Origin of the sequence: Halobacillus litoralis (assembly GCF_009856355.1) — a bacterium.
GTDB lineage: Bacteria > Bacillota > Bacilli > Bacillales > Halobacillaceae > Halobacillus > Halobacillus litoralis_B.
In genome coordinates this window covers 1-83,157 of record NZ_WMEW01000014.1, presented here as the reverse complement: position 1 = coordinate 83,157, position 83,157 = coordinate 1, and the positions used below count along the sequence as shown (strand labels likewise).

General features: G+C 48.6%; 80 protein-coding genes, 10 tRNA genes, 3 rRNA genes, 1 pseudogene, 1 riboswitch and 1 other annotated feature. Of the genes and pseudogenes, 33 read left to right on the top strand and 61 right to left on the bottom strand.

The annotated features are described in order from the left end of the window. From GLV97_RS17110 to GLV97_RS17100, 4 genes are all read right to left on the bottom strand, one after another. Nucleotides 1-89: ribosomal RNA gene (locus GLV97_RS17110) — 16S ribosomal RNA — on the bottom strand; the annotation flags it as partial. A 721-nt stretch (nt 90-810) separates the two neighbouring features. Further along, nucleotides 811-1,611 (bottom strand): SDR family NAD(P)-dependent oxidoreductase, encoded by an 801-nt coding sequence (locus GLV97_RS17105; protein ID WP_160890176.1) that lies wholly within the window; start codon nt 1,609-1,611, stop codon nt 811-813. A 190-nt stretch (nt 1,612-1,801) separates the two neighbouring features. Continuing rightward, the gene (locus GLV97_RS19855) at nt 1,802-1,954 is read right to left on the bottom strand and encodes a hypothetical protein (RefSeq protein ID WP_202409808.1); all 153 of its coding nucleotides are present in this window, start codon (nt 1,952-1,954) and stop codon (nt 1,802-1,804) included. Nucleotides 1,955-2,206: 252 nt separating this feature from the next. Further along, the gene (locus GLV97_RS17100; protein WP_160839807.1) at nt 2,207-2,986 is read right to left on the bottom strand and encodes a LysM peptidoglycan-binding and 3D domain-containing protein; all 780 of its coding nucleotides are present in this window, start codon (nt 2,984-2,986) and stop codon (nt 2,207-2,209) included. Between the two features lie 261 nt (nt 2,987-3,247). On the opposite strand from GLV97_RS17100, the gene GLV97_RS17095 reads away from it, so the two are divergent. After that, nucleotides 3,248-4,300, top strand: coding sequence for a class I SAM-dependent methyltransferase (locus GLV97_RS17095; RefSeq protein WP_160842414.1), 1,053 nt, complete (start codon nt 3,248-3,250; stop codon nt 4,298-4,300). Between the two features lie 43 nt (nt 4,301-4,343). Here GLV97_RS17095 and GLV97_RS17090 read toward each other — a convergent pair whose 3' ends face one another. After that, complete coding sequence (locus GLV97_RS17090) at nt 4,344-5,108, bottom strand: MerR family transcriptional regulator (RefSeq protein ID WP_160839735.1); 765 nt, start codon at nt 5,106-5,108, stop codon at nt 4,344-4,346. Between the two features lie 188 nt (nt 5,109-5,296). On the opposite strand from GLV97_RS17090, the gene GLV97_RS17085 reads away from it, so the two are divergent. After that, on the top strand, nt 5,297-5,767 hold the full coding sequence (locus GLV97_RS17085) for a DinB family protein (RefSeq protein WP_160839736.1): 471 nt from the start codon (nt 5,297-5,299) through the stop codon (nt 5,765-5,767). 406 nt (nt 5,768-6,173) lie between these two features. Here the strand turns inward: GLV97_RS17085 and GLV97_RS17080 are convergent, their stop codons facing one another. Further along, nucleotides 6,174-7,079, bottom strand: a complete 906-nt coding sequence (locus tag GLV97_RS17080) for a formate/nitrite transporter family protein (protein WP_160839737.1) — start codon at nt 7,077-7,079, stop codon at nt 6,174-6,176. 120 nt (nt 7,080-7,199) lie between these two features. On the opposite strand from GLV97_RS17080, the gene GLV97_RS19850 reads away from it, so the two are divergent. Beyond that, nucleotides 7,200-7,373 (top strand): hypothetical protein, encoded by a 174-nt coding sequence (locus GLV97_RS19850; protein ID WP_202410670.1) that lies wholly within the window; start codon nt 7,200-7,202, stop codon nt 7,371-7,373. Between the two features lie 104 nt (nt 7,374-7,477). Then, nucleotides 7,478-7,726 carry a transposase gene (locus GLV97_RS20050; protein WP_423784977.1) on the top strand — a complete coding sequence of 83 codons (249 nt, stop codon included), beginning with the start codon at nt 7,478-7,480 and terminating at the stop codon, nt 7,724-7,726. 174 nt (nt 7,727-7,900) lie between these two features. On the opposite strand, the gene GLV97_RS17075 is transcribed toward GLV97_RS20050, so the two are convergent. The 3 genes from GLV97_RS17075 to GLV97_RS17065 are packed head-to-tail and all read right to left on the bottom strand — an operon-like array spanning nt 7,901 to nt 10,223. Beyond that, nucleotides 7,901-8,344 carry a DUF4064 domain-containing protein gene (locus tag GLV97_RS17075; RefSeq protein WP_160842412.1) on the bottom strand — a complete coding sequence of 148 codons (444 nt, stop codon included), beginning with the start codon at nt 8,342-8,344 and terminating at the stop codon, nt 7,901-7,903. Nucleotides 8,345-8,362: 18 nt separating this feature from the next. Then, on the bottom strand, nt 8,363-9,313 hold the full coding sequence (locus GLV97_RS17070; protein ID WP_160839739.1) for an ABC transporter permease: 951 nt from the start codon (nt 9,311-9,313) through the stop codon (nt 8,363-8,365). Next, complete coding sequence (locus GLV97_RS17065) at nt 9,306-10,223, bottom strand: ABC transporter ATP-binding protein (RefSeq protein ID WP_160839740.1); 918 nt, start codon at nt 10,221-10,223, stop codon at nt 9,306-9,308. Before GLV97_RS17065 ends, GLV97_RS17070 begins: the two co-directional genes overlap by 8 nt. A 173-nt stretch (nt 10,224-10,396) precedes the next feature. Here GLV97_RS17065 and GLV97_RS17060 point away from each other — a divergent pair, with 173 nt between their 5' ends. Beyond that, the gene (locus GLV97_RS17060; RefSeq protein WP_160839741.1) at nt 10,397-11,533 is read left to right on the top strand and encodes a conserved virulence factor C family protein; all 1,137 of its coding nucleotides are present in this window, start codon (nt 10,397-10,399) and stop codon (nt 11,531-11,533) included. Nucleotides 11,534-11,548: 15 nt separating this feature from the next. Further along, nucleotides 11,549-11,977 carry a BrxA/BrxB family bacilliredoxin gene (locus GLV97_RS17055; RefSeq protein ID WP_160839742.1) on the top strand — a complete coding sequence of 143 codons (429 nt, stop codon included), beginning with the start codon at nt 11,549-11,551 and terminating at the stop codon, nt 11,975-11,977. Nucleotides 11,978-12,139: 162 nt separating this feature from the next. Here GLV97_RS17055 and GLV97_RS17050 read toward each other — a convergent pair whose 3' ends face one another. Continuing rightward, entirely contained in the window at nt 12,140-13,318 is a 1,179-nt protein-coding gene (locus GLV97_RS17050; RefSeq protein ID WP_160839809.1) for an MFS transporter, read from the bottom strand. A 255-nt stretch (nt 13,319-13,573) separates the two neighbouring features. On the opposite strand from GLV97_RS17050, the gene GLV97_RS17045 reads away from it, so the two are divergent. Continuing rightward, a complete protein-coding gene (locus GLV97_RS17045) occupies nt 13,574-13,786 on the top strand; it encodes a hypothetical protein (RefSeq protein ID WP_160839743.1) in 213 nt (70 codons plus the stop codon). A gap of 38 nt (nt 13,787-13,824) precedes the next feature. Here GLV97_RS17045 and mscL read toward each other — a convergent pair whose 3' ends face one another. Both mscL and GLV97_RS17035 read right to left on the bottom strand, forming a co-directional pair. Continuing rightward, nucleotides 13,825-14,316 (bottom strand): large conductance mechanosensitive channel protein MscL, encoded by a 492-nt coding sequence (mscL, locus tag GLV97_RS17040; RefSeq protein WP_160839744.1) that lies wholly within the window; start codon nt 14,314-14,316, stop codon nt 13,825-13,827. A gap of 63 nt (nt 14,317-14,379) precedes the next feature. Then, nucleotides 14,380-15,504 (bottom strand): IscS subfamily cysteine desulfurase, encoded by a 1,125-nt coding sequence (locus GLV97_RS17035; protein ID WP_160890175.1) that lies wholly within the window; start codon nt 15,502-15,504, stop codon nt 14,380-14,382. Between the two features lie 100 nt (nt 15,505-15,604). Here GLV97_RS17035 and nadB point away from each other — a divergent pair, with 100 nt between their 5' ends. The 5 genes from nadB (at nt 15,605) to GLV97_RS17010 (ending at nt 20,004) form a co-directional block, all read left to right on the top strand. Further along, complete coding sequence (gene nadB / locus GLV97_RS17030; protein WP_237418647.1) at nt 15,605-17,137, top strand: L-aspartate oxidase; 1,533 nt, start codon at nt 15,605-15,607, stop codon at nt 17,135-17,137. Further along, nucleotides 17,134-17,985, top strand: a complete 852-nt coding sequence (nadC, locus tag GLV97_RS17025) for a carboxylating nicotinate-nucleotide diphosphorylase (RefSeq protein ID WP_160890173.1) — start codon at nt 17,134-17,136, stop codon at nt 17,983-17,985. The genes nadB and nadC overlap by 4 nt, the downstream gene beginning before the upstream one ends. Further along, nucleotides 17,982-19,088 (top strand): quinolinate synthase NadA, encoded by a 1,107-nt coding sequence (gene nadA, locus GLV97_RS17020; RefSeq protein WP_160890172.1) that lies wholly within the window; start codon nt 17,982-17,984, stop codon nt 19,086-19,088. The genes nadC and nadA overlap by 4 nt, the downstream gene beginning before the upstream one ends. A gap of 76 nt (nt 19,089-19,164) precedes the next feature. Next, on the top strand, nt 19,165-19,761 hold the full coding sequence (locus GLV97_RS17015) for a TetR family transcriptional regulator (RefSeq protein WP_160890171.1): 597 nt from the start codon (nt 19,165-19,167) through the stop codon (nt 19,759-19,761). A gap of 57 nt (nt 19,762-19,818) precedes the next feature. Beyond that, on the top strand, nt 19,819-20,004 hold the full coding sequence (locus GLV97_RS17010) for an H-type small acid-soluble spore protein (protein ID WP_160890170.1): 186 nt from the start codon (nt 19,819-19,821) through the stop codon (nt 20,002-20,004). 192 nt (nt 20,005-20,196) lie between these two features. On the opposite strand, the gene GLV97_RS17005 is transcribed toward GLV97_RS17010, so the two are convergent. From GLV97_RS17005 to ileS, 4 genes are all read right to left on the bottom strand, one after another. Continuing rightward, complete coding sequence (locus GLV97_RS17005; RefSeq protein ID WP_160839751.1) at nt 20,197-20,811, bottom strand: PH domain-containing protein; 615 nt, start codon at nt 20,809-20,811, stop codon at nt 20,197-20,199. 116 nt (nt 20,812-20,927) lie between these two features. Continuing rightward, nucleotides 20,928-21,638, bottom strand: a complete 711-nt coding sequence (locus tag GLV97_RS17000) for a nitroreductase family protein (protein WP_160842403.1) — start codon at nt 21,636-21,638, stop codon at nt 20,928-20,930. A gap of 574 nt (nt 21,639-22,212) precedes the next feature. Further along, nucleotides 22,213-22,626: an RrF2 family transcriptional regulator gene (locus tag GLV97_RS16995; protein WP_160839753.1), complete on the bottom strand. Its 414-nt coding sequence runs from the start codon at nt 22,624-22,626 to the stop codon at nt 22,213-22,215. A gap of 103 nt (nt 22,627-22,729) precedes the next feature. Continuing rightward, nucleotides 22,730-25,819 (bottom strand): isoleucine--tRNA ligase, encoded by a 3,090-nt coding sequence (gene ileS / locus GLV97_RS16990; RefSeq protein WP_160890169.1) that lies wholly within the window; start codon nt 25,817-25,819, stop codon nt 22,730-22,732. Between the two features lie 98 nt (nt 25,820-25,917). Further along, nucleotides 25,918-26,146, bottom strand: a binding site (T-box leader). Between the two features lie 247 nt (nt 26,147-26,393). Here ileS and GLV97_RS16985 point away from each other — a divergent pair. The 7 genes from GLV97_RS16985 to metC all read left to right on the top strand — a co-directional run bounded on the left by GLV97_RS16985 (nt 26,394) and on the right by metC (nt 33,855). Continuing rightward, nucleotides 26,394-27,170 (top strand): class I SAM-dependent methyltransferase, encoded by a 777-nt coding sequence (locus GLV97_RS16985; protein WP_160890168.1) that lies wholly within the window; start codon nt 26,394-26,396, stop codon nt 27,168-27,170. Between the two features lie 70 nt (nt 27,171-27,240). After that, nucleotides 27,241-28,566 carry a cytochrome ubiquinol oxidase subunit I gene (locus GLV97_RS16980; RefSeq protein WP_160839756.1) on the top strand — a complete coding sequence of 442 codons (1,326 nt, stop codon included), beginning with the start codon at nt 27,241-27,243 and terminating at the stop codon, nt 28,564-28,566. Nucleotides 28,567-28,590: 24 nt separating this feature from the next. Beyond that, a complete protein-coding gene (locus GLV97_RS16975) occupies nt 28,591-29,616 on the top strand; it encodes a cytochrome d ubiquinol oxidase subunit II (protein WP_160842400.1) in 1,026 nt (341 codons plus the stop codon). A 219-nt stretch (nt 29,617-29,835) separates the two neighbouring features. Next, nucleotides 29,836-30,804: a glutaminase A gene (glsA, locus tag GLV97_RS16970; protein WP_160842399.1), complete on the top strand. Its 969-nt coding sequence runs from the start codon at nt 29,836-29,838 to the stop codon at nt 30,802-30,804. Next, nucleotides 30,794-31,240 (top strand): DUF4385 domain-containing protein, encoded by a 447-nt coding sequence (locus GLV97_RS16965; RefSeq protein WP_160839759.1) that lies wholly within the window; start codon nt 30,794-30,796, stop codon nt 31,238-31,240. Before glsA ends, GLV97_RS16965 begins: the two co-directional genes overlap by 11 nt. 107 nt (nt 31,241-31,347) lie before the next feature. Continuing rightward, nucleotides 31,348-31,458, top strand: a riboswitch (SAM riboswitch). 103 nt (nt 31,459-31,561) lie between these two features. Continuing rightward, entirely contained in the window at nt 31,562-32,677 is a 1,116-nt protein-coding gene (locus tag GLV97_RS16960) for a methionine biosynthesis PLP-dependent protein (RefSeq protein WP_160842398.1), read from the top strand. Beyond that, a complete protein-coding gene (gene metC / locus GLV97_RS16955; protein ID WP_160839761.1) occupies nt 32,674-33,855 on the top strand; it encodes a cystathionine beta-lyase in 1,182 nt (393 codons plus the stop codon). The genes GLV97_RS16960 and metC overlap by 4 nt, the downstream gene beginning before the upstream one ends. 224 nt (nt 33,856-34,079) lie before the next feature. On the opposite strand, the gene GLV97_RS16950 is transcribed toward metC, so the two are convergent. Beyond that, the gene (locus GLV97_RS16950) at nt 34,080-35,099 is read right to left on the bottom strand and encodes an NAD(P)/FAD-dependent oxidoreductase (protein WP_224872949.1); all 1,020 of its coding nucleotides are present in this window, start codon (nt 35,097-35,099) and stop codon (nt 34,080-34,082) included. 136 nt (nt 35,100-35,235) lie between these two features. On the opposite strand from GLV97_RS16950, the gene GLV97_RS16945 reads away from it, so the two are divergent. The 5 genes from GLV97_RS16945 to GLV97_RS16925 all read left to right on the top strand — a co-directional run bounded on the left by GLV97_RS16945 (nt 35,236) and on the right by GLV97_RS16925 (nt 41,880). Beyond that, entirely contained in the window at nt 35,236-35,556 is a 321-nt protein-coding gene (locus GLV97_RS16945; protein ID WP_423784976.1) for a PadR family transcriptional regulator, read from the top strand. After that, on the top strand, nt 35,547-36,734 hold the full coding sequence (gene chrA, locus GLV97_RS16940; RefSeq protein ID WP_423784978.1) for a chromate efflux transporter: 1,188 nt from the start codon (nt 35,547-35,549) through the stop codon (nt 36,732-36,734). The genes GLV97_RS16945 and chrA overlap by 10 nt, the downstream gene beginning before the upstream one ends. Nucleotides 36,735-36,861: 127 nt before the next feature. Next, a complete protein-coding gene (locus tag GLV97_RS16935; protein WP_160890165.1) occupies nt 36,862-39,675 on the top strand; it encodes a sensor domain-containing phosphodiesterase in 2,814 nt (937 codons plus the stop codon). 4 nt (nt 39,676-39,679) lie between these two features. Next, nucleotides 39,680-41,311 (top strand): thiamine pyrophosphate-binding protein, encoded by a 1,632-nt coding sequence (locus GLV97_RS16930; protein ID WP_160890164.1) that lies wholly within the window; start codon nt 39,680-39,682, stop codon nt 41,309-41,311. A gap of 98 nt (nt 41,312-41,409) precedes the next feature. Then, complete coding sequence (locus GLV97_RS16925) at nt 41,410-41,880, top strand: PCYCGC motif-containing (lipo)protein (RefSeq protein ID WP_272917357.1); 471 nt, start codon at nt 41,410-41,412, stop codon at nt 41,878-41,880. 232 nt (nt 41,881-42,112) lie between these two features. Here the strand turns inward: GLV97_RS16925 and GLV97_RS16920 are convergent. The 6 genes and pseudogenes from GLV97_RS16920 to GLV97_RS16895 all read right to left on the bottom strand — a co-directional run. Beyond that, nucleotides 42,113-42,319 (bottom strand): annotated as a pseudogene (locus GLV97_RS16920) (transposase); the annotation flags it as partial. A gap of 424 nt (nt 42,320-42,743) precedes the next feature. After that, on the bottom strand, nt 42,744-43,262 hold the full coding sequence (locus GLV97_RS16915) for an RNA polymerase sigma factor (protein ID WP_160839769.1): 519 nt from the start codon (nt 43,260-43,262) through the stop codon (nt 42,744-42,746). 13 nt (nt 43,263-43,275) lie between these two features. Next, the gene (locus GLV97_RS16910; RefSeq protein ID WP_160890161.1) at nt 43,276-45,288 is read right to left on the bottom strand and encodes a DUF6449 domain-containing protein; all 2,013 of its coding nucleotides are present in this window, start codon (nt 45,286-45,288) and stop codon (nt 43,276-43,278) included. Continuing rightward, entirely contained in the window at nt 45,263-46,162 is a 900-nt protein-coding gene (locus tag GLV97_RS16905) for an ABC transporter ATP-binding protein (protein ID WP_160839771.1), read from the bottom strand. The genes GLV97_RS16910 and GLV97_RS16905 overlap by 26 nt, the downstream gene beginning before the upstream one ends. After that, a complete protein-coding gene (locus tag GLV97_RS16900; RefSeq protein ID WP_160842392.1) occupies nt 46,155-46,532 on the bottom strand; it encodes a GntR family transcriptional regulator in 378 nt (125 codons plus the stop codon). The genes GLV97_RS16905 and GLV97_RS16900 overlap by 8 nt, the downstream gene beginning before the upstream one ends. A 174-nt stretch (nt 46,533-46,706) precedes the next feature. Continuing rightward, on the bottom strand, nt 46,707-47,297 hold the full coding sequence (locus GLV97_RS16895; RefSeq protein WP_160890160.1) for a flavin reductase family protein: 591 nt from the start codon (nt 47,295-47,297) through the stop codon (nt 46,707-46,709). Nucleotides 47,298-47,431: 134 nt separating this feature from the next. Here GLV97_RS16895 and GLV97_RS16890 point away from each other — a divergent pair, with 134 nt between their 5' ends. Further along, the gene (locus GLV97_RS16890; protein ID WP_160842390.1) at nt 47,432-48,847 is read left to right on the top strand and encodes an alanine/glycine:cation symporter family protein; all 1,416 of its coding nucleotides are present in this window, start codon (nt 47,432-47,434) and stop codon (nt 48,845-48,847) included. 224 nt (nt 48,848-49,071) lie between these two features. Next, nucleotides 49,072-49,653: a CDP-alcohol phosphatidyltransferase family protein gene (locus GLV97_RS16885; protein WP_160839775.1), complete on the top strand. Its 582-nt coding sequence runs from the start codon at nt 49,072-49,074 to the stop codon at nt 49,651-49,653. Nucleotides 49,654-49,837: 184 nt separating this feature from the next. On the opposite strand, the gene uvsE is transcribed toward GLV97_RS16885, so the two are convergent. The 6 genes from uvsE to GLV97_RS16855 all read right to left on the bottom strand — a co-directional run bounded on the left by uvsE (nt 49,838) and on the right by GLV97_RS16855 (nt 54,460). After that, nucleotides 49,838-50,794 (bottom strand): UV DNA damage repair endonuclease UvsE, encoded by a 957-nt coding sequence (gene uvsE, locus GLV97_RS16880; RefSeq protein WP_160890159.1) that lies wholly within the window; start codon nt 50,792-50,794, stop codon nt 49,838-49,840. Between the two features lie 133 nt (nt 50,795-50,927). Then, entirely contained in the window at nt 50,928-51,752 is an 825-nt protein-coding gene (locus GLV97_RS16875; RefSeq protein WP_160839777.1) for an aldo/keto reductase, read from the bottom strand. 75 nt (nt 51,753-51,827) lie between these two features. Further along, the gene (locus GLV97_RS16870) at nt 51,828-52,664 is read right to left on the bottom strand and encodes an SAM hydrolase/SAM-dependent halogenase family protein (protein WP_160842388.1); all 837 of its coding nucleotides are present in this window, start codon (nt 52,662-52,664) and stop codon (nt 51,828-51,830) included. A gap of 80 nt (nt 52,665-52,744) precedes the next feature. After that, complete coding sequence (locus GLV97_RS16865; protein WP_160839779.1) at nt 52,745-53,233, bottom strand: DUF1189 family protein; 489 nt, start codon at nt 53,231-53,233, stop codon at nt 52,745-52,747. A gap of 14 nt (nt 53,234-53,247) precedes the next feature. Next, complete coding sequence (locus tag GLV97_RS16860; RefSeq protein WP_027953290.1) at nt 53,248-53,496, bottom strand: DUF1450 domain-containing protein; 249 nt, start codon at nt 53,494-53,496, stop codon at nt 53,248-53,250. A 25-nt stretch (nt 53,497-53,521) separates the two neighbouring features. Further along, nucleotides 53,522-54,460, bottom strand: a complete 939-nt coding sequence (locus tag GLV97_RS16855; protein WP_160890158.1) for a bifunctional riboflavin kinase/FAD synthetase — start codon at nt 54,458-54,460, stop codon at nt 53,522-53,524. Nucleotides 54,461-54,599: 139 nt separating this feature from the next. Here GLV97_RS16855 and GLV97_RS16850 point away from each other — a divergent pair, with 139 nt between their 5' ends. Beyond that, nucleotides 54,600-55,139 (top strand): HD domain-containing protein, encoded by a 540-nt coding sequence (locus GLV97_RS16850; RefSeq protein ID WP_160890157.1) that lies wholly within the window; start codon nt 54,600-54,602, stop codon nt 55,137-55,139. A gap of 549 nt (nt 55,140-55,688) precedes the next feature. On the opposite strand, the gene GLV97_RS16845 is transcribed toward GLV97_RS16850, so the two are convergent. Together GLV97_RS16845 and GLV97_RS16840 are read right to left on the bottom strand one after the other, a co-directional pair. Then, nucleotides 55,689-57,182, bottom strand: a complete 1,494-nt coding sequence (locus GLV97_RS16845; RefSeq protein WP_160842417.1) for a UDP-N-acetylmuramoyl-L-alanyl-D-glutamate--2,6-diaminopimelate ligase — start codon at nt 57,180-57,182, stop codon at nt 55,689-55,691. 231 nt (nt 57,183-57,413) lie between these two features. Then, nucleotides 57,414-57,746, bottom strand: a complete 333-nt coding sequence (locus GLV97_RS16840; protein WP_272917356.1) for an ArsR/SmtB family transcription factor — start codon at nt 57,744-57,746, stop codon at nt 57,414-57,416. 144 nt (nt 57,747-57,890) lie between these two features. On the opposite strand from GLV97_RS16840, the gene GLV97_RS16835 reads away from it, so the two are divergent. Next, a complete protein-coding gene (locus tag GLV97_RS16835; RefSeq protein WP_160839785.1) occupies nt 57,891-58,553 on the top strand; it encodes a type 1 glutamine amidotransferase domain-containing protein in 663 nt (220 codons plus the stop codon). A 34-nt stretch (nt 58,554-58,587) separates the two neighbouring features. Here the strand turns inward: GLV97_RS16835 and GLV97_RS16830 are convergent, their stop codons facing one another. Beyond that, nucleotides 58,588-58,815 carry a hypothetical protein gene (locus tag GLV97_RS16830; RefSeq protein WP_160839786.1) on the bottom strand — a complete coding sequence of 76 codons (228 nt, stop codon included), beginning with the start codon at nt 58,813-58,815 and terminating at the stop codon, nt 58,588-58,590. A gap of 147 nt (nt 58,816-58,962) precedes the next feature. Between GLV97_RS16830 and GLV97_RS16825 the strand changes: the two genes are divergently transcribed. After that, nucleotides 58,963-59,385: a VOC family protein gene (locus tag GLV97_RS16825; RefSeq protein ID WP_160890156.1), complete on the top strand. Its 423-nt coding sequence runs from the start codon at nt 58,963-58,965 to the stop codon at nt 59,383-59,385. Nucleotides 59,386-59,422: 37 nt separating this feature from the next. Here GLV97_RS16825 and GLV97_RS16820 read toward each other — a convergent pair whose 3' ends face one another. From GLV97_RS16820 to GLV97_RS16800, 5 genes are all read right to left on the bottom strand, one after another. Next, nucleotides 59,423-60,547 carry an NAD(P)/FAD-dependent oxidoreductase gene (locus GLV97_RS16820; protein ID WP_160890155.1) on the bottom strand — a complete coding sequence of 375 codons (1,125 nt, stop codon included), beginning with the start codon at nt 60,545-60,547 and terminating at the stop codon, nt 59,423-59,425. 416 nt (nt 60,548-60,963) lie between these two features. Beyond that, nucleotides 60,964-61,185 carry a hypothetical protein gene (locus GLV97_RS16815; RefSeq protein WP_160839789.1) on the bottom strand — a complete coding sequence of 74 codons (222 nt, stop codon included), beginning with the start codon at nt 61,183-61,185 and terminating at the stop codon, nt 60,964-60,966. 87 nt (nt 61,186-61,272) lie between these two features. Next, complete coding sequence (locus GLV97_RS16810) at nt 61,273-61,656, bottom strand: carbonic anhydrase (protein ID WP_160839790.1); 384 nt, start codon at nt 61,654-61,656, stop codon at nt 61,273-61,275. Nucleotides 61,657-61,737: 81 nt separating this feature from the next. Further along, nucleotides 61,738-63,450, bottom strand: coding sequence for a DNA-binding protein (locus GLV97_RS16805; RefSeq protein ID WP_160890154.1), 1,713 nt, complete (start codon nt 63,448-63,450; stop codon nt 61,738-61,740). A gap of 143 nt (nt 63,451-63,593) precedes the next feature. Beyond that, complete coding sequence (locus GLV97_RS16800) at nt 63,594-64,541, bottom strand: MBL fold metallo-hydrolase (protein ID WP_160890153.1); 948 nt, start codon at nt 64,539-64,541, stop codon at nt 63,594-63,596. Nucleotides 64,542-64,674: 133 nt separating this feature from the next. Between GLV97_RS16800 and GLV97_RS16795 the strand changes: the two genes are divergently transcribed. Further along, nucleotides 64,675-65,022: a hypothetical protein gene (locus GLV97_RS16795; RefSeq protein ID WP_160890152.1), complete on the top strand. Its 348-nt coding sequence runs from the start codon at nt 64,675-64,677 to the stop codon at nt 65,020-65,022. Between the two features lie 74 nt (nt 65,023-65,096). Here the strand turns inward: GLV97_RS16795 and cydC are convergent, their stop codons facing one another. The 5 genes from cydC to trxB form a co-directional block, all read right to left on the bottom strand. After that, nucleotides 65,097-66,803 carry a thiol reductant ABC exporter subunit CydC gene (gene cydC, locus GLV97_RS16790; RefSeq protein ID WP_160890151.1) on the bottom strand — a complete coding sequence of 569 codons (1,707 nt, stop codon included), beginning with the start codon at nt 66,801-66,803 and terminating at the stop codon, nt 65,097-65,099. After that, on the bottom strand, nt 66,800-68,524 hold the full coding sequence (gene cydD, locus GLV97_RS16785; protein WP_160890150.1) for a thiol reductant ABC exporter subunit CydD: 1,725 nt from the start codon (nt 68,522-68,524) through the stop codon (nt 66,800-66,802). Before cydD ends, cydC begins: the two co-directional genes overlap by 4 nt. A gap of 162 nt (nt 68,525-68,686) precedes the next feature. After that, nucleotides 68,687-69,208: a topology modulation protein gene (locus GLV97_RS16780; RefSeq protein ID WP_160890149.1), complete on the bottom strand. Its 522-nt coding sequence runs from the start codon at nt 69,206-69,208 to the stop codon at nt 68,687-68,689. After that, nucleotides 69,205-69,651, bottom strand: coding sequence for an NUDIX hydrolase (locus tag GLV97_RS16775; protein WP_160842375.1), 447 nt, complete (start codon nt 69,649-69,651; stop codon nt 69,205-69,207). The genes GLV97_RS16780 and GLV97_RS16775 overlap by 4 nt, the downstream gene beginning before the upstream one ends. Before the next feature lie 753 nt (nt 69,652-70,404). Next, the gene (trxB, locus tag GLV97_RS16770) at nt 70,405-71,358 is read right to left on the bottom strand and encodes a thioredoxin-disulfide reductase (RefSeq protein WP_160839798.1); all 954 of its coding nucleotides are present in this window, start codon (nt 71,356-71,358) and stop codon (nt 70,405-70,407) included. 270 nt (nt 71,359-71,628) lie between these two features. Between trxB and GLV97_RS16765 the strand changes: the two genes are divergently transcribed. Then, entirely contained in the window at nt 71,629-71,916 is a 288-nt protein-coding gene (locus tag GLV97_RS16765) for a phospholipase (RefSeq protein ID WP_160839799.1), read from the top strand. Nucleotides 71,917-72,081: 165 nt separating this feature from the next. Beyond that, nucleotides 72,082-73,230 (top strand): FtsW/RodA/SpoVE family cell cycle protein, encoded by a 1,149-nt coding sequence (locus tag GLV97_RS16760; RefSeq protein WP_160839800.1) that lies wholly within the window; start codon nt 72,082-72,084, stop codon nt 73,228-73,230. A 41-nt stretch (nt 73,231-73,271) separates the two neighbouring features. Here GLV97_RS16760 and glmS read toward each other — a convergent pair whose 3' ends face one another. The 6 genes from glmS to sigW all read right to left on the bottom strand — a co-directional run bounded on the left by glmS (nt 73,272) and on the right by sigW (nt 80,124). Then, entirely contained in the window at nt 73,272-75,074 is a 1,803-nt protein-coding gene (gene glmS / locus GLV97_RS16755; protein WP_160839801.1) for a glutamine--fructose-6-phosphate transaminase (isomerizing), read from the bottom strand. Nucleotides 75,075-75,559: 485 nt separating this feature from the next. Beyond that, nucleotides 75,560-76,906 (bottom strand): phosphoglucosamine mutase, encoded by a 1,347-nt coding sequence (gene glmM, locus GLV97_RS16750; protein WP_160842416.1) that lies wholly within the window; start codon nt 76,904-76,906, stop codon nt 75,560-75,562. A gap of 57 nt (nt 76,907-76,963) precedes the next feature. Further along, the gene (locus GLV97_RS16745) at nt 76,964-77,935 is read right to left on the bottom strand and encodes a CdaR family protein (protein WP_160890148.1); all 972 of its coding nucleotides are present in this window, start codon (nt 77,933-77,935) and stop codon (nt 76,964-76,966) included. Next, the gene (gene cdaA / locus GLV97_RS16740) at nt 77,928-78,740 is read right to left on the bottom strand and encodes a diadenylate cyclase CdaA (protein ID WP_160839811.1); all 813 of its coding nucleotides are present in this window, start codon (nt 78,738-78,740) and stop codon (nt 77,928-77,930) included. The genes GLV97_RS16745 and cdaA overlap by 8 nt, the downstream gene beginning before the upstream one ends. A gap of 142 nt (nt 78,741-78,882) precedes the next feature. After that, a complete protein-coding gene (locus tag GLV97_RS16735) occupies nt 78,883-79,545 on the bottom strand; it encodes an anti-sigma factor family protein (RefSeq protein ID WP_160839803.1) in 663 nt (220 codons plus the stop codon). Between the two features lie 15 nt (nt 79,546-79,560). Further along, the gene (gene sigW / locus GLV97_RS16730) at nt 79,561-80,124 is read right to left on the bottom strand and encodes an RNA polymerase sigma factor SigW (protein ID WP_160839804.1); all 564 of its coding nucleotides are present in this window, start codon (nt 80,122-80,124) and stop codon (nt 79,561-79,563) included. 171 nt (nt 80,125-80,295) lie between these two features. Between sigW and GLV97_RS16725 the strand changes: the two genes are divergently transcribed. Next, nucleotides 80,296-80,490 (top strand): aspartyl-phosphate phosphatase Spo0E family protein, encoded by a 195-nt coding sequence (locus tag GLV97_RS16725; RefSeq protein WP_160839805.1) that lies wholly within the window; start codon nt 80,296-80,298, stop codon nt 80,488-80,490. 9 nt (nt 80,491-80,499) lie between these two features. On the opposite strand, the gene rocF is transcribed toward GLV97_RS16725, so the two are convergent. The 13 genes from rocF to GLV97_RS16660 all read right to left on the bottom strand — a co-directional run. Further along, entirely contained in the window at nt 80,500-81,402 is a 903-nt protein-coding gene (rocF, locus tag GLV97_RS16720) for an arginase (RefSeq protein ID WP_160839806.1), read from the bottom strand. Nucleotides 81,403-81,639: 237 nt separating this feature from the next. Further along, nucleotides 81,640-81,715 (bottom strand) — tRNA-Ala (locus GLV97_RS16715). A 3-nt stretch (nt 81,716-81,718) separates the two neighbouring features. Continuing rightward, nucleotides 81,719-81,793: transfer RNA gene (locus GLV97_RS16710), tRNA-Gly, on the bottom strand. A gap of 10 nt (nt 81,794-81,803) precedes the next feature. Further along, nucleotides 81,804-81,876, bottom strand: a tRNA-Lys gene (locus tag GLV97_RS16705). A 49-nt stretch (nt 81,877-81,925) separates the two neighbouring features. Beyond that, nucleotides 81,926-82,000 (bottom strand) — tRNA-Gln (locus GLV97_RS16700). Nucleotides 82,001-82,112: 112 nt separating this feature from the next. Continuing rightward, nucleotides 82,113-82,198 (bottom strand) — tRNA-Tyr (locus tag GLV97_RS16695). 10 nt (nt 82,199-82,208) lie between these two features. After that, nucleotides 82,209-82,284, bottom strand: a tRNA-Thr gene (locus GLV97_RS16690). A gap of 7 nt (nt 82,285-82,291) precedes the next feature. Continuing rightward, nucleotides 82,292-82,367: transfer RNA gene (locus GLV97_RS16685), tRNA-Val, on the bottom strand. Between the two features lie 4 nt (nt 82,368-82,371). Then, nucleotides 82,372-82,446, bottom strand: a tRNA-Glu gene (locus GLV97_RS16680). Between the two features lie 19 nt (nt 82,447-82,465). Then, nucleotides 82,466-82,537, bottom strand: a tRNA-Thr gene (locus tag GLV97_RS16675). A 3-nt stretch (nt 82,538-82,540) separates the two neighbouring features. After that, nucleotides 82,541-82,615 (bottom strand) — tRNA-Asn (locus GLV97_RS16670). Nucleotides 82,616-82,653: 38 nt separating this feature from the next. Next, nucleotides 82,654-82,767, bottom strand: a 5S ribosomal RNA gene (rrf, locus tag GLV97_RS16665). Nucleotides 82,768-82,968: 201 nt separating this feature from the next. After that, nucleotides 82,969-83,157, bottom strand: a 23S ribosomal RNA gene (locus GLV97_RS16660); the annotation flags it as partial.

Sequence of the window (83,157 nt, the reverse complement as noted above, 5' to 3'; positions counted from 1 at the left end):
AAGGGATCCGCTCGCTTCCCGCGCTCGACTTGCATGTATTAGGCACGCCGCCAGCGTTCGTCCTGAGCCAGGATCAAACTCTCCATAAAAGTAGTTTGACTTGCTCATCTGCACACCGAATGTGCTTGTTTCAAATTCCTTCATTAAAGAAGAAATGTTTTGACGTACTGGTTGGTTCGTTCAGTTTTCAAAGATCAAATGTTGTCTGCCGTTTGAAAACAGCGACTTAATCATCTTATCATGTGTTGATTTTCATGTCAACAACTTTTTTGATGAAGTTGAGAAAGCGTTGTTGCTGTCGTTTTTGGCGACAAATACTAGTTTATCACGCCGGGTTGTTAATGTCAACAACTTTTTTGTGATTTGTTTCGGCGTCTTTCAACACCGCATCGCTCTTTTAAAGCGACAATTAACAATTTATCACGCATGGTTATTGAAGTCAATAACTTTTTCGTGTTTTTTCACGGCGTCTTTCGCTCCGCTGAGCCGCTCTCAATGCGGCGTTTAATAATATACCACGCTCCATTCCTGTAACACAAGAGGGATTTTCATATTTTCAAAGATTCACCGACACCAAACCGGCCCACTATTCCGACGCCCACAAAAAAACGTGCTGGGATCAGCACGTTTCAATATCTTCCTTTTCGTTTTCTCATAAACTTCTTAATCAGCGGATAAACGATCGGACCATACTTAGCAACTTTACGAATCAGTCGACCCATTGCAGTCACTCCTTTTCTATTTTGTAGGCTGTTACTCTTCTATTCCCATTTTACGCCTCTGAAAAACAAAGGTATGGAGAACCGGGCATTACCTCATCACCGTTCCACCAGATATCTTCAGCGACTCTCCGACAATATTCTCTGAAGCAGGGGTTAGCAGATAGACGATCGACCTTGCGACTTCCGCGGCGCTGCTTAACCTCCCGGAAGGTATCCCCTGCTCTGCACGCGCCCGCTGCTCTTCGTAGCTTCTTCCTTCTCTTTCCCCTTTCGAGCGGATAGATTCCTGCCCCATTGAAGTATCTACATAACCCGGACAGACCGCATTTACACGTATTCCATGTTCAACAGCTTCAAAAGCGAAGGACTGGGTGAAAGCGATAACTGCAAATTTGGAGGCGCTGTAAGCTGTATTGCTGTGCGTCCCCCTTAAACCTGAAAGGGAAGATACGTTCACAATAGACCCTTTTCCATTCGGCTTCATTACCTGATAGGCTTCCTGAGTGAAAAGGACTGTGGAAAAATAATTCAATTCCATAACTTCGCGCATCTTTTCCTCACTGAGGTCTTCCAGCGGACCTCCTCCAATAACCCCGGCAGAGTTCACCACCCCTGTAACCGGACCGATTGCCTGACCGGCATCATGCACAACCCTTTTCCGGTCTTCTGCCTGATTCAGGTCGGCTCCACTTACATAAATCTGGGCCGATCCATTGATGCTTGAACATTCCTCTCTCAACGAAGCCAGTTTATCTTCATCTCTTCCAGTAATCGTCACGTGCCCTCCTGCCCGGACAATTTCTTTCGCTGTTTCATAACCGATTCCGCCTGTAGCGCCCGTTACAATAATATGTTCACCCTTCAGGGCTTCTTTAGAAAATATGTTCATCCTTGTCCGCCTCCTTGTGACTAAACCATTACCGCAGCGCAGCAGACCTAAACCTTTCCATAAAAAAATCAGCGCCTATTGACTGATTCCGTCAAATAAGCGCTGATCCATGGGACTCTATTCTTCAAGTAGTCAGCCATGTTGATTCGTTTCATATTTCTTCTCATAGCTACCTTCACCACGTCTGAAGTTATTTACGTTTGTTCTGCTTACGGAAAGAGAAAAGTACCTTTCCACTCCGTGTGCGTTTTACCCCTTTACCTTTTTCCTGTGCCTGACCTTCAGGGCTGTTTTTGTAGTCCTGATCGAACAACTCACGGGCTTTTGAATAGAGCAGAGTCATCGTGGTGTCCTCCTTTTCTTTTTAGGATATGAAATGATTCCTCTTGATATTATTAGTAAAACGACGTTAATGCAAGCAAAATTTATGTTTTATAGCATTTTTTCTATGACATCCAATTATATCGGGAATCATCCTTACTCAACGGTTTCCGCTGTGTTTGATTTTTAAACGTATTTTCGTTAATTGGGGCATGTTTTTTCTAAAATTTGTATAAAAAAACCGACCCTGAACCAGGGCCGGTTTTTCTCTATATTATTCATAAACTTTTACTTCTACAGATTTACGTCCGAAATCAAGGGCATCAGAACGGTCTTCCATATAGACGTCGATACGGTTACCTTGGATCGCACCACCAATATCGCCGGCTACAGCCTTGCCGTAACCTTCTACATATACTTCTGTACCTAGTGGAATCACATCAGGGTCGACAGCGATCACTTTCTGATCCGGATTGGCTCTAAGGTCAATCCCTGTTGCTGTCGTACCGGAGCAGCCTTCACAAAAGGCTGTATAAGCTGTCGCTTCCATTGTCATCGTTTTAACGGCTTCGTCACCGCCGGCAGGGTCGGCTGATGTCTGTTCAGCTTCCGCCTCTTGATCCGTCGTATTATTGTCAGGCGCACTTTGTTCTGTAGATGTTTCTACAGCTGACCCCTGAAGAGAAAGCTCTTCGCCAGGATAGATTAGATGGGAATCAATATTATTCCAGGCTTGAAGCTGTTCTACACTTACCCCGTTTTGCTGACCAATACTGAATAGTGTGTCGCCGGAAACCACTTTGTGGACATCACTGGATGAGGAAGCCTGTCCATTATTATTTCCGCCGTTCACGGTCAGTGTCTGGTTAGGGAAGATTAAGTTAGAGTTTAATTCGTTGTTGTCTTTTATATCTTGCACGGACACATTATGGTCTTGGGCTATGCCCCAAAGTGTGTCTCCTTTATTAACTGTAACTTCTTCTGCACTTACCGCTGTTGCTGTTACCGCCGAAACCGATGCGACCGCCGCCAAAGAAACAATAGTTTTTTTCATCATGATTCAATTTCCTCCTTGGTAAACAGTCTCGCTCAGCTCTCGGCTAAGCGCTGCTTTAAAATCACAAGACCTACTTTAACACGTACAGCCAGGATTCCAATAACAGAAGAGCAACAAATACGTTTCATAGATTACAAGGACTTTACCTGTTTGTAATATATAGAAGGAAGCAGGATTCCCATATAATGAAGCGAAATATTGTAAACGGTTACAAAAATCGGTATAGTAAACCCAACGATGAAAAAGGTGGGATTATTGATGAAGGAAGCGGCGCTCGAAAACCGGTCATCCAAGCCGTACCATGAGGAGGATATCGGAAAAACAACAGTCCATCCCCAGTATCGAGTTGATCTCAGGAAGTATTCGGAGAAGGAATACAACAAGTTCGTCCGCGTCAATACAGTATCCGACTGGTCCATGCTGTCCTGGCAGGACATCGGAAAACCTTTTGAAGTTAAAAAATACGCCAAAGAACGTGAAGCATGGGAGAAAACCCATGAAAAAGCGATGGACCCTCATACATCTTGGACCTATTTCAACAGGGCCTTCCATGAGTGGTTCATGAAAGATGTGCCCCTGGAAAAAGACCGGACAAAACAGGAATTCCTGAGCAGCCTCCGGTCCTTCCAGCCCTCTGAGGTCAGTCACGCGCTCGGTAATCTTGTACAGCTGCATTTATGGAATTACGTTCACCGGATCCAGGACGGAATCTGGGATCCACGGGGAAAAAGAGCCCTTTTTCAAGGACTGCTTGTCCATCGTCCCCGGATTCTCTTTCTAGGAGCCGCAGAGGGATATGAAGCCATGCAGCTGGGCGCCATGTATCCCGGTGCTGAGATCGTTATGGTTGATTACGATGAATACTGTAAAACGACACGGTTTGCTGAGTTTCCGGAAAGCTACCCCTTTCTCGGCCACAACCCTAAAACAGGTCAGGATAAAATCATCTATAAGGATGACTTGAACATTGAATATGTGGTCGATGATATCCGGAACCTTCCTTATGGAAAAGAGTTTGACATTGTACTTTCGGTTGGTCTGCTGGAACATTTCCCCGATGAATATAAACAGGAAGCGGTGGACTGGCACAGGCGTTTTTTGAAAGACAACGGCTATGCTGTTCTTACGACCCCGAGGAACCAGCTCCGCTCCCGCTTGTATTATCATGTGATGGCTGACGTGATGAATCACACTTACAGAGAATTGATGACCGTTGAGCAGATGGGCTTATATATGTATGAGAACGGCTTCGACATCCTCAGACATGGTTATATTAAAGTTCATAACGGCTTGATCTGCCGGCCGAGATAAAAAAATAAGATGGAAGCTGCCCGGATAGGCGGCCTCCATCATCTCAAGAGGAGAAACGGTCACAATAAATGTCGATGGCTTCTTTGAGGAAGACGGCATACCCTTCTCCCCATTGATCCAGGTTTTTCTTAAATCTCGGGTCATGCACGTACATACTTCCGAGCCCTTGAAAGATTTCAAGGGTGCAGGGATAAAAATAGGTCGTGATATGTCTGCGCTTTTCATCCACCAGCCGCTGCACTTCCGGATCATCCGGACCATCTTTCATTCCTGCTGACAGGCTGCGGTCAATCTCCATGCTTTCCTCCTGGATTTTTTTCCAGTCCTCATCCTTATACTGATCTGTCCTTCGTTTAGATTCTTTATAGGCGTCCATATGGCCCCAGCGTCCTTCCACCTCTTTTGCATACTGCTGTTGATGCTTTTCAATTTCCTTTTTGTTAAAGGGCCTGAACCTGTCTTCATTCGTCATCACTTTACCTCCTTGCAGGGAATTCAGAGATTGATCGACAGACATGATCAGCTTTTCCAGCCGTTCCTTTTTCTTCAATAGTACAGCTTTATGCTGACGAAGGGCCTCCGCTTCATTGAAGTCCGGGTTTTCGAGGATCTGCTGAATCCTGGTCAGCGGCAGGTCCATCTCTTTGAAAAAAAGAATCTGCTGCATCCTCTTCACCTCATCTTCTCCATAAAACCGATAACCTTTTTCGTTCGTCCATTTCGGTGTGAGCAGCCCGATATCGTCGTAGTGATGCAGCGTGCGGATACTGGTCCCTGTCAGATCCGCCATTTCCTTCACTTTGTACATCGATCATCACCTCCTCTTTAACCATAAGCGCTCACGCAGCGTGAGAGTCAATCGTTTTTATGAAATATAGGTACTGAAAAACTCCTCACATTTCGTCGTTCTATGTAGTTTTTCACCTCAACAAGGAATTCAGACAGAATCCGCAGAAGTAAAACATGAAATACCATTACAAATGAGGTTGTGTTCTTATGAATATGTATTGTCAAAGTGCGTTTCATCAGTTGGAAGTAGTCATCGCCTCCCTTTCTGAAATTATTGGCCAGCTTACAGAAGAAGACATGCAGTTAAGACCGACCCGGGGGAAATACTCCATCGGCGAACTGCTCGCTCATATCGCAACCATTCCAGCTGCCGACGGATACATAACAGAAGGGGCCTCTAAGGAAAAGATGGAGAGATTCTACGAAACGGTCAACATGAAATCGAAAGACGAGATCCTTGATCACCTCTTTCATAATTTCGCTCAGTTGAAAGCCCAGTTTGAATATTATACAGAAGAAGAACTGCAGGAAGAGACGACTTCCTGGTGGGACGTGCGCTACACACGGTATGAATGGCTCGTCCAGATCGTCGCCCATATGTACCATCACCGCGGCCAGCTTCAGGCCATGCTGGTGCATTCCTATAACAAAGACCTTGAAGTGCTGTTATTTGAGTAGATAGAAGCTTGTGATCAAAGGCTTGATCACAAGCCGCCTGCCCGGGACCCGGATTTAATTCACTATTCTTCGCTTCCATTTTTCACGGTTCTTCAACCCTTTGTTTGAAATTCTCACTGTTTTAAATGAAAAAAGAGTGATTTTCTTTTATAAATCAAAGAAAATCACTCTTTTTAGATGAGACGCCGTTGATTCCACGATCAGTGTTCGATGGTGACGCCTGCGGGAACAGCGCGAGCTGAAGATCCGCTTGCTCAAATGATCTTCTTGACCAAGTGAGCTGAGGCCGTGCCCGCGGCAGGCATCCATCGACAAGCGATTCGAGAGAATCAAAAACGACCTTTAACCACTTCTCTTGATAGGAAGGAGTTTTTCAGCGGCCTCGGTTGCAGCGGGGGGGTTTTTCTTACTTATTCTTTGAACCATTGTTTCTTCCAAGTGTTGTCTGAATATCTTCCTTGTAGGCATAGGAAAACAGCAGCGACACGAGAATTCCTCCTCCAATCAAGTTCCCGATACTGGCGGGAAGCAGGTTGAGTAAGATATATTCATACCATGTATATTGATCTGAAAGAAGAAAGCCCATGCTGAAATAACCCATATTTGCTGCACTGTGTTGGAAGTTACCAGCGACAAACAGGATAACCGGCAGCATCGTACCCAGAATTTTCCCTGTAATATCACGGGCAGCCGTGGTCAGGAACGCTGCCATACCGATCAGCCAGTTGGCCAGTACACCGGAAATCAGAATCTGGAACCAACCTTTCCATCCATGATCAAGAAATTTCATCTTATGATCCAGATACATGGACAACTCCGTATTAAACGTACTGGATAAGGATCCGGACATATAGATAAGGACAGCAACCATAAAGGCACCGAGAATATTACCGATATAAGAAGATAACCAGAATTTATAAATGTTCCTGCTCATCAAACCCTGTTTGTTAAATAAGTATGAAGGCAGAAGAACGTTAATTTCTGTGAACAACACTGCTCCGGAGATGAAAACCATCGAGTACCCTGCGGCAAATCCCAGACCGGATAACAAGTGGTAGATGCCTTTCGTTTCCACTCCAACAGCAAGAAGAATGGAGAATACCGCGCCAAACGTCATAAAAGACCCGGCTGTTAAAGCAAGCAGAAACTGGGCCCGGAACGGCTTATTTAAGTGATCCCTTCCCTTTTCCCCGAATTCGTCGACAATCTGGGATGGAATATAGAACTGCCGGCCGGGCCGGTCTATTTTCTTTCCATTTTTTATTTCTTCATGCTCTTCCTGTTCTTCCACGTGATCCTCTTCCCTGCTCATGACTCATCCCTCCAATGATTAGTGCATTCCCCTTTCTGAAAAATCATAATCCCTGCATAACAAATTCTCCCTGTGAAAAAGTAAGCAGAGTATGATCTTTATGGAAGGATGGGTTCAGCTATGACGCAGGATAAATTGTGCCTTGCCTGTAACGGTGATGGGCTTTTGATAGATGATGAGGAATGGCGTTACACGTGCCGGATTTGCGGAGGCAGCGGGTTTCAACCCCAGCATGGACGAGTATATGACCGGCAGACCATCGAAGTCGACGGACAAAACCGCTGTATGGACTGAAAAAAGCACAGCCGCGGCTGTGCTTTGGCTGTAGAAAAAGCCTGAGTTAACCAGTTCGAGTTGTCCATTTGTCGCGTAAAGGGTCACATTCCGCTTGTTGGTGGATGAATGCCGCGGGCACGGCCTCACCACCGAACGCTCCTCGTGCCGACATTCGCATATATAGGAGAGATTCTGCCCTATGCAGGTTCGCAGATTACAAAGAACGGCATGGGCTGCGCTGTTGCCGCCTGCGTGGAAAAGAAAAAGGGAAAGCGCAGGCGCTGATGACAGCTGCCTGCCGGAATATGAAAAGGACTGTCCTCCCTCCTGCAAGGGTGAGCGGGGTGAAAGAGGGTCTTTTTCGATTTTAAAGAATCCCCAAGGAGCAGCCCCTTCCACTTCTGCGGAAGAACGAGTGGCCCGAGATCCCCGAGCATGGGTTTTGTGAGGAAGCTCGGGCGCGGAAAGGGAAGGGGCTTACGCTCCCGGCGGTAAAAAATAAAAAAGCTTGTAAAGAAACAGGGGTTTCTTTACAAGCTTTTTTATTAATAATCAATCGTGCCGCCATCTTCAACCGTGGATTTTTTCTTACGTACAAGAGCAACAATACCTGCAATCAGGAAGGGTGCAGCTCCGAACAGTCCAAGACCGAATGTAGCAAATGTAAACACAATCGCTGTAATGATCAGAATGATACCGGCGGCTTTCGGCTTCTTATCCCCTTTAAGGAAGAAAATGGCCAGTATTCCAAGACCGATGGCAATCAATGCAGCAACAATAATAACAATACTCACTGTTCCTACCATATCAATGATTTGGTTAACATTCAGGCCCTGCATATTCATGTCCTGAGAATTCACGGCTCTTTCTATTTCAGCTTGAAAGGCTTGATTTTCTTTAGCATTCAACATAATCCCTGAAAAAATCACCGGCAGTCCGAACAGGACAATACCGATAACCGTAAGGACAATTTCTGCTGTTCGTTTCATATCCAATTCCTCCTTCAATTATGATCCAGCGACATCGCGCTTCGTGAAAAATATCCAGGATAATAGCAGGAATACTATATAATATACCGCTAAAACCGTTATAGAAAACCCGAGAGTCAGGTCGGAGATGATCGGTGATCCTTCCACAAACTGGTTCAAGTTCGTATTAGCGAAAAGAATAAATTTCGCCCATTCTTTTTCAATGAGGAAGAAAATGACGGAACTCCCAGCCATCATTAAGAAAATGCTCAAACCAATAGCAAGAGAGGTATTCCGGAATATAGCAGCAATCATGAACGCAAAAGTCGTCATGATGGTTAATTCAATAAGACTCAAGCCATATTTCAAAAGCGAAAAGGAAAGCAGGCCGGCGTCCTGAAATTCACCGTTCTGTTGATACACATGGGGTTGTGAAAAACCGTCCATTCCAAACAAAGCCGCGCCCGTAATCAAAGAGAATACATACAAAAACACCATCATAGCCAAAGTGTATGTAAGCACCGTCACATATTTGGACAATAAAATTTTCAGACGGGACAGCGGCCGGATCAACAACAATTTGATCGTACCCCAACGGAATTCATTCGCTACAATACCGGCACCAACAATAATGGCAAACAACCCGACAAGTCCGGATAGGCCGAGATTATCTCCAACGAAATCCCACCCGTTATAAGCTGTCGGTGCAATGTCATTTTCAATCCGATACTGGTTTTCCTGAACATTCTGGTACCCTGGATACTTCAGATCCTCCTGGGAGCCCTCCATAAGCTGGGCATTCTGTTCCTGCAGCTCCTGCTTCCAATTGTCCCCGTTGGGCACTTCGCCGTTTGTAAAGGCTGCATCCACTTTAAAGAGTATACCAGCCCCTAGTACCAAAACAGCCAGAATGGCCATCATAATCCAGGTGGACTTTTGGTGGAACAGCTTCATCCATTCATTTCTGACTAATTGAAAAAAATTACTCAACAGCTCCCTCTCCAATCAAATCTAAGAATTTATCTTCGAGCGTAGAAGTGTGGATATTCACACCATAGATCCGGATGCCTTTTTGAACGAGTTCGGAAACGACATCAGGAATCGCCTCTTTCGCCATTTGGACGGTCAACGTCTCTTCTCCTGCTTCCACGTCCTTTCCAGTGAGCTCTTTCAAGACTGTGGCACTTTGATCTACCGGCGAGGCCGTGAATACCACTTCGACATCCTCCCGCTGCTGTGTTTCATGAACCATTTGAATGGAAATCAGCTCGCCATTTTTTATGACACCCATCCGGTCACACATCATTTCCATCTCGGATAGGATGTGACTGGAAACGATGACAGCCACTCCTTCTTCTTCTGCAAGTTTTCTTATGTAGGCGCGTATTTCCCTGATCCCCGAAGGATCCAGTCCATTGGTCGGTTCGTCAAGAATCAAAACAGAAGGGTTGTGGAGAAGAGCCTGGGCAATACCGAGCCGCTGCCTCATTCCGAGGGAATACTTTCCCGCTTTTTCTTTGATTCGTTTTTCGAGTCCGACAAGCCGGACCACCTCATGAATCCTCTCTTCTGTAATTCCAGGCATCATCCTTGCATAGTGGACGAGGTTCTTCCATCCACTCAGAAACGGATACATTTCCGGATTTTCAACGATGGCCCCGACATGGCGGATTGCCTGCTTGAAATCTCTGCTGATGCTGTGCCCTTTAATGACCACATCGCCTTCCGTCATCTGAATCAATCCAACCATCATCCGGATGGTCGTCGTCTTTCCGGCCCCGTTCGGCCCGAGGAACCCGAAAACCTCTCCAGCATGAATTTCAAAATCCAATCCTTTAATGATCTCTTTTTTGCCGATCGTCTTTTTTACATTTTTCAGCTGCATGACTGCTTCTGACATTTCTGCCCCTCCTTTTTCTCTACTATTCATACGTTCTTTTTTTCCAAATGGTTTCATTTTTTACCCTTCCTTCTTTTGTCAGAACAAATGAAGAAACAGGAGAGGGATTTTTGGAAGCCGCTGCTTATCTTTGGTAAAATGGGACAATAAGCAACGTTTAGGGGGAATGTTGAATGAAAATTGTTTCGATTGAACCGACACCCAGTCCGAACTCCATGAAGATTAACTTAAGTGAGACACTCCCGGACGGCGAAACGCATAACTACAAAAAAGACGATGACCTTGATCAGTCACCGGCTTTCATCAAGCAGCTTTTTGCTGTAGAAGGCGTCAAGGGGGCCTATCATGTCACGGACTTTATAGCCCTCGAAAGAAATGCACGTGTGTCCTGGGAAGCCATCCTTCCACAAGTTCGTGAAGTCTTTGGCGAAGCAGAAGCTGCAGACGGGACCGAAGAACCGGCTCAGCCGGACGAGCATTTCGGTGAAGTACGCGTTTTCATCCAAATGTTCAAAGGACTTCCGATGCAGGTGAAGCTCGAAGAAGGAGATGAGGAAAAACGCGTGGGACTTCCTGAACGCTTTATGGAAGCGGCTATGAAAGCCTCTCCCGCCTCTCCGAACATGATAATGGAGCGCAAGTGGGTGGAGCAGAGCCCCCGTTATGGCGATATCCAGGAAATCGGCGTCCAGGTACAAGAAGAAATTTCCGCAAGCTATGATCAAAACCGACTGGAAACGCTCGTTAAACAAGCGTTTGATGAGGAGATCCCTGTCGAAGATCAAGAGGCCAAACAAGGCGGGATCACTTTGGAGACGCTGGATCATGAGGATTGGAAGGTCCGTTATGCGGCGCTCGACCGCATGAATCCAACCGCCGGCGATTACCGGATTCTCGATAAAGCCCTCGATGATGAGAAGGCATCGATCCGCAGGCTCGCAACTGCCTATCTTGGTATGATTGAGGAGCTGGAAACCCTGCCATATCTATATAAGGCGCTCAATGATAAGACCGTTACTGTCCGGCGTACAGCGGGCGACTGCTTATCCGATCTCGGCTTCAAGGAAGCTATGCCTAAAATGATGGAATCCTTACGCGATGCCAACAAGCTTGTCCGCTGGCGTGCAGCGATGTTCCTCTATGAACTCGGAGATGAATCCGCCCTCCCTGCCTTAAGAAAAGCAGCAGATGACCCGGAATTCGAAGTTCGCCTGCAGGTGAATATGGCCATTGAAAGAATCGAAGGCGGAGAAGAAGCTAAGGGTTCTGTGTGGCATCAAATGACACAGGCCACCCAGCAAAAACAATAATAGGAGGTCCACCCCATGAACCCGTATGAGCAGTATATGAAAGAAATATCCCAGCCGATGCGTGATGAACTGACAAACGCCGGCTTTACTGAATTAACGACCCCGGAGGACGTGGATACGTTTATCAGCGAAACGAAGGGAACATCCCTCGTTGTCGTCAATTCCGTATGCGGCTGTGCCGCAGGACTTGCGCGCCCGTCTGCAAAAGAGTCCTTAAATAATGAAAAGGCGCCGGAACATCTCGTGACGGTTTTTGCCGGACAGGACCGCGAGGCGACGGCACGCATGCGTGATTACTTTGAAGGATATGAACCGTCCTCCCCGTCTATGGCTTTATTGAAAGACGGACAGGTCGTCCACTTCATTCCTAGAGAAGACATCGAAGACTATGAAGTGGAAGAAATCACAGCGAACTTGACAAACGCCTACAACGAACATTGCTGAAACGCAGAAAACGCTCACACAAAGAGCGCCGAAGCCTGTAGAGAAACCTTGTGTTTCCCTACAGGTTTTTTATACTTCCAGGAACCCTGACTGCGGTATACGGATGGCCGGCTCCCGGATATCTCCTTCAAAATAAGACATACGCAGGCGCCGGGCATTTTTTTATGCCGTTTTTTGTTTATCCGGCTGAACCAGCTTCCATACAATCACAAACAATACCACACCTGACACACCGGCTGCGATACAGCTGATATTTATATATTCTTTCATCAACAGAGACATCAACGGCGGCCCTGCAGCTACTCCTATAAATCTTGAGGAACTGTAAAACGAGGTGATCGTTCCTCTCTCCTCTTTTTCAATACCTTCTGTAATCAGAGCATCCAGCGTTGGCAGCATCGCTCCAATAGCTGTTCCAAGGACACTCGTCACAATAAGCAGCCATAACAGCTGTTCATGCACGTATCCAGTAAAGACAACACCCCCGGCGGCAGCCACAAGGGAAAAAAGCAGCACCTTTTTCATCACGCGCGTGTCCCCTTTAATTTTCCGGCCGGTCACAAAGGCGGCCATACACAAGGTGAATAAAGGCACAGCAAGCACAAACCCTTTCTTTACACCTTTAATATCGTGCACCTTCTCCAGCATATCGGACATGAAAAAGAGAACGGCAAATAAAACGAGCATGGCGTAAGCGCCAATTAAAAAAACCGGATAAAGCCACGCCCCTTCCCGCTTGAAGATTTCTTTTGTCTTCTGAAGAAACAGCTTCAGCGGCTGCGGGTCCTCTTTCCCGCCTTCAGGAACCTGAATAAAGAAAAAAACCAGCCCGATCGATATCAAACTGAAAAAGGAGATTGAGAAAAACGGCAGAAACCATAAAACGGCTGCAAAAGCCGCTCCCAGGATGGGGCTCAGTACCTTCCCAAACGTATTGGACGTTTCAATGATTCCAAGACAGGAGCTTGCTTTCGCATCATCATCCTTGTACAAGTCCCCCACAAGAGGGAGGATAATAGGGGTCGCTCCTGCCGCCCCCATTCCTTGAAGGACACGGCCGATGGTGATCCATAGAAACGGGTCATCCAGCCTCCAGGAGGCGAAACCGGCAATCAATCCCCCGATGAAAGCCAGAACGAGACTGGGCAGGATGATCATTTTCCTGCCGAAGCGGTCCGATAAATAACCAGCAATAGGGATGAGAATAATGGCGGCAATCGAATAGCTGGTAATGATCGTACTGGACTGGAAAGACGTAATGCCCACTTTCTTTTCAAAAATCGGAAGCACAGGAATTAACATCGAATTGCCAAGCGTCATGACAAGAGGAATGGAAGCCATACTGACGAGACACCAGCTGCTGACTTTGTTTCGCAAAAGGGCACCTCCTACATCTTCATAGTCGTAGGGTGTCCCAAATCAACAAATCCCTTCCTCTCACACTCAGGAAATAAATCCCTCCATAAGCCCCCGGCCTCCGCACCAAATGTGTTTAAATAGCTAGACTTTACCATAATATAACAATTTGTTCAATTTATCTTAACAATCAAGGGGTATCTTGTGGACGTACCTCACTTTTGAAAGGGGAGTTTACTTATGTTGAAAAAATGGTTGTTGGCATTAGGGATGGTCTCTGTTTTAACACTGGCGGCCTGCGGTGGAGAAAGTGAAGAGGAAGGCGGAACAGAAGAGGAACAGACCGAAGAGCAGGACTCCGGTGATACAGGCTCAGAGGATTCCAGTGAAATGGAAGGCGAAAATTCTGAAGAAGGTTCCGAAGAAGAATCTGAAGATGATTCAGCTGAATAACCTACAACATCAAAGGCGCAGTTCACCTGCGCCTTCTTTCATTTGATCCTCCATGTGAGTCCGCGTGACCGGGAGGGATTCCTCTGGTCCTCCAGCGAAGAAGAACAATGGGGACAGATCACCGCCCGGGGCGGGATGGGCAGGCAGCAGTAAGGACATTCTTTTTTAGTCAGTCCATCCAGTGGGTGCTGATGCGGTTTTTTCCAACGGTTCATCTGTCGTACAACGAGGAAAACTGCAAACAAAATAATGATAAACCGGATAAACGCTGTGATAAACAAACCATAATTGATTGTCGCTGCTCCCGCTTCCTTCGCTGCTGCCAGTGAAGGGTAGAACAGCCCGTCCAGACTGATGAACATATTTTCGAAATTCATACTCGAATACAACACACCGATGGGAGGAAGAAGCAGATCGGTCACGAGGGAGTCGATAAAACCACTGAATGCAGCTCCAAGGACCATCCCCACCCCCATATCGACAGCGCTCCCCCGGATGGTGAACTGCTTAAATTCATGAAAGATCCCCATCCTATCCCTCCTTCCCCTCATTGTATGAAAGAAAGAGAGCAGGCATGTCCCATCCCCTCTTTTTCAATCAACCCTCTGCTGCAGATATGGATTCAAATGATGGGCTAGATCCAAAACATCTGTTTCCGAATGCTCATGACTGAAGGATATCCGGATAAAAGACTTCGCCGCCTCTTTTCCGATCCCCATGGCACTTAACGTATAAGAGGGCTTTTGTGAATTCACGCGGCAGGCGGTGCCTGTGGAAAAGAAGTACCCTTTCCGGCTGCCTTCCAGCATCATCCACTGTCCCTCCCACCCCTGAAGCATCAGCCCTGCGATAGGCACAGATTGATGCCTCGTATCTCCCACCAGCTGCCAGCCTTGTGCTGTTAACTGTTCAAAAAAAACCGCTTTTAACTGTTGAGTGTAAGCTGCCCGTGTGTCCAGATGCGTCACAGCCTTTTCCGCCGCTGTGACGAACGCAGCTACTCCCGGTACATCTACGGTCCCCGGCCGCACACCGTTTTCATGATTGACGTTCGGAGTGAGAGGCTGAAAGGACAGCTCCGGACGTATGTATACAGCCCCCACTCCCTTCGGACCATACACTTTATGGCTGGACACCGCGAGACTGTCCACGGTGGAACCGAGGTCGGCTAAAGAGATTTTCCCGAAGGACTGGACGCAGTCACAATGAATTAGAGCCCCGTATTCCCCTGCCATCCGGACCGCTTCTTCGACCGGCTGAATCGATCCGATTTCGCCGTTGACGTGCTGCAGGGCTACGACGGCTGTGTCATCGCACAGGTCTTTTTCCAGATGATCCAGATCAACCTGCCCGTTTGGAAGCAGCGGCGTTTTAGTAACCCTTACTCCACGGTTTTTCATACGCTCTGCGATGTTATGAATAGAAGAATGTTCCCCCCCGCAGATAATCAGGTGGTTCCCCTCTCCTGCACTCATCAGTGCCGACAATCCCAGCTCATTACTTTCTGTTCCCCCACTTGTAAACGCAATTCCCCTGGACTCTGCTTGAAGCAGATCGCCCAGCCGGTTCCGGCAGTGTTCGAGAAGGGACGACGCCTTTGTTCCCGCATCATGCAGACTCCCTGCATTCCCATAATAATAGGTGGATGCATGGACATAAGCTTCTAAGGCTTCCGGATCCACCGGGCTGGTGGCCGCATAATCAAAATATCGATTCATAATCAATCCTCCTGTTCAAAAAACGCTTGCCTTCAGTTTAAAATTATGTGAACATTAGTGTCAATACATGAGTATATACATCAATAAGGAGAGACACATGATGGCAGATGTTTTGATCATTGGAGGCGGGGCTTCTGCCCTGCAGCTCGCCAGACACCTTCGCTCGACAATGAATGTGATATTACTCACAAAGTCCTCCCTTCACCATAGCAATTCTTATTTGGCACAGGGCGGGATTGCGGCAGCACTTGGGGCGGGGGACAGTCCCTCTTTTCACTACAGCGACACCGTCAATGCTGGTGGCAGCACAAGCGCAGGACAGGCCCTTCAAATCATGACACAGGAAGCTTCTTCCGTCGTTCATGAGCTGGATTCCATCGGCTGCGCATTTGACAAAGATCATCAAGGGCATTTTCAGCTCGGCCGGGAAGGTGCTCATGGACAAAACAGGATTGTCCATGGAGGCGGCGACCAAACAGGCAGGAGGATTGTGGAATCCTTGACTAGAGCTCTTCCGCCAAACGTGACGGTTATGGAACATCATTTTGTCTTTGAATTACTTATGAATGATCAAGGACAGTGCTTTGGTGCACGAAGTAAGGATACGGGCGGAAATATCCATACCTTTGTTTCTCCCCAAACCGTGCTCGCTGCAGGAGGGTGCGGACAAGTATATGCGTGCACATCCAATGCAGAAACAGCTGCAGGGGATGGTATCGCTCTCGCTTATGAGGCTGGAGCTGAATTGATCGATATGGAATATATCCAGTTCCATCCCACGCTTCTTTACATAGACGGTCATGGTGCTGGACTAATTTCAGAAGCTGTCCGAGGAGAGGGAGCTGTCCTTGTCGATGAGGATGGCAGACGAATCATGGAAGATGTCCATCCGCTTCAAGATCTGGCCCCCCGCCACACGACGGCCCAGACCATCTTCCACTACCATCGGATGGGCAGGAAAGTCTTTTTGGATATCCGCGGCGTCTCCCGTTTTCAGGAACGCTTTCCTTCCATCACTGCCCTCTGCCTGAAGCATGATGTTGATATCAATCAAGGTCTCCTTCCTGTGGCCCCGGGCTGTCACTTTATTATGGGAGGTGTGAAAGCAGACGGAAATGGAAAAACGAATGTCCCCGGTTTATACGCCATTGGAGAAACGGCATGTACAAGAGTGCACGGAACCAGCCGGCTGGCGAGCAATTCCCTTCTGGAAGGACTTGTTTTCGGCAGAAGGACGGCACGTTTTTTGAACGCGCAGTCCACCCTCCTTCCCGCACGGAAACAGAAAAAAAGCGTGCCTCCTCCTGATTCCCTCGTTCTCCCGGGGATAAAGGATATTCAGAAACGGACGATGGAAGCAGCAGGAATAATGAGAAACCATGATGATCTGACCGCACACCAAGCATGGCTGGATTCTTTTCCGGTGGTTTCCAATCTTGATAAGAGCCGGCTGACGAAGGAGCAGGTGACGGCGTTATTCCTGCTGCAGACATCCCGGCTGATTACGACCGCAGCCTTGGAACGAAAAGAAAGCCGGGGAAGCCATTTTCGTTCCGACTATCCAAAAGAACAAGCCGAGTGGAAGGATCGAACCATCCGGCTGCAATCGCACACAAAGGAGGCAATATCGTGAACCGCATCAAACGCTTGGATAAACTGAAGGAATTTTTACTCGAGGATATTGGAGACTATGATGTCAGCACCGACCTGCTGTTCCCCGCTGACCAGCAGGGGGTTCTGCGCATAACCGCCAAAGAAGAAGGGGTTTTTTGTGGTGGGTGGATCATCACGGACGTCTGTCATCTCCTTAATGAAAGGATCAAGGCAGACGTGCTCGTTCCCGACGGCGCCGATATTAGAAAAGGGACCTGCCTGTCAGAGATACGTGGGCCGATGGTGGATCTTCTTAAAGGAGAGCGGGTGATCCTTAACTGCATCCAGCGTATGAGCGGGATTGCAACATTGACGAAACAAGCGGTCCAGGCACTGGAAAATCCAAAGATCCGTCTTTGTGACACGAGAAAAACGACGCCCGGTCTCCGCCTGTTTGAAAAGTACGCCGTCCAAACAGGGGGCGGATACAATCATCGATTCGGTCTCTATGATGCCGTGATGCTGAAAGATAACCATATCGCTTTTTACGGGTCTTTGACGAACGCCGTCCGGCATCTAAAAGAAAAAGTCGGCCATATGGTGAAAATCGAAGTGGAAACCGAAACGGACGAGCAGATTCTGGAGGCCGTTGATGCAGGAGTGGACTGCATTATGTTTGATAACCGGCCCCCTGAAGACATTGCGCGGATGCTTCCTTCCATTCCCAATACCATCACGACGGAGGCCTCCGGTGGAATCAGCTTGGAAAACCTTTCAGACTACCGGCATTTGACGGTTGATTATCTTTCCCTTGGTTTTTTAACACATAGCGTCCGTTCCCTTGATTTCAGCGCCCGAGCCGTTTTAACAAAGGAGGAAATCCATTGAAGCTTTTTGAAACCCTGAATACGACTCGTCCCTCCCTTCCTGACCGCTACAAACAGCTGTCCATCCCTGAGCTTGAAGAGACCGTCAGACGAGTGAAAAAAGAATGGGGACAGCGGTTATTCATTCCCGGTCACCACTACCAAAAAGATGAGGTCATCCAATTCGCCGATGCACGGGGAGATTCGTTGAAGCTTGCCCAGTTATCCGCCTCCCAACAGGAGGCGGAAGCCATCGTTTTCTGCGGTGTTCACTTTATGGCTGAAACGGCGGACCTTTTGACGAGAGACGATCAGTACGTCTACCTCCCGGATATGCGGGCCGGCTGTTCCATGGCCGATATGGCTGACATCCGTCAGACGGAACGGGCGTGGGAGCAGTTAACCACCTTGTACGGGGAGACGATCCTCCCCCTCACCTACGTCAACTCCACAGCTGCGATCAAATCATTTGTCGGCGCACACGGAGGAGCGACGGTCACCTCATCCAATGCTGCTGATATGGTTTCATGGGCATTCTCCAAGAAGCCCCGCCTGTTATTCCTCCCTGACCAGCATCTTGGCCGGAACACAGCATACGAACTTGGCATTTCCTTGGACAACATGGCCGTATGGGATCCGATTCGTGAAGAGCTGGTATGCGACGGCCCTTTAGACGAGGTGCAGGTGATTTTGTGGAAGGGCCACTGTTCTGTACATGAAAACTTCACCACAGCTAATGTTGATCACATCCGCCGGGAATACCCGGATATGAAGATCATCGTTCATCCGGAGTGCTCAAGAGAGGTTGTCGAAGCGTCCGATATCTCTGGTTCCACCAATACGATCATTCGGTCCATCCAACAGTCTCCCCCAGGAAGTGCGTGGGCAGTCGGTACGGAAATGAATCTCGTCAACCGGATTATTCAGGAACATCCGGATAAACAGATCGTTTCCCTCAACCCCCGCATGTGTCCATGTCTGACGATGAATCGGATTGACCTTCCCCATTTGGCATGGGCGCTCGAATCGCTGGCTGAAGGACACCCTCCAAACCGGATCAAAGTGGAAGAGCAGGTGGCCGGGCCGGCACGTCTTGCCCTGAACCGGATGTTGGATCACGCTTAGATTCCGTTGCATTTCCTGAAAAAGAGCGTACACTCAAAAAAGAGAGTACTTACTGTTTTGAAGGAGCTGATTCCCTATGCACATGAACGAAGAAGAACAGGAGCGGATGCTGAAGGCGGCCCACAGCCTCTTTTCCACCAAAGGATTCAGTGGAACGAGCGTAAAGGAAATCGCCGGACAGGCGGAAGTTTCTGAAGTGTCAGCTGCCCGTACCTACCCATCACTGATGGATTTGTTTATTGATTCCTTTTCTGAAGGCTTTATTCAACAGCTGGAGACCACCTCTGTAGAGGTCCATCCATCGACGAATCAAAAGCCGGCGGAAATGATCTATACGTACTTATGGAACCGGATGAAGGAGTTCACATCGATGGATAAATCCGTGTTCAAAGAAATGATGAACAGCCTCTTCCCCGCCATGGAGAACGACGCAGAAAATCGCAGAAAGATGATCGGCATCGACTTTATGCTGGTGGACGAAATGATTGTTCTTTTGAATGATATGAAGGAAAAAAAGCTGCTGTCCAGGGGTTTCAACGCCAATCAGGCTGCCGAAATCATTTACAGTTCCCTGGCGTTCGAATTTCTATTGTACGTGTATGAAGAGGAAGTTTCTCTGGAGATGTTTTTGGACGGAGTCAAAAAAAAGCTCGATTTCATTATCGAGCGGTGATGCATATAAACCGTCGTGGAGGCAGAAAGTAAACGTAAACGACAGGAGGTCTCCATGATGAACAAAGAGCGAGCCAATGAAATCTTCCACTCCCCTGATATGATCCAGGTCCATCATAAGGACCGGGAGATTTATATTGAAGAAGTAATTGAACGCAATGAAATGGCAAGGATTCACCCGACCGATCAGCCGAACATCGTTCAGAAAGTTCCATTGTACGAACTCAAGGAACTGGAGCAGTAACTTTAAGAAAAGAACAGAACAATAACAGACAACCCGTACAGGGATTCAAGCGATTGAATTCCTGTACGGGTTGTACTTTTTTCCTTTATCAGCATGCTGCGTATCCCACAGTTCAAAAGATACTCCTGATCGGACAATGTGAATGCAGAAGACCATAATCTGAACTACCGGAGATATAAAAAAATCAGCCGCTTAATTCTGGATGTATTTTTCGAAGATGTCCTTAAAATCCCTGCGTGTATGCTCGGTGTGCTTTTGAGCGAGCCACTCATAGGTGAACGTTACTGATTCCTTGAACTCGGAGGAGACTTGATTGTCATGGAACCGGTTTTCGCGCAGAAGATCACGAGCGGCCTCCAGACTTTCTCTCGCATATTCGGCATGAAGCTGATGGTCCTCCTGAATCTGAGAGATCGCTGTAAGGGATTTATAAAGATCGGCAATGGCCTCGCCTTCGTCTTTAGCAATATCAATGCTCATGGACTGACTGCCGATGGCAAATTTGATTTCCAGATCGAGATCGATGGTGCCTGCCGTTTCTATGGTTACGTTGCGGATTGGATTCTTGTAATAGTCGTAGCGCAGAATGTTACGTTTGCTGCTGGAGGCTTTCTCCCCGTCGAGATGAATGAGGGCCCGGTTCGTAAAGCAGTACTCATCACTTTTTGATTTGATCAGGAAATGGATTTTTTCTCCATCCTCCGTTAGGACAAAATCATCCGACTGGGTCTTATCAAAATCTTCTTTAGAAATAATTCTCCCGATATCACTCAACCCGAGGGCATCACTGGCCAGCTTTTTAAACATATGGAAGCCTCCTTTATATTCTTCTTCTACATCATTCGACAGGCAGCTTCTATTCCCTTCCGTGTATGAAAAAAACTATAAGAAAAGCCGTCCGGTCTCGGGACGGCTTTTCTTTTTTATTCGTAACGGTTCCACTGAACAACTTCATCCAATGGAAGACGTGTTTTTTGGAAGCCGGCTTTTGTACCTTTTCCAAGAGAAATCAGCATAACAGCTTCATAGTTTTCAGGAACATTGAAAGCTTCCAGGAACTGCGCTTCATCATAACCGCCCATCGGCACGGTGTCATAGCCTTTCGCTTTGGCTGCAAGCATCAGCTGGTTGGAGACGATTCCGCCGTCAATATGAGCAATTCTGGCCAGGCGCTCTTTCGGGAAGTTGCCGTAGTTATCGAAGATGCTGTTGACGTACATGTTCTTCACGTCTTCAGGCATGTTGCCTTTTTCAGCAATCTGGCTGTAAATCTGATCCGCATTCTTGTAGGCATTACGGTCACCAAGAACAGCAATAACGACAGATGCATCGACAATCTGCTGCTGGTTGTTGGCGATTGGAAGAAGCTTCTCTTTTTCCGCCTGGTCTTCAATGACAAGGAATCTCCAAGGTTGAAGGTTGCTGGATGATGGAGCAAGAACCGCAGTTTCAAGAATCTCACGGATTTCACTTTCGTCCATCTTGAATTCCGGATCATACTGACGGACAGAACGACGCTCTTTCGCGACCGTTAGAAAATCAGTATCCTCCAGCTGCTTCGGTGCTTCCTTCGTTGTATCAATTTCTTTTACTTTATTTAAATATTCTTCTTTGCTCATTGTATTCTGAGACATCATGATGCTCCTTTAAACTGTATTTATCACAAGAACAGTATATGACTTAACTGTTCTTTTGTCAAATACAGTTTATGATAATCCATAAAAAAAGCAGAACATAACCTTCCGCTCCCAGCCGTCTATTGTCCTAAGACCCTTTTTCATAAGCTCTGTTAAAGTCTGTTGTTGATATTTTAAACGATTACTAAATCGTCTCCATCTGGAATTGGGGGTACCGTCCGTTGTTTACTCAGAGCATGGGACGGCAGGGAAAGGGAGTCATTCCCAAGGCCGCCTCATCCAAATCCCATGACAGAAAGGGATGATAGGAGCTCACATGTTAAATAACAACACCAAGCCACAACAGAGCCTTTTCATAAATCGTTTGGCGGGGGCACGTGCATCGTTCGGTGGTGACGCCTGCGGGAAAAGCACGAGCCGAAGATCCAGCCATAAGCGGAACGCGACTTCCCTAATCATGAACTGGATTTGAAAGCCTGTTGTTTAACAAAAGATCGTCCACTTTCCACCCGTGTATATCCAAAAAAAGACTGTCGAGATTCCACTCGACAGTCTGTCAACAACGTTCCGATTACTTTTGTATCAGGTCCGCAATGGTTTTCTCTTCAAGTCCTGCTACAACCCAGCTTTCCATATCATTACGAAGCTCGATCAAGGATTCCCTTGTAGAAGGAGCAAAGCATTCTTTGCCTCCGACATTGAAGAACCCCTTCGGAAAAGTTTCCGCCCTCATTGCTTCATAAACTTCAGACAGCTTTATATCTTCGGGGTTTTTCACTAAGGAATAACCCCCTTCTCTACCTTCTTTGGCGTGAATCAATCCTGCCTTGACTAAATGGCGGAGGATTTTTCTTAAGAACACAGATTTGGATTCCAGCTTTTCCGCCAGCTTTCCACTTGGGCAGAGCCCTTCGTTTTCAGCAAGAACGACAAGGGCTTGTACGGCCATCCCGAACCATCGTGTGCTTGATACCTTTTCTGCCATGTTTTCACCTCTTCATCTGTCTTTTATTTTGGGACATCCTGCAAAAAAAGTCAAAACACTGGAACGGTAAAAAAGCCCCGGCCGGAGCCGGGGCTGATGATTCTTACTTTTGAAGAGCCAGTTTCAGTGTATGATCACCAACGGTATACTCTTTCATTTCATCTTGTTCGCCGACCGTGAGTTCCTTAACGAGGACATTCTCACGAATCAGCTGTTCGTTCTGCTTAATGGCTTCCTGTACTTCTTCATCACCGGCAAGAGCGATGTCGACACGAAGATCGATCGGCAGATCCTGCTGTTTCCGCTCATCCTGGATGACACGGATCACTTCACGGGCAAGACCCTCAAGGCGGAGCTCTTCTGTGATGGATGTATCAAGGACCACGTGGAAGTCCTGGTTGGATCCCATGGACAAGCCGGCATCGGCAACACGTTCCACATTCAATAGATCCATCGGCACTTCAACTTCTCCATCAGCTGTTGGAACGACCGCTTTTTCATTTCTGACAACAGCAGCGGCTTCTTCCTCAGAAAGCTTTTCCAGATAGCCTTTGACGACACCGACATTTTTACCTAGTACCGGTCCGGCTGCGCGGAAGTTCAGCTTCACTTCGTAACGGACAAGATCCTCGGAAGACTGTTTAACAACGACTTCTTTGACGTTGATTTCATCACGGATAATGCTGCTGTATTCCTCCAGTGCTTTGCCCTGGTCCGGGTTGACCGGGATAACCACAAGCTCCGAAAGCGGCTGCTTCGTCTTGATCGCTTCTGTGTTACGTACACCACGGGCAAGCTCGACAACCTGCAGAACAGCATCCATATCTTTTTCCAGCTGTTTGTTGACAACGGCATCATCCACTTTCGGGAAGTGGGCCAGGTGCACACTTTCGCCCGTCAGGTTCTGATAAATATCTTCAGCCAGGAACGGCGTGAACGGTGCCATCAACTGACTCAGCTGTGTAAGCACTTCATGAAGCGTATGGTAGGCTGCTTTTTTGGACTCGGTCATGCCTTCTTCCCAGAAACGGTCACGGGAGCGGCGGATGTACCAGTTACTTACTTCATCAATATACTTCTCCAGAGCCTTCGCTCCTTTAGTGAAGTCATAATCCTCCAGAGCTTCCTCTACGACAGCGGTCACACTGTTCAAGCGGGAAAGAACCCAGCGGTCAAGAAGCGTCTTCTCACCGGTTTCGTCCTTGTTGAATGTGTAGCCGTCAATGTTGGCATAAAGCGTATAGAAGCCGTGCGTGTTCACAAGGGTATCAATCACTTTGGATTTAGCCTCAATCACGACACGCTCAGAGAACCGTTTGTTGTTCCAAGGTGCACTGTCTGCAAGAAGTGCCCAGCGGAATGGATCGGCACCGAATTTATTAACGATGTCTGTCGGATTAAGGGCATTCCCCTTACTCTTCGACATTTTACGGCCTTCTTCATCAAGAATGTGACCGGTGGAAAGGACACGCTTATACGGTGCTTTACCTGTGAACAGCGTAGAAACCGCAAGCAGGCTGTAGAACCAGCCACGTGTCTGGTCAATTCCTTCACAGATGACATCAGCCGGGAACTGCTTCTCAAACTGATCCTGGTTTTCGAACGGATAGTGCTGCTGGGCAAACGGCATGGAACCAGAGTCGAACCAGACGTCAATAACTTCCGGCACACGATCCATCGTGCCGCCACATTTCTCACAGCTGACCTGAACACGGTCGACGTATGGCTTGTGCAGCTCAACGTCTCCGATATCTCCAATCGCTTTTTCCTGAAGGTCCGCTTTACTGTGCGGGGCGTATTGATGATCACAGGAATTACACATCCAGATCGGCAGCGGTGTTCCCCAGAAACGGTTACGACCGATGTTCCAGTCGACCATATTTTCAAGGAAGTTTCCGAAGCGTCCGTCCTTGATATGGTCCGGATGCCAGTCGACCTGCTGATTGTTGGCCAGGAATTGATCCTTCAGCTCTGTCGTTTTGATGAACCAGCTTTCAATTGCGTAATAAAGAAGAGGTGAATCACAACGCCAGCAGTGCGGGTAGCTGTGCTCATACTTTTCTTTATGGAAAAGAAGTCCTTCATTAGCCAGGTACTTCACGATATCCACATCACAGTCTTTCACGAAACGTCCTTCGAATGGAGGGATATCCGCTGTGTAGCGTCCCTGCCCGTCTACAACGTTAAAGAAAGAGAGGTTGTGTTGTTTGACGAGATTGTAGTCATCTTCCCCGTAGGCGGGGGCAATGTGAACGACACCCGTACCGCTTTCGGCGTTGACAAAATCAGCCTCGACAACGAAATGACCGCGCTCCGGCTTCACGAATGGGAAGGGCGCCTCATAAGCCACGCCGCTGAACTCGCTTCCTTTATGTCTGGATATGACCGTATAGTCCTCTCCAAGATTTTTCTCAGCAAGAGCTTCAGCAACGATGTAAACTTCGCCGGCTTTTTCTGCCTTGATGTAATCCAGATCCGCATGGACCGCCAGGGTAACGTTGGCCGGCAGCGTCCAAGGCGTTGTCGTCCAGCCAAGGAAAAATTCATTTTCTGTGCCTTTGACTTTGAACTTCGCTGTTGCGGACAAGTCTTTCACATCTTCATAACCCTGCGCTACTTCGTGGGAGCTCAACGTAGTTTGACAGCTCGGGCAGTATGGAGTAACCCGGTGACCTTTGGAAAGCAGGTTACGCTTGTGCAGGTCACTCAGGATGTACCAGACACTTTCAATGTAACGATCCTGAAGGGTCACGTACGGATCATCCATATCGAGCCAGTAACCAATGGATTCCGTGAATTCGCGCCACTCTTTTTCGTAGTTGAAGACACTTTCCTTACACTTTTCGATGAACTTCTCTACGCCGTATTCCTCAATCTGCTGTTTGCCGGAGATGCCGAGCTGCTTCTCCACTTCCAGTTCAACCGGAAGACCATGGGTATCCCAGCCACCCTTACGAAGGACTTGATAGCCCTGCATCGTTTTGTAGCGGCCGACAAAATCCTTGATCACACGACCGAGTACGTGACCCGCGTGCGGAAGTCCGTTCGCCGTCGGCGGTCCTTCATAAAAAACGAATGTTTCCGCGCCTTCGCGCTCATTCATGGAGCGCCGGAAGACATCTTCTTGTTTCCAGTAATCTTTGACACGATTTTCGCGGTCCAGAGCCGCTTCCTTCGTATTGACACTGCGCATTTCTTCCACCTCTTACCCTTTTATTTTTGTATAGATAATCACATGGGACACAACTGGATACAGTTTCCCTGAAAAACAAAAAATCCGCCCCTGTATGAAACAGGGACGGATGTTCATTCCGCGGTACCACCCATATTCCGTGCAGATCCAGCCGCACGGCACTCGGTAAAAAACGGATAACGGCCGTCAGCCGGTTCCACCTACTCTTACACATTTCGGCAGAACTTCTCAGGGATGATCTTCAACCAAATCCGCCGTCGCTTTTCACCAGCCAGCGACTCTCTACAGGTCGGGGTATCGGTCTACTCTTCCCGTCAATGAAACTATACGTATCTTTCCTAATCGTACAATGGAACGTCAGGGATGTCAAAAGTTTCTTATCCCCATCATCGCCCATTTTCACATGGATTATACGTGTGGATTTCACTTTACACCCCTATGATTTTTCTGTCACGTTTTATGATTATATCTGTGATTTGTTTGTATTATCACCGACGATCGGTGATTGGTATTATCCAAACCAGAAGCTGCGGATTACAATAAATGTAACTTCATAAAAAGAAAGGTGTCTGCTATGAAAAATGAACAGAAACAGCGTGTACAGGAAACCTTCTCCAAAAATAAAGAGGCCTATGTCCAAAGCTCCACCCACAACAATCCCGAGGATTTAAAGCTGTTGATCGAATGGCTCAATCCGGAAAAACACTGGAGGGTGCTGGATGCAGCTACAGGCGGCGGTCATGTGGCAAAAGCTGTGCAGCCGTTCGTGAACCGCGTTTATGCGACAGATCTGACAAAGGAAATGCTCCAAAACACAGCCGCTCATCTTTCCGATATGGCCAATATCGTGTTTGTGGTAGCAGATGCCGAAGAGCTTCCTTTTCTTGACGGTTATTTCGATGCGGTCACCTGCCGGATTGCTCCCCACCACTTTCCTGAGCCTGCCTCCTTCGTATCGGAAGTCTCCCGCGTCCTGAAGCCCGGCGGCCGCTTCCTCATGATTGATAACACAGCCCCTGAAGATGATCAGCTGGACCAATTTTACAACGCTTTTGAAAAAAGAAGAGATCCCAGCCACGTCCGCGCCTTGAAGGTATCGGAATGGGAAGCCCTGTTCTACGGCCATTCGCTGGCCGTCAAGAAACACTTGAAACGACAAAAGACCCTCCCCTTTTCGTCCTGGGTGGCACGCACCCAGTCATGTCCTGTTGAACAACACGCGATCGAACAGGATTTATTGTCGGCCGACACTCATACGAGAGCCTATTTTTCCATTACATCATCGGATTCCGGTGTGGAACACTTTTCCATCAACGAGTATATGGTTCTTTTAGAAAAAGGTTCCTGTTAACGAATAATCCCCCACCTCATTGGAAGAATAACCACAGGATATTGAAACTTGTTATGAGGTGGGAAATCAAATGGATATCGTCGTCATGGCCCGTGCTCTTTTTGGAACTTCTCTGGGCTTCCATATTATCTACGCCACCATCGGCGTAGGACTTCCGGTAATGATTATCATTGCTGAAGTGATGTATTTCATAAAAAAAGACAATGATTATGCGCTGCTGGCACGAAGGTGGACAAAGGCCTTCGCTATTCTCCTGGCTGTGTCGATCGCTTCCGGAACGATTGTAGGCGTTATGATATCCCTGCTGTTTCCTGATTTCATGGAAATCGTCGGCCAGGTCATTGCCCTGCCGTTCCAAATGGAGATTTTCGCCTTCTTGATTGAAGCGGTTTTTATGTCGATTTACTTATATGCCGCAGACCGCCTTCCGCCAGCACTGCGGCTTGTGAGCATCATCTCCGTGGCACTTGGCGCGACAGCCTCGGCGATATTAATTACCGATGTACATGCCTGGATGAACACTCCGGCGGGCTTCCGTATGCTTCCAAACGGAGAGATTACAGATATTGATACGTGGGCGGCCTTTTTCAATCCGAGCTTCGGGGTTACAGCCATTCACGTCACCCTTTCCGCCTACATGACGGTGGCTTTTCTTGTAGCCTCTGCAGCCGCACTTCGTTTGATGAAATCAAAAATCACCGACCAGGAGCGGGCCTATCATAAGAAAGCGTTGATGATTGCCCTGTACTTCGGCGCCTTGATGTCTCTAGGGACAGCGATCAACGGTCACGAAACCGCTCAAATGCTGCACGAATACAACCCGCGGAAACTCGCAGCTGCGGAAGGGTTGTTTGAAACCCAGCGGTATGCCCCCCTTTCTGTCGGCGGCTACACGTCCCTTGAGGATCAGAGAGTGAAGTACGCCATTGAAATTCCATACGGGTTGAGCTTTCTCGCCGGCGACCGTTTCGATACGGAAGTGATCGGGCTGAATGAATACCCACAGGAGCTGTGGCCGCCTTTGTACGTCCATATTTTATTTAACGTTATGGTCGGCATCGGTACCGTCCTCATTGCTGTTGCTTTTGCCGCCTTGTTCTGGAAACACGTCCTGAAGAAAGAGTTTCCCGGATGGATTCTTGCCATCCTTGTGGTCAGTGGTCCGCTGGCTTTACTGGCCATCGAGGCCGGATGGTGCTTCAGCTGTATCGGACGCCAGCCCTGGACGATTACGGATGTCCTGAGAACAGGAGAAGCCGCAACCAAATCCAAGAGTGTCGGTTTTCTCTTCTATCTGTTCATGAGTTTGTACATTACCCTGCTGTTCGTCACCGGGTTCGTTCTCCGGTTCTATTTCAAACGCAATCCTGTCAGCCGTGACCTGAGCGCTCAATAAAGGCAGAGAAAGGAAGAACATCTTATGGAAGCTTCAACACTGGCCGTCACCATTCTGTGGAGCCTGCTGTTTATTTACGCGATGCTCGGATCTCTTGATTTCGGGGCAGGGTTCTGGGGGATGATTTATGGAAAAAGTGAAGAAAAAAGCGCCTCTCAGATCGCCAACCGCTTTTTATCTCCGACATGGGAAGTGACCAATGTATTTCTCGTCATCTTTGTCGTTTCGGTAGTTACCTTTTTCCCATATGCAACGACGCTTTTGAGCAGTGTCCTGCTCGTCCCTGTAGCACTTGGGCTGCTGCTCCTGACAATCCGCACCACCTTTATGGTATTTCAGCATTATGCGGGAAAATTTGTCGGGCTGCTGCGTGTCACCTCCGGCGTCACAGGACTGATCATCCCTGCCCTGCTCGTCAGCATCCTGCCGATCACCCTTGGAGGATTCATCAGCTTTGAGGATGACTATCCGCGGTTGGAATACGGAGAGCTTCTGACCCATCCGACGCTGTACATGCACGTATTGTTCGGTTTATCCACCGAGTTGTTTATTTCATCGGTTTTTTTAATGGACTATGCCAAGGAAGCTGAAGACTGGGATGCGTATGATACATTCAGAAAGCACGCCCTGTGGCTCGGACCTGTCAGCATCGCCGTCGCCATGCTGACGATCGGAACATTTCCGCAGGAAGCTGGATGGATCGTTGATAATATTGAGCAGAACTGGCTCACTTTCGGCCTTTCCCTGCTGTTTTTCCTGATCGGCTATGTTCTTTTGTTTTTGAAAAAACCGGATGGAAGAAAAGGACGGGCCCGCCCTGCCGTCATCATGATCGTCCTGCAGTACGGGTTCGCCATCTACGCTTATGGCTCCGCTCACCTGCCGTATTTGATCTATCCGGACTTGACGGTCAGCGATGGGTTCACCAACGCTTCCACCTTTTACCCGATGCTGATCGTTTACGCGGTCGGATTCGGGATTTTAATTCCAGCGTTCTACCTATTCTGGAGATTGTTCCTGAAAGACCGGCGCTATTTGAAACAACAGTGAAAGCGGCCGTTCCAAATTAAAGATCCATTGGTGCTGCGGAATCTGTGCCCGTGACAGACGGCCCTGATGAGGGGAACGTGAGAATCAACACGATGAACATTTCCAAGGAATGACTTTTACTACAGCCTGAAAGCAGCTGCTCCCCTCCGGATCGGCTGCTCTTTTTTGTTTACCTGCTTTCTCTTAAAGGGTACTGAACTGCAAAAAAGGAGAAAATCTATGACGGACCTATCCAACTCCTACTTAGAAGAAGCGATCGAAGACAGCCGCCCTTATGCGTCTGCCGGAAAAGTGAATAGGAATCTTCCTGATTACGGGGAAGCGAATAAAGACTATCTCGGCGTCAGCATCATAACGACAGACGGAAAGTGTTACAGCGCCGGGGACCATGATAAATATATCCCTATGCAGAGCACCTCGAAGGTCATCGGATTGATGCTTGCCCTTCAGGATTTCGGCAAGGACCGGGTGTTTCAGACGGTGGGCATGGAACCGATGGGAGACTTCTTTAATTCGATCAGCCAGCTGGAGTCCTTCGACACCAGCAAACCGTTCAATCCGATGATTAACGCCGGGGCTATCGCTACAGCCGCTTTGATCAAAGGACAGAGCGTCGAAAATCGTTTTGACCGCTATATGGATTTCTTAAGAAAAATCACCAACAACCATCATCTCGAAATGAGCGATAAAGTGTACGAAGCAGAAAAAGCCAACGGCTCGCGTAACCGCTCACTCGCCCACTTCATGCACAGCACTGGGACGCTTGTGACCGACGTGGAAGAAGCTCTTGATTTATACTTCCGGATGAATGCGGTCATGATGTGCTGCCGTGACTTTGCGCGGGTCGGACTATTCCTGGCCAAAGGCGGCCTCACCCCCGATACAGAAGAACATTTGATTCCCGCCCACCACCTTCGGACCGTCAAAGCGATCATGATGACATCAGGAATGTATAACTCCTCCGGTCATTACGCTGTAGAAGCCGGTTTTCCGTGCAAAAGCGGTGTATCCGGGAGCATCATCGGCACGGTTCCCGGGAGGATGGGAATCGGTGTCGTCGGTCCGGCGATTGATGAGAAAGGAAACAGCACAGCCGGTGGTGCTTTGATCAAAAAGCTGTCCAGAGATTTGGAGTTGAATATGTTCGGGATTGAAAATACAGAAAGGAAGAATGACCATGCCTTTTAACTATGATTTGGATTTTGATTCGATTGACTTCCGGGAAGAACCGGAAAAGTACCGGGTCGGACGCGGCGAGCAGGGTGTACTTCTTGTCGAACCTTATAAAAGTGAAATTCTCCAGCACTGGCGCTTCAAAACACCTGAAATCGCCAGAGAGTCGTCAGAAAAAATTTACGCTATGTTTGAAGAATACAAGAAAAACGATGATTTTGTCGGCATGGATATGGCTCGGAAATTCCTGCAGATGGGCTACACACGCTCACGCCGGTATGCCAACTATAAAGGAGGAAAGAAATACGACAAGGACGGCGATCTCAACGACCGGGATATTGATGAGGAAAAAGCAGAATCGGCCCGGATTTTTGAGGAGAAATGGATCAAAGCCCGCGAGGACGAAGAGTACCTCGAGAAAAAACGGGCCCACCAAAAGGAATACGGATAAAAACAAGACGTTTCCACTAAAATTCAAAAATTTTCTATATGCATATTGTCAAAAGTTTCTGAGTAGTGTAGAGTAGTCATCAACATTTACATGAACTTACAATTACATTCTTATCAAGAGAGGCAGAGGGACTGGCCCTGTGAAGCCTCAGCAACCCCTGGTATCGACCAGAAAGGTGCTAACTCCAGCAAGTTGTTCATCAACTTGAAAGATAAGAAGAAGCCTTGGCTATCCAGGACGCCTTCTTCTTAGAGAAGGCGTCCTTTTTCGTCTTTTCGCTTCTTCCTCTTTTGATCGGTTCATAATGAAAGGAGTACTTTTATGTGTCACACAGAAACAAAATTTGTCCAGACCGGAAACCAGCGGAATGAGCCTTACGGAGCAATCAACCCACCGGTTTACTTCTCCACCCCGTACCGTCACCCGGGGCTTGGGGAATCTACGGGATTTGATTATACGCGGACGGGCAACCCGACAAGAAAGATTCTTGAATCAGCGATGGCCGATATTGAAGAAGGGGACGCAGGGTTTGCATTCAGTTCAGGAATGTCCGCCATCCAGACCGTCCTTTCCCTGTTCCGCGAAGGAGATGAAATTCTCGTATCCGAAGATTTATACGGAGGGACCTACCGCTTATTTGAACATATGAAGGAGCGCTACCGTCTACAGTTCACCTACCTGGAAAACGAAAAGCTGAATGACCTCTCTTCTTATGTAACCAAACATACAAAAGCTGTTTACATCGAAACACCGACAAATCCACTCATGCATCAAACCGACATCAAGCAGATGGCCGGACTTGCTAAAGAACATGACCTGGTGCTGATTGTCGACAACACCCTTTATACACCCGTTCTCCAACAGCCGCTGAAGGAAGGAGCGGACGTGGTCATTCACAGCGCTACGAAATATCTGGCCGGACATAATGACGTACTGGCGGGCCTCCTGGTCAGTAAAGGAGAAGAAATCAGTGAAAAACTTGCCTTTCACCAAAATACATCCGGGGCTGTCCTCTCCCCGTTTGATTCCTGGCTCGTCATGCGCGGCATGAAAACTCTCCCGCTTCGGATGAGGCAGCATGAAGGCAACGCCAGAGCCGTCGTTCAATTTCTGGAGGATCATCCATGTGTAGACGATATTTTCTATCCCGGAAAAGGAGGCATGGTTTCCTTCCGATTAAAAGAAGAAGCATGGGTCGACCCTTTTCTCAGAGGCTTAAACCTTATCAGTTTCGCGGAGAGCCTCGGTGGTGTGGAAAGCTTCATTACCTATCCGGCCACCCAGACCCACGCCGACATTCCTGAAGAAGAACGGGTCCGCTATGGTGTATGTAATAAACTGCTCCGCTTTTCCGTCGGCGTCGAACATATTGATGACCTGCTGGAAGACCTTTCATCGACATTCAATCAATTACCTGAGGAGGCATCCGTTCAATGAATACCCATTCCCTGCAGACCCGACTGCTTCACAATGACCAGAAGTTCGACCCACAGACCGGTGCGGTGAGTGTTCCGATCCAGCAGGCGTCCACCTTTCACCAACAGGATTTTGACACACCGGGCGACTATGACTACAGCCGCTCCGGAAATCCGACGAGAACGGCACTGGAAGAGACCATCGCCGGACTGGAAAATGGCACGAAAGGTTTTGCTTTCGCGTCTGGAATGGCTGCCATTTCCACAGCGTTCATGCTTTTATCCAAAGGCGATCACATCGTGATTACAAAAGACGTGTACGGAGGAACTTTCCGTATGATCAACGATGTTCTTCACCGCTTTGGAATCGATCACACTTTTGTCGATATGACGGACCTTCATGAAGTGGCCACGGCCATACAGCCGAATACACAACTGTTATATATTGAAACACCTTCCAATCCAACGCTCGAAATTACCGATATCCGTGCGGTGGCGAAGCTTGCCAAAGCGAACAACTGCTTGACCTTTGTTGATAACACCTTTATGACACCTGCCCTGCAGCGGCCCCTCGACCTCGGTGCCGACCTCGTGCTTCATAGTGCAACGAAGTTCATTGCCGGCCATAGCGATGTCGTCGCTGGATTAGCCGTGACGAACCGGGCAGACGTTGCGGAAGCCCTGGCCTTCCTGCAGAATTCTTTCGGATCCATTCTGGGCGCACACGACTGCTGGCTCGTGCTCCGCGGCCTGAAAACCCTCCACTGCCGGATTACCCAGTCTTCGCAATCAGCAGCCACCATTGCAGAAGCCTTATCCAGGCACCCTCTGGTCGAGCACGTATACTATCCAGGCTTCCGGTGTCATCCGGGAAACTCCACCCACACGTATCAATCCGATGGGTATGGTGCCGTTCTATCTTTCCGTCTCCGTGATGAAGAGGCGGTCCGTCAATTCACAAAAGCAGTGGAAATTCCGGTATATGCCGTCAGCCTGGGTGCTGTTGAATCGATTTTATCCTATCCCGCCCGGATGTCCCACGCTTCCATGCCTAAAGAGGAACGGGAGAAACGCGGCATCACAGATGGGCTGCTGCGCTTATCTGTCGGACTGGAAAAACCAGAAGATCTGATTGCTGATTTTTCGCAGGCGTTAAACCAAATCGAATTCAACGCAGAGGACAGAAGGTTGAGCATATGACATGCCGTGAAGCCTTGAATCCAAAGCCGCTGGTCGGGGACGGCGCTCCCGGTACGCCTCTTCCATGTTCATGAGTCCGGAAGCAGGAAACATTTCCAGCACCATAAAAACCCGTACGGGATCCAGATACCTGGGTCTCCGTACGGGTTTTTCCTAATCCATCCGCCGGCCTGCCCTGCTTTCCGTAATCGGAACGCCTGGCGTAAAAAAACCGAGGGGCTTGTTTAATGATCCGTGTATTTATAGATGACGGTACTGTACACCTGACTCTTAGCTTCAGGATCCAGATAGGTGGCAGCGCTGTTGATGGCAGCCATCGCTTCATTGAATCCGGAAGCAATCAGCATCGTTTTACTTGGGTAGACCACGGCATCTCCTGCCGCAAACACGCCCGGAATATTGGTACACATATCCGTTTCTACCGGAATCCGTCCTTTATCTGTATGGACTCCCCACTCTTCATAAACACTTTTCTCCATCTGCAGTCCTTCATAAACGAGAAGATGATCCAGAGGAATCTCCGTCCCATCACTGAGAATCACGCCGGTCATCCGGCCGCCCTCTTCTTTCACCCGCTGAATCGTCCGGTTGTATTGCACGTGGACAGAAGATGCCTGAAGGTTTTCCTCATCCTTCTCATAAACCGCTCTAAAAGCGTTGTTCCGGTTGATCAGGGTCACTTCATCAGCTGTACCTTCAAGCGCAAGCGACCAGTCGATCCCGACACGGTTATTCGAAACAACTGCTGTTTTCAACCCTTTATATTTCTCTTTATTCTTTACCGTGTAGTGGATCTGCCTGCCTTCATAAGCGGCAGCCCCATCCACCTGAAGCGGCTGCATTTGAAAGGTACCCAGCCCGGAAGCAATCAGTACGGTCCGGGTATAATGACTGCCGCCATCGTTGGTAACGAGAAGAAAAGCCCCGTCTTCCTGTTTTTGAAGGCTCTGTACTTTCACTCCTGTCACAAGGGCAGGGGACGTGCTCTGCGCCTGTTTCTCCACATTGGCCGCAAGTTCCTCCCCGGAAATTCCGGGAAAACCGCCGACATCATAGATTTGTTTCTCCGGATAAAAGAACGAAACCTTCCCTCCTGTTTCCGGCTGGTCTTCAATCACTTTCGTCTTCAATCCTCTCATCCCACTGTAAAAAGCGGCGTACAACCCTGTCGTACCTCCGCCGATAATGGTTACATCATACATTTCCATGTCTGTCACCTTCTCCGCTTCATTGTGTTCGTGCAATTCGTTATCCCCATTGTAAGGAGGGCTTAAAAAGAATGCAAAAGTAAATCTTTTGTAAAGGTTACGGATGTTCTATTGCCTTCCCCCATCCATTATCGTAATATGATATCGGATTTCGATAACGGAGGTGATCAATGTGCTGAGAGATTTTTTTCTTGGTTCGATTAAGATCCATATCCTCTATCACGCCAGTGTAGAACCGATATACGGCGCGTTTCTCATGGAGGAGCTTGCTTCCCACGGTTATGACATCAGTCCGGGTACTCTCTACCCGACGTTGAAGCAGCTGCATAAGGATGAGCTGTTGGAAAAATATGAGGAAAAAGTAGAGGGGAAAATCCGCAAATACTATGTCATTACAGATAAGGGCCGGCAGGTGCTGAAAGAAGGAAAACAGCAGGTGAAAGAGCTTGCTGAAGAAATCTTAGGAAAAGATTGGAGGAACCTATCAAAATGAGTGAACCTAATAAAAGAAATTGGATGGAAATTCTGCGCACATCGACAAAACTTGGTTTTACATCTTTTGGCGGGCCGATTGCGCACCTGGCCTATTTCAAAGACGAATACATTGATCGGAAAAAGTGGCTGGATGATAAAACCTACGCCGACATCATTGCCCTCTGCCAGTTTCTCCCCGGCCCGGCAAGCAGCCAGGTAGGTATTGCGATTGGTATGCTGCGTGGCGGCTTTATCGGAGGATTAATTTCCTGGTTCGGTTTTACGATGCCGTCCATCCTCGTCCTTGTTTTATTTGCTATGCTTTATCAATCCTTTGACTTAGCAGACGCCGGGTTCATCCACAGCCTTAAAGTCGTTGCCGCAGCTGTCGTCCTGCATGCTTTGATGGGGCTTGGTAAAAAGTTAACACCGGATAAACCGAGGATTACCATCGCACTGGCAGCTGCCTTGATCCTGCTGCTTTATCCATCCGCCTGGATGCAGCTGGTCATTATTTTCGCCGCCGGTATATTTGGGTGGAAAATGTTTTCCGGTTTGAATCAATCCAAGATCCAACCGTTCCCTGTCACTTTTTCTAAAAAAGCAGGGATAGCATCGCTCAGTATCCTGATTGGACTGCTCATTTTCCTTCCTATACTTGCTAAAAACACGGAGAGCCTGTTCATCCAGCTGTTTGACACGTTCTTCCGGGCAGGCTCCCTCGTCTTTGGGGGCGGCCATGTTGTCCTGCCCATGCTGGAAAGAGAAGTGGTTCCAAGCGGACTGCTCTCAGCCAGTGATTTTCTGGCGGGATACGGAATGGCTCAGGCTGTTCCAGGACCTTTGTTTACGTTCTCAAGCTATCTCGGTACGATGATTCAGGGGGTAACAGGAGCCGTTGCAGCTACGGCCGGAATTTTCCTTCCTTCTTTTTTATTCCTTGTAGCAGCACTTCCATTTTTGAACGAGCTTCGAAAACGACCAGCTTTCCAGGGTGTCCTGACAGGAGTCAACGCCAGTGTAGTCGGCATTCTGCTGGCTGCCTTTTATGACCCCGTCCTTAAAAGCTCCATTTTAAATGGAGAAGATTTTGCCCTGGCAGCGATTTTGTTTTCCCTGCTCCATTTCTTTAAAGTCCCGGCATGGGCCATCGTCATAATTGGAGTAGCAGCCGGAGCTGTGCTCAATATGTTATAGAAAGCAGGCACAAAAGTCATTCTTTTGTGCCTTTTCACTGGATTTATGTAAAAATGTTAGTACTTAAGCAGGAAGTTCACTATAATAGTCGAACTTTATCAAAAGATGAAACTATGGAGGGAACTAAATGGCTGATGAGCAAACCAGATATTCTCGTCTAGCTCAAATCACCAAGCTGATCAACACCAAGTTGGATTTGCGTGAAGTATTAGAGCATGTAGTAACAGCCATATCAGAAGAAATCATGAGATGCGATTCCGTGGGAATCTACCTTCCGCGGGAAGATGGCACGTACCAGGGATATGTGGGGAAACCGAGCACCATCAACGGCATGACGCTGGATATGCACATTGTAGACCCTGAACAGGACCAGCTGGCCAAGGAAGTGATTGAAACGAGGGAAGCGATTTATATTCCGGACACTTCCAGGGACGACCGTCCGGATCAACGAGCGGTCCAGGCGTTTAAAATCAACTCACTCCTCGTTGCTCCCATTTCCTATGAAGACGAATTGTACGGACTTGTTTTCCTGTTTGACTACGGGATCCCTATGGATTTGACAGGGTCTGAAATTGAGAGCGTCAAAGCCTATATCCACATGGCCGCGGTGGCGCTCCGTAATGCCAATAACCTGACAAGAAAAGAAAAGCTGATCTCAGAAAAACAGCTTCTTCTCAACGTGACACGTGATTTATCTTTGTGTTCTTCGCTGCAGGAAGCCATCGATAAATGCTTCTATTATCTCGGCGAGGTGCTGGGGAATCAGAACATCGGGGCTCATTTTATCGATCCTATAGCAGAAGACAGGCTGAAACCGGCCATCCTGAATAAAAACAGCGACTGGACGGAAGAAGACTGGATCGCCACCCACAGAAAGACGCGGTTCGATCATAAGGAAGACCTGATCTTCAAAGAAGTCATGGAAACAAAGAAGTCCGTGCTGGTCACGGATGTATATGAAGATCATCGAGTCAACCAGCAGATCTGCAGAGAGTTTGGGATTAAAGGGTTGTATATGATCCCCCTTGTATCTCTCGGAGAAGTCCTCGGAGCCATCGCCATCGTAAACCTGAATGAGAATGAACCAAGCTATACCCCCTCTGCCCGTCAGCTTGCTGAATCCATCGTGGATACGACAGCCCCCGTTTTATTCAATCTATTATACATTGAAAAACAGGAGGTCATTATCCAGGACCGGACCTCTGAACTTATAGAAAAGAACCGGGAACTGGAGGAAGCCTTTATCGAATTGAAGCAGATCAGCCGGGAAAAGGATTTGATTTTAAATTCGGCGGGGGAAGGGATCTTCGGCATTGATCTCGACGGGAACATTACGTTTGCAAACCCTTCTGCCACCCAGCTGCTCGGCTATGACGACGAAAACGATGTCATCGGATTATCCTATGCGCGGATTTTCAAGTGGGAAGATCCAAGTGTAGACATCCATTCCTTTAAGGACCTTTATCTTTGGAAGGAAACGTACGGCGGACAGGAGCATTCCTTCATCAAAAAAGATGGGGGGTCTTTTCCTGTTGAATATGTCATTACGCCTAAAAAGGAAAACGAAGAGACCATCGGCTACGTTGTGACCTTCAAGGATGTCACCTCCCGCAAACAGATGGAGGAAAAGATTAAGTACCATGCTTATTATGATGTCGTGACCAACGTTCCGAACCGCGTCCTGTTCAGGGACAGACTGAAACAGGCGCTCAGCTACGCGGAATTGACCGGAGAATCGCTCGCTATTCTGTTTCTCGACCTCGACCGCTTCAAAAAAATCAACGACACGTTCGGCCACAGTTATGGGGATATGGTGCTTCAACAGGCCGCCCAGCGTCTGCAGCAGGTCATTCCGAAGGAGGCGACCGTTTCCCGGCAGGGGGGCGACGAATTCATCATCCTCCTTCCTAAAATCGACGAGACAGAAGAAGCTGTCGTCTGCGCGGAGCGGGTCCTGGCTTCTTTCGACAGGCCGTTTACAATCCAATCCCAGGAAGTGAGCATCAAAACCAGCATCGGCATCAGTATATACCCGGAGAATGGTGACGATGTCGAATCTTTAATTAAGCATGCGGATGTGGCGATGTATAAAGCGAAGGATTATTCTGGTAATCAATACCAGCTTTTCTCCGACGACATTGGAGAACGCTCTATTGAGCAGATCAAGCTTGAGAATGATTTATTCAAAGCCCTCCAGCACGGCGGAGAGTTTGAATTGTATTATCAACCCAAATTCGACGTCCGTTCGGATGACCTGGTTGGTATAGAAACACTGATCCGTTGGAACCATCCGGAATTCGGACTGTTGTCGCCGGCCCGTTTTATTCCTCTGGCTGAAGAAACCGGGTTGATTACTGCGCTCGGGGAGTGGGTCATCAAGGAGTCCTGCCGGCAGATGAAAGAGTGGTATGACAAAGGGTGCACCGATCTCGTCGTCTCCGCCAACCTGTCGCCGCAGCAGTTCCAGCAGAGCGATCTCGCTGCCAAAGTGGCCGGCATCCTTGAAAAGACCGGCCTCCCTCCACAGCTGCTGGAATTGGAATTGACGGAAAATCTGATCGTCAATAATACAGACCAGACCCTGAAAACGATCCGCGAGCTGAAGGATCTGGGTGTGCAGATATCCATAGATGATTTTGGAACAGGCTATTCCTCTCTCGGCTATCTTAAGGATTTCCCGGTGGATACCCTTAAGATTGATAAATCCTTCATTGATGATATGACAACGAATGCGAACAATGCTGCGATCATTAAAACCATCATCACTCTGGCTGACAGTCTGAACTTGAATGTCATTGCTGAAGGAGTGGAAAGCAGGGAGCAGGCTGACCTCCTTGCCCGGCATGGATGCTACTGGATTCAAGGGTATTTATACAGCCGTCCTCTTCCCGTCCGTCCATTTGAGGAGCGGTACGTACCATCCCATTCAAAAAGGAGCTAATGAAATGAAATCTGTTCGTGCTGTACTGGATTACTTAGTCTCGGGAGATGTATCTTATATTTTTGGTATTCCGGCTGGATCCGTGAATGCTTTTTTTGATGAGCTGTATGACACCCCCTCCATTACGCCAGTAATTGCAAAGCATGAAGGAGCAGCTTCCTATATGGCTGCCGCTTATGCCAAATATTCAGGTTCACTGAGTGTGTGCATCGGAAGCAGCGGTCCTGGTGGAACAAACCTTGTGACAGGAGCGGCCAATGCGATGCGGGAGCATCTTCCTGTGCTGTTTCTGACCGGTGCTGTGCCTGTCGACACGGTCGGATTGAATGCGTCCCAGGAACTGCATGCGGATCCTCTGTATCAGTCAGTTACAAAATACAGCCAGCGCGTCGACCGGGCAGAGGATCTTCTCCCGGAAATTCATAAAGCGGTCGAAATCGCACTGACCGGTGTTCCAGGCCCTGTGCACATCGCTATGCCGATCGACGTTCAGCTGTCATCCGCTGCCCCGCCTGCTCTTCCAAAGTTTCCGGAACGGGTGCCGCTCCTTCCGGAAGATGACCAAATCCAACAAGTCGCAGAGAAGCTGTCCGGTACGACCGGATTCATCTTTGCCGGACAAGGTATCCGCGGCGCTGTCGAAGACGTACTGGAACTGGCGGAAACGTTGGATTGGCCGATTATTACGACCCCTCAGGCAAAGGGGTTGATCCCGGATAACCATCCGCTTCTGAAAGGGATTTTCGGGTTTGCAGGACACGAAGAAGCTTCTGCGTTCATTCATTCGAACGCAGCTGAAACAATCCTTGTGCTGGGCTCGAGTCTTGGAGAAACCGCTACAAACAACTGGAATCCCCATCTTGCTGCCAGTCGTACGCTTATCCAGGTTGACTACGATGCCACGGTCTTCAACCGGAAGTATCCGGTGGATGCGGCTGTTCACGGAGATATCAATGTGACCGTTTCTTCTTTGATTACAGCCTTGAATCGTCTCGGACACAGACAGGGTCCCATGGTTGAACGGACGCTTCGTCCGCAGGAAATCACATCCGAATATAACTCACAGAATGTGCTGTTATCCCTTCAGAAGCTGCTCCCTGAAAATACAAGATACACCGTCGATATTGGAGAATTCATGGCGTATGTCGTTCACTATATGAACGTCCGATCCCCGGATTCGTTTGATATCAATGTCCACTTTGGAGCAATGGGAAGCGGCATCGGCAGCGCCATGGGTGCCAAGCTTGCAGAGCCGGAAAGACCGGTGGTAAGTCTCACAGGAGATGGATGCTTCTTCATGCACGGTATGGAACTGCTGACAGCCAAGGAATACAATATCCCGGTGTTGTTTGTCGTGATGAATAATGCGCGGCTCGGCATGGTCCACCACGGGCATACCCTGCAGTATAAGCGCGCCCATGAACGGTTCGGTCAGGAAGCGGTCGACATTACGGCTGTGGCAGCTGCCCTTGGCGTGCCGTCGGCTTCCATCCATTCCCTGGAGGACATGAACGAGCAGACCCTGACGGAGGTTTTGAACCACGACGGGCCAGCCGTCCTCGAAGTATCCCTGGTCGACGATAACGTCCCCCCAATGGGTGACAGAGTCAAGTTTCTCTCTTCTTTCGGTAAATAATCTCATAGAACCTTGTCATTTTTTTGAAAACGATTGAATCTTTCCCGCGCCCTCTTTATGATAGAGATAATCTACGTAAAAGAGGGTGCTTTGTTTTGCTGAAAAACCGATTCATCATCGCTACACTCACGGCCGGCCTGTTCCTCACAGGCTGCGGAGCTTCGGAAAGTGAAGAAGCTCATGTCGAACATGCGAACGGGGATCTGAGGGAAGAAACGGTCTCTCCTGAAGTCCTTCCAGGATTCATGGATGAAAAACCGGAAAATGTCCAGAACATCTACCTGGCTGCCGCCCAGCACCGCGACCTGCTTGAAAGCATCCCCTGCTACTGCGGCTGTGGAGATCATGCCGGCCATAAAGATAACTACGACTGCTTCGTCCATGAAAATAGGGACGACGGCCGGATTACATGGGATGACCACGGAACGAAATGCGGGGTCTGCCTGGAGATTGCCGCTTCTTCCATCAACGATTATCAGCAGGGAAAATCGATCAAGAAGATCCGCGCAGACATTGATAAAGCCTATGAAAACGGCTATGCAGAACCTACCCCAACCCCTGCTCTTTAATCCGACCTTGACGAAAGAACAAAAAGACCGCCCTGGTTTCCAGGGCGGCCTTTCAGCTTGTAGAGAAACCCCTTTTTCTTTACAGGTTCTTTTCTTTCTTACCGCCAGGAGCGAAAGCCCCTTCCCTTTCCGCGGACGAGCGCCCGAGCTTCCTCGCAAAACCCACGCTCGGCGATCTCGGTCCACTCGTTCTTCCGCAGGAGTGGAAGAGGCACCGCTCCTTGGGGATTCTTTAAAATCGCAAAAGACTCCCCTTCATCCAGCTCACCCTTGCTGGATGGCGGAGAATCTTTTTCATATTCCGGGAGGCAGCCGTCATCAGCGCCTGTGCTTTCCTTTTTTCTTTTCCCCGCAGGCGGGAACAGCGCAGCCCATGTCGTTCTTTTGAATTGGCGAAGCTATGCTCGACTTTCTCTTTTCTCATACGGTATATCCACTTTTCTTCATTTTATCGTAGCGTAAAGTTGTTTTTCCGCAGGGGCCGGCACGAAGAGCGTTCGGTGGTGACGCCTGCGGGAACAGCGCGAGCCGAAGATCCACTTGGTCAAAGGGTTTCTTGACCAAGTTAGCTGAGGCCGTGCCCGCGGCAGGCACCCGCCGATAAGCTGAACGTGCCCTCTCAACACGACATGCGGACAAATCGAACTGGGTAACACAGGCTTTTTCTACATCCAAAAAAGACCGCCCTGATTTCCAGGGCGGTCTTTGATTATTGAGAAACCGCGTATTGTACGCAGTGCACACCTGCGATTGCGTACCACATATTGTTTTCTTTCCACCCTACTTAAGCGAATAATCCCCACTCATGGAGACTGGAAAAATACACGTTCCTCTACTGGAGAGCCATTTTCAGAGAAGCTCTTTCACGCCGGGTTTTCCACCGTTTTCTTTTGAATGAATGTCTGCTTTAACTGTTTACGGCCCCGGTGCAGTCTCGACTTCACCGCGGAAAGTGAAAGGTTTAGAAAGTCGGCCACTTCCTTTTCCTTCATGCTGTACTGAAAGCTCAATCGAAACACTTCCCGTATTTTTGGAGATAACGACCGGATGGACGTCTCGATTTCTTCTTCAAGCAGATGGAGCTCACACATTTCTTCAACTAAGGAGGCCTGTTGACAGAGAGAAGCTGGCAGGGGCGTCTGCTCCAGCGAAACGACAACAGCTTTTCCCTCTTTTCTCAACAGATCCACTGCCTTCCTGCCGGCGATGGTGGAAAGCCAGGCCCCTGCCTTTTTCTCATCTGTCAGTTCATCCAGTTTGCGATAAGCTTTCAAGTACGTTTCCTGCACCACGTCTTCGGCAAGACTTTTGTTCTTCACGACTTTATAAGCAGAAAAGAAGACCCGGCGGTGATAGCGTTCATACAATTCATGGATATCCATCCGGATCTCCCCCTTACTCAAAATGCTGACGAATGAAATCAGGTGCATTCTCTTTCGAGAACGTGAGGATTTCGTTATGTTCTTTATTGCTATCATCATAGTAAAGAGCAACGATATAAGCGCCTTCATCCTGATCGTGGCTGCCATGAAGAAGAGGGGCGATCTTATCATCACTTTCCACCGCTAGCGGCTCGACGTCCTGCTCCAGCAAACGATTATAAATAAGCCTCGGGTACTCTTCCGATAATGGTTCATCCGGCCATTCAAAAACTTCAGCTTGGGCGATATCCTCCGGTCCGACCATAAATTCCTTATACAACCCTTCCTTTTTCAGCCAGGATGTCGTCTTCTCATATCCTTCATAAACCATCGTTTCAAAGGGATTGGGGAGGCGGTCACCGGTTTCGCTCTCTACGCGGAACGACAGCCATGAATACATGCCGGTGGGATGGACCATCTCTTCATAGGACTGGCTGCGCAGATCCTCCTTCAAAGCCATCAGCAGACCTGAGATTTTCTCTGCACCGGTTATTGTCTGCGGTGACCCCTGTCCGTTAGGTTGGAGGTCAATACTCTTGACCTGTTCGTCGTCCAACGTTAAGACAGGATACTGGAGCGTTCTTCCTTCCTCCGTTTCATAAACGACCTGACGGGCAGCTTCGATTCTCGGATCATCCGTCTGATACTGGCGCTGGACCTTCCGCCCGTTTTCCAGTTCATAATTGATAAAGAAGTAGTCTTCCCCCTTCTCCATAGGATCGCTGTATTCGACAAGGGCCTCGTGTACATTCAGCACCGATTCAATTCCTTCTCCGGAAGTAATATAAGGGATTGGCGTTCCATCTCTCTGGTACTGTTCATATTCCCCATAGCCTTCACTGATATAAGCTTTCACGACATCCTGGTGATCTGGAATGTAAGATTCGTAACCCTGCCAGCATAAAGGCAGCAGGGCCAGAGCTGCCCCCGCGCCTACGGTATATACGAGCCCGTTTTTTATAAAACGGATGTTCCCTACGCGCCACGTTTTCTCCAACAGCATGAGCGCCGCTGTATATCCAAAGGTTCCACCCAAAACCCAGCCAAACACCATCCAGCCGTATGAGGCCAGACTCAGACCGAAATACATTCCTCCAAGCAGCGCGGTGCAGAAGGTGACTCCAAACTTAAAGACAGGCTGAAGCGCCGATACTGTCACAGCTTTTGTCGCCGTTTCCAACGCACGCCTTTGATAAATGAAGTACGAAAGTCCATAAAAGACAACAGCAGCTGCTGCATACAACCATAAAGAAACTTGGGATAATGGTAAATAAGAGATGTCACCACCTGAAGCGTCCGCCGTCAGAACATCCGTGATCGGAGATAAATAGTGGATCGTTTCTTCCTGAGCGATGACGCCTGAAAAACCATTGATCGTCATATCAAGATAATAGCTGAACAGCAGGTACATGCCCGCTGGAAACAACAGGAGAATGTACGTAATCACCGCATGAACAGCAGATAACCCGGTCAGTGTCCCTACAAAAACACCGGTCATAAATAATAGAATCGATACGACGCTGAAGATGGCCAGCCAGTAGGCTGCATTTCCCATCGTGAAATAACCTGATACATCCATCATCGATGCGGTCACAACTAAAATGAAATAATTCACGAGGATCGGAATGAGCAGCAGCACAACACCTGACAAAAGATGATGGTGCAGGAGTCTGCCGCGGCTGATTGGTAAACTATGAGCAAAGTCCGAAGCATCCTTCGTTTGAAGGTACCGGAACAAAAAGACCGCCATCAGGACAGGCAGGATCAATAAGAAAACAGCTTGCAGTTCAAAGGCGAACATAGGTCCGAAGAGCCCGCCGTCACTTTCCACCGCAGATGTCAAAGGGCCGGCGGTATTCAGGTCCATAAACAATGGCAGCGGAACGAGAAAGAACAGTCCTAGAAAATAAATGATACTGACCCATCCCACTGCTCTGAAATCCTGCTTGAATATTTCTTTATTAAACAAGGATGTTTTCGAATGCATAGCCGGCACCTCCCATTTCGTAGATGAAAATTTCCTCAAGCGTTAAAGGAAGACGGTCATAGATAACAGGATCCCATGTGTCCAATTCCTCCGCCACATCCTGTTCTGCACCGCGGACAATGAGAACATACACACTTCCACGCTTTTCTACATGAAGAAGATCAAGGTTCGTTTCCTCAGGGTCAAACGTGTTCTCCCTGAAGGCAGCCTGAATTTTGTGGATGTCTTCCTTCAAGTCGTCCAAATCCCGCTCCAACAGAATCTCCCCCTTATGTAAAATACCGACGTGGTCGCAGATATCCTCCACTTCCCGCAGGTTATGAGAGGAGATTAACACGGTCATTTCACGCTCAGCCACATCCTGGATGATCAAATTTCTGATTTTCTGTCTCATCACCGCATCCAGACCGTCGAACGGCTCATCGAGTATCAATACGTCCGGCACAGCAGACAATGCGAGCCAGAAGGCGGCCTGTCTCTGCATCCCTTTCGAAAAACGACTGATCTTCTGCTTTTCTTCCAGTTGAAAGAGAGTCTTCAGCTTCTCGTACCTCTCTTCGTTCCAGCCGGGAAATAAGGATCGATAATAGTCGGCCATCTGCCGAATCGTGTATTGAGGCAGAAAATAAAGATGATCGGGCAGAAAAATGAGACGCTGCTTCATTTTAATATTTTCATAAATCTCATCTCCGCTCACCTGGACCTGACCACTGTCCTGTCTTAAGATTCCCGCAAGCATCCGCATCAGCGTTGTCTTACCAGCACCATTCGATCCAAGCAGTCCGTAAATCGATCCTTTATTCACATGAAAACTTACATGGTTTAACACCTGTTGTTTATCAAACGATTTATCGACGTTTCTGACATCAATCATGATTTCCTCTCCCTTCTGCTTCCTTTAAAAGATCAGCAATCTCTTCCCGGCTCATGCCTAAATACATCGCTTCGGCAAACAGTTTTTTCAATTCTTCCCTCACTTTTTTCAACTCCTCTTTCTGTCCGGATTTACTTGAAGGATGAACAAAGCTCCCTTTTCCTTTCAGCGAGTAAATATATCCCTGCGTTTCAAGTTCCCTGTACGCCTTCTGAATGGTATTCGGATTGATCGTCAACTGCTGTGCCAGTTCCCTCACAGAAGGAAGCTTCTCATCTTCCTGAAGAACATCGTGGATGATCAACTGCTTCAGCTTTTCGACAAGCTGCTCATAAATCGGCTTCCGGCTTCTGACATCCAATTCAAACATAGCCCCACCTCCACCCTTCTGTATTAACTGTATTATTACTACTAATACAGTAGTATACACGTCTCCCTCTGTTTTGAGAAGAGCCGGTTTGAAAAAAATAACAAGCGACGGATTTTTCCGCTGCCAACTAAAAAGACTGCCGGGTCAAATCCCGGCAGTCTGGGTGTCCAACTATTATTTTCCGTTGATGGGGAGGGAATAAAATTCCCGTATATATGTATAATCCCCCGCCATTCTTCCAACAGGCTTCAGCTTATGAGGATCGACCTTATCCACCTCCTTGTAGACATCGTCCTTCATGTGATAACCGACGAGACGGCCGAGAACTAAATGACCGGCTCCCACTTCTACAATCTGCGACAGCGTACACTCCATATGAACGGGCGAATGCTTTACTCTTGGAACACTTACGAAATCCCCGGGTTCCGGCTCTGCTCCGGCTGCTTGAAATTCATCAACATCAGGGCTGTGATTTTTACTGCTCTCATGCATCTGGTCAGCCAGGTCTTCAGACACGAGATTAATAATAAACTTTCCTGTTTCCCGGATATTGACAAGGGTATCCTTCTCCCGTTCTCCATCACCAATGGAAAAACACAGGGTGACCGGATCCATGGAGGCCACGGTAAAAAAACTGAATGGAGCCAGGTTGGCCACCCCTTCTGCGCTCAAGGAAGACACCCATGCAATGGGACGGGGGACAACGGCCCCCTTCACCAACTTACTCATCCGATGCTCATGAAACTGACTTTCCCCAATTTTCATCCTGCTCCCTCCTTCTCCTTTCCATTGTACTAGAATCCATGTTTTTCCACACCACATAAAGAAATCGACCGTTTAACATTAAATGGTAAAGGGAATGTATGATTAACATTTAAATTAGGAAGGAGTTTCTTTTATTGGGAGATTTATGGAGTTCTTTTAAAGAAATACTAGCCTCAGTATCCAACTTTTTATGGACATATCCTCTTGCTATTATTTTAATCATCGGCGGTATCTTCCTCACGGTCCGCATCAAGTTTTTTCAATTCCGCTTCTTCGGCCACGTCCTCCACCAGACCGTCGGCCAGATTTTTAAGAAAAACCAGCAGAAAGGAAGCATCACCCCTTTCCAAGCCTTCACCTCAGCCCTGGCCTCTACAGCAGGAGCCACAAACATCGTCGGGGTGCCGGTAGCGATTTCGCTCGGTGGACCAGGGGCGCTCTTCTGGATGTGGGCGGTCGCCCTTATCGGGATGGCAACGAAATACAGTGAGATTCTGCTTGGGGTGAAATACAGAGAAAAGAATGAAAAGAACCTATGGGTCGGCGGCCCGCAGTATTACATAAAAAAGGCGCTCGGATGGAAATGGGTCTCCACCGCCTTCGCCTTTCTTCTCATGATTGAACTGATCCCAAGTGTGATGGTCCAGTCCAACTCCATTGCCACCCAGACAGAAGGAGCCTTCGGGTGGCCGGTGGAAGTCACCGGTGCTGTTATGTGTATAGCTATTGCCCTTGTTGTATTCGGTGGAATCCAGCGGATCGCCAAGGTTACGGACAAAATGGTGCCCGGGATGGTGCTCATCTATCTGGGTGTCTGCTTTTACGTTATCTTTGCTAATATCGGTGAAATTCCTGCCGTGTTTGCCCTCATTTTCAAACATGCCTTCACACCTGTTTCCGCGACAGGAGGATTTGCAGGAGCCGCCATTGCCCAGGCACTCCGATGGGGGATTGCCCGCGGCCTGTATTCCAATGAGGCGGGATTGGGAACCGCTTCGATTGCCCATTCCGCTGCTCAGACCGATCACCCTTCCCGTCAGGGGCTGTGGGGAATCTTCAGCGTGTTTGTGGACACGATATTGATTTGTACCGTATCCGGACTCGTCGTGCTTGTCACCGGCGCCTGGACAGAAGTCGGCGGCAGTGATGCCTCCAACATGATTAACATCGCCATCGGCAGTGAATTCGGCAATGCCTTTGGCAGCAGCTTCATCAGCGTCTTTCTGTTGTTCTTTGTTGTTACGACGATTGGGATTCTCGTTTTCTACGGGGAAAAGCAGGCGGAATACCTGTATGGATTGAAAGCAGCCAAGGGGATGAGAGTTGTCTATATTCTGGCCGTCTTCGTCGGAGCTCTCGGCGGACTTCAGTTTGTATGGCAGTTCCTTGACCTGCTTCTGGCCCTTGTGCTTCTTGCGAATATCATCCCCCTATTATTCCTGCACAAGGAGATTGCAGAGCTGACCGATGACTATGTGAACCGTGTGTATAAAAAGAAAAGGTCTAAGCGCAGCATCCAATTATTCGATGAAGAAGAGGATGCCGGCTGATTCTCCATCCTGTTTCAAAGGAATACAAAGAATGCACCTCTGTACGACAAAGGGCTGGCGGGAATCTCCCGCCGGTTTTTTTATGGGCTGTATTGGCAAACCATTGTAAGACAGCTTACAGAGGAACATTTTCGATTCTATTTACAGCCCTGATTATGCTATCGTCTAAGAGGATAGGATATAGGGTAAATAGATAAGGAAAACAACGAAAAGCAGGTGTTCAAATGCTCGATACCCACGCCAGGAAATACGTACAGCCTTCCATTGATAAAACCGCCCACTATTTCTTAAATCAGGGGCGTTCCGCCGACCAAATTACCATCATCGCTCTATTCATCGGTCTGGGCACCAGTATTCTTTACATTCTCGGCCACCCGGTGGCTGCTGTCGTTCTTTTATGGCTTTCCGGATTTCTCGATGCCGTAGACGGGACAATGGCTCGCCATACGAAAACCTCCCCGTTCGGAACCGTTATGGATATTACATTCGACCGTGTCGTTGAAGTCGGTATCATTCTTGCGATCGCCTATGTGCACCCGGACGTACTCTGGCCGCTGCTGCTCCTCACCGCTTCAATCATCATTTCGATGACCATTTTCCTTGTGGTTGGGGCTGTTTCTGAAAAAGCAGGGGTGAAATCCTTTTATTATCAGGCGGGAGCGGCCGAGCGGACAGAAGGATTCCTTTTGTTCAGTATAATGATGCTGTTTCCGGATTACCTGTTCTGGTCAACGCTGTTGTTCTTTGCCATCGAGCTGTTTACAGGCATCCAGCGTTTCATCGAAGCATCCAGGATTCTGAAATAATCCCTACATCTCCCTCAAGGAGACTTTGACAGAGATCAAATAAAAGAGATGCCCTTCTGCGAAGCAAAGGGGCATCTCTTTTTGTTCTTCATCCTGTTGAATTTACGGGAAGCGTTCAGCGGTGACCATCAATCTATGAACTTGCAGAGGATCCACGCAGATCAGACGCTTAAAAAGGCAGAGGCTATACATCGAGTACAGCCTCTTCCACCCTTTTCACACCTCTGACAGCAGCCATGTCCTCCACCAGCTTCAGAAGTGCCAGGTCTTTGCCTTTCGCTTCAATCATAAAATCGACCGGCTGGTTTAATGCTTTCAATTCCTTCAAAAGCGGCTGGATAAATTCAGCGTCCACATAATCCGAATGGCTGCGGAAAGCATCGTCTGATTTCGGCGAGGATATATGGATTTTCGGAGGCACATGCATCCCCTCCCACGTCTGGAAAAACCGCGGCAGCAGATCGCCCAGCGTTTCTTCATCTGTATGATTGGCCATATAGTGATGATAATCAAACATCATAGGAATGTTGTGCTTTTCGCACACGTCCAGTGTTTCTGATGTCGTATAGGTTTTATCATCATTCTCCAGCGTCATCTGCTGTTTGATCGGGTCAGGCAGCTGTTTGATGTTCTCATGAAAACGGCCGAGTGCTTTTGCTTTATTCCCGTAGGCTCCGCCCACATGAAGGTTGATGTGGGCTTCCTCATGCAGCCCCATCGCCTCCAGCATTGCGTAATGATAGGTCATATCCTTGACGGCATTTTCAGTGACTTCAGGCCTGTCACTGGTAAACAGCGTAAATTGATTAGGGTGGAAACTCGTCCTCATCCGGTGCCTTCGAACAATGTCCCCGATTTCTCTGTACAAATGTTCAAAGGGTGTAATATAATCCCACTCCACATCCTCATGGGTGGCCAGCGGAATTAAGGATGAGGACATCCGGTAAAGATGGATCTGCCGGGCGACATTATAGTGTAAAATCCGGATGGTACGGCGCAGGTTCTTTTCTGCAATCGTGTGCAGCTGTTTCAATGCCTCCTCCCGTCCGAGCTTCTGATAACGTGCGAAAGTCATTGTTTTCGCAGGAGCGGCCTCCCACAGCGATAGAGCGTGAGATACATAGCCAAAGCGGATGATCATAAACATACTCCTTCTCACAAATGGTATAGTTCTATCTTCCCCATAATGGAAAAGGTTAATAATGTAATCAACGATCCCTGTGTTTTTCCAATAAAAAAAGGACCGCCGGCGTCCGGCAGCCCTTTCCTCATGATTATCTTACATTCATTTCTGATGGCTTCGGACCTTTACGCTCTCCGCGGTCCAATTTATTGATGGCAGCCATATCATCAGCTGTCAATTCAAAGTCGAACACGTCAAAGTTCTCTTCAATGCGGGATGGTGTCACAGATTTCGGAATGACAACCGTATCGTTCTGCAGATGCCAGCGGATAATGACCTGTGCCGGTGTTTTTCCATGCTTTTTGGCAATGGACTGGACATCTTCATTTTTCAGAACTTCTCCCCCCTGCATTAAAGGACTCCAGGCCTCTACGAGAATTCCGTTATCGCGGCAGAAATCCTTCAACTCGTTCTGGGCAAGGTATGGATGGCATTCCACCTGGTTAACCGCAGGCTTCACATCGCATTCATCCAATAGACGCTGCAGATGGTCAATGTCGAAGTTACAGACGCCGATGGCTTTCACTTTACCGTCTTTATAAAGCTTTTCCAATGCTTTGTAGGTTTCTACGTATTCATCGAATTCAGGTGTCGGCCAGTGGATCAAGTAAAGGTCCACATAATCAAGGCCGAGCTTATCGAGAGAGGTTTCAAAGGCTTTCAATGTATTGTCATACCCCTGGTCTGTGTTCCAGACTTTTGTCGTAATGAACAATTCATCGCGGGCAGCGCCACTCTGACGGATGGCTTCCCCCACCTGCTTTTCGTTGCCGTAAATAGCGGCGGTATCAATGGAACGATAGCCTGTCTCAATGGCCTTCGTTACCGCAGGCACGGCTTCATTTTCCTCCACCTGCCAGACACCGAAACCGAGCTGTGGCATTTCAATCGTGCTATGTAGCGTAACCGTCTTCATTGTCATTCTCCTTTTCTGCTTAGGCATTTCAAATTGTAGTTTATCATAACGCTTTCAACCGGGCTTCTAATCTGCTCATGGCTTCTTCAATTGTATTTCCCAATTCGACCCTGTCCGGATATCATACGCCTTGGAAAATGAGCCTTGATTAATGGCCACGGCCATATGATCCAGTGAATTCACATAAAGAAGCGGCTCACCGATGTGCGCAGCTGCGAAGGAACGGCCGAATGTCACGGTATTGTGGTAGACTTCCTGACCGTTATGCGTGATCCGCACGTCCAGTTGACTGCCATAATCCACGCCTGTCTGAAGGAACAACGGACGAGGGATGTTCGTCCACACATTTCCGAACCGGACATCAAGGATATCGAGGATCCCCGATACAGACCCGGGCTGAAGCACAGGCTCTTTCACTGGAAGGCTTACAAGTTCCGCTGGATCCAGTGCAGGACCGATCTCCTCAAAGGAAATTACTCCGGAAGCCAGTCTTGCTCCTGTGTAGGCATAAATGTCACGGCCGTGGAAGGTGAAGGATTCACCGGAACGAGGAAGACGGTTCACCCGTTCGTCGATTTCCCTCACTTCCTCAATGCCTTCGGCCGCAGCTGTATGCGTCAAAGTGCCATTGTCCGGGGTAATGATGTAGTGACCGGACCCTGTCCGGACTCCGATGCTTCTTCGGGCAGACCCGACTCCAGGATCCACCACAGACACAAAGACCGTCCCCGCTGTCCAATACACCATCGTCTGCCACAGGCGGTATGATCCGTCCCATATATGAAAAGGCGGGATGTCATGAGTCAAATCAAAAATGTTCAGCCTTTCATCCACCCCATGTGCTACTCCGTGCATGGCACTGACCGCACCATCTCCGAGTCCGAAATCCGATTGAAATACGAGTGCTCCCATTCGAAAACCCTCCGTTCTGTTAAATTATGAACATTCTAAATAATTCATATAGAAAATGCAACATAAAAAAAGTACCCGTCCTAAGAGCGGACAGGTACTTTTGGATAGATGATGATCATCCGGTACATATAAAACACAATAAGAACGAAGAAAATAAGAGCACTGATTACGTTCGGCACCGCTGCATATTTCAGTACGACGCTGAGGATCAACGGCAGTGTGGAAGCGTAGGCGGTCAGCTTCCAAAGCAGCTGATAGCTTAATTTCCTTGTGAGAACCCTGCACAGGAGGAGCGCTCCTCCTGCCATGATAGAAACCCCGACAAGAATCAAAAAAACGATCAGCAGCGGATAAAAGACAAGGAACTGCACCATGTACATCCCCCGCGATACTTCTGTAACACTCGTCTCCAGATATATCATCGAAAACACCATATCCGGCAGGAACAATACAAGCAGCAGCACAAACAAATAACCGATGGTCTGCGTGATGCCTTTTCTATTCAAATGGAACATCGCCTCTTTTTTAGGGAGGCGCAGACTATTCATTAACGAATCAAAAAACTCCATGGCTCTCTCCTGCCTTATTCAGCGTAAATGGCCAGCTCTTCTTCAATCTTCGTACGGATTTTCTCCAGGGCGTCTTCCGGTGTCTTCGCGAAAACGCGCTGGTTATTGACAATGGCATACGGACGGACGGCACACATGCCGCAGAACGATAAACATTCATTCATGAGTACAGCGACTTCTGGATATTCGGATTCAATGATGCTCTCGATGTCCAGTTCATTGATCAAGTTGCCGTCACATACTTCAACAACAACGATTCCCATCAGGTGTACTCCTTTCTAAGGTGTATTATTCGTATAAGCCTAAAATACGACGGGCCTTCTGCTCATCCTTCTGCATCTGTGCAACGAGGGCATCAACCCCGTCAAAATTCTCCTCATCTCTCAGGTGGCGTACAAACTTTACAGTCACTTTCCGATCGTACAGATCCCCCGAGAAATCCAGAAGGTAAGCTTCGACTTTATAAGAATCACCGTTTACCGTCGGTCGGTAACCGGCACTAATTAACGTATAGTAATATTCAGGAGAATCCTGCACAAGCTTCACAAGACCAAGGTACACACCAGGTTTGGCTTTAATATAGCCGTCAATCCCTCCGACGTTCAATGTCGGATAACCGAGCGTGCGTCCGAGCTGCTCCCCTTTTTCGACCACACCTGTGACCTCATAGGGACGCCCGAGCATGGCCTGGGCCGCTTCCATTCTTCCGTTGGATACATGCGTTCGGATATCGGTACTGCTTACTTTAGCACCGTGGAGCATCACACCGGGTACAATCGATATCCCCGCGCCGATTTCCCTGCACAATTCTGCCAGTCCCTCGGCGTCAGAACCCCGGCCTTTTCCGAAACGGAAGTCTTCTCCTACAATCACATGCTGGATATTCAGGCGGTTTAAATGTTCCAGTACAAATTCATCAGGAGATGTTTTTGCATATTCTTTTGTAAAATGGACGTGATAGTAACGATCTACCCCGAACCGTTCCAGACGGGCCAGTTTATCTTCAAGCGTAGACAAGCCATACTTAAAGGATTCCTCGCCGCGCAGCACCCACTTGGGATGATCAGAAAATCCATAAACCGCAATTTTATCTTCCGGACGGGCCAGCTTTTCCGCTTCCTCAAGCAAAGACTGGTGTCCCAGGTGTACGCCGTCCATCTTCCCGATAATTAAAACAACGGGCTCTTGATTCTCAGGTGGTCGTCCTTGTACTTCAATCAGTTCCATTAACAAAGCATCCCCTTCAACCTGTTGATTAAACCTTCTAATTATATAATATCCATTCTTATTTAATCAACCTTAGCCCGTTTTTGCAATGATTCTGCACGTGTTCTTCTGTTATGATCAAAAGAAAAGGAGGAAAATCATGATTGAACAAGCGGCACGGCTGGCAGCCAGAGCCCACGACGGACAGAAACGGAAGAACTCCGCAGACCCCTATATCGTCCACCCGCAGCGGGTGAGTGAGATCCTCAGCGCAGGAGGGGGATCTGAAGCGTTGATTTGTGCAGGTCTGCTCCATGACGTCGTTGAGGATACTGAGGTGACCACCGAGGACATACGAAAGCAGTTCGGGGACCGGGTGGCAGAGCTCGTGACAGCGCATACCGAGAACAAATCGCTTCCCTGGCAGCAGCGCAAACAGCACACCATCAACGTGGTCCGGGACGGCAGTATGGAAATCAAGTCCCTGATTGTCGCGGATAAGCTCGATAACCTGCGCTCCATCCATACGGACCATAAGCGCCTCGGGGAAAAGGTCTGGGACACTTTCAATGCGGGATACTCCCAGCAGAAATGGTACTATCAATCGGTGGCTGCCGCCATGTATGATGGTCTCTCCAAACAGGACGCCCCTCCCTTTTTTCAGGAGTACGCAGATCTGGTTGAACAAACGTTTGATTAATAAAACCATCCAGTCCCTTTAAGGAACCGGATGGTTTTCAGCTTGTAGAGAAACCCCTGTTTCTTTACAGGTTTTTTTCTTTCTTACCGCCGGGAGCGAAAGCCCTTCCCTTTCCGCGGACGAGCGCCCGAGCTTCCTCGCAAAACCCACGCTCGGCGATCTCGGCCCACTCGTTCTTCCGCAGGAGTGGAAGGGGCACCGCTCCTTGGGAATTCTTTAAAATCGAAAAAGACTCTCCTTCACCCAGCTCACCCTTACTGGATGGAGGAGAGTCTTTTTCATATTCCGGCAGGCAGCCATCATCAGCGCCTGTTCTTTCCCTTTTTCTTTTCTCATACGGTGTATCCACTTTTCTTCATTTATCGTAGCGTAAAGTTGTTTTCCGCAGGGGCCGGCACGAAGAGCGTTCGGTGGTGACGCCCGCGGCAAGCACCCGCCGATAAGCGGAACGTGCCCTCTCAACACGACATGCGGACAACTCTAACTGGGTAACTCAGGCTTTTTCTACAGCGAAAAAACCATCCAGTCCCTTGAAGGAACTGGATGGTTTTATTGAGCCACTCCGGCATAAAAGCTTTCTATAATCGCCTCGTCTGAATGAGGGATTTCCTCTCCCTTAACCATCTGGGCATTATTGATGCATCCGCTTGTCAGCAGTATAATATCGCCTTCCGCTCCAAGCTCAAGAGAACGCAGAACGCCTTCCTCCCGCGTACGGGTCTGGTGGACATGCGGCGATTCCGGATGGGAGAATCCTGTGCAGACTTGATCTACAATGATCTGCGGATCGTGGTAACCGGGGTGATCGACCGTTACGATGATTTCATCGGCCCGGCCCTCAATCGCCGCAGCCATCTTCGGCATTTTATTGAAATCACGGATGCCGATTCCAGCAATCATGACAATTAAACGGCGGTGCCTCAGCTTTTTCACTTCTTCCAGGAGACGGTTTAAAGCTACAGGCGTATGAGCATAATCAAGAATCACCTTCTGGTTCATCGGCGTATCGATGACTTGGAAACGGCCTTCCGGTCCCTGCAAAGCCGGCAGCACAGAAAGAATGTGGTCGATGCTGAATCCAAGGTGGAGAGCTGTCCCGATGGCAGAAAGGACATTCGCGACATTGTAGGTGCCGTACACAGGTACCTGTACGCTTTCCGACCGGCCGTATACCTGAAGGGTGAAGGTGGAACCATCCTCCGTCACCTGAATGTCCTCCGCCCTGATATCAGCTTCCGGATGGCCTTCTATACTATAGGTCAGTAGTCCATCGCTTCCCATAGCGAGTAGTTCAGCGGCCATACCGTCATCATCGATATTGACGACACGATGATCGGCTTGTTTAAAGAGACGCAGCTTGCATTCCTTATAGTGATCGATCGTATGGTGGTACTCCAAATGCTCCTCCGAAAAGTTCGTATGGATGGCCACATCAAACTGGATCCCTTCCACACGACATTGATCAAGGGCAATGGAGGACACCTCCATCACAGCCGCTTCGTCTCCATGGTTCCGGAGGTCACGGAAAATATGATGCAGATCCAGCGATTCCGGTGTTGTCGGGGTACTTTTCTTGTAGGTGATTTTCCTATCGGACGTCCAAATCCCCGTCGTCCCGATCGATCCTGCCGGAAGTTCAAGAAGATTAAGCAGGGAGCGTACGTAGGCGGCTACGGTCGTTTTCCCATTGGTCCCTGTCACGCCAATGGTTTTCAACTCTTCATCTGCTTCTCCATAAAAGTACTTGGAAAAGCGGGCCATGGCCGATCGTACGCTGCCGGTGACAATGAACGTCGTCCGGGTGTAGACCTCACTCATACGCCGGAACAGTTCATCCTCCCGGCCGATAATGACAGCAGCCCCGCGTGCAATCGCGTCCTCAATATACGCATGGCCGTCAAAGTTTTCTCCTTTTAAACAGAAAAAAGCGGCATCCGGCTGGACACGGCCGGAATGAAAAGCGAGGGAGGAAACCGTTTGCTCAGAAGGGCCGTAAAGGGCCTCTATATTCAATTGGGATAGTCGATCAAATGAAAGATTCATGTTCATTTTCCTCACTCTTTATATATCTTTATCGTCGTCTTTTTCGGGTTTTACTATGTACGGTTCCTCCGTGGGATTAACGGAAGCTGAACCACTTTTTACCGCGGATGGGGTACATATATACTACGTACTTTACCCTTTCTTCAAACGCATTGAAACCTTTCTGATGAAACGCCTGGAAACTGAATCATTTGCAGGATAAACCATCCAGTTTCATACAATTAAAAATCTTCAATTATGCTGAGCATGGTTAATGGTCTGCTGCAGAAGGTGGATGACGTGTTCATCATCATTGGAATAAAAAATCGTCGTCCCCGCCCTCCTGTATTTCACCAGCCTCAGATTTTTCAAAAAACGCAGCTGATGAGACACCGTAGACTGTCTGAGATCGAGGTTTTCAGCAATTTGATTGACCGACATTTCCTTTTCACACAACAAATGCAGGATACGAATTCTCGTCGGATCAGCTAAGGCTTTAAACGTCTGGGAAACAACAAACAGTGTTTCTTCATCCAGCGTGTCCACTTCATCCTTCTTCTTCATTCGTCCCTTTTCTTCAGTCATCCGGCTCCCTCCTTTATCCTCGTGCGCTGAAACGTAAATTCATCGTATGTCCGCCGCTTCCTTTTGTCAATGAAAGCGCGGGTTTACTCATCTCCCATGCCGGGAATCTTCTTTGCAGAACCCATAAAGGAGGCGCATTCGTTTATGTCTAAAAAAGTTCTTATGATCGTAACCAATCACGACAAAATTACAGAAGAACAGTCCACCGGCCTTTGGTTATCTGAGTTTGGTGAAGCCTATAACGAGTTCAACAAACAAGGCTACGAGGTGACCGTTGCCAGTCCGAACGGCGGCGGGATTCCGATCGACCCAAACAGCGTGAGCGACGACGAACCACAGGAAATTCTGAATACAAAACCTCATTTAGAAAATACAACACCGATCGTCGACGTGGAAGCGGACGATTACGATGCCATCTTCCTTCCTGGAGGACACGGCACGATGTTCGATTTTCCGGATAACGAAAAACTACAGAAGCTGCTCCGGGCCTTTTATGAAGACGATAAAGTCGTATCTGCTGTCTGCCACGGCCCTGCCGGTCTTGTCGGTGCAACGTTGTCAAACGGTGACCCACTCGTGAAAGGCAGACGCGTCAGTGCTTTTACAGACGCTGAAGAAGCCGAAACGGGGCTGGATGAGCACATGCCTTTCCTATTGGAGAGCCGCCTCACTGAGCTTGGAGCAACGGTCCAGAGCGGAGCGAACTGGTCTGAACATGTGGAAGTAGACGGCCGCTTGATTACCGGACAGAACCCTCAATCCACAGAAGCTGCAGCGAAAGAAGTAGTGAAACAATTGAACCAATAAACAAAAGGGATCCTTAAAACGGGATCCCTTTTGTTTATTGGTCCTCTCCCGGTGGGTGAAACAAGTAGTGGTACAACCGGTGGGAAAGAACTCCGAAAGTGACAAGCCAGAATACAAGGAGTACTGCCGCCCCCGCCCCCTTCAGGAATGTCCATCCTGTAAGAAAGGCAAAAAGGAGCCCTGCTGTAAGCACAACGGTCGAAAAGATGAACAGCAGGATGGAAAGCAGTACTTTCATACTGTGACTGATCCAGGCAGGCATAAACTTTCACCTCCTGCTCTACAGTATGTCAATTTCATCAATCAGCTTGTACGTTTTGGTGGACAACGATTAAAAAGGGCAGACGCCTGTAGCACCTCGGCAGCTGTGCTACAATAAACCCACACAAACTGCAAAGGAGAATCGATTTTGGAAAAGAAACTCGACCATATCGGCGTCGCTGTACGCCTCATCGAAGAAAGCATCACGTTTTACACAGAGGTTTTAGGCGGAATCTTGATCGACCGCTACCGCAATGAAGCGGAGGGCGTGGAAAGTGAAATCGCAGTAATCGACGTTCAGGGCAGCCGGACAGAATTACTGATGCCCACCAATAATACGACATCACCCATCGCCCGGTTCATTAAGCAGAAAGGGAAAGGGGTCCACCACGTCGCCTATGAAGTTCCGGACCTGGATGAGGCCATTGAAGACGTGCATGCCAAGGGCATCCGCACCTTGGAATGGTCCAGACGGACGAACAAACATGGAAGACGTCTCATTTATCTGAATCCAGCCGATACAGACGGGACCATCATTGAATACTGCGACTATCCGAAAAAGCATGTTTGATAAAAAAAAGCGGGGAACTCCAAGGTTCCCCGCTTTTTCACTGTTCTTCCAGTGCTTCTGCGACATGATAGTCCCCGGCATCCAACTCTGTATCGCGCCCAAGGGCCATCCGGGCAAGTTCAGCACCGAGGTACGGGCCGGAGGTAAGGCCGGAAGCCCCAAGACCGTTGGCTGTCAGCACCCCGTTCCATCCTGGAATCCGTCCGAATACCGGAAGAGACCCTGGTGTAAACGGGCGGAACCCGACACGGCTTTCTACAAAAGTACTGTCCGCAAGGCCGGGAGCCACCTCCAGAGCCTTATCTAAAATATAGTGAAGACCTCCGGCTGTCTGCCGCTGATCAAACCCGGCGTCCGTTTCGTGCGTAGCTCCAATAATCATGCGCCCGCCACCGAAAGACAGCATATATTGATTGTTCGGCGGCATAATGACCGGCCAGTCCGCTGTTTCCGCACCTTCTACATCCAGGTGGACAATCTGCGCCTTCTGAGGACGGGAAAGGAACTGAATGCCGAGCGGCTGGAATAACGGCTTCGCCCAGGCTCCCGCAGTGACGATCACTTCGTCCGCCTGCAGCTTCTGTCCATCCACTTCCACGCCTGTCACCGTATCCCCTTCAAAAGTGAGGGAGGCATCGCCATGCACCATGACAGCTCCACGCTTTCCTGAAGCTCTAAGCAGAGCATCCCTTAGAGCACGTCCATTTACACGGGCCGCCCCACTGACATGAACCGCTTCATAGCTTTCTTCTGATAACAGAGGAAAATAGGCTCGCGTTTCTTCCGGTGAAAGCCGTGTGATATCACCGATTTCCGGAGCGTCCTCCCTACGTTTTTCTGCGCGTTCAATCGTTTTTTCCAGTTTTTCCGGATTGGTATGAAGGCTCACGGCCCCCACTTTTTTATAACCGGTCTCATGCTCTCCATCTGCCTCAAGCTGCTGAATCAATTCCGGGTAATATCTTGCGCCGCCTTTGACGAGACGGTACCACCGTTTATTCCGGCGCTGTGCAAGCCACGGACAGACAATTCCTGCGGCGGCTTCTGTCGCCTGGCCTTCATCCTTACGGTCCACAATGGTGACATCCGCCCCTTCTTTGACCAGATGGTAAGCGGTCGACGCCCCTAAAATACCTGCTCCTACGATGATATATCTTTTCATAACGAACTCCTTTTCACGCTCAATTTCTGCACCTATTGTATAGGACAATGCCCCTGTACTCAAATTTCTCCACAGAAAAAGGCGTCTCAAAAGGAGACGCCTTTTTCTGTGGAGAAACCTTTTTTCCAGTGACTCCAAAGGAGTAGTCATCCATACTTGGGCATGGATATCGGTAAAGCTGTCTTTTCACAGGCATCGGCACGAGGAGCGTTCGGTGGTGACGCCTGCGGGAACAGCGCGAGCCGAAGATCCACTTGGTCAAATGGTTTTCTTGACCAAGTTAGCTGAGGCCGTGCCCGCGGCAGGCATCCACTGATAAGCGGAACGTGCTCAACACGACATGCGGACAACTCTAACTGGATAACAAGGATTTTTCTAAAGCCTGAGGCGTCTCCTTGTGAGACGCCTTTTCCCAGTCATTCTGCTGTGTGTGTACATAAGTAGTTGTAACATTGCTCCAAGGTACTTACACAGTCATGGATGCCGATGCTTTCAATCTCAAATAACGAAAAAGCATTCAGTGTGACGGTGTAGGAAGCGATGGTGACGGTTGGACAACCTTCTGTCAATTTCCTTAATTCCAGAAAAATCGGATCGTGCGCGCTGTCAACGAAGTCAAACCAATTCGCCTGCTCCATTTCCCCACTCCTTACCGTATCAAATGCGTAACCGCCGGCGGGTCACCCGTTACACGGTATACATTCGATGCCGGGAATGAAAATCCTCTATTCTACAACGACTTCCACTTCCCATTGGTCATTCACATAAAGGCCGATGACTTCCACACCGAAACCCCACGATTTCACAAGATCCACAGACTCCTTGATCTGCTTTTCCTTCACATCACGGTCCACAGGGTTTCCAGCGCAGTTGTGGTGGCCGACAACTGCGACAACATTCGATCCATGGTTATCGGTGGAGATATTGATTTTTGTTTTCACTGCTTCCAGCTGCTCTTCCGATCCTTCCAAAAGGAACTTCGTCGGTCCGGCTTCAGTAATCATATCGATGTAGGCTGTATCGTATTTTTCCTGCATCCAGTAAATAACCGGAAGCTGTACTCTTCCGTCCATACAGTTGATGGCGGTGGCAAATGTTTTTTCTGACATGTAAATTCCTCCTCATTTTTTCTATGTTTTCTATCTTATCATAAAGAAAAAACAGCAGGGGAAAAACCCCCCGCTGCCTTCTTAATTGCTGATGCCTTCAATCTGTATGGTTTCCACTGTACCGGTTCCATTTTCCCTGATACGCGCTTCAAGGTCCACCTGATCGCCTTCTTTCAGGAAGATCGATAACGGTGCTTTGCTGGTCGTAACGGTATAAATGGTCGTATCCCCTTCAAGGAGGAACTGCACGGACTGTCTTGATTCAGTGGAGGTGACGAGTACGCGGTTGATCACCCCGCTTTTCTCCGTGAGGTCGACCTCCTGACTGCCTTCAACATTGCTTGGGTCCTGGGCAATCTGGAGACGGTAGGCGTTCAGCGTCTGCTTAGCCGTATCGCCGAAGACAGCAAAATCAGAATCTGCAGCCTTAATGTAGGCGTACTGCTTAAAGAGCCCGTTCGGATCCAGAACGTTCACAATCCACGTCGGGTGCCCGTCAACGTTATAAAGCACCGGCATCGTTCCAGTCCAGTTTTTCTCCGGATACTGCTTGTTGACGATCTGCACCGCACCTTTACTATCCATGATCCCCTGGTTCTGCTGGCCGTTGTAATACGTCAGTTCACCTGTACGGGCATCAATCAATGTGTAGCCAAGAGCTGAGTCGATGTTTTCTTTCGGTGAAGCCATATCGGTAAAGTAGTACATCGCCCCGTCCTCATCAAAAATCGGAGTCACACTGCTTTCCGTTCCGGATTCGTTCGGGATTTTCACATCTTTTTTACCGAAAATGGAGTTCAGCCATCCGTTGATGTACTTACCGAAGTATTCATTCTCTGTGGCGGCCAGTTCGGAGCTCACCGATCCTTCGATGAATTCAGGCGCCTCTGAAGCCGGATAGGTGTCCACTTCTCCGGTTACAGGGTCTACCACGGCAACTTTGATCTCCTGCATATCGGGCCTGTTGGAGAAGAACAGCGGTTTGTAGATCGTCTGTACATACCATGGCTTTCCTTCATCATCCACCTCAATCTGAGCTTCCCCGCTTTGAATATGGTCCGGGTGGGCACTGTAAACGACGCGCTGGACGTTATGGTTGAAGTAACTCGAGTTGGTGTACTTCATTTTGCTTTGGACGAACTCGGGCTGGGCGTTGATGTTCGTCGCTGCGATTTTGAAATAGCCTTCCGTCTCATTTCCACGCACATAGCGCCAAAAGCTTGAGAATTCCACAGGAGCGACATAGACGATATCCCCGTCCACCTGCTGGGCCTGAAGTTTTCCAAGGTCATAGAACTGTGTATTCGGTACGACACTCATCGCTTTCTGCACTTTGTTACGAGCCGATTCAGGTGCGACGGAAATCGGCGTATTGTCCTCATTCAACGGACGTGCCTCTGCCTCTTCCGATTTGGCAATGGAATCATGGCTGTCCTGCAGGGCAAAAATACTGTAGACGAAAACGCCGATGATCAAAACAGCAGTCACAAGAACAATGACGCCCGATAATGAGCGGTGCATCGTCTGGTACTGCACCGGCACCTTAGCCCCGCCGTAAACAAGGGGCACGAACAGAATGGCGACGATACTGTTCAGGATCAGCATGTTCGGTATGGTAATGGTCGGCATGAACGCATACGTAATCACGAACATGAGGATAAAGCCGAAGATAAACACACCGCCTGCTGTCTTCATGATCTTCTTTCTTCTCATTCGGTTTTTCCAATAGACGATAAACGTCAGGATGAAAAATAAAATAAAAGATAATAGAGCTGTAATCAGCATTCCTATCATAAGAGTCAGAACTCCTTTCTATGTCTACAGCTTATTTACGTATCCACCCTTCTTTGGTTTCAAAAAGTTTTCCGGAGGTTGGAAAAGAGACGCCGGCACAGCGTGAAGACTGTCCCGGGACGTCCTTGTAAGCATGAAGCTAGTCAGACCTTTTGTTTTTGGAGATAATCCGCAAGCCCCATCGCACACACCTCAAAATCGAGCTGAAGCAGCTGATAAACCGGATGGTCATCAGGTACGCCATTCCCGGCCAGGTATTCGGACACACGCAGGTGAAGCCGCTTCTGTATCACTTCTATGCCTTCCCCCTGTTCCAGCGCGTCCTTGGCTTCACTTACGAATACAGGAATCCACTTTTTCACTTGATCAAACGCTTGTTCAGGATGATCCGTCGCTCCGAAATGGCCGAAATACAAGTGTTTCGGATCAAGGCTCTCTATTTTTTCGATCGAGGAAATCATCAGGTCCGGATCAAATTGATTAGGAGAGGTCGTGGGGAGGAAAAAAGAGTCCATCCGATCTTCAACCTGATGATAGCGTATCCCTGCTGTATCCCCGGTAAACACCCCTCTGCTGCGTGAATCATAGACAGCAAGGTGATGGCCGGCATGCCCCGGGCTGTCATAAAACGTCAAAGTACGGCTGTCCGAAAGCTTCAGCGTCTCCCCCTCTTCCTTCACGACAAGCTTCTCTTCCGATACAGGAAGGACCGGATTGAACAGCTGATCAAAAACTTCCCCGTACACCATCCGGGCCCCTTTCACAAGTCTGGAGGGATCAGCCAGGTGGCGTTTTCCTTTCTTATGGACAATCACCTCTGCATTTGGACATTCCTTTACAAGCACCCCTGCTCCGCCGGCATGGTCCAAATGAATATGGGTCAGAATGATGAACGCCACCTCTTCCGGCCGGATACCCAGCTCAGATAGCCCGGCCAGCACATGAGGAATGGACGGGCTCGGTCCGGTTTCGATCAACGTCGTATGTTTCTCATTACATACATATGTACCTGTCCGACCTTCAAAACCTAAATCATAACCGTCAATGAGATACAGTTCATTCCCTAACGCCACAGGTTTCTTCTTTTCCAATCCGCTCACCTCTCCCTTAGATTCACCTTCATTCTACTAGAACTTCCCATTAAATGATAACGTTTTCTTTTGAGGTGTTGGAGTCACATAATCAGGTTGGGTGAATATCATGGGTGGTGAGGAGTTGGTTTCAATGACAGAAGATCGTCAACAAAAAGCCCCTTCCAAACCGGGGTACAACGACTGTAAAAAGATGGAGAACTATCACGTCATGGTCGAAATGCAGGACGGCCGGTCCTTTGACGGCATTCTCGTTGATGTTTCCGGCGACACCTTCACCATCCTGATCAGCGAAGACGTCGTGGTCGACGAGCACGGACAGGTGGCTGATGAACGCCAGTATGGGTACGGGCGCAGGCGGGCCCGGCGATTCCGGCGGGGGATTTATCCGATTGCCGGTCTCACGGCATTAGCACTGTTTCCATACGCCTTCCGTCCCTATCCTTATTACTACCCCTACCCTTATCCATACTATTATTAAGGGACCTGTGTCCATGTCTTATCTCAACCCACATAAAAACAGCCGCCACATGATGTGGCGGCCCTTTTTTTCGTTCACGCAAGAACACTCTGTTCAATCTTCTTCATTTCGTAAAATACACCCCGGCGGTTCATTAAATCCTCATAGGATCCGCATTCCTGAACTTTTCCGCCTTCCATCACAATGATCTGATCCATTTTATCCAATCCATTCAGCCGGTGGCTGATCAAAATGACTGTATCATCTTTGGCCTGATCAAATAACCGGTTGTAAATGCCGCGCTCCGTCAATGTATCCACAGACGACGTCGGTTCATCAAGAAGCCACAGCCGCTTCCCTTTCAAAAAGGCACGGGCGGCCGCCAGACGCTGCTTCTCACCTCCGGATAAATTTCCTCCTTTTTCAAGGACTTTTTTATCAAGGGAAAAGGACAAACCTGTAGAGGCAAGAGCCGCCAGCTGTTCCTCATCGGTCGCCTTCTCATCCGCCATGCTCAAATTGTCGCGGACCGTCCCGAAGAAGAAATGGTTTTCCTGCAGCATCACATTGGTGTGTGCCCAGAGACTTTCTTCATCTATCGTCCGGATGTCCTTCCCATCTACTTTTACAACACCTGTATCCACAGTCTGAAACTTCAACAGCAGCTGAAAAATGGTGGACTTTCCGGAGCCGCTCGCACCTACAATGGCGGTTTTACTTCCGGACGGAATGGAAAGCGAAACATTCGTCAACGCCTGGCGCGGTTCTCCTGGAAAACGCCAGCTGACTTCTTCCATCGTAACCGCCGGGGCATGGAGACCGTCCATCTTTTCTGTGCCTTCTTCCCCGGCTTCTTCATCCACCAATGAAAATAACCGCTTGGACGCCCGCCGGCTGTCCTCCAAATGGGCAGGCAGAACGGCCATCGGTGCGGCATTTTCGAAAACGGTCAGTGATATCATAACAAGCATGGCGAGAAACAGCCCATTCAAGTCTCCTGAAGAGACGAGGAATGCTCCAAGACCCAGGACCACCCAGGACACCATAAGCGTCACAAATGTGTTCCAGGAATGACTGGCGAGCATCTCCCGGCTGTCCTTCTCCTGCTGGTGAAGATAATCACGGGAGGCCTGGTGCAGCATTTCCTGCTTCTCGGGGACCTGCTGGTGAATCTTCAAGTCTCTGAACCCATAGATGAATTCAGTGGCTTCCGTAGAAAGCTGTCCCCTGGACTCACGGACAAACCGGCTCGATTTCCTCTGCTTCACACTGTACCAGGCCGGGATGACAAGACCCGTCAAGACGAGGCCGAGCAGCAGTACAACCGCTACCGGAAGCGAAAAGATCGACGTGAACACAATCGTCCCTAAGAAAATGATAACGAGCACGACCGGCGGATAATAGACGCGCAGGAAAAAGTTCTGCAGACTTTCCACGTCGCCGACAATCCGGGCGAGGAGGTCGCCGCTCCGATACTTTTGGAACAGTCTTGGAGCAATCGGTTCGAGCCGTTTATAAAAAGTGACCCGCAGATGACTGAGAATCGAAAAGGTCGCTCTATGGGAAAAGTACCGCTCAGCATACCGGCCGAGAGCACGGGCGAAACCAAACAGCTTTAGAAAGGCGATGAGCACTGTCAGCGCATATAAAGGAGGAAGCAGAGCTGCCTTGGAAATCAAGTATCCACTGGATGCAAACAAGCCTACAGCAGAAAGGCCGGCCAGAAAGCCAAAGATAATCGAGAGGAGAATATCTTTTTTTTCAAGCGTAACGAGACGAATGACTTCTTTGAGATCCTTCATGCCCCTTCTCCTCCCTTCTGCATCGTGACCATCTGTCGATATAGAGGCAGCTCGGCTTTTAATTGTTCATGGGTGCCTGTACCCACAGCACGCCCCTCATCGAGTACAAGAATCTGGTCGGCCGCCTGAATCGTGTGCAGCCGGTGGGCAACCGTAATCATAGTCGCTGTCTCTGACAACTCTTTAATGGAGCGTTGAAGAATGGTTTCGGTTTTCACATCCAGACCTGTAGTAGGCTCATCAAACAGTATGACCGACGGCTTCTTCAAAAAGGCACGGGCCAGGGCAATCCGCTGCTTCTCCCCGCCGGATAAACCTCTTCCCCCTTCACCGATCGATGTATCCAGTCCATCCTCCAACGTATCAAGCATCAGGGAAAGCCCCGCCTTCCCTGCGGCATAAGCGACCGCTTCCCTTGAGGCCCCCGGGACTCCGATCGCTATATTCTCTGCGATGGTGCCGGAGAAAAGATACGGATGCTGGGAGATGTAGCTGACACCGTTGAACCAGTCCGCTTCCTTGTAGGAATAGAGCGCCCTTCCGTTCATTTCCACTTGGCCGGATGAGGGAGCAAGAAGTCCTGAAAAGATATTGAGGAGAGTCGTCTTCCCCGATCCGCTCCTGCCTACCACGGCCAGATGACTCGCTGCAGGTACATGTACAGATACAGGCTCAAGGGCAAATCCCTCTTCGTACTGAAACTGAACATGCTGCAGGGTCAGGGCCGGCGGCTGCTCATACATATGCGCTCCCTCTCCCCAATCCAGGGAACGCTCCTCTTCGCTCAAAGCCTGCTCGAGCTGCTTGGAAGCTCCGGATGCTCCGCGCCCGGTATGGAAGGCACTTCCGAATTCCTTTAACGTCAAATAAAACTCCGGAGCAAGAATGAGAATAAAAAAGGCAGTAAAGAAGGAAACACTCTCATAAACGACAAGGCGGATGGCGATTTCCAGAGCAATCAAGCCAATGCTGAGCATCGAAATGAATTCAAGCATTAAGGAGGATACAAACGCCACCTTCAGCACCTCCATGGTAGCTGTCTTAAAACCAAGGCTGCTCGTTTTAATTTCCTCCTGCTGGCGGTGGCTGCGGTTGAACAGCTTCAGCGTCACAAGCCCTTGGAGCGTATCCAGAAACTGTCCGGAAAAAGCCGAAAGCTTCTCCATCTGATCTTCTGATTTTTTCTTCGTCATCACACCAATGATTGCCATGAACATAGGGATGAACGGAGCGGTAATCACCATGATCAGCCCGGAATAGAAATGGGCGGAGAATACAACCACCAAAATCATCAACGGGATGATCAGCGTCTGAATCATCTGAGGGATGTAACGGCTGAAATAACCGTCCAGTTCATCCACAGAATCCATCAGGACACTCACTTTTTGGCCGGACTGTCCCGTCACCGAAGCGGAAATCGACTGCCTGGACAGCTTTTCAATCAAGCGGCGCCGGTAATGCGCCTTGGCGCGCGAAGCAAGACGGATGCCCGTCCTGCCGTTGAGCCAGGTGAAGAGTGTACGTCCAGCCAGGACGAGAAAAAGACCGGCAAACAAAGGCAGAACATCCTGGAGGCTTTGCTGGTCAAGGAAGATCCGATCAACAATCGCAACAAAATAATAGGATTGGCCAATGACAGCTGCCCCGATTAATAGGGAGGTTACGATTAACAGCGTCATCCCTTTACGATCAGCAAAAGCAAAGCGGCTGAGATGCTTCATAATCTATAGAAAACTCCTTATACGTAGTTTTTGTGAAGTTTTTCACATTACCTTCATTATAAAGGATGAACGCCCTTTTTTCTAAAAAGAAGCCTGAGGATTCTATGACAATTCTTTAACATCGTCCCCTTTTCTGCCGCCCGGCATACAGCACACGGAAGATCACTGTTCCATATATTTAAGAAAAGCGGCAGTCTCCCGTTGACTTCTAATCTGAATCACCTCACTTGAAGGATTCTCCAACTGAAAGCTCAAAAGTCTCTCCTGCATCTCCCTTTTCCGTCTGTGGTATGTAGTGACAATAAACTTAAGAAAATCATAGTCGAGACGCTCCTCACAACCCGGCCCGAGATCCGGCCTCGACCGTCCTCGGAACTTCCACCAGCGCTTTACGACACGATAGAGGCAGACGCGTAGAGGCAGCTCCACATAGACGATCGTATCAGCTCGTGCTGCTCTGATGTCATAGGTGGGCCGGTAGTTCCCTTCAATAATCCATTTATCTCCGGCTGCGACCGCCTTCTGACGGGCGGCAAATACATCCGGCTCCGCTTCCTTCCACCCCGGCTCCCAGTGCAGGGCATCAAGGTGATGCACAGGGAGGTCAAGGCGTTTACCCATTTCCCGGGCCAGCGTGGACTTGCCCACGCCGGATGATACACCAACAATCATCACCCGCTTCATTGTCGGATCTCCCTTAATATCAACCGGGCCCGTTCATCCAGGTTTTCAGGAAGCTCACTCAATGGATAGTAAGCAATTTGCAGTGTTTCCTGGTCCGGAAGGGTTTCATTTTCCAACGGCTTACCAGCGAGGAAGACTGTAATGACGTTGTACACCTCATCACCGTTCGGGTATTGAAAGTAATAGTCTTCTCCGGAGAACGTACCATGCTGGATGAAGGAACCCGCCGTCAGCCCGGTTTCTTCCTTCAATTCCCGTGCGGCTGTCTCCTCAAGTGTTTCCCCCGGCTCCAGAGCTCCGCCGGGCAGGCCCCATTCTTCTGTATCTGAACGAAGCTGAAGCAGCACCCTGTCCCGCTCATCTTGTACGATGATGGTGGATCCGGCTGTAATCAGTGGCCGGGAACCGATTTTCTTTCGGATTTCATGAACATAGTCTCCCATTTTTCCTACCCCCTTGAAGCTTTTTTTGCTATTCCCCATGTCATTTGTTCAATCTTCTTTATATATGGACATATGTAAAGGCTTCTTGCCCTTCTGTGCTGTAGTGACTGTATTCTATCTTCTTATTCCAGAATATTCAATTCCACACAATAATTCGAGACCACAAAAAAGACTGTCCTTACAGGACAGTCTCAACTTGTAGAGAAACTCCTGTTTCTTTACAAGTTTTTTCTTTCTGACCGCCAGGAGCGTAAGCCCCTTCCCTTTCCGCGGACGAGCGCCCGAGCTTCCTCGCAAAACCCACGCTCGGCGATCTCGGACCACTCGTTCTTCCGCAGGAGTGGAAGGGGCACCGCTCCTTGGGAATTCTTTAAAATCGAACAATCCGCTCCTTCCCCCAGCTCACCCTTGCTGGATGGAGGACAGTCCTTTTCATATTCCGGCAGTCAGCCTTCATCAGCGCAGCCAAGGCCGTTCTTTTGAATCTGCGAACCTGCTCAGGGCACAATCTCTCTTCTAAATATTCTAACGTCGGCACGAGGAGCGTTCGGTGGTGATGCCTGCGGGAACAGCACGGGCCGAAGATCCACTTGGGCAGGCGGTCTTCCTGACCAAGTTAGCTGAGGTCGTGCCCGAGGCATTCATCCACCGATAAGCGGAAAGTGACCCTTCACACGACAAATGGACAACTCTAATTGGTTATCTCAGGCTTGTTCTACAGCCTAAGACTGTCCTTACAGGACAGTCTTTGTATTATGATAGGTTCTGGCTCCAATCGACAGCCGCTTCGCCTTCCAGGAAGCGTTCAGAATCCATCGCAGCCATACATCCGGTACCGGCTGCTGTAATGGCTTGACGGTACTTTTGATCCTGGACGTCCCCGCAGGCGAAGACGCCGGGAATATTCGTATTGGTCGTCCCTGGTTCAACAAGGAGATAACCCTTCTCGTCCATATCCAGCTTTCCTTTTAGAAAATCTGTGTTCGGATTATGACCGATGGCAACGAAAATACCATCTGTATCGATGACTTCTTCTTTGCCGGTATCATTATCCTTCACTTTGATGCCGGAAATTTTCATACCGTCCGATACCATTTCGATGGGTGTTTTATTCAACGCCCACGTTACTTTTTCATTTTCCTGAGCTCTCGACTGCATAATTTTAGAAGCACGCAGTTCGTTGCGGCGGTGGATGACCTGGACTTCACTGGCAAACTTGGTCAGGAAGGTGGCTTCTTCCATCGCTGAATCCCCACCCCCGATGATCACGACCTTTTTCCCGCGGAAAAAGAATCCATCACACGTGGCACAGGTGCTCACTCCTTTTCCGATGTTCTCTTTCTCGCCGGGAATACCGAGCAGCTTGGCCGACGCCCCTGTAGAGATGATCAGGCTCTCTGTCTGGACCTCGCCGATACCGTCCACTTGAAGCGTAAATGGCCGCTGATCGACCTGGACATCCGTTACCCATCCCCGTTTGAAGACAGCACCGAACCGTTCCGCCTGCTTCTTCATATTATCCATAAGTTCAGGGCCCATGATTCCGTCCGGAAAACCGGGGAAGTTTTCTACTTCCGTCGTCAGGGTCAACTGCCCTCCAGGTTCCGGCCCCTCGATCACCAGGGGTTCCATGTCTGCTCGTGCAAGATATACGGCGGCTGTCAGACCAGCCGGTCCTGTTCCTAAGATGACAGATTTGTAGGTCATAGAAGTGCCTCCTTTAAAAATGACTCGTATTAGTGTTATATCCCTTTTCACTGAAAGTCATGCCTCTTCCCTTAGGATCTGACGAAAGATAGGCCCAGACGGTCCTCTCCAATCAGGGGCTTCCGGATTTCAGGAGCCCGGTTTCGATTATATTTTCCTCACCGTTTATCACCGCTTCCTCCTTTTTTAAACAGGGATAAACAAGTGACCACCCCAAACCGGCGGTTGAAGCATACACTATCAGAAGATCATGGATTTGGAGGTGATTCTATGCCCGGACGAAGAAGATCTGTACGCCGGCCTGGATTTTGTGTGTTTCCCGGTTACAAATACTGCGGACCTGGATGCAGCGGACCTGGAGAACCGGTCAATGCTGTCGATGCTGCGTGTAAAGCCCATGATGAGTGCTACCGTTATACGAGGAATTACTGCTATTGTGATGATGCTTTCATCCGTCGTTTAGGACAGCTCCAAAGCCCACATACCCGTGAAGGCCGCCACGCCCGTACCATGTATAACTATATGAAATTCCAACGCTTATTTACGTGTTCGTTTTAAGAAAGACAAAGAAAGATGTCTTTCTTTTTTTATGCCTTCATCTTAAGGAAATTATTATGAAATATGGGCTGCCGTCACTTTTCAAAACCGGATTCTGTGCTTATAATAGTCAACAGCACGCTTATTCTGCATGCGCCGCCAACACGAGAGGATGTAGGACTAATCATGAAATTTGAAGAAAGGTTTGACTGGCAGCTGTTCTTTATTATCTGCTGTTTTATTGCGATCAGCTCCGTCGCCTTGTTCAGCGCCCAGCAAAGTACGCAGTACAATGAAAACTTTGTACTCAAACAGCTGGTCTGGTACGGGGTCGGCGGAGTTGTTATTGGGTTCATGATGATCGTGGATCCTGAAGATTTTAAAAAAGTCAGCTGGTACTTATATGGTTTCGGTCTTGTTTTACTTATTGCCTTGATTCTGGCACCACCTTCGATCGCTCCTGTCATCAAGGGGCAGAAAAGCTGGTTCACCCTGCCAGGTTTATCTCTGCAGCCTGCAGAGCTTGTTAAAATTTTTACGATACTCGTTCTCGGAAGGATTGCCGTTAATCATAACAGCAGAAGCTCTTCGTCACTGAAGTCGGACTTCATGCTCCTTCTTAAGCTCGGAGCCGCTGCGGGCGTTCCATTCCTATTAGTCATGCAGCAGCCTGACTTAGGAACAGGGCTCGTCTTTTTAGCAATCCTCGCTGGTTTTATTTTAATTTCAGGAATCCAGTGGAAAATCATCCTGCCGATTTTTGCTGTCATTTCTGCGCTTGGGACAAGCCTGATCTGGCTGGCCATCCAAGCTCCACAAATTCTCGATAAATACCTCGGTGTAAAGGAATACCAGCTGGGACGTATCTATTCCTGGTTCCAACCGACCAAATACGAGGATTCATCCGGTTATCAGCTCGTGAAAGCGATGCGGGCGATAGGATCGGGACAGCTTTACGGGAAGGGTTTCGGAGAAAGAGAGGTCTACCTTCCTGAAGCTCAAACGGACTTTATTTTCAGCATCATTGCAGAGGAATATGGGTTTCTTGGCTCGTGTATCGTTATTATCCTGTTCTTCTTCCTGATCTACCGCTTTACGACAATTGCTTTTAAAGCAAACAGCCATTACAGTTCCTATGTCATGGTGGGAATCATCAGTATGATTGCCTTTCACGTCTTCCAAAACATCGGCATGTCCGTTCAGCTTCTTCCTATTACAGGGATTCCGCTGCCGTTCATCAGTTATGGAGGAAGTGCCCTCTTAGGAAACCTGATGGCTCTCGGCATAGCCTTCTCGATCTCGTATCATCATAAAACCTATATGTTCGGAGAATAAAAAAAGCTTCAGAGGAAGGATTCCTCTGAAGCTTTTTATTATTATTCAACCGTCACACTTTTTGCAAGGTTCCGTGGTTTATCTACATCACAGTCACGGTGAAGAGCTGCGTAGTAGGAAATCAACTGAAGCGGTACAACAGACACAAGTGGTGTCAGGATCTCATGAACGTGAGGGATGACAAACGCATCGCCTTCCTTCTCAAGACCTTTCATACTGATGATCATGCTGTTCGCTCCGCGTGCTTCCACTTCCTGTACGTTTCCACGGATGGAGTAGTTGACGTTTTCCTGTGTCGCAAGCGCTACAACCGGCGTGCCTTCTTCAATCAGAGCGATGGTTCCGTGCTTAAGCTCTCCGCCAGCGAATCCTTCCGCCTGGATGTAGGAGATTTCCTTAAGCTTCAATGAACCTTCAAGGCCGACGTAGAAGTCGATGCCGCGGCCGATGAAGAAGCAGTTGCGTGTGACAGGCAGATATTCACGCGCAAGATCTTCCAGCTCTTCTTTTTGGTCCGTCAGGGCTTCCATAGCATTCGCTACGATCCCAAGCTCCTGCATCGGATCAAAATCAAGCTCAATTCCTTTGGCACGGGCTGTATCAACGGCCAGGATCGCAAGTACAGCCATCTGGGCTGTATAAGCTTTTGTAGACGCTACCGCAATCTCAGGACCCGCATGCAGATGCAGTGTATAATCCGCCTCACGGGAGAGGGTGGATCCTGGAACATTGGTAATCGTCAGAGCCGGGTGGCCAAGCTCTTTCGTCTGAACAAGAACAGAACGACTGTCTGCCGTTTCCCCACTTTGGGAAATATATACAAACAATGGCTTCTCGGATAGAAGCGGCATGTTGTAGGAGAACTCACTGGCCACGTGCACTTCTACTGGAATATTCGCCAGCTTTTCAATGAACTGTTTGCCGAGAAGGCCGGCGTGGTAGCTTGTTCCCGCAGCAATGATGTAAATACGGTCGCATTCCTTCATCGCATTACGGATGTCCGCATCCAATTTGATGTCGTCGTTTTCATCCTGGTACTCCTGGATGATTTTACGGATAACGAAAGGCTGCTCATCAATCTCCTTCAGCATGAAGTGAGGGTAGGTGCCTTTTTCGATATCTGTCGCATCGATTTCTGCTGTGAACGGCTCACGAGTAACCACTTCACCCTCAGGAGACAGAATTTCAACTCCGTCACGACGGACGATGACTGTCTCTTTATCCATCAGCTCAAGGAACTGATCTGTTACGTGAAGCGCCGCCATGGAATCACTGGCTACAACGTTGAAGTCTTCACCAAGGCCGACAAGAAGCGGGCTCTTGTTTTTCGCTACATAAATCGTGTCCTTGTTCTCACGATCGATCAATGCGATGGCATAAGATCCTGTCAGAAGCTTCACAGCTTTACGGAAGGCAGCCGCTACATCGTTCATTTCCTCATGAAGGACTTCGATCAGCTGAACGATGATTTCGGTATCTGTTTCACTCTTCAGCTCAACGCCCGCCAGGTATTCATCGCGCACATCCACGTAATTTTCGATAACGCCGTTATGAACAAGCGTAAAACGGCCGGAAGTACTTTGGTGCGGGTGGGCGTTCTCTTCACTCGGAGCACCGTGGGTCGCCCAGCGTGTGTGACCAATGCCGTGGGTGGATGCTACGTTTTCATCGACTGCACTGCGTAGTGCAGCAATACGGCCTTTGACTTTCGTTACTTCAACGCCGTTATCATTCAAGGTAGCAATTCCAGCGGAGTCATAGCCGCGGTATTCAAGCTTTTCCAGTCCGTTTAACAAAATTTCCTTTGTATCCTGTTGTCCAATATATCCTACAATTCCACACATAATTGTTGTCCTCCTTAATTTACGAGAAGGGCAACGAATGTCAGCACGGGGCTATTCGCTGCCCCTCTCCCTCAACGATCTATATCTTGTGCACTTTATCCAGCCGTATTGTTCGAAAAGTCGCCTTTCCGTTTTACAGCTGCATCTGCGGCTGAAGTGTCACAGCCGGGAGGCATCCGCCGAATGCTCGATGAACCTCCACCTCGTCAACTGTGCGTAAAATCATTCCGTCTGCACAGTCCTGGCGCTTTAAATAACCGATGACCTCTATCCTCCTTACCTATTTCAAAATGAAGCCTCTCTCGTCTCTTACCCTTAGGTTTCCCCATTTAAAAGGATTTCGACAGATTTTTCAATCACAAGTAATATTTTACCTGAGCACTGTAAAAAAGGTCAACAAAAATCAGAGCCGTTAATGAATTGTAAGGACCTTGTAATAGAATATGCGCAGCTCCCCTATGTGTGAGAAGCTGCGCGTCCATTCTTTATTCCATGCCTAGTTCTTCTTCTACAACTGCAACGACTTTGTTACAGTAGGTTTCGCATTGCTCTTCGGTCGGAGCTTCGACCATGATCCTCACGAGTGGTTCTGTTCCGGAAGGACGGACAAGGACACGGCCGCTGTCTCCCATTTCCTCTTCCACCGCCTGAATAGCTTCCTGAATGCGAGGATGTGTCTGCACACGGTTTTTATCAATAACTTTAATATTCTTCAGCACTTGTGGGAACTTCTCCATTTCTGCAGCAAGCTCAGACAGGGGCTTCCCAGTCTCTTTTACAACGTTCACAAGCTGAAGCGCAGAAAGCATCCCATCTCCTGTCGTGTTGTGTTCAAGGAAGATGATGTGGCCGGACTGCTCCCCACCGAGGTTATAACCTCCCCGGCGCATTTCTTCCATCACATAACGGTCGCCTACAGCCGTTTTATCACTCTTAATGCCGTTGGCTTCCACAGCCTTATAGAATCCAAGGTTACTCATGACAGTGGATACAACCGTTGAGTGGTTCAGAAGACCTTTCTCATTCATATATTTTGCACAAATAAACATGATACGGTCGCCGTCTACAATGTTTCCTTTTTCATCGACAGCGATTAAACGGTCACCATCTCCGTCAAAGGCAAGCCCGATATCTGCCTTTTTCTCTTTCACAAGAGACTGAAGAGCTTCCGGATGGGTCGATCCTACCCCGGCATTGATATTCAGGCCGTCCGGAGACGACCCGATGGAGGAAATGTCCGCTTCCAGATCGGCAAAGAGATGAGAAGCGAGTGAAGACGTAGCTCCGTGTGCACAGTCAAGAGCAATGTGGAGGCCGTCAAAGTCATAATCCACCGTCTGCTTCAAGTGCTGCAGGTATTTCTGGCAGCCTTCGAAGTAGTCATTGATCTGACCAAGGTCAGAACCGGAAGGACGTGGCAGATCGTCCTGCTCTGCATCAATCAATGCTTCGATTTCTGCTTCCTGATCATCTGTCAGCTTAAATCCATCCGGGCCGAAGAACTTGATCCCGTTGTCTTCCACCGGATTGTGGGAGGCGGAAATCATAATTCCTGCTTCAGCCTGAAGCGCTTTAGTTAAAAAGGCTACTCCTGGTGTTGAAATGACGCCGAGACGCATCACTTCCGCTCCAATGGAGAGTAGACCGGCAGCGAGGGCTCCTTCCAGCATTTCACCGGAAATTCTCGTATCACGGCCGATTAAAACCTTTGGACGCTCCACCCCTTTGGTTACGACATAACCGCCGTAACGTCCTAATTTAAAAGCCAGTTCTGGTGTTAATTCTTTGTTAGCGATCCCACGAACGCCGTCTGTTCCGAAATATTTACCCATTTTCAACGAACCTCTCTTTCTGTCCTATACAAGTCAATTAAGTACGATTATTTTGAATTACTCTCCCTGTTGGTCATCAAGCACATCAATGGTGACCTCTATCGTTTCCGGTGATACCGCCGTTGTCCCTTCAGGCAGCGGAACATCCACTTCCACTACCTGATCCTCGGTCACTTCCGTCACATCCACTGGAATTTCAACAGGTTCTTCCATACCGTCCAGTACCTCTTCAGGTCCCTGGTACGTCACATTTTCCACTTCTGTTGTTACCTCTTCGATAAGAACCCCTTCCTGAGTACCGCCGCTTGCTTCCGGCGTCACCGGAACCTCTTTCGAGCGTTTGGATACAGGAACACTTACATCAACGGCCGCAGGCTCTACAAGAACGCTCAGCTCATTCCCCTGGTTATCATAAACTTTCACAGGAGCTTCCTCCTGCTCAACGATTTCCTCAGCTGAATCTACGTCAACGATGGCTCTTACGGAAGCTACCCTTTCAATCACTGATGCTGCACCAGTGATCTCCACCTGGGCCGGAGATACCTCCGGGGTTCCCAGTTCAAGGCTTGTATCCAGACTGCCTTCATTCACATAGTCGATGCTTACATCATAATTTTCGGTTGTCTTTTCTTCAATTTCCACTTCAATGATCTTCGGATCAAGGGAAACAGCCAGCTGGCTGCTGATTCCTGAATGCTGCAGGGCCACCTCATGGGTTCCAGGTCCAAGGTCATTCAAATCGGCAAAGACGCTGAAGTTCTTCTGACGTGAAACAGGCGCTACAGCACCTGCGGGTCCCTCTACTGTAACCGTAACATCCTGCGGAATCCCGCTGACCACATATTCTTCACTGTCAAAACGGATTTCGAGTGGAATGTTTTCCATCGTTTCGGATTCCGATGAAGTCTCATTGAAAAACAGGGAATCAGAATCCATATTGTTATCGACATTGACCGTCACCCAGAGCAGTCCGGCTAAAAGAAGTGAGATAATCCGGATAAACCATACACTTTTAAACCAATTATCCATTCTTTTTCCCCCTCCAGTTCCAGCTTTTAACGGCAGGAGCGGAGTAATCGAGCTCTGTACGCAGCATTTCCTCAAGCTTCACCTGGTCAAGCTCGCGGTGCAGTTCACCATTTTTTGTACAGGAAATGGCCCCGGTCTCCTCCGAAACGACAATCGTCAATGCATCCGTCACTTCACTGATGCCCATCGCTGCCCGGTGGCGCGTCCCCAGTTCCTTGGAGATAAAGGGGCTTTCCGACAATGGAAGGTAACAGGCAGCAGCTACAATTTCATCATTCTTAAGTATAACGGCTCCATCATGAAGCGGTGTATTCGGTATGAATATGTTGGTGAGCAGTTCACTCGATAAGTGTCCATTGACCCGGATCCCTGTCTCTACATAGTCTCCCATGCCCGTATCACGTTCGATCGTAATCAAAGCTCCGATTCTGCGTTTCGCCATATAGTTGCAGGATTTAATAATCGCCTGCAGCGTTTTTTCCGTATCTTCTTCTTCTGACGTATTCCTGCTGAAAAAGCTTCCCCGTCCAAGCTGTTCAAGAGCTCTTCTCAGCTCCGGCTGGAACAGAATGATAATAGCCAGGAAACCCCAGGTAATGGCTTGTGACATCAGCCATCGCAGCGTGGTTAGTCCAAATAAATTACTCAGCAGCCATATCCCCAGGATAATGAAGATTCCTTTTAGAAGCTGGACCGCCTTCGTCCCTTGGATCAGCATGATTAATTTATATACAACAAACCAGACAAGGGCGATATCCACAGTTATCAACAGGTAATCTAAAACATCCAGTCCCCCATCAAGCATGCCTACACTTCCTTTTAAATAAAATAAATCTGAAAAATTCACATTTACCATTATATCACATAAGCTTTTTTGAATATATCAGAACCTTCCTCCATCATATCATACCCCAAAAAAAGACAGAATGACCGCTGTCATCCTGCCTTTAGTCTTCCTGTTCAGATCCGAAGGAAAAGATATCGGACACGGTTTGTTTCGTATGATACCACACCCACTCATACATCTGGTTCACTTCCGTGAGTTCCCCAGAGTAGGCTCTGAGATCAGCGCGGTTCAATTCTCCTGATCCCGGGTCTTCTGTCGTTCCTTCCAGAATATCTCCGTTAATGATGGTCACATTTCCATCGACAGCCCCGTCAATTCGGAGATCCCCATTCCGGACGACAAGATCACCCTTAACCGTAACACCATCCGGTACAATAACGGTATGCTCCCTGATTTCCAGGTTTTCCTGCTTTGATACCGTTACCTGCTGATCCTGATTCCATGCCGTGAATATACCACTGAACATGAGAATGAAGAAGACAGCAGCGGCTGTCAGAATCGGGTGCTGCTGCAGTCTGCGTATATAATTTCTCCGTTTCTTCTGCTTCGGCAGGTTGTTCATCACATTCGCCGTGAACCGGGGCGGGGCAGAAGCTGGAGACGTATTGGTAATCAAGGTTGTTGTCCGCTTCAGTTCATGAAAATGGCTCTGACAGGACGGACAGCTCTGCAGGTGGTCTCTCAGTCGTCTTTCTTCCTCTTTGTTTAACTCGCCGTCTAAATACTTATGCATGAGTGTAATGGCTTCTTTTCTGCAATTCATTCCCTCTCAACTCCTTCATACATGGCGAAGCCGTTTTCTTAATGCTTCCCTTCCCCTGTGTACCCTTGTCTTCACCGTTCCTACAGGAATATCAAGGACTTCGGCGATTTCCTGGAGAGCTAACTCATCCAAATACCGCAGCACGATCACGCTCCGATACTTCGGAGGCAGGGCGAGGATTTCCTTGTGAATGTACGTCTGCAGTTCAAGGCTTTCCACCTCTTCCTCCGGCAGTGCCTGATCAGCAGCCAGCTGAGAGTACATATCCAGTCCATCCGTTCCCCTCACTTCAGCATCGAGGTGATAGTCCGGCTTTTTCTTCCGGATTCGATCTATTGATAAGTTGGTGGCTATCCTATACAGCCATGTTGAGAATTTGCGCCGCTCATCAAACGTGTGGAGGTTTGTATAGGCCCGGATAAATGCTTCCTGTGCAAGATCTTCAGCTTCGTATGAGTTCCCGATCATCCGCAGACATATGTGATAGACTTTGTTCTGGTAAAAAGATACAATGTCTTCAAACGCTGCCTGATCACCCTTTTTCACTTGTTTTATTTTCTGTTTTATCATGGTTTCCATTTGTTATACCTCCGCTATATGTGCGGTCGATATCCTTTACGGATGACCTCGCCTCAAAGTTTCAAAAAGATATATAAAAAAATATATCTTTTTCCTAAATATAAGTTTAACTTTTTTTAGTATCGGATATAAAGCTGTAAATGTAAAAAATTTCTTAGGAGGACACAAAACATGACGCGAGTGACTTCGTTGACAGAAGAAATCGAAGCTTGTCGTTTGGAAATGAGCCGTTTAGCCCGCCTCCATCACTTAACATCCCCGGAAGTTGTCAAGGTGAGTGTTAAGCTTGATCAGCTCCTTAATGAATATGATGAAATACAATATAAAAAACAGCAACCCGCCTTAAGTAAAGCAGGTTACTGTTAATCATCGGACTTATTTCAGAGTTTCTCCAAATAAAGAACCCATCAAACCGACCGCTACGCCGGCGGTTTTATTTTTTTCATCAAGGATCGGGTTAACTTCTACAAACTCAGCGGATGTAATCATTTGCGATTGATGGAGCATTTCCATGGCCAGGTGGCTTTCACGATAACTCAAGCCGCCCATAACAGGTGTACCGACTCCAGGCGCATCATTCGGATCCAGCCCGTCCAAATCAAGGCTGAGGTGCACACCGTCTGTCCTGTCCTTCAAATAATCCACGGTTTCGTCAATGACTTTAGTCATTCCCATACGGTCGACTTCATGCATCGTATAGACTTTGATCCCCTGTTCCTTTATCAGTACCTTCTCCCCTTCATCCAGAGAGCGCGCTCCGATAATGACAATGTTCTCAGGCTTAATTTTCGGCGAATAGTCATGAATGCCTGTCAGCTTTTCATGTCCGATTCCCAGACTTGCCGCCAGCGGCATGCCATGAATATTGCCGGACGGTGAACTATCTGCTGTATTTAAATCTCCGTGAGCGTCGTACCAGATAACTCCCAGATTATTGTAGTGTTTAGCGACTCCTGCAAGAGTTCCCATCGCAATACTGTGATCTCCGCCAAGTACAAGAGGGAAACGGCCGTTTTCAATGACTTGATCGACGGCTTCCGCCAGTCTGCTCGTTCCTTCAGCAATTTCGTGAAGGTTTCTAAGGTTGTCATGCTTTACATCCGTTTGGTGCTTCGGACGAGGAATCTCAATGTCTCCTAGATCTTCAATGGTATAACTTAACTGCTCTAGACGTTCAACCATCCCTGCATACCGGATAGCGCTTGGCCCCATATCGACTCCCCGGCGCATTTGTCCAAGATCCATGGGTACTCCGATTACTGAAAGCTGTTTATTCATTAAAGTTCCTCCTTTTAACACTATTTTCATTGTATCCGTTTTATTGAAGATGACTCAACTGGACATCATTGTGTATATATATACGCTATTTCCTGCCTGATAGTGGTAATGGTGCATGTTTACAAACCGGCGGCTCAAACGCGGCCCGATGATCAGATATAAAAAAAGCCTGACAAGTTGGATGTCAGGCTTTCTATCGTATAAAAAGATCACCAGGATCTATTTCGTTCTATGTAATGGTGGAGCCTAGCGGGATCGAACCGCTGACCTCCTGCGTGCAAAGCAGGCGCTCTCCCAGCTGAGCTAAGGCCCCATATGGAGCGGGAGACGGGATTCGAACCCGCGACCCCCACCTTGGCAAGGTGGTGTTCTACCACTGAACTACTCCCGCGAAAAAGAGATGAGCCATGAAGGATTCGAACCTTCGACCCTCTGATTAAAAGTCAGATGCTCTACCAGCTGAGCTAATGGCTCCTATATAGAATATGCTCAACACATGGTAGTCCTATTCTTAAAGGAAAAATGGCTGGGCCAGCTGGATTCGAACCAGCGCATGACGGTACCAAAAACCGTTGCCTTACCGCTTGGCTATGGCCCAACAAGTACAAATTTAGTATAACCATCTTAAGAATATTATACAATCATGTGGAATTTTTTCATAAAAAATAGCTGATGATTAAGTCAGCTTCTTATGAAACATTAAAATAAAATGGTGGAGGGAGTAGGACTCGAACCTACGAACCCGATGGGAGCGGATTTACAGTCCGCCGCGTTTGGCCAACTTCGCTATCCCTCCACTTGAAAAGTGGTGCCGGCCAGAGGACTTGAACCCCCAACCTACTGATTACAAATCAGTTGCTCTGCCAGTTGAGCTAGGCCGGCTTTAATATGGTGGAGGATGCAGGGATCGAACCTGCGACCCCTTGCTTGTAAGGCAAGTGCTCTCCCAGCTGAGCTAATCCTCCAAAGTGGTGACCCGTACGGGATTCGAACCCGTGTTACCGCCGTGAAAGGGCGGTGTCTTAACCACTTGACCAACGGGCCAATGATACAAAACTTTCAGAGCTTCCAGCCGGATTTGAACCGGCGACCCCTTCCTTACCATGGAAGTGCTCTACCACTGAGCTATGGAAGCAAGTGGCTCCAACGGTAGGATTCGAACCTACGACCGATCGGTTAACAGCCGATTGCTCTACCACTGAGCTACGTTGGAATCATAAAAGTCTTCAAAACAATAAGGAAAGAGAATCAATGTGGCAGCGTCCTACTCTCACGGGGGTAAACCCGACTACCATCGGCGCTGAAGAGCTTAACTGCTGTGTTCGGCATGGGAACAGGTGTGACCTCTTCGCCTTCACCACCACATCGATATAAAGTTTGAGGTGAACCCTCAAAACTGGATAAGGAAACATTTATTGATTAAACATCATTCACGAAGTTCAGTCCGGCTGCAGCTCCTAAATCCTCGCTGTTCTAAGCACACCTTCTTCAAGACTGAAAAAACACAGCCTTTACGAATGTTTGCTTAGCCAGTCGGATTTGACCAGTCGCTTTCGCCTTCTTTACATAGATAAGTCATCGATCCATTAGTATCTGTCAGCTCCACGTGTCACCACGCTTCCACCTCAGACCTATCAACCTCATCGTCTCTGAGGGATCTTATCTGCTCGAAGCAGAGGGAAATCTCATCTCAAGGGGGGCTTCATGCTTAGATGCTTTCAGCACTTATCCCGACCACACGTAGCTACCCAGCGA

What these genes read in the sequence shown, in the direction of transcription:
- GLV97_RS17105 (WP_160890176.1), bottom strand. Translation starts at nt 1,611, where the DNA reads ATGAACATATTTTCTAAAGAAGCCCTGAAGGGTGAACATATTATTGTA.
- GLV97_RS19855 (WP_202409808.1), bottom strand. Translation starts at nt 1,954, where the DNA reads ATGACTCTGCTCTATTCAAAAGCCCGTGAGTTGTTCGATCAGGACTAC.
- GLV97_RS17100 (WP_160839807.1), bottom strand. Translation starts at nt 2,986, where the DNA reads ATGAAAAAAACTATTGTTTCTTTGGCGGCGGTCGCATCGGTTTCGGCG.
- GLV97_RS17095 (WP_160842414.1), top strand. Translation starts at nt 3,248, where the DNA reads ATGAAGGAAGCGGCGCTCGAAAACCGGTCATCCAAGCCGTACCATGAG.
- GLV97_RS17090 (WP_160839735.1), bottom strand. Translation starts at nt 5,108, where the DNA reads ATGTACAAAGTGAAGGAAATGGCGGATCTGACAGGGACCAGTATCCGC.
- GLV97_RS17085 (WP_160839736.1), top strand. Translation starts at nt 5,297, where the DNA reads ATGAATATGTATTGTCAAAGTGCGTTTCATCAGTTGGAAGTAGTCATC.
- GLV97_RS17080 (WP_160839737.1), bottom strand. Translation starts at nt 7,079, where the DNA reads ATGAGCAGGGAAGAGGATCACGTGGAAGAACAGGAAGAGCATGAAGAA.
- GLV97_RS19850 (WP_202410670.1), top strand. Translation starts at nt 7,200, where the DNA reads ATGACGCAGGATAAATTGTGCCTTGCCTGTAACGGTGATGGGCTTTTG.
- GLV97_RS20050 (WP_423784977.1), top strand. Translation starts at nt 7,478, where the DNA reads ATGAATGCCGCGGGCACGGCCTCACCACCGAACGCTCCTCGTGCCGAC.
- GLV97_RS17075 (WP_160842412.1), bottom strand. Translation starts at nt 8,344, where the DNA reads ATGAAACGAACAGCAGAAATTGTCCTTACGGTTATCGGTATTGTCCTG.
- GLV97_RS17065 (WP_160839740.1), bottom strand. Translation starts at nt 10,223, where the DNA reads ATGTCAGAAGCAGTCATGCAGCTGAAAAATGTAAAAAAGACGATCGGC.
- GLV97_RS17060 (WP_160839741.1), top strand. Translation starts at nt 10,397, where the DNA reads ATGAAAATTGTTTCGATTGAACCGACACCCAGTCCGAACTCCATGAAG.
- GLV97_RS17055 (WP_160839742.1), top strand. Translation starts at nt 11,549, where the DNA reads ATGAACCCGTATGAGCAGTATATGAAAGAAATATCCCAGCCGATGCGT.
- GLV97_RS17050 (WP_160839809.1), bottom strand. Translation starts at nt 13,318, where the DNA reads ATGGCTTCCATTCCTCTTGTCATGACGCTTGGCAATTCGATGTTAATT.
- GLV97_RS17045 (WP_160839743.1), top strand. Translation starts at nt 13,574, where the DNA reads ATGTTGAAAAAATGGTTGTTGGCATTAGGGATGGTCTCTGTTTTAACA.
- mscL (WP_160839744.1), bottom strand. Translation starts at nt 14,316, where the DNA reads ATGGGGATCTTTCATGAATTTAAGCAGTTCACCATCCGGGGGAGCGCT.
- GLV97_RS17035 (WP_160890175.1), bottom strand. Translation starts at nt 15,504, where the DNA reads ATGAATCGATATTTTGATTATGCGGCCACCAGCCCGGTGGATCCGGAA.
- nadB (WP_237418647.1), top strand. Translation starts at nt 15,605, where the DNA reads ATGGCAGATGTTTTGATCATTGGAGGCGGGGCTTCTGCCCTGCAGCTC.
- GLV97_RS17015 (WP_160890171.1), top strand. Translation starts at nt 19,165, where the DNA reads ATGCACATGAACGAAGAAGAACAGGAGCGGATGCTGAAGGCGGCCCAC.
- GLV97_RS17010 (WP_160890170.1), top strand. Translation starts at nt 19,819, where the DNA reads ATGAACAAAGAGCGAGCCAATGAAATCTTCCACTCCCCTGATATGATC.
- GLV97_RS17005 (WP_160839751.1), bottom strand. Translation starts at nt 20,811, where the DNA reads ATGTTTAAAAAGCTGGCCAGTGATGCCCTCGGGTTGAGTGATATCGGG.
- GLV97_RS17000 (WP_160842403.1), bottom strand. Translation starts at nt 21,638, where the DNA reads ATGTCTCAGAATACAATGAGCAAAGAAGAATATTTAAATAAAGTAAAA.
- GLV97_RS16995 (WP_160839753.1), bottom strand. Translation starts at nt 22,626, where the DNA reads ATGGCAGAAAAGGTATCAAGCACACGATGGTTCGGGATGGCCGTACAA.
- ileS (WP_160890169.1), bottom strand. Translation starts at nt 25,819, where the DNA reads ATGCGCAGTGTCAATACGAAGGAAGCGGCTCTGGACCGCGAAAATCGT.
- GLV97_RS16985 (WP_160890168.1), top strand. Translation starts at nt 26,394, where the DNA reads ATGAAAAATGAACAGAAACAGCGTGTACAGGAAACCTTCTCCAAAAAT.
- GLV97_RS16980 (WP_160839756.1), top strand. Translation starts at nt 27,241, where the DNA reads ATGGATATCGTCGTCATGGCCCGTGCTCTTTTTGGAACTTCTCTGGGC.
- GLV97_RS16975 (WP_160842400.1), top strand. Translation starts at nt 28,591, where the DNA reads ATGGAAGCTTCAACACTGGCCGTCACCATTCTGTGGAGCCTGCTGTTT.
- glsA (WP_160842399.1), top strand. Translation starts at nt 29,836, where the DNA reads ATGACGGACCTATCCAACTCCTACTTAGAAGAAGCGATCGAAGACAGC.
- GLV97_RS16965 (WP_160839759.1), top strand. Translation starts at nt 30,794, where the DNA reads ATGCCTTTTAACTATGATTTGGATTTTGATTCGATTGACTTCCGGGAA.
- GLV97_RS16960 (WP_160842398.1), top strand. Translation starts at nt 31,562, where the DNA reads ATGTGTCACACAGAAACAAAATTTGTCCAGACCGGAAACCAGCGGAAT.
- metC (WP_160839761.1), top strand. Translation starts at nt 32,674, where the DNA reads ATGAATACCCATTCCCTGCAGACCCGACTGCTTCACAATGACCAGAAG.
- GLV97_RS16935 (WP_160890165.1), top strand. Translation starts at nt 36,862, where the DNA reads ATGGCTGATGAGCAAACCAGATATTCTCGTCTAGCTCAAATCACCAAG.
- GLV97_RS16930 (WP_160890164.1), top strand. Translation starts at nt 39,680, where the DNA reads ATGAAATCTGTTCGTGCTGTACTGGATTACTTAGTCTCGGGAGATGTA.
- GLV97_RS16915 (WP_160839769.1), bottom strand. Translation starts at nt 43,262, where the DNA reads ATGGATATCCATGAATTGTATGAACGCTATCACCGCCGGGTCTTCTTT.
- GLV97_RS16910 (WP_160890161.1), bottom strand. Translation starts at nt 45,288, where the DNA reads ATGCATTCGAAAACATCCTTGTTTAATAAAGAAATATTCAAGCAGGAT.
- GLV97_RS16905 (WP_160839771.1), bottom strand. Translation starts at nt 46,162, where the DNA reads ATGATTGATGTCAGAAACGTCGATAAATCGTTTGATAAACAACAGGTG.
- GLV97_RS16900 (WP_160842392.1), bottom strand. Translation starts at nt 46,532, where the DNA reads ATGTTTGAATTGGATGTCAGAAGCCGGAAGCCGATTTATGAGCAGCTT.
- GLV97_RS16895 (WP_160890160.1), bottom strand. Translation starts at nt 47,297, where the DNA reads ATGAAAATTGGGGAAAGTCAGTTTCATGAGCATCGGATGAGTAAGTTG.
- GLV97_RS16885 (WP_160839775.1), top strand. Translation starts at nt 49,072, where the DNA reads ATGCTCGATACCCACGCCAGGAAATACGTACAGCCTTCCATTGATAAA.
- uvsE (WP_160890159.1), bottom strand. Translation starts at nt 50,794, where the DNA reads ATGATCATCCGCTTTGGCTATGTATCTCACGCTCTATCGCTGTGGGAG.
- GLV97_RS16875 (WP_160839777.1), bottom strand. Translation starts at nt 51,752, where the DNA reads ATGAAGACGGTTACGCTACATAGCACGATTGAAATGCCACAGCTCGGT.
- GLV97_RS16870 (WP_160842388.1), bottom strand. Translation starts at nt 52,664, where the DNA reads ATGGGAGCACTCGTATTTCAATCGGATTTCGGACTCGGAGATGGTGCG.
- GLV97_RS16865 (WP_160839779.1), bottom strand. Translation starts at nt 53,233, where the DNA reads ATGGAGTTTTTTGATTCGTTAATGAATAGTCTGCGCCTCCCTAAAAAA.
- GLV97_RS16860 (WP_027953290.1), bottom strand. Translation starts at nt 53,496, where the DNA reads ATGGGAATCGTTGTTGTTGAAGTATGTGACGGCAACTTGATCAATGAA.
- GLV97_RS16855 (WP_160890158.1), bottom strand. Translation starts at nt 54,460, where the DNA reads ATGGAACTGATTGAAGTACAAGGACGACCACCTGAGAATCAAGAGCCC.
- GLV97_RS16850 (WP_160890157.1), top strand. Translation starts at nt 54,600, where the DNA reads ATGATTGAACAAGCGGCACGGCTGGCAGCCAGAGCCCACGACGGACAG.
- GLV97_RS16845 (WP_160842417.1), bottom strand. Translation starts at nt 57,182, where the DNA reads ATGAATCTTTCATTTGATCGACTATCCCAATTGAATATAGAGGCCCTT.
- GLV97_RS16840 (WP_272917356.1), bottom strand. Translation starts at nt 57,746, where the DNA reads ATGACTGAAGAAAAGGGACGAATGAAGAAGAAGGATGAAGTGGACACG.
- GLV97_RS16835 (WP_160839785.1), top strand. Translation starts at nt 57,891, where the DNA reads ATGTCTAAAAAAGTTCTTATGATCGTAACCAATCACGACAAAATTACA.
- GLV97_RS16830 (WP_160839786.1), bottom strand. Translation starts at nt 58,815, where the DNA reads ATGCCTGCCTGGATCAGTCACAGTATGAAAGTACTGCTTTCCATCCTG.
- GLV97_RS16820 (WP_160890155.1), bottom strand. Translation starts at nt 60,547, where the DNA reads ATGAAAAGATATATCATCGTAGGAGCAGGTATTTTAGGGGCGTCGACC.
- GLV97_RS16815 (WP_160839789.1), bottom strand. Translation starts at nt 61,185, where the DNA reads ATGGAGCAGGCGAATTGGTTTGACTTCGTTGACAGCGCGCACGATCCG.
- GLV97_RS16810 (WP_160839790.1), bottom strand. Translation starts at nt 61,656, where the DNA reads ATGTCAGAAAAAACATTTGCCACCGCCATCAACTGTATGGACGGAAGA.
- GLV97_RS16805 (WP_160890154.1), bottom strand. Translation starts at nt 63,450, where the DNA reads ATGATAGGAATGCTGATTACAGCTCTATTATCTTTTATTTTATTTTTC.
- GLV97_RS16795 (WP_160890152.1), top strand. Translation starts at nt 64,675, where the DNA reads ATGACAGAAGATCGTCAACAAAAAGCCCCTTCCAAACCGGGGTACAAC.
- cydC (WP_160890151.1), bottom strand. Translation starts at nt 66,803, where the DNA reads ATGAAGGATCTCAAAGAAGTCATTCGTCTCGTTACGCTTGAAAAAAAA.
- cydD (WP_160890150.1), bottom strand. Translation starts at nt 68,524, where the DNA reads ATGAAGCATCTCAGCCGCTTTGCTTTTGCTGATCGTAAAGGGATGACG.
- GLV97_RS16780 (WP_160890149.1), bottom strand. Translation starts at nt 69,208, where the DNA reads ATGAAGCGGGTGATGATTGTTGGTGTATCATCCGGCGTGGGCAAGTCC.
- GLV97_RS16775 (WP_160842375.1), bottom strand. Translation starts at nt 69,651, where the DNA reads ATGGGAGACTATGTTCATGAAATCCGAAAGAAAATCGGTTCCCGGCCA.
- trxB (WP_160839798.1), bottom strand. Translation starts at nt 71,358, where the DNA reads ATGACCTACAAATCTGTCATCTTAGGAACAGGACCGGCTGGTCTGACA.
- GLV97_RS16765 (WP_160839799.1), top strand. Translation starts at nt 71,629, where the DNA reads ATGCCCGGACGAAGAAGATCTGTACGCCGGCCTGGATTTTGTGTGTTT.
- GLV97_RS16760 (WP_160839800.1), top strand. Translation starts at nt 72,082, where the DNA reads ATGAAATTTGAAGAAAGGTTTGACTGGCAGCTGTTCTTTATTATCTGC.
- glmS (WP_160839801.1), bottom strand. Translation starts at nt 75,074, where the DNA reads ATGTGTGGAATTGTAGGATATATTGGACAACAGGATACAAAGGAAATT.
- glmM (WP_160842416.1), bottom strand. Translation starts at nt 76,906, where the DNA reads ATGGGTAAATATTTCGGAACAGACGGCGTTCGTGGGATCGCTAACAAA.
- GLV97_RS16745 (WP_160890148.1), bottom strand. Translation starts at nt 77,935, where the DNA reads ATGGATAATTGGTTTAAAAGTGTATGGTTTATCCGGATTATCTCACTT.
- cdaA (WP_160839811.1), bottom strand. Translation starts at nt 78,740, where the DNA reads ATGCTTGATGGGGGACTGGATGTTTTAGATTACCTGTTGATAACTGTG.
- GLV97_RS16735 (WP_160839803.1), bottom strand. Translation starts at nt 79,545, where the DNA reads ATGAATTGCAGAAAAGAAGCCATTACACTCATGCATAAGTATTTAGAC.
- sigW (WP_160839804.1), bottom strand. Translation starts at nt 80,124, where the DNA reads ATGGAAACCATGATAAAACAGAAAATAAAACAAGTGAAAAAGGGTGAT.
- GLV97_RS16725 (WP_160839805.1), top strand. Translation starts at nt 80,296, where the DNA reads ATGACGCGAGTGACTTCGTTGACAGAAGAAATCGAAGCTTGTCGTTTG.
- rocF (WP_160839806.1), bottom strand. Translation starts at nt 81,402, where the DNA reads ATGAATAAACAGCTTTCAGTAATCGGAGTACCCATGGATCTTGGACAA.